Source organism: Candidatus Pelagibacter sp. PS_23 (assembly GCF_059417905.1).
The window spans coordinates 1,029,792-1,145,134 of sequence record NZ_CM182071.1 but is presented as its reverse complement, the minus strand read 5'-3'; the positions used below and the strand labels follow the sequence as shown (position 1 = coordinate 1,145,134).

Genomic DNA, 115,343 nt, shown 5'->3' with positions numbered 1-115,343 from the left:
ATTAAGGTATTCTAAAAGAGTTAAAAATTTAATATTTATAGGTGGTTCTTACAGAATGCCTGTTAATCAAGATTTAATTGATCTTGCTGAAAATGGAGATGATAAAGCAGTTCAGTTAATGATGAAATGGAGCTATGAGAATTATAAAAAATTCATTGGAGGTAATCCTGTAGAAAAAATTATTAATTCTCCAAGAAATATTAGAGAAGTTTTAGCTATCGATCTTATAGTATGTAATAATTATAAAAATGGATCTGAGGCGTTAAAGTCAATCAAGTGTCCGACACTATTTATCTTTGGTGAGCTAGATAAGATGGTTAATATTGAAAAAGGTAAGAAATTTGCAGAGCTCGTTCTTAATTCAAAAACTCATATAATTAAAAATTGTGGACATATGATTATGTTTGAAAAAGCTTTTGAAATGAGAGAAAAGATCTCTGAATTTTTAAAAAAATGAAAAATTTTTCAATAGCAAAATCAAGAAGATTAAGAAGTACTCCTTATACCTCAAGAATAGAGAAACAAGGAGTTACAGCATACACAATATATAATCATATGTTGTTACCTGCTGCATTTGGATCAATAGAGGATAGCTACAAACATTTAAAAGAACATGTTCAGATATGGGATGTCGCTGCAGAAAGACAAGTAGAAATATCAGGAAAAGAATCGGCAGAGTTAGTACAATTGATGACATGTCGGGATCTATCAAAATCTAAAATAGGCAGATGTTATTATTGTCCAATAATAGACGAAAATGGAAATTTAGTTAATGACCCAGTTGTTTTAAAACTTGATGAAAATAAATGGTGGATATCAATAGCAGATTCGGATGTAATCTTTTTTGCCAAAGGCTTAGCATCAGGACACAAATTTGATGTTAAAATTGTAGAACCAGTAGTTGATATTATGGCAATACAAGGTCCAAAATCCTTTGCGTTAATGGAAAAAGTTTTTGGAAAAAAAATTACTGAGCTAAAATTCTTTGGGTTTGATTATTTTGATTTTGAAGGCACAAAGCACCTTATAGCTAGATCAGGATGGTCTAAACAAGGAGGATATGAAGTATACGTTGAAAACACACAGTCAGGACAAAAATTGTATGACCATCTTTTTGAAGTTGGAAAAGAATTTAATGTAGGGCCAGGATGTCCGAATTTAATAGAGAGAATTGAGAGTGCACTGTTATCTTATGGTAATGATTTTGATAATAACGACAATCCATTTGAATGTGGTTTTGATCAATATGTTAGCTTAGATAGTGATATAAATTTTTTAGGAAAAGAAAAATTGAAAGAAATAAAATTAAAAGGACCCCAAAAAAAATTAAGGGGAGTTAAAATTGATATAAAAGAAATTAGTCTTACGGGATCAAAAAACATATATGATGAAAATAATAATGTGATTGGTGAATTAAGATCGGCTTGTTATTCACCTCATTTTCAAAAGGTTATAGGCATAGCAATGATCAAGAAATCCCACTGGGAAGCATCTCAAGGCTTTAAAATTCAAATAAACGATAATACCATTAATGGAAACGTTTGTGATTTACCCTTCATCTAGTATAAAAGTAAAATAATATCATGAATATAGCAATTGTAGGAGCCTCAGGTAATGTTGGAAGAAAAATGCTCGAAGTATTAGAGCAGAAAAAAATTTCAATAGACCAATTATTTTTAGTTGCCTCTTCAAGGAGTGCTGGTCAAAAAGTAAATTTTAATGGTAAGGAGCATGAGATTTTTAACTTAGAGACTTATGATTTCTCAAAAGCTGAAATTACCTTTTTTGCAGCTGGTGGAAAAATATCAGAAAAATATGCAGAAAAAGCAGCAAAACATACTACAGTAATTGATAATTCTAGCTTTTTCAGAATGGATCAAGATGTACCTTTAATTGTTTCACAAGTGAATCCAGAAGCAATTAATGTTTTAAAAAAAAATATTATTGCTAATCCAAACTGTTCTACAGCACAATTGGTAATAGCTCTAAAACCCTTACATGATGAATTTAATATAAAAAGAGTAGTTATATCAACTTATCAATCTGTATCTGGTGGTGGTAAAGCATCAATGGATGAATTGATTGAACAAACTAAATTATCATTAGATAAAAAGAAAATAAATTCTAAAAATTTTACTAAACAAATTGCATTTAATGCAATTCCTCACATAGATGTTTTTGCAGATGATGGTTACACAAAAGAAGAATTAAAGATGGTTAACGAAACAAAAAAGATTTTAGATGACAAAATTGAGCTAACTGCAACATGCGTAAGAATTCCAGTGCTAGTTTCTCATGCTGAATCTGTAAATATTGAATTTGAAAAACCATTTAGCTTACAAACAATACACTCTTTATTAGATAGTGCAGAGGGATGTGAGGTGTATGATAAAAGAGAAGATGGAGGCTACATTACTCCTTTAGAGGCAGAAGGTAAAAATGAAACTTATATTTCTAGGATTAGAGAAGATAAAACAAAAAAAAATACACTCAATATGTGGATAGTATCAGATAATTTATTAAGAGGTGCTGCACTGAATGCAGTAGAAATAGCTGAGCTTTTAATTAGGAAGAATAATGGATAATAACAACCCTTTATCACCACACATTCAAATTTATAGATGGCACATATCTTCTTTGGTTTCTATTTCTCATAGGATTACAGGAATAGTTAATATATTTGCAATAACAGTAATTTGTTTGTGGATATTTTCTTTGTTGTTAGGAGAATCTAGCTACGATCTAACAAAATTATTTTTGCAATCTATTTTTGGAAAATTTATTATTATTTGTTTAACTTGGTCTTTTAGCTTTCAGGTATTGAGTGAAATAAGACATTTAGTAATGGATCTTGGTTATGGTTTTGAACTAAAGACCACAAAGATTACAGGTTTATTTGTAATTTTTGGATCTATTTTTTTTACAATTCTATTTTATCTATTAGGAAGGAATTTTATTTAAAATGAACTCTGTAACAAAAAAATGGCTGTTCATGAAAATTAGTTCAGTAATTTTAGTACCTTTAATGATTTGGTTTATTCTAAATTTAGTTTCAATTTTTGATAAAGATTATATTGAGGTTGTTAATTTCTTTACCACTCAACCATCTAAAATTTTAGTTTCTTTAACACTAGTATTTGCTTACTTTTTTTCTGCCCTAAGTATTAGCGAAGTATTTGAAGATTATATTCAGAATGAAAAAATCAAAAATGCCGCAAACAAAGTACTTAATATTTTTGCTATAATAATGCCAATTATAACAATAACTGTAATATTGAATTTAAACTAATGAGCTCATATAAAATAATAGACCACGAATACGATGTCATCGTACTTGGTGCCGGAGGATCAGGTCTAAGAGCTGCTGTTGGTTTAAGTGAAGCTGGTTTAAAGACAGCCTGCATTTCAAAAGTATTTCCAACAAGAAGTCATACCTCAGCTGCTCAAGGAGGAATTTCTGCATCTTTAGGGAATATGGGTGAAGATGATTGGCGTTGGCATATGTATGATACTGTTAAAGGTGCTGACTGGTTAGGTGACCAAGATAGTATTGAGTATCTTTGTAAAGAAGCTCCAGCTGCTGTTATAGAGTTAGAAAAATATGGAGTTCCATTTAGCAGAACTGATGATGGCAAAATTTACCAAAGACCTTTTGGTGGAATGACAAAAAATTATGGTAATGGAATTGTTCAAAGAACATGTGCAGCTGCAGATAGAACTGGACACGCAATACTTCATACTCTTTATGGACAAGCTTTAAAACATAACACTGAATTTTTTATTGAATATTTTGCTTTAGATTTATTAATGAAGGATGGTGAATGCAAAGGTCTTATTGCTTGGAATTTAAATGATGGAACAATTCATAGATTTAGAGCGCACAGCACAATAATTGCAACAGGGGGTTACGGAAAAGCTTATTATTCTGCAACTTCAGCACACACTTGTACTGGAGATGGAAATGCAATGGTTTTAAGAGCAGGCTTACCATTACAAGATATGGAATTTGTACAATTTCACCCAACAGGAATTTATGGGCACGGAACTTTAATTTCTGAAGGTGTTAGAGGTGAAGGTGGATATTTAGTTAATTCAAAAGGTGAAAGATTTATGGAGCGTTACGCACCAAAAGCTAAAGACTTAGCATCTAGAGATGTAGTAAGTAGATCAATGTCAATTGAGATTAACGAAGGAAGAGGTGTGGGTAAAGAACAGGATCATGTTCATTTACACTTAAGTCATTTAGACAAAAATATTATTGAAAGTAGACTTCCAGGAATAACGGAAGCAGCAAGATTATTTGCAAATGTTGATGTAACTAAGGAGCCAATACCAGTAGTGCCCACCGTTCATTATAATATGGGAGGTATCCCAACAAACTATAAAGCTGAAGTATTAACAGGAAATGATTCTGAAACAGTTCCAGGATTAATGGCAATTGGTGAGGCTGCCTGTGTTTCTGTTCATGGAGCAAATAGATTAGGATCTAATTCTTTAATTGACCTAGTTGTATTTGGAAGAGCTGCAGCCAAGAGAGCTGCAGAACTTGTAAAACCAGGAACTCCACACGAGGATATAGGAGAGGCTGAAACAGAAAAATGCTTAGAAAGATTTGATAAATTAAGAAACTCTAACGGTGAAAATAGTACAGCAGAACTTAGACTTTCAATGCAGAAAACTATGCAATCAAAGTGTGCTGTTTTTAGAACAGAAAAAACGCTTAAAGAGGGTGTTGATAATATTAGAAAAGCATACGATGGAATGGAATCAATTTCTGTAAAAGATAAGTCACTTGTTTTCAATACTGATTTAGTGGAAACATTGGAATTTGATAATTTGATTAGACAAGCAATTACAACAGTGGATTCTGCTTATAATAGACAAGAGAGTAGAGGTGCGCATGCAAGAGAAGATTTCCCAAAAAGAGATGATGAAAAATTTATGCAACACACTATTGCTTGGTGCAATGGAAAAGATTCAAAAATTGGATATAGACCAGTTACTAAAACAACTTTAACAAATGAAGTTCAATACTTTCCACCTCAAGAAAGAGTTTACTAGTGGTTCAAATAAATTTACCTAAAAATTCAGAAGTTCAAAAAGGTAACTATTACCAAGATAAGACTGGGTCAAAAAATATTAGAAAAGTAAATGTTTACAGATGGGATCCCTCAAATGGAGAAAACCCAAGAGTAGATACCTATGAAGTGGATATGGATAATTGTCCTTCAAAAGTATTAGATATTTTAAATAAAATTAAAAACGAAATTGACCCATCATTAGCTTATCGTAGATCGTGTGCACATGGAGTTTGTGGATCTTGTGCAATGAATATGGATGGTAAAAATGGTTTAGCATGTACAAAGCCTCATTCAGAAATTGAAGGTGATATAAATATTTATCCATTACCTCATTTAAAAGTTAAAAAAGATTTAATTGGTGATTTAAGTGGATTATACAAACAGTATGAATCAATCGAGCCATGGCTAAAAACAAATACAAAAGTTGAAACCACTGAGATATTACAAACTAAAGAAGACAGAGTAAAATTAGACGGTGCATATGAATGTATCATGTGTGCATGCTGCTCAACATCTTGTCCAAGTTATTGGTGGAATGGTGATAAATATTTAGGTCCTGCAGTTTTACTTCAGGCTTATAGATGGATAGTTGATAGTAGAGATGATGAAAAAAAAGAGAGATTAAAAAAAGTAGCTGATGAGCTTAAACTTTATAGATGTCATACTATTATGAATTGTACTAATGCTTGTCCAAAGGGATTAAATCCAGCAAAAGCTATAGCTGAATTGAAAAAAATGCTTGCAACAAGCTAATTACCCCTTTAAATAACACCATTCATGAATTTATTAGAACATTTTGTTGGCGGAAAGCTAATTTCAGGCTCTTCTGACAGAAAAAGTAAAGTTTTTAATCCAGCAACTGGTGAACAAGAGTCTGAGGTAAGATTAGCCAGTAAAACTGATCTAGATAAAGCTGTAGAAGTAGCTCAAAAAGCTTTTGAAACTTGGTCTTTAAAACCTTCACTTCAAAGAGCAAGGGTAATGTTTAAATTTAAAGAGTTAATAGAAAAAAATGCCGATGAACTTACAAAGTTAATAGTTTCAGAGCATGGGAAAGTTTATGAAGATGCCAAAGGTTCTTTAACAAGAGGACTAGAAGTTGTTGAATTTGCGTGTGGGATTCCACATTTACTTAAAGGAGAATTTTCAGAAAATGTAGGAACAAATGTAGATAGTTGGTCTATGCGACAACCACTTGGAGTTGTTGCTGGAATTACACCTTTTAATTTTCCTGCAATGGTGCCAATGTGGATGTTTCCTATTGCTATTGCATGTGGAAACACATTTATTTTAAAACCATCAGAAAAAGATCCATCTTGCCCACTAAGATTAGCAGAATTGCTAACAGAAGCAGGACTACCAGATGGTGTTTTTAATGTTGTTAATGGAGATAAAGAAGCTGTTGATGCGATTTTAACAAACAAAGATGTCAAAGCTGTAAGCTTTGTAGGCTCAACACCAATTGCAAAATATATTTATGAAAACTCTGCAAAAAATGAAAAAAGGGTTCAAGCTTTAGGTGGTGCAAAAAATCATTTAGTTGTAATGCCTGACTGTGACCTTGATGGTGCGGTAAATGGATTAATGGGTGCTGCATATGGGTCTGCAGGAGAGAGATGTATGGCACAATCAGTAGCAGTAGCTGTAGGAGATATAGGTGATGAGCTAGTTGCTCGTTTATCAAAAAAAGCTGAAGCATTAAAAGTAGGACCTGGTATGGATAAAACATCTGAGATGGGTCCACTAGTTACCAAAGAACATTTAGAAAAAGTAAAAAGTTATGTTGATCTTGGAGTTGAAGAAGGTGCTAAATTAGTTGTTGATGGAAGAAATATAAAACTTCAAGGATATGAAAATGGTTTTTTTATAGGGGGTTGTTTATTTGATCACGTTAAAAAGGATATGAGAATTTATAAAGAAGAAATATTCGGACCTGTTTTATCAGTCATAAGAGTTAAAACTTTTGAAGAAGCAACAAAGTTAATTAACGACCATGAGTATGGTAATGGAGTAAGCATTTACACAAGAGATGGTGATGCTGGAAGAACGTTTGCTAGTAAAATTCAAGTTGGTATGGTTGGAATTAATGTTCCAATACCTGTACCAATGGCATTCCATAGTTTTGGTGGATGGAAAAGATCATTATTTGGAGATAGTGCAATGCACGGAGCTGAAGGAATTAAATTTTATACAAAGCTTAAAACAGTAACATCAAGATGGCCTTCTGGAATAAGATCTAATGCAGAATTTGTCATGCCAACAATGAAATAAGGAGAGAAATGAAAAAAATATCTTTAATAGGAGCAGGTCAAATTGGGGGCACTCTTGCTCACTTAATAGGAACTAAAGAAGTAGCTGATGAGGTGGTACTTTTTGATGTTGCAAGTGGCATAGCTAAAGGAAAAGCTTTAGATATAGCGCAATCTTCTTCTGTTGATGGTTTTAATGTAAAATTTTCAGGTACAGATAATTATGAAGATATAAAAGATTCAGATGTAATAATAATCACTGCAGGTGTACCAAGAAAACCAGGAATGAGCAGAGATGATTTATTAGGTATTAATTTAAAAATTATTAAACAAGTAGCAGAGGGTATTAAAAAAAATGCACCCAATGCATTTGTAATATGCATTACAAATCCACTAGACGTTATGGTGATGGCCTTTCAAAAATTTTCAGGCTTACCAGCAAATAAAGTAGTTGGAATGGCAGGAATTTTGGACAGCTCAAGATTTAAATTATTTTTATCTCTAGAGCTTAATGTTCCGGTAAAAGAAATTGAAGCAATGGTTATGGGAGGTCATGGAGACACAATGGTTCCCCTACCAAGATTTACAAAAGTTTCAGGTAAACCATTATTAGACTTAGTTAAAGAAGGAAAAATATCTCCAGAAAGGTTAGAAGAAATTAATCAAAGAACTAGAGATGGAGGAGCTGAGATTGTTAAATATCTAGAAAAAGGTTCTGCATTTTATGCACCAGCAGCTTCAGGTGTACAAATGGCAGAAGCATATTTAAAAGATGAAAAAAAATTACTTCCATGTGCAGTTCATTTAAATGGTGAATATGGAGTTGGTAATGTTTATGCTGGTGTACCAGTAATAATTGGTAAAGATGGTGTTGAAAAAATAGAGCAAATAGATTTAGATGAAAAAGAAAAAAAAGAATTTATGCACTCTATAGATGCTGTGAAAGCATTATGGGAAGCTGCATCTAAAATAGATCCAGATCTTTCTAAATAATGAATATTCACGAACACCAGGCCAAGCAAATTTTAAAAAAATATGGAGCGGTAGTTCCTGAAGGAGTTTTTGCTTTTACAGTTGATGAGTTGATTGAAAAAGCAAAATCATTAAAAACAGAAAAATTTGTTTTAAAAGCACAAATTCATGCTGGTGGACGAGGTAAAGCTGGAGGTGTAAAAATTTTAAACACAATTGATGAATTAAGTGTTGCTGCAAAAGAATTGCTTGGAAAAACACTCGTAACACATCAAACTGGCCCAGCAGGAAGAGAAGTAAAAAGATTATATGTAGAAGAGTCCTCTAATATTGATAAAGAATTTTATTTATCTTGTTTAGTAGATAGAGCAAGTTCAAAAATAGTATTTATATCCAGTGATCAAGGTGGAATGGACATTGAAGAAGTTGCAGAAAAAACTCCAGAAAAAATTATAACAACTAAAATAGATATTACTGATGAAATTTCTGATGCTGACTGTGAAAAAATAATTGCAATTTATGCTTTAGCAGATGATGCAAAAAAACAAGCAATAGCGCTGATAAAATCAGTATATAAAATGTTTTTAGGCACAGACGCCAACATGGTTGAAGTTAACCCACTAATATTAACTAAAGAAAAAAAAATAATTTGTTTAGATGCAAAAGTTAATTTTGACTCTAATGCTTTATTTAGACATCCTGAGATAATCGAGCTTAGGGATTTAAATGAAGAAGATCCCACAGAAATAGATGCGAGTAAACACGATCTTGCTTACATAAAGCTAGATGGAAGCATTGGCTGCATGGTCAATGGAGCAGGTCTTGCAATGGCAACAATGGATATAATTAAATTATATGGTGAAGAGCCAGCAAATTTTTTAGATGTTGGAGGAGGAGCTTCAAAAGAAAAAGTTTCAGCTGCTCTTAAGATTATTCTTTCGGACAAAAATGTTAAAGGCATATTAATAAACATTTTTGGGGGAATTATGAGATGTGATGTCCTTGCTCAAGGTGTTGTTGATGCTGCCAAAGAAATAAATATAAGTGTTCCATTAGTAGTTAGACTTGCAGGAACAAACTTTAAAGAAGGAAAAAAAATTTTAGATAATTCAGGATTAAAATTAATTTCAGCAGAAAATTTAGATGATGCTGCACAAAAAATAGTAGAGGCTATAAAATAGAATGTCAGTTTTAATTGATAAAAATACAAAAGTTATATGCCAAGGTTTTACAGGTACACATGGAACTTTTCATTCAGAACAAGCATTAAAATATGGAACTAATCTTGTGGGTGGAGTTACTCCAAAAAAGGGAGGACAAAAACATCTTGACCGTCCAGTATTTAATACTGTAGCTGAAGCAAAACAAGAAGTTGGCGCTGATGCAACTATGATTTATGTGCCAGCAAAATTTGCAGCGGCAGCTATTATAGAAGCAATTGATGCATCCATTGAGCTTATAGTTTGTATTACCGAAGGTGTACCAATTCAAGATATGCTTCGTGTAAAACAAAAACTAAATAATTCAAAAAGCAGATTGATAGGACCTAATTGTCCAGGAATAATTACTCCTGATGAATGTAAGATTGGGATTATGCCTGGAAATATTCACAAGAAAGGTTCTGTGGGAATTGTTTCAAGATCAGGAACTTTAACTTATGAGGCAGTTGCACAAACAACTGAAAATGGATTAGGACAATCTACTTGTATAGGAATTGGTGGAGATCCGATAAATGGAACAAACTTTATTGATTGTTTAGATTTATTTTTAAATGATACAGAGACGGAATCTATTCTTATGATTGGTGAAATTGGCGGTTCTGCTGAAGAAGAAGCAGCTGAATTTGTTAAAAACCATAAAATAAAAAAACCTATGGTTGGATTTGTTGCTGGAATAACAGCACCTCCAGGAAGAACAATGGGTCATGCAGGAGCTATTATTTCAGGTGGTAAGGGTGGAGCAGAAGATAAGATAAAAAAAATGGAAGAATGTGGAATTACAATTGCAAAATCACCATCAGAACTTGGCAAAACATTATTTAACAAATTATCTAATTGAAAATTATTTATCTGATATTATATCAATAGAATAGATGTCATCATCAAAAAATCTCGAATTCGAAAAAACTTCATTTCTTAGCAAGTCTAACAGTGCATTTATAGAGCAAATGTATTTAAAGTTTATAAATAAAGACAAAGATCTTCCTGAAAGCTGGAAAAATTATTTTGAGGGTATGAGTGAAGATTTAAGTATGATTGCCAAAGAAATTAATGGTCCATCATGGAGTATAAAAAAAAAAATTGATATTGATGAAGTTGAAAAAAGGACTGAAGAAGGTGAAAAAAAACTTTCTAATGAAGGCAACATTGCAAAAGTTAATTCAAAAGATTTAGTCAAAAGCAATATTAACTCAATTAGAGCTGTTGCGTTAATTAGAGCATATAGACAAAGAGGACATTTATTAGCTAAGCTTGATCCTCTAGGAATGATGGAAACAGAATATCTAGATGAACTTCATCCTGAGCATTATGGATTTAAAAAAGAAAATTATGATGAGAAAATTTATTTAGATGGCGTAATTAATAAAGAACACTCTTCTATAAAAGAAATATTAAATTTCCTAAATAAAACTTACTGTGGTCCAATTGGTTATGAATATATGCACATATCAAACCCAACAGAAAGAAAATGGCTTAGAGATAGAATTGAGCAAGATGAGAACTCTCTTCAATTTACGAAAAATGGTAAAGAAGCTATTTTAATGAAACTAATTCAAGCAGAAGGTTTTGAAAAATTTTTACATAAAAAATATGTGGGAACAAAAAGATTTGGTTTAGATGGGGGAGAAGGTTTAATACCTGCGCTAGAACAAATAATTAAAATTGGTGGGCAAGCTGAAGTTAAAGAAGTTAAAATTGGTATGTCCCATCGAGGAAGACTCAATGTATTAGCAAATGTATTACAAAAATCTTATAAAAGAATATTTAATGAATTTGCAGGAGATATTCAAACATTAGGGGAAGAAGGTGCGGGAGATGTAAAATACCATCTAGGGGCATCATCAAATAGAGAGTTTGATGGCAATTCTGTGCATGTTAGTCTTACAGATAACCCTTCACATTTAGAAGCAGTCAACCCTGTGGTACTTGGACAAACTAGAGCAAAACAATTTTTTCACAAAGATAAAGAAAGAAATAAAGTTATACCAATTCTGATACATGGAGATGCAGCCTTTGCTGGACAAGGAGTGGTGGCTGAATGTTTTGCCATGTCTGGTTTACCAGGCCATAACACAGGTGGAACAATTCATATTATTGTTAATAATCAAATAGGCTTTACTACAAGCCCAAGATTTGCAAGGTCATCACCATATCCATCTGATGTTGCAAAAATGGTAGACGCTCCAATACTTCATGTGAATGGAGATGATCCAGAAGCAGTTGTTTATGCAACAAGGATTGCAACAGAATTTAGATTAAAATTTAATAGAGACGTAGTGGTTGATTTAATCTGTTATAGAAGATTCGGACATAATGAAGGAGACGAACCTTCTTTTACACAGCCATTGATGTATAAAAAGATTAGGTCTCACCCCACACCAGTTGAGCTGTATGGGAAAAAATTAGTAAATGAAAATACACTTTCAGAAAGTGAGTTAAGTAAATTTAAAACAGATTTTAAAAATTTGCTTGATGATCAATATAAAAATGCAAAAGACTATAAACCAAAAATAGAATGGTATGAGGGAACATGGTCAAGATATAAACCAGAAAAAGGAAAAGATAAAAGAGGTGTAAGTGGCTATGATCAACAAAAACTTTTAGAAATTTCTGAAAAAATTAATGCAACTCCAGAAAAATTAAAATTACATAAAACTATTGTTAAAATTTTAGATGCTAGGAAAGCATCGGTATCTAATGGAAAAGGTATTGACTGGTCAACTGCTGAAGCACTAGCATTTGGATCATTGTTAGAAGAAGGTTATCCAGTAAGATTAGTTGGACAAGATTCTGGTAGAGGAACATTTAGTCAAAGACATTCAGTTTTGAGGAATCAAGAAGACAACTCTAGATATATACCTTTAAATAATATTTCAAAAAATCAAATGAGATATGAAATAGTTGATAGTTTTTTATCAGAATTAGCAGTTTTAGGTTTTGAGTATGGATACAGTTTAGTTGAACCTAATACTCTAACTATTTGGGAAGCACAATTTGGAGATTTCGCAAATGGAGCTCAAGTAGTTATTGATCAGTTTATTGCATCAGGAGAAAGAAAATGGACTAGAGCATCAGGGCTAGTAATGCTTTTACCTCATGGATATGAAGGTCAAGGACCAGAACACTCTTCAGCAAGACTAGAAAGATTTTTACAACTATGCGCAAATGATAACTTACAAGTATTGAATTGTACAACACCTGCAAATTATTATCATGCTTTGAGACGTCAAATGCATAGAGAGTTTAGAAAACCTCTAATAATTATGACACCAAAATCTTTGTTAAGAAATAAATACTGTGTTTCCAATATAGAAGACTTTAATAAAGATACTTTTTTTCACAGAATCTTATGGGATCATGCACTAGATGAAGAAAATGGATTTATAAAATTAAAAGAAAGCTCAAAAATAAAAAAAGTAATTTTATGTTCAGGAAAAGTTTATTTTGATCTATTAGAAGCGAGAGAAAAATTTAAGAAAGACGATGTAGTATTGTACAGAATTGAACAACTTTATCCTTTTCCAGTAAAAAGTTTAGTAAGAGAAATTAAAAAATATGCAAAAAATGCTAATTTTTATTGGTGCCAAGAAGAACCAAAAAATATGGGGGCATGGTTTTCTGTAAGAGATTATATACAATGGACATTAGAAACTATTAACGCTAATAATACTGAAATTTCTTATATAGGAAGAAGCCCAGACGCGTCTCCAGCTACAGGTTATGCAAAAAGACATCTTGCCCAACAACAAGAAATTATAAAAAAGGTTTTTGAATAAAAATGAGTGAAAAAATTTTAGTACCGGTTCTTGGAGAAAGTATTACTGAAGCGACAGTCGCTAAGTGGCTTAAGAAAGAAGGCGAAACAGTGGTAGCTGATGAGGCAATTGTAGAACTAGAAACTGATAAAGTTAATTTAGAAGTGCCATCTCCAATTGATGGGGTTTTGTCTGAAATAAATTCCAAAGATGGAGAAACAGTCGAAGTAGGTGCTCTTCTTGGTATGATAAGTCAAAATGGAGCTCAACCATCTGAAAAAAAGATAATTACAAAAATTGAACCTAAGAAAACAGAAAATAATGTAGTTAATTTAGAAATTAAAAAAGAAGCTCCTAAAGTTTTTAAAGAACCTGAAGAGGAAGAGCCATTGGTATTAACCAATGAGGTTAAAGAGGAGAAAACCAATTCTTCAAATAAAAATAATGAAATACTTTCGCCAGCAGTTAGAAAAATTGTAGTTGAAAATAAAATTGATTTAAAAAAAGTTAGTGGCTCTGGTAAAGAGGGTAGAGTTCTTAAGGGTGACCTAATTAGTATGATGGGAGAGAACCCTCAACCATCAGAAAGAAAAATTAAATACGGTCAAGAAGAGAGAATTAAAATGTCTAGGCTTAGACAAACAATTGCAAAAAGATTAAAACAAGCACAAGAAAATGCAGCATTATTAACAACTTTCAATGAAGTTGATATGACTGGCATAATGGAAATGAGAAAAGAGAACCAGGAAGATTTCCAAAGCAGATACGGAATTAAATTAGGGTTCATGTCATTTTTTGTAAAAGCATGTGTTGCTGCACTAAAAATGTATCCATCAGTTAATGCTGAAATTGATGGAGATGAAATTATTTATAAAAATTATTATAATATGAGTTTTGCAGTAGGAACTGAAAAAGGATTAGTAGTACCAGTATTAAGGGATGCAGATCAATTGTCATTTGCTGATATTGAAAAAAATATTAAAACTATTTCTGAAAAAGCGAGAGATGGAAAAATAACCATAGAAGACCTTCAGGGTGGAACTTTTACAATTAGTAATGGTGGAGTGTATGGTTCAATGTTATCTACACCAATATTAAACTTACCTCAATCTGGTGTATTAGGTATGCATAATATAGTCGAAAGACCAATGGTAGTTGATGGTGAGATTAAAATTAGACCTATTATGTATCTTGCTTTATCTTATGATCACAGAATTATAGATGGAAAAGAGTCAGTATCATTCTTAAAAATGGTTAAAGAAAATTTAGAGGATCCAAGAAGGTTATTTTTAAATATTTAAATGTCAGATAAATTTCAAGCAGTAGTAATAGGTGGTGGTCCAGGAGGCTATGTGTGTGCGATAAGATTAGCACAATTAGGACTTAAAACTGCATGTATAGAATCAAGAGGTTCATTAGGTGGAACCTGTTTAAATGTTGGGTGCATACCTTCTAAAAATTTATTAAATATTTCTGAAAATTATCATAAGGCGCAAAATTTTTCTAAACTTGGCATAGAGGTGGGTGAGGTAAAGCTTAATCTTCAAAAAATGATGCAAAACAAGGACAAAGCAGTAACAATTTTAACTAAGGGTGTAGAATTTTTATTCAAGAAAAACAAAGTCACTTACTTTAAGGGTACCGGAAGCTTTAAATCTGCAAATAAAATTTCAATATTAGATGATCAAAAAAAAGAAACTATAATTGAAACAGATAAAACAGTCATTAGCACGGGGTCAGTTCCAGTTGCATTACCAGGTATTGAATTTGATGAAAAAATAATTGTATCTTCAACAGGAGCATTAACTTTAGAAACTGTGCCAAAAAAAATGGTTGTAGTTGGTGGTGGTTATATAGGGTTAGAGATGGGATCTGTTTGGTCTAGATTAGGTGCTGAGGTTCATGTGGTTGAATTTTTAGAGCATATTACTCCTGGTATGGATAGAGAAATATCTACAGAGTTTATGAAAATATTAAAGAAACAAGGAATTAATTTTCATATGCAGACAAAAGTAGAAGGAATTAAAAAAAATGCTAATGGTGCTATAGTTTCAACAACAGATAAAGATGGAAAAAAAACAGATTTTGATTGTGATGTAGTTCTTATATCTGTTGGTAGAAAACCTAATACAACTAACTTAAATTTAGAAGCAATTGGTGTTGAATTAGATCAAAAGAAAAGAATTAAAACTGACAAAACATTTCAAACAAATATTAAGAATGTATATGCTATTGGAGATGTAATTGATGGACCGATGCTTGCTCACAAAGCTGAGGACGAAGGTATTGCAGTTGCAGAAAATATTGCAGGACAATCAGGACACGTTAATTATGATATTATTCCTGGAGTTGTTTATACAACACCAGAGGTTGCTTCAATTGGGAAAACAGAGGAACAATTAAAAGAAGCAAATACTAAATATAAAATTGGTAAATTTTCATTTATGGCAAATTCAAGAGCTAAAGCAATTGATGAAGCAGAAGGTTTTGTGAAAATCTTAGCTGATGAAAAAACAGATAGAGTTTTAGGAGCACATATTATTGGACCTCATGCAGGTGAATTAATTGGAGAAATTGGAGTAGCAATGGAGTTTGGTGCTAGCGCTGAAGATATTGCAAGAACGTGTCATGCGCATCCAACATTCTCAGAAGCTGTAAAAGAAGCAGCTTTATCAGTAGATAAAAGAGCAATACACTCTTAAAGTATTTTCATATTATAAAAATATGAAAGTACCGATTCTTATACCAAATATTTTTAATCATCCATTTACCTATAATTCAGATTTAAATTTAAAGGTTGGAGACTACGTAGTAGTGCCTTTTGGCAAGTCAGAGGTGACTGGAGTTGTATGGGATGATTTTGAAAAAAAAACAAACAAAAATTTTGCTATTAAAAAGGTTTTAAGAAAATTAGATGTTCCACCCTTAAAGAAAAATACAATTAAATTCTTAAATTGGTTTTCTGAATACAATATGACTCCTAAAGGCATGGCATTAAAATTGTTATTATTAAGTAGTGGCGCCATAGAAAAGTTACCAATTGAAGCTTATGAGCAATTCAAAATAGACATCAAAGAAAATGAAATAAAACTTTCTAAAGAGCAAAAAGATTCATTAAAAAAAATGAATGTATTAAATCAAAAATTTAGAGTTCATGTTTTACAAGGCACTACAGGCTCAGGTAAAACAATGGTCTATTTTGAGGCTTTAAAAGAGATAATTAATAAGGGTTTTCAGGGTTTAATTCTATTACCAGAAATCGGATTAACAGGACAATTTCAAAATAAATTTATAGAATTTTTTGGTTTCAAGCCTGCTGTGTGGCACTCAGGAATTACAAAAAAAAATAAAGAAATTATTTGGAGTGGAATAGCAAATGATAAAATTAAAGTTGTAATTGGTGCTCGATCTTCATTATTTTTACCTTTTAAAAAACTAGGATTAATCATTGTTGATGAAGAACATGATCAATCTTATAAGCAAGATGAGGGAGTAACTTATAATGCAAGAGATATGGCAATTTCTAGGGCATCCTTTGAAAATATTCCAATCAATTTAATAACAGCCGTACCCTCTATTGAAACATATGACAATATTAAAAAAGGCAAATATAGTTTATCAAAACTTGATCAAAGATATTTAAATGCATCTTTACCAAAATATGAAATAATTAATCTTAATAATTCAAAGTTAGAATCACAATCCTGGATATCTAGAGAAACAATTGAGAAAGTAAAATTTCATCTTGAAAAAAAAGATCAAGTATTATTTTTTTTAAATAGAAGAGGATTTTCACCTCATGTATTATGTAAAAAATGTTTTACTAGTTATTCATGTCCAAATTGTTCAATAAATTTGGTTTATCACAAAAACAAAAAAAATTTATTATGTCATTACTGTGGATACAAAACTTTACTAAATAGGGACTGCTCAAAAGAAGGAAAATGTGATTTTATTTTTAGTGGGCCTGGAGTTGAAAGGATATCAGAAGAAGTAAAAAAAATTTTTCCTACCAAGGAAACAACTATATTTTCTAGCGATACAATGAATAAAAAAAGTTCAGCAGATGTTTTAGAAAAAATTATAGATAATAAAATTCAAATTTTAATTGGAACTCAATTAATTTCTAAAGGATTTCACTTTCCAAGTTTAAATTGTATTGTTGTTATTGATATCGATTTATCATCACAAGGTCACGACCTAAGAGGTGCTGAAAAGAATTTACAATTATATCATCAACTTTCAGGTAGAGCAGGAAGAACAGGAAAGCCAGCAACCGTTTATTTTCAAACTTATAATTTAGATACCAAAATGATAACAGACATTACCAATAAAGATCCTGATATTTTTTTAGATAAAGAACTTGAAATTAGAAGGGAAAATAACCTTCCACCGTTTCAAAGATTTATTGCCTTAATAATTACTGGTAATAATGAAAGAGAACTTGAAAAAGAGGCTTATAAATTTAAAAATTTTATAGAAAGTGCTGTTGATGGTAGAGTGCTTGGTCCTGTAAATGCACCTATATTTAGATTAAAAAGAAGGTTTAGAGTGAGACTTTTGATCAGGGGTCGAAAATCTCTCAAGGTTCAAAATTCCCTTTCAAAAGTCATTGAAAAATTCAAATTTCCAGCTGGAATGAAACTAACGGTTGATGTTGACCCAATAAACTTCAATTAACAAAGAAAAAACAAGACTTTTAGACAATGTGTGACTTGAAGAGCTAGGAGTCATATGTTAATTAAAACAAAATTTTAATAAATCTTCTAATATTTATAAGGAACAATAAATTGAGCAAAAATAAAGGTTTTTCTGAAACATCAGCAGGTAGATATTCCCTGGCACTTTATGAATTAGCTGTAGAAGCTAATAATTTAAGTGAGATCGAGGTTCATTCTGCTTCAATTATTAATTTAATTACTTCAAGTGAAGATTTTAAATCTTTAATCAAGGATCCAACGAATAACAAAGAAGACCAATTAAATGCTCTAAGTAAAATTTCAGAACAATATAAATTGAATGAATTATTAACTAAATTTTTAAGTTTTCTAATATCTAAAAGAAGATTCTTTTATGTGGATAAAATTCTAAAAAGCTTTGTTGAGACATGTTCAGTCAAAAGAGGTGAATTAAAAGCAGAATTAACTTCTGCAAAAGATCTTACTGAAAATGAAATTAACAATATAAAAGAAGAATTGACTAAAAACTTTAGTTCAAAAATAAAATTAAACTACAAACACGATGCAAGTTTAATTGGGGGTTTGATTGTGCAAGTCGGAAGCACAATGGTGGACACTTCCATTAAAAATAAATTACAACAAATCGAAAATAGGATGATAGAGGCATAAATGGATATAAACCCATCAGAAGTAACAAAGATATTAAAAGAGCAAATTAAAAAATTTGGCGATAAAGCAGAAGTGACTGAGGTTGGTCAAGTTTTGTCAGTAGGAGATGGTATTGCTAGAGTGTACGGATTAGACAATGTTCAAGCTGGAGAGATGGTAGAATTTTCTGATGGATCAAAAGGAATGGCTCTAAACTTAGAAAGTGAAAATGTTGGAGTTGTAATTTTCGGAGACGATAGAAAAATTAAAGAAGGTGACGTTGTTAAAAGAACAGGAAGTATTGTTGATACACCTGTTGGAAAAGAATTATTAGGAAGAGTTGTTGATGGATTAGGAAATCCAATTGATGGCAAAGGTGCTTTAGATAAAGCAACTAAAAGAAGTAGAGTTGAAGTAAAAGCTCCTGGAATTATTCCAAGACAATCTGTTAGTGAACCAATGCAAACAGGCTTAAAATCAATTGACAGTCTAGTTCCAGTTGGAAGAGGACAGCGTGAATTAATTATTGGGGATAGACAAACTGGAAAAACTGCAGTTGCTATCGATGCGATCATTAACCAGAAAAAAATAAATGAATCTGGTGATGAGAAGCAAAAACTTTATTGTATCTATGTTGCTATAGGTCAAAAAAGATCTACCGTTAGACAAATTCAAAAAACTTTAGAAGAAGCTGGTGCAATGGAATATACAACAATTGTTGCTGCTACTGCTTCAGATGCAGCGCCGCTTCAGTTTTTGGCACCATATACAGGCTGTACTATGGGTGAATATTATAGAGATAATGGTATGCATGCATTAATCATTTATGACGATTTATCTAAACAGGCTGTAGCTTATAGACAAATGTCACTTTTATTAAGAAGACCTCCAGGAAGAGAAGCTTATCCGGGAGATGTATTTTATTTACACAGCAGATTACTTGAGAGAGCAGCCAAGCTTAGTGATGAGCATGGTGGAGGTTCGTTAACCGCTCTTCCTATAATTGAAACGCAAGGTGGAGACGTATCTGCTTTTATTCCAACTAACGTTATTTCAATTACGGATGGTCAAATATTTCTTGAAACAGAATTATTTAACCAAGGAATTAGACCAGCGATTAACGTAGGTCTATCAGTTTCTAGAGTTGGATCTGCAGCACAAACAAAAGCAATGAAAAAAGTTTCTGGTTCAATGAAGCTAGAGCTTGCTCAATATAGAGAGATGGCTGCCTTTGCACAATTTGGATCTGATTTAGATGCATCTACACAAAAACTTTTAAATAGAGGTTCAAAACTAACTGAACTTTTAAAACAAAAACAATATTCTCCTATGACAGTTGCTGAACAAGTAATTTCAGTTTTCTGTGGAGTTAAAGGTTATTTGGATGATGTGGAACTTAAAGATATTGCTGAGTTCGAATCTAAGATTATTGAAAAATGTAAATCTGAAAAACCAGAAATTTTAGAATCTGTTTTAAGTTCAGGTAAGCTTGAAGAAGATACTGAAAAATCATTAGTTGATACTATCATGGAACTTAAGAAGAACTTTAATTCTTAAAATATGGCAACACTAGACGACTTAAAAAAAAGAATAGCGAGTGTAAAGTCTACACAAAAAATTACCAAAGCCATGAAAATGGTTGCGGCGGCTAAACTTAGAAGAGCGCAGGAAAATGCTGAAAAGGGAAGACCTTATTCTGAAAAAATGAATAACATTATTCTTAATTTATCTAGTGGCATTTCTGATAAGGAAAATGCTCCTAAGCTTCTTTCAGGAACAGGAGAAGATAAGGTTCATTTATGTATTGTGTTAACATCTGATCGTGGTCTATGTGGTGGTTTTAATACAAATATTATTAAAAAAGCCAAAACATATTTTCAAAAAATATCTGATGAGGGAAAAACTTTAAAAATTATAACCGTTGGATCTAAAGGGTATGATCAATTAAAAAGAGTTTATAAAGATGATATCGTAGAGAGAATGTCTTTTAAAGATTCAAAAACTATCAACTATCTAGATGCTGAAAAAGTGGGAAAAATGATAATTGAAAACTTTGAAAAAGAAGAATTTGATGTGTGTACAATTTTTTATAATAAATTTAAAAATGTAATCACTCAGATACCTCAAGAACAACAAATAATTCCTTTAAAAACATCTGAAGCAGAAGAAAATTCTTCTGAGGATAATTATGAATTTGAACCAGACGAAGATGAAATTTTAAGCAACTTATTGCCTAAAAATATATCTACTCAGATTTTTAAAGCGATGTTAGAAAATTCAGCTAGCGAACAGGGCTCAAGAATGAGTGCAATGGACAATGCAACCCGTAACGCAGGTGAAATGGTTGACAAGCTAACTATTGAGTATAATAGAAGTCGTCAAGCAGCTATTACAAAAGAACTAATTGAAATCATATCAGGAGCGGAAAGTTTATAATTATGAGCAAAGGAAAAATCACACAAATCATTGGAGCGGTAGTAGACGTAAAATTTGATGGAGAACTACCAGAAATTTTATCAGCATTAGAATGTAAAAATGGAGACAACAGATTAGTTTTAGAAGTTGCTCAGCACCTTGGTGAGTCAAGTGTTAGAACAATTGCAATGGATGCTACTGAAGGATTAAAAAGAGGAGACGAAGTAACTGCAACAGGTGCTCCAATCCAAGTTCCAGTTGGTCCAGAAACTTTAGGAAGAATTATAAATGTAATAGGTGAACCTATCGATGAAAAAGGTGAAGTTAAAACAAAAGAGAAATGGCCAATTCATAGAGCTGCACCTGAATTTAGTGATCAGTCAACAGAGACAGAAATTCTAGTTACAGGAATTAAAGTAGTTGATCTATTAGCACCATACGCCAAAGGAGGAAAAATTGGTTTATTTGGTGGTGCGGGTGTTGGTAAGACAGTACTTATTATGGAATTAATTAACAACGTAGCAAAAGCTCATGGTGGATTTTCTGTGTTTGCTGGTGTTGGAGAAAGAACTAGAGAAGGAAATGACCTTTATCACGAAATGATAGATTCAGGTGTTATTAAGCCAGAAGGTCCAGGATCAAAAGCTGCACTAGTGTATGGTCAAATGAATGAACCCCCAGGAGCTAGAGCAAGAGTTGCCTTAACAGGTTTAACTGTGGCTGAATATTTTAGAGATCAAGAAGGACAAGACGTATTATTCTTCGTTGATAACATTTTTAGATTTACTCAAGCAGGCTCTGAAGTTTCTGCACTATTAGGAAGAATTCCTTCAGCAGTGGGATATCAGCCTACACTTGCAACTGACATGGGTAATCTTCAAGAAAGAATTACGACTACTAACAAGGGTTCTATTACATCTGTACAAGCGATTTATGTACCAGCAGATGATTTAACTGACCCGGCACCTGCTACATCTTTTGCTCACTTAGATGCAACAACTGTATTATCGAGACAGATAGCTGAAATTGGAATTTATCCGGCAGTTGATCCTCTAGATTCTACTTCTAGAATTTTAGATCCTAGAATAGTTGGTGATGAGCATTACAGAGTTGCAAGAGAAGTGCAAAAAATTCTTCAAACTTACAAATCTCTGCAAGATATTATTGCAATTTTAGGAATGGATGAATTATCTGAAGAAGATAAATTAACAGTAGCTAGAGCGCGTAAAATACAAAGATTTTTATCACAACCTTTCTTTGTTGCTGAAGTCTTTACTGGTTCTCCAGGAAAATTAGTAGATTTAGAATCTACAATTAAAGGTTTTGCTGCAATATGTAATGGTGAGTATGATCATTTACCAGAAGCTGCATTTTATATGGTGGGCACAATTGAAGAAGCTGTAGAAAAAGCAGAAAAAATGGCGAAAGATGCTGCTGCATAATGAGTGAAGAGTTCAAAATAGAAATTGTAAACCCAGAAAAATCTTTTCTTTCAAAAGAAGATGTAACAGAAGTTGTTGTACCTGCTTTTGAGGGAGAAATGGGGATTTTAAAGGACCATATCTCAATTATTTCATTTCTAAAGCCAGGGATTATTAAAATCTTTTCTAAATCAGGTGAGGATAATTACTATGTTGAGGATGGAATTGTTGAATTTAAGAATAATAATTTATCAGTTCTAACAAGTTCTATTTTTAATATTAAAGATATTGATAAAGATAAAATTAGTGAACTACTTGCTCAAGCAGAAGAAAATTCAAAAAATAGTGACATTACAGATCAAAATAAATACTTAGTTGATCAAAAAATTGATGTGCTAAAAACTCTTAATTAAGAATTTCTTTTACTTTTTCTTTAACATCTTTGTACACATGTAGCTTAAAGTCTACAACTAGGTCAGTTATATTTTCTAGATCAATCCATTTCCATTCACAAAATTCAGGGTGTTTAGTTTTAATATTAATCTCATTATCTTGTCCTAAAAATCTCATTATAAACCACTTTTGTTCCTGACCTCTATATTTACCTTTCCAAATTATACCTAGTAAGTTTTTTGGTAATTCATAAGAGATTAATCCATCACATTCTTTGATTAGTTCAACATTTTTTATACTAGTTTCTTCTTCTAGCTCTCTGTAAGCAGCAGTTAAATAGTCCTCACCCTTATCAACACCACCTTGGGGCATCTGCCAAAAATTTTTTTGATTATCAATCCTTTTTGCAACAAAAACTTTATTATCTTTGTTCAGGACAACAATTCCAACCCCACTTCTAAGAGGTAAATTCACTTTACTATCTGGCATTTATCCGTTGAATAGTTTTATTGCAAAATTCAATTGATTATCAGTTTCAGAGTTAAATTTAAAATCATCCGAACCTTCTGCAACTTCTATATCAGGTGTTACACCTACTTCAGAAATAGATTTTCCTGAAGGGAGATAATATTTTGCAATTGTTAATCTAATAGCACCTCTATTTTTCAAAGGGATTATTGATTGCACAGAACCTTTTCCATAACTATTTTCTCCAAGTATAATAGCTCTTTTGTGATCTTTTAATGCACCAGCTACTATTTCCGATGCTGAAGCTGATCCATAGTTAATAAGTATAATTAGTGTTTTACCATTTGTTAGATCACCTTTTTTAGCAAACCATTTTCTATTCTCTGAAGCTTGTCGACTTCTTGTTGATACAATCTCACCATTTTCTAAAAAAAAGTCTGAAATTTTAATTGCCTGAGAAAGCAAGCCACCTGGGTTGTTTCTTAAATCTAAGATATAACCCTTTAGATCTTTGTTTTTATTTAATTTATTAATTTTATCTTTAATTTGTTCACTGCTATTTTCGTTAAAGGAAGTTAATCTTATATAGCCTATGTTATTATCTATAAGTTCTGATTTTACAGACTGAACCTGAATAACTTCTCTCGTTATATTAAAAATTAATGCTTTTTTTACACCTCTTCTTCTAACTGTTATTTCAATACTTGATCCAACAGGTCCCCTCATTAAGTCTACTGCTTGCATTAATGTTTTGCCTTGGACCTGAGTATTATTAATTTTTACAATATAATCACCAGCTTTTAATCCTGCTTTTGATGCTGGAGTATTATCTATTGGTGATATTACTTTTACAACACCTGCTTCCATGCCAACTTCAATACCAAGCCCACCAAACTCTCCACTAGTTTCAGTTTGCATACCCTCAAAACTTTCAGGTGTCATATATGCAGAATAGGGATCAAGAGATTGCAATAAACCATTTATGGCTGAGTCCATACTTTTTGATTGATCAACTTCATCAACGTATTCTTTGCTAATTTTTTCAAGAACCTCACCAAACAAATCAATTTTTTTATATAAGTCGGTGTTTTCAGAAAAACTTTTTTGAAAAGTAAATAATAGTATTATAAAAAAAAGAAAAAATCTTTTAGTCAAAATCATATCATCACTTTTTCTTTAGGAATGATTTCTGACCATATTTTTTCTAATTCATAAAATTTTCTTTTATCAGGATGAAATATATGAACAATCAAATCTATACCATCAACTAATTTCCAATCACCACTTTCTTTTCCTTCAATCTTAGAATTTTTTATTCCATTGGTCTTTAATTTTTCTAGCACCATTTCAGATAAAGCTTGAATATGTCTAGAAGAAGTTCCGCTTGCTATAATCATATAGTCAGCCATTGAACTTTTATTTTTAAGATCTATTGAAATAATATCTAGGGCTTTATTAGAATCTAGGGTTTTTAGGATTAAATCTTTAAGGTATATGTTTTTTTCCATTAATTTATTTAACCTTATCAAATTTTTCTTAATTGAGAAGATGAAATATTAACCTTTTTAAAATTAATAAAAGATAATCTATTTTTATTTACACCGTTATAGGTCACAGACTTTAGCGATTTAGCTTTATATCCCTGTCGATCAAATACAAGTAGATTGCATTTTTTTATAATGGATTTCCATTTATACCATTTATGAAAATTGATTAGATTGTCAGCACCCATAATAAAATAGATCTCAAATTTTTTATCTTTATTTAAGTAATTGATGAGGTCAATTGTTTTATTGGAGAGAACTTTTTCCTCATAAAATTTTACTTTAATAAAATTATTTTTACCAATAATTTTTTTTGCAAATTTTATTCTATTTTTTAGATCTGTTTTACTTGTATTTTTAAATGGGTTTTGTTTAGTAATTGCCCATATAATATTTTTTAATTCTAATATTTTTTTAGCCTGTTTAGAAATTTCTAAATGACCTTTGTGAGCAGGATCAAAAGTTCCCCCCAAGATTCCAATTTTTGTCTTTTTTTGTTTTAAGTTATTTTCTGGTTTTACCATTACTAATAATTTCGTATTTGTATGAAACGAGCTGCCCTAATCCAACAGGTCCTCTTGGAGGCAAAGTATTTGTCGAAATGCCAACCTCACCACCAAAACCGAATTCACCACCATCAGCAAATTGAGTAGATGTGTTATGCATTGCTATTGAACTTTTAACATTTTTTAAGAATTTATTTGCAGTTTTTTTATTTTCAGTAATGATAGAGTCAGTATGCATAGTCCCATATTTGTTAATATGGCTAATAGCGTCGTCACAATCTTTAACTGTTTTTACAGACACTGTTGATGATAAATATTCAGTAGACCAATCCTTTTCTTTTGCTGGATAAATCTTTCCCTTGTAATATTTTTTCAAAAAACGATCTCCATAAATTTTGCAGTTATTTTCTTCTAACTTTTTTAAAATTGGGTTACAGAATTTCTTAACAATTTTTTCATGCATCAAAATTGTTTCAGTAGCGCCACAAATACTAGTATTTCTTAGCTTCGCATTATAGGTAATGTTTGTAGCCATCTTTAGATTGGCATCCTTATCAATAAAAGTATGACAAAGACCTTCCAAGTGACCGATAATAGGGACGTTAGAAAATTGTTGAACTCTTTTTACTAAATTTTTTCCACCACGAGGTATTATTACATCAATATAATCTTCCATTTTTGAAAGCATAAAGTCGACCATTTTTCTGTCTTTAGAGTCTATAAATTGAATAAAGTTTTCATTCACTCTAGTTTCCTTAAGCGACTTTCGAAATAGTTTTGCTAAAATTTTATTAGTATTTATAGCTTCAGAGCCACCCTTTAAAATTACAGCATTTCCAGATTTAAAGCATAAACTTGCAACATCAGCTGTAACGTTGGGTCTGCTTTCATAAACAACACCTATAACACCAATAGGTATAGACACTCTGCTAATTGTTAAACCATTTGGTCTGCTCCATTTTTCTAAAGTAGCATCAACAGGATCTTTCAATTTAGCAATTTTATTTATAGAATTTTTTATGCCTATTAGCTTTTTTTCATCAATAGTTAATCTTTCTATCAGATTGCTTTTTAGGCCCTTGTTTAGAGCAAATTGAATATCTTTTTGATTAGCTTTAAATATAGATTTTTTTTCTTTGCCTAATAAGAAAGCATATTTTTTTAAAACTTTATTTTTAGTTTTTGAATTAACTTTATCAAGTGATGTCTTTCTTGCATTTTGACCTATTAATCTCATATATCTGCTCATTCTATACCTCTACTATATCATCTTTATGAATTACTTCTGATTTGGAAATATATCCTAGTAATTTTTCTATTTCTTTCGAGTGGTGACCCATTATTTTTTCTATTTCATTAGATGAAAAAGAGCTAAGTCCTCTTGCACATTCGTAATTATTTTTATCTAAAACTTTAATATGATCTCCTTTACTAAATCGCCCAGATACTTTTTTTATTCCTGCTGCTAATAAACTTTTACCATTTGAAAGTGCTTGTTTCGCACCATCATCAATAATCAGCGCACCTTTAGGTGAAACAGAGCTGATAATCCATTTTTTTCTAGCATCTAATTTTGAAACCTTAGGTAAAAACCATGTACAATTATTCTCTTCAGTTATTTTTTTAATAGGTCGGTTTATTAAGCCATTTGCTATTACCATCTGGCATCCTGATAATTGACAGATTTTAGCAGCATCTATTTTAGTTTTCATGCCACCCGTTCCATGCTCACTAATACTTTTGGTCGCTATTTTTTCTATATCTTTATCTATATTTCTTATTTCTTTTATTAATTTTGCATTTTTATATATTTTTGGATTATGTGTATAAAGACCATCTACATCAGAAAGCAAAATAAGGGAGTCTGCACCTGATATTTGTGCAACACGAGATGCTAATCTGTCATTATCACCATACTTAATCTCTGAAGTAGCGATAGTATCATTTTCATTTACTATTGGTACAAAGCCCAGTTTAAATAAATTATCAAAAGTTCTTTTTGCGTTAAGGGCTCTTCTTCTTTGTTCTGTATCTTCTAGAGTGAGAAGAATTTGAGAAATATTAATTTTTAATTTAACAAATGTTTCTGAAAATAAGTTCATTAGTTCAATTTGCCCAATAGAAGCAACAGCCTGACTTTTATCAATCTTAAGGTTTTTTTTGCTAATATTTAGTTTTTTGCAACCCATTGCTATTGCTCCAGAGCTTACAATAATAACTTTTTTATTCTGTTTTATTAATTCCTGAATATCTTTAGTAAATTCAGTGAGCCATTTTCTCCTTACTTTTTTTTTGTCATCTATTAACAAGGATGAGCCAATCTTAATTACAATTATTTTAGAATCTTTAAGATACATAGGAGAGCAATTTAGCTTTAATTCTAGATATTGAGCCTTTTTCTAATGTTGAGAGTGTAACCACCTCAGAATCTTTATTTTTAGAAAAATTTTTTAAAATTTCTTTCACTTCTTCTTCTTCTAATAAGTCTGTCTTATTTAATACAATTATCTCTTTTTTTTCTAGTAAATCTTTACTGTAACTCCCCAACTCATTTCGAACTTGTTTATACGTATTTTCAAGGTCCTCATCAGTAATATCTATTAAATGCATTAAAGTTTTGCATCTTTCTATGTGTTTTAAAAATTGAATACCAAGACCTACACCCTCGTGCGCACCTTCAACCAATCCAGGAATATCAGCTAGAGTTATTTCTTTATCATCATAACTTGCAACACCAAGATTTGGATTTAATGTTGTAAATTTATAGTTAGCAATTTTAGGCATCGCATTTGTAATGGAAGCTAATAAGCTTGATTTACCTGCATTAGGTAGTCCAACAATACCAACATCAGCAATAGTTTTTAACTGAAGCCAGATTACATACTCTTCACCAGGCGCACCTTTAGTAAATTTTTTCGGAGCTCTATTAGTGGAACTTTTAAATCGAGTATTTCCTAGACCACCTTTACCACCATTAGCTACAATAAATTCTTCACCTTCTTTTTTAAAATCATAAATTAAGGTTTTATTATCTTCTTCAAAAACTTGCGTACCTATTGGAACTTTTAAAATTAAATCTTCTCCACTGTGACCTGTACGATTTTGTCCAGAGCCATTAACCCCTCTTCCTGCTTTATGGTGTTGTTGAAATCTATAATCGATAAGAGTATTTAAATTTCTTTCTGACCTAAGATATATGGTGCCACCTTTACCTCCATCGCCACCATCAGGTCCGCCGTATTCAATAAATTTTTCTCTACGGAAGCTAGGAGATCCATGTCCTCCATTGCCTGCTTTTACATAAATTTTAACTTGATCTAGAAACTTCATAATACAACTCTTAGTTTTTTAGTTGTACTACTAATTGGGCTTTACTGAAACGAATGTTCTATCTGATTTACCCTTTTTGAAAACAACTTTTCCTTCAACAACAGAAAAAATTGAATGATCTTTACCCATCCCCACGTTTTCACCAGGAAAAATTTTTGTGCCTCTTTGTCTTACAATTATGTTTCCAGGAATTACTACTTCACCACCATACTTTTTAACGCCAAGTCTACGACCGGCACTATCTCGTCCGTTTCTCGATGATCCACCTGCTTTTTTTGTTGCCATAATTTACCTAATTTATTTGCTTGCTACTTCAGTCTCAACTTTTTCAACTTTTTTAGTTGGTTTTACCATTTTCTCAGCTTCTGATAAAACTTTACCATCTTTTGAAAAAATTTTGCTAATTCTAATTAATGAATACTGTTGTCTATGACCATTTTTTCTTCTTGAATTCTGTCTTCTTCTTTTTTTAAATATTAAAATAGTTCTATTTTTACCATTTTCTACAAGGTCGGCTTCAACTTTTGCACCTTCAACTACTGGAGAACCAACTTCAATAGTTTTATCATCTCCATAAGCTAGGATTTCTTTAAATTCGATTTTAGTTTCAGGTTTAGAATCTTCTAATCTTTCAATTTTAAGGATTTCACCAGCTTTAACTTTGTACTGTTTTCCACCTGTTTGTATTATTGCGTATGACATTGTTTAATCTGTTTTTTATAATCAGCAATATAGTCTTGACCAAATTATAGTCAAGCGCGAATAAGCTAAAAATTGTCCTTTAAATCTCTCAATTTTGAAAAGCTTTCCTCTGTACCCGATCTAAGAAAAATATTGCACTCTAATTCCTCTTTAATTGTAGATGGAATAGTAGGTAGGTTTTTTTCTAATTTTTCATCTATAAGTTTAATCTTAACTTTAAGGCTTTCATTATCTTGGTCGTGAGCAATACAAAATTTAGAGTTTTGTTTGGTATATTCATGTCCGCAATAGACCTTAGTTTTTTCTGGCAGAGCTTTTATTTTCATCAATGAATTATACATCTGTGAGTATGTTCCTTCAAAAATCTTGCCACAACCAAGTGAAAAGAGGGTGTCTCCAGTAAAAACAGACTCTTCATTATAAAAATAAAAACATATATGGCCAAGGGTATGACCAGGTATATGAAATATTTTAGCCTGGAAATTTTCTTCATGCCAAATGTCCTGATCACCAACAAGTATATCTATTTCTGGAATTCTATCTTTGTCTCCTTTGTATCCAATAACACTAGCTCCATATTTTTCTTTTAATTCTTTATTTCCCCCAACATGATCATAATGATGATGTGTATTTAATATATATTTTAAATGTATATTTTTATCTTCCAAATATTTGATGACAGGTTTTGCTTCACTAGGGTCAATCACACATGCAATATTTTTAGCTTTATCAATAATTAGATAAGAATAATTATCCTGTAGACAGCGTATTATTTCAATTTCCATTTAACTTTCAATTAAAAAAATACCCAATTCTGCAGATAAATTTTTAGTATTTAGATTAAGTCTATTAATAGAAGATATCTTTTCGTTATGTAGAGCTAATGATTTATCTAATTTAATTTTTCTATTTTCACAAAAATTATAAAAATCTTTTATAGTGCACATATGAAGGTTGGGAGTATTGTACCACTCATCAGGTAGATTTTTTGTAATTGGCATTGTTCCTTTAATTAATAGGTGAAGTCTAACCTTCCAAAAACCAAAATTAGGTATTGTAACAATAGCTTTTTTGCCAACTCTTAATAGTTCTTTGATAACTATTTCAGGATTTAAAAATGCTTGTAATGTTTGACTTAAAATAACGAAATCAAAGGAACTGTCAGGAAATTGTAATAGATCTTTTTCTGCATCACCTTCGATAACAGTTAGTCCTTTTGATAAACATTTTTGAACATTATCTTTTGAGATTTCTATTCCTCTTATGTCTATTTCTTTATTATATTTAAGATATTCCATTAATATGCCATCTCCACACCCCACATCTAAAACTCTAGTATTTTTTTCAATTAAATCGGAGATTATTTTAAATTCTTGTTTCATGTTTAGTTTTTAGAATAAGCTGTTTTAATATAGTCACCTAGAGTATTTAAAAATTTAGGAACTTTTAAAAGGAATGAATCGTGCCCTTTGTCAGATTCAATTTCAACAAATCCGACCTCAGCACCTATAGCATTTAAGGCTATAACAATTTCTTTATTTTCAGAGGTTGGATAAAGCCAATCAGAAGTAAAAGATATAATAAGAAACTTAGTTTTAGTTTTTTCAAATGCTTTAGATAAATTACCATGATGTTCTTTTACTAGATCAAAATAGTCCATTGCTCTTGTTATGTATAGGTAGCTATTGGCGTCAAATCTATCAACAAATACAGATCCTTGATATCTTAAGTAGCTTTCAATTTGAAAGTCAGCATCAAAACCAAATTTCAGATCATCTCTTTCTTGTAACTTCCTTCCAAATTTTTCCTGAAGACCATTTTTAGACAAATAAGTTATATGTGCAGCCATTCTTGCAACAGATAATCCTTTATTAGGATTTTTATTTTGATTGGAATAATCACCGTTCTCCCAATTAGCATCAGCCATAATTGATTGTCTACCAAGTTCATTAAAAGCAATGTTCTGTGCCGAATGACTAGCTGTACAGGCTATTGGAATAGCAACTTTTGCTTTATCAGGGAAGTTATTAACGAATTGAAGTGTCTGCATACCACCCATTGATCCACCCATAACAGCAAATAATTTTTCAATATTAAAAAAATTTAAGAGATTAAATTGCGCGTTAACCATGTCATTAATAGTAATAACAGGAAAAGTAGTGCCATATTTTTTATTGGTATCAGGGTTAATATCACTAGGACCAAATGAACCCATACAGCCACCAATAACATTTGCACAAATTACAAAGTATTTATCAGTATCAATAGCTTTACCAGACCCAACAGCATAAGACCACCAACCTTCTTTTTTAGTAATTGGATTTATTCCAGATACAAATTGATCACCAGTCAAGGCATGAAAAATAAGAATAGCATTATCTTTATTCTCATTTAGAGAGCCATAAGTTTCGTAAGCTAGAGAATAATTATTGATAGTTTGGCCACAATCTAATTTTAATGGTTTATCAATTATAATATTTTTTATGTTCACATTTATATTCATAAGTATTAGCCAAATTTGAATTGTGAGACAAAAAAACTTATTTAGCGGTTTTTTTTAAGCGCTCGCAATTCAGTTAAATCAGCGCATATTTTTTGTACTAGATAGCATTTCTTATGTCAATTTTTTTAAAAAATGACTTATTCTATATGAAAGGATAATATTTTATTTATAAGGTAAATTAAATTAATATAATGACAGTTCCAAAATTTAAAAAATTCAAAATAGAGGCTTATAAACCAGGTAAGTCAAATATAGCAAAAATACGAAATATTATAAAATTATCAGCAAATGAGTCAGCTCTTGGTGTAAGCCCGAGAGTAAAGAAAATTTTACAGAATAAAGAATTGTTAATATCGAAGTATCCAGACGGTAAAGCAAAAAAATTAAGAAAAGAAATTTCAAAGAAATTTAAGTGTGATTTTGAGAGAATAATTTGTGGTGCAGGGTCAGATGAAATTATTCAAATGATTTGTCAGTTATACTTAAAACCTTCTGATGAAGTGATTGTTCCTCAATATAGCTTTTTAATGTACAGGATATATGCACAAATAGTGGGGGCAAAAGTTGTTTTTTCTAAGGAAAAAAATTTTAAAGTTTCGATAAATGAAATTATTAAGAAAGTAACAAGAAAAACCAAGCTAGTATTTATTGCTAATCCAAATAACCCAACAGGAACATACTTAACTAGAGCAGAATTAATAGACTTAAGAAAGAAATTAAATAAAAACATTTTACTAGTTTTAGATGATGCGTATTTTGAATATATGAAAAATAAAGATTATAAATCTGGTTTAGATTTATTTAAAAATAAAGATAATGTTGTTGTGATAAGAACTTTTTCAAAAATATATGGACTGGCCTCCTTAAGAGTTGGCTGGGGTCATGGGCCAAAAAAAATTATATCTGCAATGAACTTAATTAGACCGCCATTTAATGTAAATCAAGTTGCACAGATGGCAGCAATAGAAGCTTTAAAAGATAGAAAATTTATTAATAATTCTGTGAAACACAATATTAGAGAAGCAAATAAAGTTAGAAATGTTTTACAAAAACTAAAAATTTTCTCAAATGAAGTAACGGCTAATTTTTTACTGTTAAATTTTGATAGATGTAAATTTTCAGCTAACTATATTTTTAACAAACTTCAGTCAAAAGGAATTATATTAAGATCTACAGAGGATGGGTATAATATTAAAAACAAATTAAGATTAACAATTGGATCAACAAAAGAGAATATGAGATTCATAACAACAATTAAGGCTATCTTTAATTGATTATGAAAAATGTTTTAATTATAGGCTGTGGTTTAATTGGTTCTTCATTATTAAGAGCAATTTCTGAAAAAAAAATAGCTAAAAAAATATTTGTCTATGAAAAATCAAAATCAAATATTTTAAAAATCAAAAAATTAAAATTACCATGTGAAATTACAAATGATTTAAAGCAAATTATCCCAAACTTAGATTTGATAATATTTTGTACTCCACTAGGAGAATATGAAAAAATAATTTTAAAGATAAACAGATATTTATTACCCAAAACTATTATTACAGATGTTGGATCATCTAAAGAAAAGTCTATGGACTTAATTAAAAGAAAATTAAAAAAAGGAATTTTTTGGACATCCAGTCACCCTATTGCAGGTTCAGAAGTTAGTGGCCCAGAAAACGGAGTAAAAAATTTATTCCTTAATAAATGGTGCATATTAATAAAAGAAAAAAATACTAACAGAAAACATCTTATGATACTTACCAAGTTCTGGAAAAAAATTGGTTCAAAAGTTGCAATTATGGACTCAAAAAAACATGATACGATTTTTTCTATGACCAGTCATTTGCCTCATTTAATTGCATATAATTTGGTTAAAACAGCTACAGACTTCGAAAAACAACAAAGATATGAATTAATAAAATTTAGTGCCGGTGGTTTGAGAGATTTTTCAAGAATTGCTGCATCTAATGAAATTATGTGGAGAGATATTTTTTTTAATAATCAAAAAAATATTTCAAAAGTTATTGATCTGTTTATTAAAAATTTACGTTCATTTAAAAGAGATATTCAATTTAAAAATAATAAATCTATTATTAAAAAATTAGTTAATACTAAGAAGGTTAGGAAAAAAATAATTAAGTTAAAACAAGATATTAATAAGCCAGATTTTGGAAGAAATTAGTATTTTATAGGGGATATTTTTTTTACTGTTAATTTTGCTGTTCTTTCAATTCTATTTATTGTCTCTTTTATATTCATAATCAAAACTTTCTTTTCAGGACCATATGCATGAATTAACTTTTGAGCGTTAATACAAACAGCAACATGACCTTTCCAAAAAATAATATCACCTTTTTTAAAAACTTTACTTCTATTTTTTTTTGCTGAATATTTTATTTGGTCTTTTGTGTCTCGTGGATAAAATTTATTATTATAGTAAAAAAATAATTGTAAAATAGCAGAGCAGTCTATACCTCTATAAGTTTTACCACCCCATAGATATTTAATTTTTAAAAACATTTTTAATACTTTTAAATAATCTTTTTCAATATGATTAATTTTTTTTATATTAACTTTTTTAATCCATTTATTTTTTTCAAACTCTATGAATTTTTTATTTTCATGAATCATTGAAATTCTTGATGTAAAGGGCAAAAAATTTTTTGTTTTATTTTTTTGTTTATTATAAATATTTGCTTTTAGAGTAAATATTTTATGGGTTGGTTGGTGATCTTTTGTGTAATCTTTATTTTTTATGTATCCAGTATAATTATCGAATAAAGCCTTTATTTTTATCCAACTTTTATTCTTAGATATAATTTTAAATTTTTCTCCGTACAAAATTTGAGAGGTAACCTCAGAAAATGCATTGGGCTTTTTATGGATATTTGATAATGGTTTTTTATAAAAATAACTATCTTTCATGAAGTTTTAATTTATCTTTTATAAGCCATAAGCAAATCAAAGAAGGTATTACCATGATGGCTGTAATGATAAAAAATACTCCCCAATCTCCATTAAGCCAATCTACTAATGCTCCAGATGATGATGCAAGTGTAGTTCTACCTGCAGTTCCAATTGATGCAAGTAACGCGTATTGGGTTGCAGTATATGTTCGGTCTACTAGTAATGAAATAAATGCTACAAATGCAACTGTTGCAAATGCTGCTGCTATATCATCAAATATGACTGCTACTGCAAATAACAACTCGGATTTATCACTCCACGCTAAGACTGTGAATAATAAGTTAGTTGCAGCCATTAATATTCCTGCAACAAACATTGCTTTTAAAACACCAGATCTAATTACAAAAAGTCCACCCAGCAATGTAAACATAACTGTAGTAATCCAACCTAAAGTTTTAGAATAAATTGCAATATCACCTTTAGAGAAGCCTATTTCTTTATAAAAAACTATCGACATACGTCCAAGAAAGGCCTCACCAATCTTAAATAAAAAAATAAAACTTAAAATTCCAACAGCAATTGTAAAACCATTTTTCCTAAAAAAGCTTATTATAGGGCCACCTAATGTGCTGCTTATCCATGTTATGAAATTAGTTATAATATTTTTTGATCCAAGTTTACTTTCTATAAGTTTATCAGTTTCTTTTTGTTTTTTTTGTCTGTCAGTATAAAGAGGCTCATGGACAAACATCAAACCTATATTCATTAAAATTACTAGAATTCCTAAAATTAAAAATGTAATTTGCCAGTAATTTGTAACACCCATATTCTCTAAATATTCTGCTGTAAATAAAGCTATTACACCACCTAATTTGTATCCACTCCACCAGCCAACAACAGCCATAGCAGCGCCAGCGGCCATTGATTTACTTTCGTGTTCGCCTATTTGTTCAATTCTTAAAGCATCAACTGTAATATCTTGTGTCGCTGATGCTATAGCAATAATTAAACCAACTGTAATTAGTAGTGCAAGGTTTTCGGTAGGATTAATGAAACTCCAAGTAACAAGACAAGCTAAAATTGCAATTTGCATTGAAACTATCCAGCCTCTTCTATGACCAAGTTTTTTTGTTAGGTAGGGTATTTGAAATCTATCAATAAGGGGGGCCCATAAATAATTAAAAGCATAAACAGCAAATATTAGTCCTGCCCAACCAATTGTTGATCTGCTTAAGCCCTCTTCTTTGAGCCATAGACTTAAACTGCTCCCAATTAAAACCCAGGGAAAACCAGAAATTGCACCTAATAATAATATTCTAAGCATTCTCTTATCAAAGTAGACAGCAAAAGTTTCTGATAAGGATTGTTTTTTAATTTCAATCATAGTTAATTTCTCCAAAATGATGGAAGAAACAATACAAGTATAGCAAATAATTCCAACCTACCCAATATCATTCCGAGACTTAAAATCCATTTAGATATTTCTGGTAAGCTTGAAAAATTGCCATTAGGGCCAATTGTAGAGCCTAATCCTGGACCAACATTTGAGATAGAAGTTGCGGCACCAGAAATTGAAGTAACAAAATCTAGACCACTTAAGGACAAAAATGCAGTTATTAAAAAAAATATAACCAAATAAAGAAAGATAAAAGAAATGATGGAAGCCATAAATTTATCATCAACATTATTTTTATCATATTTTATTATGAATATGCCTTTTGGATAAATAATCTTTTTTAATTGATTAATAATAAAAAGGTATAAAATTTGAATTCTAAAAATTTTAATTCCACATGTGGTAGAACCAGCACAACCACCAATGAACATTAAAGTTAGAAAGAAAATGAGTGGAAAATTACCCCATCCATCAAATTCTCCAGTAACATATCCCGTTCCACTTAATATAGAGATAACATTAAAACAAATAGTCCTAATATTTATTTGAGAAAAATCTTTGTTGTGAAAAAGTAAATAAATAAAAAGTATAATAATTGAAAAAACAATAATTTTTAAAAACGATTTTATTTGAACATCAGAGATAAGAATTTTTCTGTCTCCATTTAAAAATTTTATATAAGCAATAAAAGGTAAACTCCCTAATATGATGAAAACCATGGATGATATTTCGATAGGTAGACTATTAAAATATCCAATAGATTCGTTATAATTTGAAAAGCCACCCGTTGCTATCGTGGTCATTGAATGAGTTAAGCTATCAAAAATATTCATACCAAAAATTTTATATGTAGAAGCACAAAGCACGGTTAGACCTAAATAAACGTAAATTAGTCTAAGTGAAATTTCTTTTGATTTTGGTAATAGTTTTTCAGAAGAATCATTACTTGAAATTTTAAACAATTGCATTCCACCAACATTCATTATTGGCATTAAGGTTATTGCCATTACAATAATACCAATTCCACCTAACCATTGAAGCATTGCTCGCCACAAAAGTATCGATCTTGGAGCACCCTCTAAGTTGGAGATAATTGTCGACCCTGTTGTGGTGATTCCAGACATACTTTCAAAGAAAGAGTCAGTAATTGAAAGTTCAAGAGTAGAAAAAATAAAAGGTAAAGAACCAAATATTGCAATACTTAACCAAGAAAGAGCAGTTAATAAGAACGCTTGTTGTAGATTTAATTTTTTATCATGATTTAAATTTGTTAAAAAAAATAAAACACCAAATATTATAGAAATTATAGAGCCTCCAATAAAAGAGGAGTCAATTTCTGAATATATAAACTGAGCTATAATTGGAATCATCATGGAAATTCCAAGAATAATTTGCAAAACACCCAAGGTAAAAAAAACAGTTTTATAATTAGACATTTTGAAAGAACATTATTTTATGGTAAATAAATTTCAACTCTATAAGAATTAATAAAAACACCAAATATAAGATATTTGTTATTAAACAAAGTGATTGAAAAAGATAATTTAGATAAAACTAACGCATGGCCCTTTGTTGAGGCTAAAAAATTACTGCGTGAAAGAAAGTCCTTTATTGATAAAAAAGGTAAAATAATTTTACAAACTGGTTATGGTCCAAGTGGGCTGCCCCATATAGGTACATTTGGTGAAGTTGCAAGAACATCGATGATGGTTAATGCTTTAAAACAACTCACAGATATACCAACGGAAATCATAACTTTCTCTGATGACATGGATGGCTTTAGAAAAGTTCCAGAAAACGTTCCAAATCAAGAGCTCTTAAATAACAATCTTCATAAGCCTTTAACTCAAGTGCCAGATCCATTTGAAAAATTTTCAAGTTTTGGCGAACACAATAATGAAATGTTAAAAGATTTTTTAAATAAATTTAATTTTGAATATAATTTTCAAAGCTCTTCAGTTCTTTATAAGAGTGGTTTTTTTAATCCCACATTACAGATAATCCTAGAAAATTATCAAGGTATTATGGATATAATTCTTCCAACACTAGGGAAAGAAAGACAAAAAACTTACAGTCCATTTTTACCAATTTGTCCAGACACCGGTAAGGTTTTAGAAATTCCAGTTTTAGAAATACTAAAAGAAAAATCCAAAATTATATTTGATAATAATGGAAAAAAACTTGAGGTAAGTATCTTCGATGGGAATTGCAAATTACAATGGAAAGTAGATTGGGCAATGAGATGGTACGCTCTTGATATAGATTTTGAAATGTATGGAAAAGATCTAATTGAAAGTGCAATATTATCATCAAAAATAATCAAGTTAATTGGAAAAACAAACCCATCTGGGTTTGCTTATGAGCTTTTTTTAGATGAAAAAGGAGAAAAAATATCAAAATCAAAAGGAAATGGAATTACAATTGATCAGTGGCTGGAGTATGCATCACCCGAAAGTCTTTCATTGTATATGTATCAAAATCCCAAAAGAGCAAAAAAACTATATAAAGAAATAGTTCCTAAAACAGTCGATGAGTACTTGGACTTTATAGAAAAAGCTAAAACACAAAATGAGTTACAGCTATTAATGAATCCTGTTTGGCATGTGCATAATGGATTAATTCCTAAAGAAGATACTATTATGAGCTTTTCAATGCTTTTAAATTTAGTAGAAACGAGCAATGCAGACTCTAAGGAGTTACTTTGGAAGTTTGTAAAAAAATATAAACAAAACCTTTTAGAAAAAGAACACCCAATTTTTGATAATCTTATAGGTTATGCGATTAAGTATTTTAATGACGTAATAAAATTACAAAAAAAATACAAAACTCCTGACGCAAATGAAAAAGTCGCATTAGAAGCACTGGTTAAGTCTCTTGATAGTTGCAATGATAAGATGTTGCCTGAGGATATTCAGACATTAATTTATTCAACGGGAAAAGAAAATGGTTATGCAGAAAACTTGCGTGATTGGTTTAAATTAATTTATGAGGTTGTTTTTGGAGATGAAAATGGACCAAGAATGGGTTTTTTTATAAGTTTTTTTGGAGTAAACGAAACTAAAGAGTTAATTAAAGAAAAAATAAAATAATGTTTTCAAAATTCAGATCACTAATTTTCAAAATTGATCCTGAAACTGCTCATAATTTAGCAATTAAGTCTTTAAAACTAAACATATTACCAAACATAGCTGATCAAAATAAAGGAGATCCAATATTTAAGACTAATTTATTTGGTAAGAATATAGATAATCCAATAGGAATGGCTGCCGGGTTTGATAAAAATGCTGAAGTTTATAACCCACTGTTTAAACTTGGGTTTGGTTTTGTTGAAGTAGGAACGGTTACCCCACTTGAGCAATATGGAAATCCAAAGCCAAGAGTTTTTAGGTTGGTTGAAGATCAGGCTCTTATAAATAGGTTAGGTTTTAATAATTTAGGAGCAGAAAATATTAGCCATAGAATTAGATCTAATTCACATAAAGGTTTATTAGGAATCAACATAGGTCCCAATAAAGATAGTGAAGATAGATTAAATGATTATTTGATTGGACTTAGAAACTTTTATGATATCGCTGACTATATTACAGTTAATATTTCTTCGCCTAACACAGAAAATCTAAGAGCTTTTCATGATGAGACTAAATTTGATGAATTGTTGAATGCAATAGAAAAAGAAAAAATTAAACTTAAATCAAAAATTCCAATTGTAGTAAAAATCTCTCCAGATATTTCAGACGAACAAATTGAACTAATAAGTAAAATTTTAATTAAACATAAGATTAGTGCAATAATTGTTTCAAATACAACAGCTAAAAATAGAGAAAAATTGAATAATATTTTAAAGCATCAAAAAGGTGGGCTATCAGGCAAGCCACTAGAGGAAGAAGCTAATAAACTAATAAGTAAGTTTTATAAACTGCTTAAGGGCAAGATTGAAATTATAGGTGTAGGGGGTGTAGACTCAGGAGAAAGTGCTTATAAAAAGTTTCAGGCAGGAGCTAGCTATGTTCAGTTATATACAGGAATGGTTTTTCAAGGACCAAACATTGTAGGAAAGATAAAAAAAGAGCTTAAAGAAATATTAATTGACGAAGGTATTAAGAATTTTAAAGAAATAATAGGAAAGAAGCTGACTAATTGATCCTAATAAACTTGACGAGATCATGAACACATCTTATATAGTCACTAAATATTATGTCTAAAAAATGTGAATTAACTGGTAAAATTCCTATGAAAGGTCACAATGTTAGTCACGCTAACAATAAGACTAAAAGAAGATTTTTACCTAATTTAAAAAAAGCTAAATTTACAAGTGAACTTTTGAAAAGAAGCCTAACTTTAACTGTTAGTAATGCCGGTGTTAGATGTGTTGATAAAAAAGGTACTTTTGATCAGTTTTTAAAGACAGTAAAAAATAAAAATATTTCGCCTAGACTAAAAAAATTAAAAAAAAGTATATTAATTAAATCACCTTTTATTAAAAAGGCACCAAAAGCATCTCCTAGTAAATCAGCTTAATGAAAAAGTTTTTTATACTACTCTCATTTATAATGGGAGTTGTTGTCTTAACTTCAAATTATTTAGTACAATTTCCAATCAATTATTATGGTTTAGAAGAAATATTAACTTATGGAGCTTTTAGCTATCCAGTTGCTTTTTTAATTACGGATCTCGCAAATAGATCTTATGGCAAGGTTGTAGCTAGAAAAATTGTTTATGTTGGTTTTATTATAGGGATTGTATTTACTCTTTTCTTTTCAACAAATTTTGCAGACTTAATTTCAGTTAGAATTGCTATAGGTTCAGGTATAGCATTTATGGTTGCACAGTTGTTAGATGTTCAAATTTTTGACTATTTAAGAAAAAAGAAATGGTTTGTTGCTCCATTAACTTCGTCGTTAATCGGGTCTACTGTTGACACATTTTTATTCTTTTCCATCTCGTTTTATGCAACGGGAATACCATGGGTCACTTTATCTCTAGGTGATTTAGCTGTTAAAATATTTGTTGCTTTAGCAATGTTAATTCCATTTAGATTATTATTAGGAACTTTTAAAGCTTCAAAAGCTTAGTATAAAAATTTGTACGACAAGATTTTATAAGCAAGTTTAGCTACAAGAAAATTGTAAGAATTAAAACCTTTAATAGGTGAAAGCTCATTTATATCTGCACCAACAATATTAGAGTTTTTAGCAGCTATCCGTATGATATTTAAAGTTTCATCCCATAATAATCCACCCGGTTCAGGTGTACCTGTTGCAGGCATTATGCTTGAATCTAAACCATCAACATCAAATGTTAAATAAACTGTTTTATTCTTTATCATTTTTTTAAATTTTTTTAGGTCCCATTTATTTTTGTCTTTTGCCCAAAAGATATCAATCCTAGATGAGTTTTTTTTTAAGAATGGTATTTCACTTTGAGATATATTTCTGATCCCAAATGAAATTATAGAAACATTTTTATGATCAAGACATCTCTTAATAGCTGAAGCATGTGAAAATTTTTCACCATTATAACTCTCTCTTAAATCTGCATGCGCATCAAAATGTAGTAAACATATATCTTTGTATTTTTTTACAAATGGAGCAATACATCCAGGTGTTATTGAGTGCTCTCCACCAAAAGTGATTGGAAATAATTTTTTATCTAATATTTCTTGATTTATATCAGACATCTTTTTAAGAGCTTTTTTAATGTCTTTATTAATTTTAAATGGTTTTAAAGTTTTGATCCCAATTTTTTTATAGGGCTCACAATGTAACTCTTCATCATATAGCTCTACTTGATGAGATGCTTTGATGATTTCTTTAGGGCCATTACGAGTGCCACCACCATAACTTACAGTTTTTTCTAAACCAAATGGAACAACTACTACTTTCTCTTTAAAATTAACATCATTGTCAATTCCTAGAAAACCATTTTTATTAGAAAGATATTTCAATTTTATTTAAATATTTTTGAGAAGTTTTTTCTCGTTCTATTTTTCCAGTCACCTTTATGATAAGCATCGCTTGCAATCAAAGGAAGGACACTAGTTGCTTCTGCAAAAACCATTTGTTCTTTAGCAATATCTACTTTACCCCATGAGCTTGCCTCTTTTAATGTAGAGCTGCTGCAAGCACCATCCCTAGAATCTGCTACTGTAATTTGAACTGCATACTTATGCATCTCAACCTCTTTTCCTAAAAGTTCAGCACAGATAACAGTATCTTGAACAAAGTTTTTAGGTACTCCTCCACCAATCATAAATAAGCCAGATCCTTTTGATTGAATCTTTATTTCAGTTAATTCACGAAGCTCTCTAATAGAATCTATCGTAATATGGTTTTTAGGATTATTTTCTTGATGAGTGACCAATCCAAAACCAGCACTTGAGTCTGTAAACGCAGGACAAAAAATGGGAACATTATTGTCATATGCAGTTTCAATTAAAGAGTCTTTTTTTTTAGAATTTTTCTTTAAATATTTTCCCATTTCATAAATAAATTCTCTTGATGTGTAACTTCTAGGATCAAGTGTATCTGCTATTTCACATATTTTTTGATCACATTCCTGTAATTCATCTTCATCAATATATGTATCGTAAATTCTATCTATATAATTTTTTCTTAATTCAGTGTCATCTTGAAATTGTGAACCTTGATAATGTTTAAAACCTAAAGCTTCAAAAAAATCCATATCAACTATTGAAGCTCCTGTAGCAATAATTGCATCAACCATATTGTATTTAACTAAATCTTTATAAATATTCATACATCCCGCAGCAGAAGTTGAGCCAGCAAGTGTTAAAAAAATTGTACAATCCTTATCTTGAATCATTTCATTAAAAATGTTGGCTGCATTTGCTGTTTCTCTTGAAACAAAAGACATTTTTTCCATTGAAGAAATTATCTTTCTTGCATCAAACGATGTAATATCTATGTGTTCAACTGGATTTTGTAAGAAGCTTTTTTTGCTATTATGAGTTAAATTTTTGTTTTCTGACATTAGGCAACTAGTATAGCCTTATTACTGTCTTTACCATACATGGTCATTATTGGCTCATCTTCTACTTCATAAATCTCATTAGAATAAAAACCATTAAATTGAGTTCTAAAAGTTAGACCGTAGGCTCCAAGCTGACCTAGTTCAATATAATCATTTTCTTTAATATTATTTGGAAGTAAAAATGGCCCTTTCATGTAATCCATGCTATCGCAGGTGGGGCCATAAAAATCAAAAGCAGTTAATTTTTTTGATATTATCTTGCTAGATTTAATTAAACGAGATGGGTAAACCATATTTGGTGTACCAGCATCAAAAAGAGTTCCGTATGTTCCTTCATTTATATAAAGTTTTTGTTTTTTTCTAAGATTTACTCTGACAATTGTAGAACCACTTTCTGCAACTATTGCCCTTCCAGGCTCACATAATAATTCTGGAAGTTTTTCTAGTTCTAAATTATTTAAACTTTTTTTTATTTCTTCAAAATAATTTTCTAAAGGTTGAGGTACTAAATCAGGATAGATTGCAGGAAATCCACCACCAATGTTAATGTAATCAGGAATAATTTTTGTTTTTTTTATTATGTTTCCAATCTCTCCAATTCCTTTTGCATAAGAAATTGGGTGCATACATTGAGAACCAACGTGAAAACTTAAGCCGATTTTTTTTGCATATTGTTTCGTTAGTCTTAATAAACCAGTAGCTTCGGAGGTTAATACACCAAATTTTTTAGATAGATCTATTTCAGCATGTTCATTTGAAACAGCAACCCTTACAAATAGTTCAAGATCTTTTGCTTGATTGGTTGCTTCAATAATTTTTATTAATTCATCTTTAGTATCTAAAGAAAAAGCCTTAATATTGTAGTTAAAGTAAGCTTCCTTAATACTTTCTCTACTCTTAACAGTATGCATATATGAGCATTTTGCATCAGGGGAGATAGTTCTTATGTCTTTAATTTCTTGAATAGAAGCTACATCAAAGTTTTCAATTCCACTTTCTACTATTGTTTTTAAAACCTCAGGATGTGAGTTAGTTTTAACAGCATATAGAACTTTACCAGGAAATTTATTCCTAAAATAAGTAGAAGTAGACTGTATAGATTTTTTTCTAATACAATAAATAGGCTTTTCAGGTTTTAGTTGATTTATAAGCTCATCAACTGTTTTAAATTTTTGCATTTCATATGTCTCCAAAAAAAATTTAATAAAAAAAAGTTCTAAAATACTTAAAAACTTTCATATAAATTATGCAATTAAGGCAATACTTAATTAATGTAAAGCAAATAATGGGTGTTGAAATTATCAGATAAGTCACCATATTAATAATATGGTTGAAGCAGCTAATTTAAAAAAATTAAGTGATTTTGATAATAAATCCTTATTAATCGTTGATGATGACAATCCCTTTAGAGATAGGCTTGCAAGAGCCATGGAAAAAAAGGGATTTGAGGTTTTTCAAGCTGAGGGTGTACAAAAAGGAATACTATCTGTTAAAGCAAAAAAACCAGCTTTTGCAGTTGTCGACCTAAGACTAGCTGATGGAAATGGACTTGAAGTAGTAAAGCAAATTCAAATTTCTAATCCAAGCAGTAGAATTATAATGTTAACAGGATATGGAAATATTCCAACGGCTGTTGCTGCGATTAAAGAAGGTGCAATTGATTACTTAGCAAAGCCAGCAGACGCAGATGATGTTGAGAAAGCTTTACTAGCGGATCCAGAGAAAAAAGCTGAACCACCAGAAAACCCTATGTCAGCTGATAGAGTTAAGTGGGAACATATTCATAGAGTTTTTGAATTATGCAATAGAAATGTATCTGAGACTGCTAGAAGACTTAAAATGCACAGAAGAACGTTACAAAGAATTTTATCTAAAAGATCTCCTAGATAAATTTTCTAAATTTGATAATTTTTTTAGCCAATATAGCCAATAAGCAAATTTTAAATAATTCAGCTAATAAAAATGGTGTCACTCCTAATTGAAGAATTGGTTTATCCCATCCAATTAAAGTTCCCAACCAAATAGCTCCAAATACATAGATTACAGAAACAGAAAATATTAATTTTCCAAAAATTATAAAAATATTTTTATTAAGATTTAAATAGCCTGCAAAAAAAGAAGCAAATAAAAATCCAATTAAATATCCCATTGTTGGACCAGTAAAATAAACTATTCCAATACCTTTTTCTGGTGAGTTAGAAAATACAGGCATACCTAGAATACCCTCCAGAAGATAAACAGCTACAGATGCCAGGCCAATTTTATACCCAAAAGCAATTCCTAAAAAAAGAACTACAAAAGTTTGCATTGTCATGGGCACAGGATAAAATGGTATTTTTAATTTAGCTGAAATAGTTAAAGCCATTGTTCCTATAAAAATTAGAATAAATGTTTTTAATACTTTTTGAATTGTATTTGTTTTTAATAGATCCATATCTACAAATTACTATTTATTAATGTGATAATCTAGTTTTTTATTAATCTTAAAAAAACATCCTCTAAATCACCGTCGTCAGTTGAAATATCTATAATTTTGATGTTATTTTTCTTAATTAAATTAATTAATTCTTCCATATTAATTTTACTTTTTTCATAAGAAACACAAACTTCATTGTCTAAGTGTGAAACTATTTTTAAAGATTCTAGATCATTATCGTTAATATTTATCTTTATATCAGTTTTAAAGGTTACTTTTTTGGTTTGAATTCTATCTAATAAATTCTTAGTGCTGTCTAGGGCAACAATATTTCCTTTATTTAATATAGCTATTCTTCCACACATTTCCTCAGCCTCCTCGAGGTAATGAGTTGTTAAAATGATTGTTACACCAAGTTCATTTAATAATTTTACATTTTTCCATAAATTTTGTCTTAACTCCACATCAACACCAGCAGTAGGTTCATCTAGAATAACTATTGGTGGCTGATGAACTAAAGCTTTAGCCATTAACAATCTTCTTTTCATCCCACCAGATAAACTTCTAGCATAGCTGCTAGCTTGTTTTTCTAAGGACACCAATTTTAGAATTGTATCTGTAATTCTGTCTTTTTCTTTAATTCCATAAAGGCCAGCCTGTAATTCTAATAATTTTCTTGGGCTAAAAAATGGATCAAGATTTACTTCTTGAGGAACTATTCCAACCGAAGCTCTAACTTGTCTTGGGTTTTTATCTAAGTCAAAACCCCAGACACTTACTTGTCCTGCTGTTTTAACCACTGTTCCAGCTAAAATATTTATAAATGTTGTTTTCCCAGCACCATTAGGACCAAGAAGGCCAAAAATTTCTCCTTCTTTCACGTCTAAGTTTAAATCGTTTAATGCAAGGTTATCCCCAGCTTGTTTGTTTGAATAAATTTTTTTTAAATTTTTAACAGAAAGTATATTTTTTTGCTCCATGCGTGGTAATACATTTATAGTATTTAAAATATTTAAGATAATATTATTTAATGGATAAAATAAAAAAAACAGATCATTTTTATTTAATAGATGGTTCGGGTTACATTTTTAGAGCTTATTATGCATTACCACCCCTAACTAGAAAAAGTGACGGTCTTCCAGTAGGTGCAGTTAGTGGATTTTGCAGTATGCTATTTAAACTATTAGAGGATTCAAAATCAAATGAAAATCTTCAAAAACCAACACACTTTGCTGTAATATTTGATGCTGCTAGAAAAACTTTTAGAAATGAAATTTATTCAGACTATAAAGCAAATAGATCAGAAGCCCCAGATGATTTAGCACCACAGTTTGAATACATAAGAAAGTCTGTAGTTGCTTTCAATTTACCATCTGTAGACCTTTCAAATTATGAAGCAGATGATTTAATAGCCACTTATGTAGAACAAATTTTAGCAAAGGGTGCAAAAGTGACAATAGTCTCTTCAGATAAAGACTTAATGCAATTGTATAGAAAAGATGTTCGTATATTTGATCCTATGAAAAATAAATTTATAACACCTGAAGATATAGTAACTAAATTTGGAGTGGGCCCAGAAAAAGTTATTGATGTTCAATCCTTAGCTGGAGACAGTAGCGATAATGTTCCGGGAGTACCTGGGATAGGTGTAAAAACTGCAGCAGAACTGATTAATAAGTATGGAACCCTAGAAAAATTATTAGATAACGCTCAAGAAATAAAACAAAATAAACGAAGAGAAACACTTATAGAGAACAAAGATAAAGCGATAATTAGCAAAAAATTAGTGACACTAATGAAGGATGCTCCAGTTGAAAGAAAGTTAGAGGAATTTCATCTAAAGAAGATTGATAAAGATAAACTATATAAATTTTTAAGAGAAATGGAGTTTAATAGACTTCTTAGTTCTGTCATTTCTGCATACGGAGAACCACTGTTAGAAGAGACAGCAAAAGAGACAAAGCCTGAAAAAAAACATCAAAGTATAAGTAAAAAAAATTATCATCTAATTACTAATGAAAAAGAAATAGATGAGTGGATTAACGAAGCAGAAGAAGCTGGAGAGCTAGCAATTGATACAGAAACTAGTTCTTTAGATGCACATCAGACTGATTTAGTGGGAATTTCATTAAGCACTAAAATTGGTAAGGCTTGTTATATTCCAATTGGTCATAAGTTTAAAGGATGTTTAAAAAAAGAAACTGTAATTAAAAAACTCAAACCACTTTTAGAAGACAAGAGTGTAAAAAAAATTGGTCAAAATATTAAGTTTGATTTTATTGTCTTGTATAAACAGGGAATAAATATGAATTCAATGGAGGATACAATGCTGATGTCTTATGTATTAGATGCTGGAAAAAATAGACATAATATGGATACCTTGTCTGAGATTCATCTACAGCATAAAACAATTTCATTTAAAGAAATTGTTGGTACAGGTAAAAAAGAAATAAACTTTAGTGATGTAGAGCTAGATAAGGCAATGGAGTATGCTGCTGAAGATGCTGATATTACTTACAGATTATACAAAATATTTAGTAAAAATTTAAAATTAGAGAAATTAACTAATATTTATGAAATCTTTGAAAAACCTTTAATTAAGATACTAGCATTTATGGAAATTGAAGGAATTAAAATTGATAATAAATTTTTAAAGGTTTTGTCTGAAAAATTTGAAAAAAAAATAAGTAAACTAGAAAAAGAAGTTTTTAAAATTTCAAAAAAAGAATTTAATATTGCATCACCAAAACAATTAGGTGAAATTATTTATAATGATTTAAAAATTGCTGTACTTAAAAAAACTAGAAAAGGTAGTTTTGCCACAAATGCAAGTGTGTTAGAAGACTTAGCATTTAAAGGACATGAATTTCCAAAATTAATTCTAGATTGGAGACAAGTGTCCAAGCTTAAAAACACTTACTCAGATGCCTTACCTGAACACATTAATCCAAATACTAAACGAGTTCACACATCATTTTTATTGGCAGCAACAACAACAGGAAGACTGGCATCCAGTGATCCAAACCTACAAAATATTCCTATTAAATCAGAAGATGGTAAAGATATAAGAAAAGCTTTTATAGCAGAAAAGGGCTTCACATTAATATCTGCAGATTATAATCAGATTGAAATGAGAATTTTAGCTGACTTGGCAGAAGTTAAGGAGCTGAAAAAAGCGTTTAATAACAATGAAGATATTCATTCTCTTACAGCAAGCCAAGTATTTAACGTTAATATTAAAAAAGTAGACCAAGACATGAGAAGGAAGGCTAAGGCTATTAATTTTGGAATAATTTATGGTATTTCACAATATGGACTTGCAAAACAAATCAACGTTTCAAATCATGAAGCAGATGAATTTTTAAATGCTTATTTTTTAAAATTTCCCGAAATAAAAATTTATATGGATAATACAATTAAATTTTGCAGAAAAAGTGGATATGTAACCAATATTTTTGGTCGAAGATCTCATTTTAATGGAATTAATGATAAAAATTTCAATGTAAGAAATTTTCAAGAAAGAGCCGCTATTAATGCTCCTATTCAAGGATCAGCATCAGAAATCATGCGACTTGCAATGATTAGACTTAATAAAAAATTTGAAAGTATTAAAAATAATAAATCAAAAATATTATTACAAATTCATGATGAGTTAATTTTTGAGGTTCCAGTAAAAGAAGTCAAAAATATAACTGAAATAATCAAGGATGAAATGACGAGTGTTACAGAAAGTGATTTACACACTTTTTCAACACCATTGACGGTAGACGTGAATACAGGGGACAATTGGGGAATACTTCATTAATTTATCTCCATTGCCTAAATTAGAACAATTTAGTATTTTTAAAGTAGAATATGCAAACTCAAACAATAGCTCTTATTGATGACGATAGAAATATACTCACAAGTATAAGTATAGCTCTTGAAAAAGAAGGCTTTAAAGTTCAAACTTATATTGATGGAGAAAGTGCTCTAATTGGGTTAACTAGAAATCCACCAGACCTTGCTGTTATAGATATAAAAATGCCAAAAATGGATGGTGAAGAGCTTTTAAAAAAGTTAAGAAAAAAAACTTCCTTGCCTGTAATTTTTTTAACTTCAAAAGATGATGAGATAGATGAATTATTAGGCTTAAAATTGGGTGCAGATGATTTTATAAAAAAGTCAGGAGGTTTTTCCATTAAAGTTTTAATAGAAAGAATAAGGGTTCAACTTAGAAAAAAAGATATTAACAATAATCTTGAAGACACAAAAAATATTATTTCGCATGGGAAGCTAAAACTTGACCCTTCACAACTTGAATGTGAATGGGATAACAAGCAACTACCAGATAAACTAACTACTACAGAATTTTTAATAGTTAAAGAATTAGCAAAGAGACCAGGAATAATAAAAGAAAGAGCTCAGCTTATGGACATTGCTTATCGAGAGGATACTGATATTGAAGATAGAACTATTGATAGTCATGTTAAAAGAATTAGAAAAAAATTTAAAAAAGTTGATCCTGATTTTACAGCTATAGAAACAAGATATGGCAGTGGATACAGATGGAACGTTAGTTAATGTTCAGTAATTTTCTAAAAAGTTTATCTATATTAAAAAAATTTTTATTCATTAATTTGGTTATTTTTTTAATTATAGGAATTTTAACAGCACTTTACATTAGCAATGCAAAACCTAATTTAATAAAAAATAAAACCTCCAAACATATTCAAATAATTAACAATACAATTGAGCATATTTTAAGGTTAAATATAAAATTTGAGGAAGAAGATATTAGAAAATTTTTATTTTCAACAAGATTTTTATTTCAAAACTTAGATAGAGTTATCTTATTAGATAATCAATTTAATTTAGTAGGTGATACTGATACGCTAGATTTAGACCCGAGATCCTTTTCTAGTAGACTAGATATAGTTGAGCTAGAAATATTAGACGAAGAAAAAAGCAAAAAAATTTTTGAAACAAAAAACATCAATAAAGAAAAAACCGTTTCATTCAAAGATGTTCTTACTAATTATTCGTGGTCAAAAGACTATGGAAAGCCCTTTACTTTTATACAGGAAGGCTATGATCAATTTTTACTAACAACAGTTAAAAACATTACACTAAATGGAGTTAATATTGGATACCTAGCAATTTCAGAAAATGCTAATGATGTAAAATCTGCCATTGATGAAAGAAAAACATTTATTCTAAGAACAGCAATATTTATAATTATAGTAATATTTGTATTCTCTTTTGTTTTAAATAGATATTTTCTAAAACCTATAAAGAACTTAGTAGCATATACAAAAATTATAAAAGAAAAGAGCAAAAAAAAAACAAATATTAATGAACTTAAAAGTAGAAATGACGAGCTAGGAACTTTGTCAAATTCTTTAGATGATATGACAAGTGAACTTCAAAAAAGAATTTCACATGCAGAAAATTTTTCAACTGATCTTGTTCATGAGATAAGAAACCCCTTAACATCATTAAAAAGTGCTTCAGAAATATTGAACGAGACTGATGATCAATCTCAAAGAAGTAAATTAATTAGTATTCTCAATCATGATGTTCAAAGAATTGAAAGATTGATCACTGATTATTCTCAAATACTAAAAGATGAGGTTGCATTAAGTAAAGAAAAAATGAAAAAAATTAATCTCAAATTAATTGCAAGATCTGTAGTAGATGATTTTAATAATATTTATGAAGCAAAAAGAGGGATTAAAATAATGTTAAATGATCAAGACGATCAAGAGGAATATTTTATTAATGGAATAGAAAATAGAATTGAGCAAATTATTGCAAATTTATTAGATAATTCAATTTCATTTAGCGATGATAACAAAAAAATCTTAGTTGAAATTTACAAAGGAGATAAGGATAAAATTATTTTTAAAGTTATTGATGAAGGTAAAGGATTTAAGGAAATAGATACAAAAAAAATATTTAATAGATTTTATAGTAATAGACCGGACACCTTTGGTGAGCATTCTGGTTTAGGCTTAAATATAGTAAAAAACCTTGTTGAACTCCATAGTGCTACCATCAATGCCTCAAACAATGTAACGCAAGAAGGTGCAAATGTTGAGATTGTCTTCCCCAAAGTTTAATCATAAGTTGATTAATTAAATTTTTATTATATAAAACTGAGCAATGGATGATTTTAAAGTTAAAGATATATCGTTAGCAGACTTTGGAAGAAAAGAAATTTCAATAGCTGAAAGTGAAATGCCTGGTCTAATGGCATTAAGAGAAGAATATTCAGGAAAAGCCCCTTTAAAAGGAGCAAGAATATTGGGATGTCTTCATATGACAATTCAAACAGCAGTTTTAATTGAAACTTTAGTAGAGCTTGGAGCAGAAGTTAGATGGTCTTCTTGTAATATCTTTTCAACACAAGATCATGCCGCTGCAGCAATAGCTAAAGCAGGAATACCAGTTTTTGCTTGGAAAGGTGAAACTGAAGAGGAAGCTGTATGGTGCATCAGACAAACAATAGAAGGTAAAAAAGACTGGAAAGCAAATATGCTATTAGATGATGGTGGTGATTTAACTGCAATGATGCACAGCGATTACAAAGATTTGTTAAAGGAAGTAAAAGGTGTTTCAGAAGAAACAACGACTGGAATTAAAGCATTAAACAAAATGGAAAAAGATAGAACATTAATGATTCCAGCAATTAATGTTAATGACTCAGTTACAAAATCCAAATTTGATAACTTATATGGTTGTAGAGAAAGTTTAGTAGATGGAATTAGAAGAGCCACAGATGTAATGATGTCTGGTAAAGTTGCAATTGTAGCAGGCTTTGGGGATGTTGGAAAGGGTAGTGCTGCATCTTTAAGACAAAGTGGTGCTCGAGTGATGGTTACAGAAGCGGATCCAATTTGTGCACTCCAAGCAGCAATGGAAGGTTATGAAGTAGTTTTAATGGATGAAGCTATAAGTAAAGCAGATATTGTTGTTACTGCTACAGGTAATATAGACATTGTTACTGCAGATCATATGAGAAATATGAAAGATAGAGCAATCCTTTGTAATATTGGACACTTCGATAATGAGATTCAAGTAGAAGCCTTAAAAAATTATAAATGGACAGAAGTAAAACCAGAAGTTGATGAAATAGAATTAGTTGATGGAAAGAGAATTATTCTTTTAGCCAAAGGTAGATTAGTAAATTTAGGTTGCGCAACTGGACATCCAAGTTTTGTAATGAGCGCATCATTTACAAACCAAGTAATGGCACAAATTGAACTTTGGCATAATCATAAAAATTATGAAAATAAAGTTTATGTATTACCGAAATCATTAGATGAGAAAGTAGCAATGCTTCACTTAAAAAAAGTAGGTGCCAAACTTACAAAACTATCAAAAGACCAAGCTGAATATATAAGTGTTGAAACAGAAGGTCCATTCAAACCAGATGCTTATCGCTACTAATAGCGAAAAAATAGATATCTCCCTAGAAGATAAAACATCTGAGCTAGCTAAAAGTTTTTCAAGAACACTACAAAAAGGAGATGTAGCTTATTTTCATGGAGAAATAGGTGTTGGCAAAACCACATTTATAAGACACCTCATTAATAATCTTCAACAATTAAATAAAATCAATTTAACCGAAGTTACTAGTCCTACCTTTAATTTGGTAAATGAATATGATGTTGGAAATTTTATAATACAGCATTACGATTTGTACAGGTTGATTGACTATAGTGAGATAAAAAACATTGGTTTATTTGAAAATAGAGAAGAAGTTGTGACATTAATTGAATGGCCTGAGAAAATAAAAGAAACTATTGATTCCAAAATTGATTTACATTTTGAATACAATGATGATTTAAATAAAAGATATTTAACAATTAAGGGAGTTAAAAATAAATAATAGATGTTACAAACTAATGATAAATTAAAAAAAATTAAAGGTGACGCATCATTTAGATCTTTTTATAGAAAGTCATCATCAAAAAAAAAATCAATTATAGTTTTTGCCTCTAAGGAAAAAGAGAAAAATTTGCTAATATATGACGCAATAAATAGTCTTCTAATTAAAAATAAAGTTTTAGCACCTAAACTTTATAGCGAAAATTATAAAAAAAATTATATAGAAATTGAAGATTTTGGAGACGACTCAGTTTTTAGTTTATTAAAAAAAAATAAAAACCAAAAAGAAACTCTCTATAAAAAATCTATTAATTTACTTGGAGTGATTCAAAAAATTAAACAAAATCGATCTAAAAACTTTAAAGGTAAAACTTATAAAATTCCTATTTATGATAATGTTAAATTATTCAATGAGGCAAATTTATTTTGTGAATGGTATGCAAAAAAATTTGTAAAAAAAAATAAACTAACCAAGTTTAAAATTGATATAAAAAAACAAATTAGGTTTTTATTAACAAACCTTCAATCAAAAGAAAAAGTCTTAGTTCATAGAGATTTTCATGTATCAAATTTAATGAATTACAAAAATAAAATAGGAGTTATCGACTCGCAGGATGCTTTAATTGGAAACAGGGCTTATGATTTAGCTTCCCTAATTGATGATGTTAGATTTGGAACAGATGAAATATTTAAAAATAAAATTTATCGTTATTATCTAAAACTAAATAAAAAAAGAGTTAACAAAGCTACGTTACTAAGTGATTTTGAAATATTATCCATTTTAAGAAATATGAAAATCATTGGAATATTCACAAGATTGGCCATGAGAGATAAAAAAAAGCAATACTTGAAATTAATTCCCTATGCCTGGAAGTTAATTGAATTAAGAATTTCCAATAATAAAAAATTTTCTGAGCTTAAAAGCTTATTAGAGCTTAATTTTTCCAAAAAAATAAGAAATCAGAAATGAAGATTAAAACTGCATTAATTTTATGTGCTGGATATGGTAAGCGCTTAAACCCAATAACACTGACAACCCCGAAGCCTCTACTAAAGATAAACGAAATAACTTTATTAGAAAATTGTATTAATTTAATACATTCTTTGGGAATTAATAAAATTTTAATCAATACATTTTACCTAAGTGAAAAAATTGAAAAATTTCTTAAAGATAAGAAATTTAATTTAGAAATTAAGATAATTGATGATGGTTCATATATTCTAGATACAGGTGGTGGAATTTTGAATATGATAAATTCATCTAATGAAACAGACTTTATTATATTTAATCCAGACACTGTATGGAATGAGAATTATAAAAAATATATTAAAGATATGGAGAAGTTTTATTTTTTAAACAAAGTTAAAAATATACTTTTATTAGCTAATGAAAACTTGAGTTTTGATAAAAATTTGGAGGGTGATTTTAATCTTAAAAAAAATATTATAAAAAAAGATGAACTTAATCACTTAATTTATACAGGGTGCCAAATCATAAATAAGAGTTTATTTGACTCATATGAAGTAGGCAATTTTTCCATTTCAAATATTTGGAATAAATTAATTGATAAAGATGATTTATATGGTTTTGAGAGTTTTGAAGACTTTAGACATTTAACAGATCTCAATATTTACAAAAAATTATTAAAAAACTAACAAGTCCTTAGCTCTATCTTGATCTAGGTAAGTGCATTCTTTAATATTTTGCTTTGAATCTAAATTTATCAAAAGTGGATTGCCTGTTGGTATTTCGAGTAATGTTATCCTTTGATTGTCTAATTTAAATAAAAATTTGCATAACGCTCTTATAGAATTTCCATGAGCTGAAATTAAAATATCTTTATCATTTTTTAGTTTCATTTGAATTTCATCAATATAAAATTTCATTACTCTTTCGTAGGTATCTTTAAGGGACTCGGTGTCAGGAATATTTTCTTTTGGAATACTTTTATAAACCTCTATATTTAACGGGTGATACGGATTGTTTCTACTTAATGGATCTGGTTTAATATCCCAAGATCTTCTAAAAGCATGTATTTTATCTTCACCAAGTTTTTCTTTCATTTCATCTTTATTTAGCCCTGTTAAAGCTCCATAATGTCTTTCATTTAATTGCCAGGCTTTAACTGGTTCTCTTTTGTCTCTTAATGTGTCCTGAATAAATTTTAGTGTATTGATAGCCCTTAACTGAAATGATGAATAAAAATAATCAATATCAATTTTAGTTTTCTTAATATACTCTCCAGCCTTGCAGGCCTCTAATTTACCTTGCCCTGTAAGGTCAACATCTACCCAGCCTGTAAATCTTTTCTCAAGATTCCATTCACTTTGACCATGTCTTACTAAAACTAAATGAGCCATTTTATGTATTTTGATAACTGATAAAAGGAGTAAAATAAATAAGATTATTATGAATAGATTGAAAAAATTTTTTAAAATAGGGTTTTATTCTTCAAATATTATATTGATAATATTTTATTTATACCCAGGCAGTATTCTTGGATGGTTTTTGTATAATGATCGTTATACACAACCTCAAATTACCAGGGATTTTATAATTTCATCAAACCATTTCTATGCTTTTTTTTTACTTACAACCTTAGGAGCACTTTCTTTTCATAATACTAAAAAGATTAATCTTTTAATTGTTTATTTATTTCTATTATCAATTTTTTTAGAACTATTTCACATTATCATTCCAAATCGTGGATTTGAGATAAATGATTTATTTGGAAATATTGTAGGTGTAATATTAGTAATACTTATCTATAAGATTGTAATTAGGTATGTCAAAACTTAAAAATCATTTTTTAATACTATTAATTATTTTTATTACTAGCTGCTCCTCAATACCTCAAAATACTTCAAATAGTTGCTCAATTTTTAATGAAAGATATCTTTGGTATAAACATGCAAAGAAAACTGAACAAAAATGGGGAACCCCAATTTATATTCAGTTAGCTATAATTAAGATGGAGTCAGACTTTGATTGGCTAGCAAAACCGCCAAGGCAAAAATTATTTAAAATTATACCATTTAAGAGGCCCTCTAGTTCATTTGGATATTCACAAGCAGTAAAAGGAACTTGGGAACAATATAAAAATGAAACTGGAAATAAATTAGCAACAAGAACAAGATTTAAAGACAGTGTAGATTTTATTGGTTGGTATACCGATAAAACAGAATCTCTTTTAAAAATTTCTAAGAAAGATGCTTTTAGACAGTATCTAGCGTATCATGAAGGGTGGGGTGGTTATAAAGATTATAAGAATAATCAGAAAGTTATAGGTTTAGCTAAAAAAGTAGAAAAACAATCTAATAAATACAAATCACAATTACAAGATTGCCAGAAAAGATTAAATAAAAATAAATATATTATATTTTAACGAAGTTGTTTTTTTAGCTCAATATCAACTGCATCAATTCGTTTCGTATTCTTTGCTAATACCAAATACATGGTTGGCGTTACATATAATGTAAAGAATGTTGATATAATCATTCCTCCCAGAATAGTTGCACCCACTGCTAATCTTGAAGCTTCACCTGCGCCTGGCCCAATATTTCCTATAACCAATGGCATCATTGCTATCATTGTGCTTATTGACGTCATCATTATGGGTCTAAATCTTAATTGACAAGCTTCCTTAACGGATGTTTCTATATTTTTTCCAGCCGTTCTTAACTGATTGGCATAATCAACAATTAGAATACTATTTTTAGTTGATATTCCAATTAGTATGACAAGTGCTATTTGTGAGAAGATATTAATAGAACTGTTCAAGAATAATATAAAGACCAAACCTCCAAACAAAGCAAGTGGAACAGTTAACATAATAATAAATGGATGAATAAATGAATTAAAGGTTGCAGCCATTACTAGGTACGCAGTTAGAAATGCTAATCCAAAAATAACAAATAGTTCATTACTAGTTTCTTTTATTTCTTCTGATTTACCTTTCCATGCAATTTGATTAGAAGAGCCAATTTCTTCCATTGTTTCTTCTAAATATGCAATTGCTTCTGTAAGTGTATAAGATTCCGATATATTTGCAGATATTGTTACAGCTCTCTGCCTATTATATCTTGCTAATTTTTTTGCAGATCCAATTTCACTGAACTCTACTAAATTTGATAAAGAGATAAGTTTACCAGAGCTTTCAGATCTAACAAATATTTTAGAAAGACCTTCTTGTGATCGTCTATCTGCCAAGTATTGTTGAAGTATAATTGGGTATTCTTTACCAAGTCTATTAAATTTTGTTACAGTTTTTCCACCATAAAGAGTTTCTAAGGTTTTGCCAATTGAGTCAGTAGACACACTTAAATCCTTAGCCTTATTTTTATTAATTACTAATTTGACTTCTGGTTTGTCTCTAGAATAGTCAGATTCTATTCTAGATAAATTTTTATTTTGTCTTAATTTATTGATAACTTTAGACTGTATTTCCTCTAACTCTTCATAAGTACTGCCCAATATAACCATTTGAACAGGTTTATTGTAACTAGAAACTCTAATAGATTGAGGTGATATTGGAAAAGCTACTGTTTCAGGAACAGTCACAATTTTTCCAATTGCTTCTCTCATTATTGTTTGTGAACTTTTATCTCGTTCAGCCCATTCATCTAATAATGCAATTATTATAAAGCTATTAAAAGAATTTTTATTGCTACCAAAGCCTGGCACTCTCATTATAAATCTTTTGTATGGACTATCTTCAGCTTGAAGAAGAGGAATTAACCTTTTTTCAACATCTTCTGCTCTTTTTTCAGTATATTCAAAAGAGCTTCCTTCATCTGTAAATCCTAGAACAAGATAAACCCCTCGATCTTCTAAGGGTAATAATTCTTTTTTTGTAAAATGAAATAAAACACCAGAGACAATAATAGTGAAGACTATAAATGAAATTATGATTTTTTTCTTATTAAGCCAATACCCCAATGTTTCTTCATAAAATTTTAAGAATGATTTAAAAAATTTATCAAATTTAGTGACTATAAAATTTTGTTTTGGCTCTTTCTTTAAAAACTTACTTGCTAACATAGGTGATAGTGTAAGAGCAACAAAAGAGGACACCACAACAGAAACAGATAATGCTATCGCTGTTTCTCTAAATAATGTTCCTGCAATTCCATCTATGAAAATTAAAGGAATAAAAACCGCAACTAGAATTAAAGTTGTTGCAATGATTGCAAAGCTGATTTGCTTTGACCCTTTGTAAGCTGCAATTAATGGACTCTCTCCATTTTCAATTCTTCTATAAATTGCATCTGTCATTATGACCGAGTCGTCAGTAATTATTCCAATTGCTAAAATAAAACTTAATAAGACAAATATGTTTATTGATAAACCAAATAAATAAAGACCCAAAAACGATGCTATTAAACTTACAGGTAGTGCAACTGCTGGTACAATTACAGCTTTTATATTACCTAAGAATAAATAAATAATAATAACCACAAGAATAAAAGCAATGATTAAAGTTTTGTATACTTCATCGATAGCTGTACCCACATATGTTGCTCTGTTAAAAGCTACTTCTATATTTAGATCATCTGGCAATGTTTTTTTAACTTCTTCAATTTTTTTACTTATTTCTTTAGAAAGCTCTACTGTTGAGGCACCACTTTTCGCATAAATACCAATTCCTACAGTGTTTAAATCTAAAGCATCTTTACTTTGGGCTTTAAAAAGATTTTTTTCTGAAACTGGACCAAACTCAACATTTGCAATATCTGAAAGTCTTACAACACTATTTTGATTTTTTTTAATAGGTAATGTTTTTAGTTTTTCTATATCGTTATATGACTTATCTAAATTTAGTATTAAATCTATGTTGGTAGCTTCTAATGTTCCTGCGGGTAGGCTGACATTTTCTTTCCTTATTGCTCCTTCAACTTCTTGAATAGTTAAATTATTTGCAGCAAGTTTAATTGGATCAATCCAGATCCTAACACTTAAATCTCTTAAGCCACCAGTTGAGATTGTTCCAACATTTTTAACACTTGAAAATCGATCTACTAAATATCTTTCAACATAATCTCCAAGCTCTAAATCACTCCAGGTTGCTGAAGATACGGCCAGCCACATAGTGGTTGAAAATCCTGCTGATTGTTTAAGTATTTGAGGTGCTGCTGCTTCACTTGGCAATCTATCTACAACTCTTGCAACTCTTTCTCTTATATCATTAGCAGCATTATCAAGATCTATATCAGGATTAAATTCAACATTAATTGAACTGCTCCCATTTTCTGATGTTGAGTTAATATTTTTTATTCCTTCTACTCCACCTATTACATCTTCTATTACTTGTGTTACTTCCTGATCAATTATAGGAGCTGATGCAGATTTGTAGTCTACTTTAACTTGAACTACAGGTGGTTGTAAGCCTTCGGGTAGCTCTCTTACTGGCAATTGTGAAAAAACAAATATTCCAAAAACAATTAATATAAGAGACATTACCCAAGCAACAACTGGTCTTCTTATACTTACGTCAGTTATAAACATTATTTTTTAATTGGTTTAATTTTGCCTCTTGGTCTAACTTTTTTTAAACCCTCAGCTACAATGTTATCTCCATTAGCTAAACCTGAAACTACTTCAATAAAACCAGAATCTCTTATTCCAATAACAATTTCAGCTTTATTAGTCACATTATCTTCTGCAACTTTATAAACATAAGTTTTGTTACCTTCCATGATTAAACTTGTATCTGGAATACTCATGGAATTTCTCTCATTATATTTAACTATAATCTCCAAAAGAGAACCTGGTAAAATTTCAAAATTATCATTTTCTAATTTTATTCTTATAGCTAAAGATCTTGTATCCACATCAATCCTGCCAGCTGTTGAGTCAACAACACCTGAATAAATTTTTTCACTATTACCTGAAAATTTAACATCAACATTTAAATTTTCTTTAATAAAACTTGCGTAAAGTTCAGGAATATCTACATCTACATAAATTATCGAAGTATCTTCTAGTTGTATTAAAAGTGAACTTTCAGAAACTTTAATATCATTTGAAAAATCTCTCTTAGTCACCACTCCATCAAAAGATGCTATTAAATTTCTAGTTTTTAATTTTGTTATTAAATCACCTTTTTTTAATTTTCTATTGAATTCTATTGGGTTAACTATTTCATATTTTTCAATTTTGTATGATTTAGTTCTAAAAGGAATTGCTGTTCCATAAGTTGAAACTTTTTGAGAGAAATTTTTTGCTACAACCTCAGTTACTATTATGCCTGGAGGAGGTCTTTTGCTAAATTTTTTTTTAAAATGATTTCCTATCATTGTTCTTCCAACAATTACTATTGTAATGATTAAAAAGAAGGCAAGGATTGCAGTTCCGATTTTTGTAGATCTTTTCATATTTTAATTTTTTCCATATTCACTCCATGATCCGTCGTAAATAGTAGGCATATATTTATTATCTATTAAAGAATAAGCAAGGGCCAAAACTGAAGCGGTAACACCAGAACCACAAGTAAACACAATGTTTTTACCTATTTCATATCCAGTTGATTTAAACTTTTCATGAATCTTTTCTTTACTAATGAATGTATGATCTTGATTTATAAGTTCAGAGAAAGGCAGACAAAAAGAGTTTTTGATTGAGCCACTTCGTAATCCTTTTCTTGGCTCTGGAACCTTACCCTCAAATCTTTCTAAACTTCTTGCATCAATAACATTAAAATTGTTTTCTAAAATATTTTTGTTAATTTGGTTCATATCTTTTACTAACTCTCTTTTTTCATTTGCAATATAGTTAGAGGGAATAATCTTAATTATATCACTAGTGGTTGCTTTATCTTCCTTAATCCATTTCTTAAATCCTCCATCTAATACATGGACTAATTCTGGATTGTGACCAAAATAGATAAAATTATACCAACATCTACATGAGCTGATTACATCTGAATTATCATAGATAACTATTTGATCATCATTTTTAATTCCCATGCTAGACACAATATTTTCCCATGACTTAGCATCTGTTAACATATGAGGTAGATCAGTATCTTTTTTAGAGTTTTTATCTAAATCAAAAAAAATTGCATTTTTAATATGTTTGTTTTTATATTCGTCAAAACCATTACGTTCTGTCTGAGGCATGTGCCATGAGCAATCAATAATTTTTACTTTATCTAAATTTTCTTCTAACCAATTTGTATCAATTAAAGACATATTATCTTTTTTCCAAATATCTCTGATGATATTCTTCTGCTGGACAATAATTTTTTAGTAAAGAAGATTTTGTTACAACATTTCCTGATAATTTTAAATTTACTTTTTTTATAACTCTCTCAGCAATTTCTTTTTGTCTGTCACTTAGGTAAAATATTTCACTTCTATATTGTGTCCCAAAATCAGGTCCTTGTGAATTTAAGGTTGTAGGGTCATGAATTTCAAAGAAGAAATCTAAAATCTTTTCATAAGAGATAATTTTAGGATCAAAATCTAACTTAACAACTTCTGCATGATTTGTATTACCAGTACATACGTCTTTGTAAGTGACTGTTTTGCTGTCACCTCCACAATAGCCAACTTCAGTTTTAATAACTCCTTCAAGTTTACTAAACTTAATTTCTGGTCCCCAAAAACATCCTAATCCTAATACTGCTATTTCCATTGATTATACTTTAATTTGATTTACAAATTATTGCTATGCTAACTAAAAATCAATTAGGTTTTTTGTACATGTTTCTATCTGTATGCACCTTTTCCGTTATGGATTTGCTGGTAAAATGGTCAAGCGACTATCCAACTGGGGAAGTTTTATTTTTTAGAGGTTTTTTTGGTCTGTTGCCCACATATTTTTTAATTCCAAAAGGTAAATTAAAAACTTTTTATACAACTGAAAGATCAAAAGAACATTTATTCAGATGTTTTATGGGTTTAATGGCCTTGATAGCAATAGTTGTTGCGTTAAGAGAACTTCCTTTGGCAGTCGTTGTTAGCCTGTCGTATGCGGCACCATTATTTATTACCGTATTATCAATTTTTCTATTAAGTGAAAAAGTGGGTATTTTTAGATGGTTAGCTGTCTTAATTGGATTTATAGGTGTTATTATAATTGCTGAGCCTGGCTTTAAGGGTATGAATTATCTTTATTTCCTTCCTCTAATATTTTGTATTGGAATGGCTTTTGTAACCATTACGATTAGAAAGCTATCAACAACAGAACCTATTTGGCTTATCTCAATTTTTTTTACAATTACTATTTCAATTGCCGGCTTGGCCACAATTCCAATGGGATGGAAAATGCCAAATTTTCAAGACTTTATTCTTTTAGCTTTAATTGGAGTAACAGGAGGTTCTGCAAATTTATTTTTAACTCAATCATATAAACTTTCTGAAGTATCTTTGGTAGCACCTTTAAAATATTTAGCTTTGGTATTTGCTATATTTTTTGGTTATTTTATTTGGAATGAGATACCAACTATAAAAACACTTATTGGTGCATCACTTGTAGTTCTTGCCTCTCTTATAATTTTTAGAAGAGAAATTTATCATAAACAAAAAATACCATCAACGACTAGACATGAATAAAAAACCAAAATATTGGAATACTGCAAAAAAATATTTATCCAATAAAGATAAAGTAATGTCATCATTGATAAATAAATATAAATCTCCTTCAGAGGCTGTGCTTACTTCTAGAAAAGATATATTTTTTTCATTATGTAAGAGTATCATTGGACAACAAATTAGTGTTGCAGCAGCTAACTCAGTTTTTTTGAAATTTAAAAAAAAATGTAAAAATAAGATTAATGCAAAAACAGTCTCTAAACTTTCTTCTGTTCAACTTAAAAGCTGTGGATTAAGTGGACAAAAGGTTAGGGGAATAAAAAGTTTAGCTAAACAAATATTAGATAAATCATTTAACCCTAGATTAATTCCTAAGATGTCAGATGAAGAGGCTATTATTTATTTATCTAAGCTAAGACAAATTGGAAGATGGTCAGCTGAAATGATTTTATTATTTACTTATAATCGTTCAAATATTTGGCCTATACAAGATATTGGTCTTTTAAGAGGAATTTCAAAAAATTATAAAAAAAAATATCTACCACCTGAATCTTATGTAAAATTATTAAACAAAAGATTTAGTCCATACTGCTCAGTTGCGACCTGGTATCTTTGGAGAAGTATAGATCCAGAACCTATTCAGTACTAAAACCTTCTACTATTTGTAGGTTTCGCTCAGTAGTATTTCTAGCTATAGCCCAACCATCTTGATACTCTTTAGAATCGTGACATTTCATAGCTTGCTCATGATTTGGAAATTCCCAAATTACAGTTCTTGGGTAAGTTTCACCCTCTAAAGTTTCAAATTTTCCACCTCTCACAAGAGGCTTTCCTCCATAACTTTTTATTATTCCAGTAACTTTTGCCCCATAATTTTTTAAATTTTCTTGGCTATCTATTCTTTTGTATAAAGCGATCCAGTAGGCTTTCATTATTTCTCCTTTTTAAATAATTTTTTATATGATAATGAATTTTATGGCAGAGAAATTAATTATCACTTTTGATCAGTATACAAAAATTGTAGAAAAACTAGCAATAGAAATTCACAATAATTATAGGCCAACAGTACTAGTAGGCATTATGAGAGGGGCAGCTCCTATACTAGATATCCTCTCTAGAATTTTAAAACTACCTATAGCTTATATTGTTATCCAAAGTTATTCAGGAAAAGGAATGGAAGATAAACAGGGTCAATTAATGTTTGCAAGAGAAATTAGTTCTTTAGCTGAGAATAAAGATTTTAATAAAGTTTTATTAGTAGATGATTTATCTGATACTGGATTAACCTTAAATAAAAGTATTGAGTGGTTAAAGAATTATGAACCAACTAAAGATTATATAAATGAAGTTAAAACAGCCTGTTTATGGAAAAAAAAATCATCTACATTTGAGCCAGATTTTTGTCCAGTTAAACTTGATTCAGATCCATGGATTGTTCAGCCAACTGAGCATTATGAAGAGATGTCTATGGAAGAAATAATTAAGAAAAATAAATAGGGCTGGAATAATTCCAGCCCTAAAAATTATATTTTAAGCAACTGCAAAACTTACAACACTCAAAATTGCAATAATCCATATCGCTGGTGAAGTTGAAGAAAACTTACCAGTAAATAATCTGATTAATGCGTATGATACAAATGCTAAAGCAATACCATTACTAATACTATATGTTAACGGCATAGCAATCATAGCAAGAATAGCAGGAGCTGCTTCACCAATATCATCCCATTCTATATCAGTTATGTTTCTAACAAAAAGAACAGAAACAAACACTAAAGCTGCACCATCAATTTGTTTAGGTAAACTTGTTGCTAAAGGAGCAAAGAATATACAAGCCAAAAATAGAAGACCAATTACTAAAGAGGTCATTCCTGTTTTTCCACCAGCTTTTACACCAGCACCAGACTCAACATAACTTGTTACAGTTGTTGTTCCCATCATTGCACCCGCTACAGTTCCAACACTGTCAGCCATCATCGCTTTTTCAATGTCTTTAACTTTACCATTTTTATCAACCTTACCAGCAACGTTTGCTACTGAAGTTAATGTTCCTGCAGTATCAAAGAAATCAACAAATAATAAAGTAAACACTACAGTTGTCATACCAGCTGTTAATGCTGCTGATAAATCAAAATCAAATAGATAAGTCATTGGAGGTGGTGAGCTCGCAATTCCATTAAATTTAGCAAGTCCAGTAGCCCATGCAATAATACTGAATAGTAAAATACCAATAATGATATTTCCCTTAACTTTCATTTTTTCAAGAACAACCATCAAAATAAATGCTGCACAACCCAATAAAACAAGTGGATCACTCAAGTCACCTAATTGAACTAATGTTACCGGGTTATCAACAACAACTTCCATGATCTGAAGTCCAATTATTGCTAAGAATAATCCTATACCAGCACCAATTCCTAATTTTAAACTTCTTGGAATTGAATTAATTAACCACGCTCTGATAGGTGTTAATGAAATGATTAAGAATAAAACCCCAGCAACCAGTACAGCTCCTAAAGCTTCTTGAGGCGTATAGCCCATTCCAGCACAAACCCCAAATGCAACGAATGCATTAATTCCCATACCTGGCGCTAAACCTATCGGCCATGTTTTTCCATAAAATGCCATTATGAAACAAGCAAGCGCTGTTGCAACAATTGTTGCCGTGTATACTGCTCCAAATTCAAAGAACCCTTTTTCTGGTCCAGCAAATTCACCTGATAGTATAAATGGATTTAAAAACATAATGTAAGCCATTGTCAAAAATGTTGTTACACCAGCTATTACTTCTGTTTTAAAATCAGTCTTGTGTTTTTTATAGTCGAAATATTTTTCTAACATTGATCCTCCTAAGATTAAGATGAACTGATATTAGATTAATTAAGAAAATACTCTTAAAAATCTAAGTTTATCAACATATTTCAACTTATAAGTTTATATTTATGCCATATTTTGAGTGTTATCATTGAACCATGCATAAATTAAAATTTATTTTAATAAGCTTATTTCTTTTAACTCTTGTTGCTGGCTGTCAAACAATCAAAAATAAAACAGACGCAATTGTTGAAAAAGAAAATGCTAAGTTAAGTGAATACATTGGAAAAACTTCAAGCAATTTGCAAATGGAATTAGGTAAGCCAGATGAAGATTTTAAAAATGATAAAGGTAACTTAGAACTTGTTTACAACACCAAAAAATATGGAATACTTTGCGAAAGAAGATTTGAAGTAGATTCTAATTCTATAGTGATTGGTTTTGTTTCAAACGGTTGTTTCTAAAAACTTAATACTTGTGGGGAATATACCCCACAAGTAAGGTTTTTACTTATTTAATTTCAATAAGTTTTTTCTTTTTATATTCAGGTACAATTCTTTCACAGGCAATTGTTAAAAGACCATCTTTTAATTCAGCACCATTAACTTTCACATCCTCAGCGATTGTAAATGATCTTGCAAATTGTCTTTGTGAAATACCTTTATGAATAATTTCACCATCATCAGATTTGTCCTCAGATTTATCAACTTGTTTTGTTCTTACAGTTAATAAATTATCTTCAAACTCCACCTCTACATCATTTTTACTAAAACCAGCTAAAGCAACTTCAATAGCGTAGTTGTCTTTTCCAGTTTTTCTAATGTTGTACGGTGGATAATTGGACTGCATGGTTAACCCTCCATTTCCCAGCATATTTTCAAATTGGTCAAACATATCGTCAAATCCAATTGAAAAAGGTCTTAGAGTGTTAAATATAGATAGATCCCTACTTGTCATAGTTTCCTCCTTTGTTAGCAAGGTTAATTTAGTAAGTCCCATTAGGCGACTTACATATAATATTTAGGAATTATGCTAAAAATTTCAAGATAGGACGACTAAATTTTTTTAGAAATTTTTAATGCAAATGCATAATCTAGTGCAATTTCTTCTATAGCCCCATCTCTACCTGATTTACCACCATGACCTGCGTTCATTTCAGTTTTTAAAAGTAATAAATTATTATCAGTTTTATATTCTCTTAGTTTGGCGGTAAATTTTGCTGGTTCATCAAACAATACTCTGTTGTCGCTTAAACTTGTTGTGATCAACATATGAGGATAATCCATCTTCTTAATATTATTATAGGGAGCATAAGAATAAATATAATCAAAGTGATCTTTTTTATCTTTTGCATTTCCAAACTCATCAAATTCTCCAACTGTTAAAGGTAAAGAGTGATCTAGATTAGTTGTTAAAGAGTCTACAAATGGTACTGCCATTATAATTCCTAGAAATAATTCGGGGGCTTGATTAACTACAGCACCCATAAGAAGACCACCTGCGGAGCCACCCATACCTATTATTTGATTTTTTGAAGTATATTTATTTTCAATTAAGTATTTTGCAGAAGCAATATAATCTTCAAAAGTATTTTTTTTATTAAGCAGCTTTCCTTCTTTCCACCACTTCATACCTCTTTCCATACCCCCTCTAATATGGGCCGTAACCCAGATGATATCTCTATTAATCAAACTTAATCTAGTAGCAGAAAAACTAGGGCTCATAGAGCTTCCGTAAGAGCCATAACCATAAAGCAACAATTGAGCACTTCCATCCATTTTAGTATTTTTGTGTCTAGTAATTGTAAGAGGGACCAGTCTTCCATCGTGTGATTTACAATCTACTCTTTCCACAATGTAGTTATCAGGATTGTGACCGGATGGGATCTCTTGTTCTTTAACTAATTTTTTTTCTTTTGTGCTTAAGTTATAAGAATAAACTCTAGATTGTGTTTTAGGTGAAGAATAACTTATATATATTTCGTCTGTATTTTTATCTCTTTGCATCAAAGAGGCACCAGGAACATATACAGTTTCATCAGAAAAAATTAACTCTTCTTCTTTTCCAGTTGTAATATTTTTTATAAATAATTTATCTAAAGCATCTGAAGTTTCAGATCTTATGATCCAATTTTTTAAAAATGTTAAGCCTCCAATTAGAACCTCATCTTTTGCAGCAATAAAGGTTTTCCAGTCTGGTTTTTCTAAACTATTACTTATGTCTATTTTAAAATCTTCAGCATTTTCATTCGTATGATTGTAAAATTTACCATCCCAAGAATTGACCGAATAAAGAATTCCTCTTTGTCTTTTTTTTATTAATTTTGGTTTGGGATTTTTTTCATTAACATCAAAGTAATATTGTTCAGATGTATTATGGTCTGAAGAGCTGATAAAGAAATATTTATCATCTGAACTTAAACCAATTCCAACTGTAAAAGCTTCACTTTTTTCTTCGAAAATTAATTGATCTTCACTAACTTTAGTACCTAATTTGTGTCTATAAATTTTTCTTGGTCTATGATTTTCATCAAGTTTTGAATAAAAAACATACTGATCATCTAAACTGAAAGTTATGCTACCTGATGTTTCCTCAATCTTTTCAGTAACTAATTTTTTTGTATCTATATCTCTAATATATATTGTGTAATATTCAGAACCCTTTGTATCTAAAGAGTATCCCAAATATTTGTCATTAAAACTTACCTCCAAATCTCCAACACCAAAGTATTCTACTTTTAGTTTTTCTTTTTCTTCATCTCCATTCCAAATTTCTTCAATATTATTAGTTCCAATTTTTTTCCTTAATTTTATGGAATAATTTCCTTTGATAGTTGTTTTTGACCAATATTCATAATCAAAATCTTTAAAAGGTAGAGACTCATCATCTAATTTTATTCTTCCTTTGATTTCATCAAATAATTTTTTTTGAATGGTATTAGTATCTGATAAGTGAAAATCAGTATAAGAGTTTTCTTCTTCAAGATATTTTCTAACTTCAGGGTTTAATTTTTTACTATCCTTTAAAACCTCCAAGATATCATCTTGATGTATCCAACTATAATTATCTTCCCAACTAATATTATGACACGTTTTTATTTCTGATTTTTTTTTAAGATGTGGTATTTTCATAGATAGAAATTAAATATATGAATATTATTATTTATACACTAGTTTTTTTGGGAATTACTTACTTTTTACTTAAATTATTAGCCAACACTTCATCCAAAAAAATATCTAAACATTTAAGAAAATTAATTTTTTTAGGCTTGATAGTCTTGGCAATATTGTTTGTGGTCGCAGGTAAGTTTTTATTAAGTATACCACTTACGTTGCTAAGTTTAGCTTTAGTTAAGTTAAAAGGGTTTTCAATATTTCAATTAATTGGGTTGTTTAGACTTATACAAACCCTTAGAAACTCTGGAAGATTTTCATTTAACCAAAATCAAAATATTAAAAATTCCTCTAAAATATCTAGAGAGGAAGCTTACAAAATTTTAAATTTAGATATAAAAAAAAATATCACTAAAGATGATGTTAAGAAAGCATATATAAAAATTCAGAAGAAAATACATCCAGACATTTCACCAGAGACTGCAAGATTATCAATGATTGTAAATGAAGCTAAAGAAATTGTATTAAGAGATATTTCTTAGTTAAGAATTTTTTTTAATTGAACAAAAATTTTATCTGGATTAATTTTATCTTTACCTAAAGTATTATGTGTTACTGTATTTTCTCCATCCGGAATAATTGGATACATTCTTGGACTATAATTCCCATATATTAATGGTGTATCTGCCATTAAAACAATTGTTTTAATACCAAGCCCTGATGACAAATGGCTAAAACTAGAGTCATTACAAATAGAAATATCACAATTTTTAATTATTGGTAGAGTTTCACTTATACTTAACTCATCTAAAGGAACACATCTGTCCTTAAATTCTGTGTTAAGTATTTCTTTTAAAATTTCTTGTTCTTCTTTATCTTTACCGGTAGCTAAGAAAAATCTACATCTATAAGTATTAGAAATTAGATGCATAAGTTTTATAAATGTTGTAGCTGGAATTCTTTTTGTTGGTCCTGATCCACCTATGCCAAGTATAATATTTTTTTGATCATTATTAATTTTAAATTTTGATTTTACATTTTGTACAGATTTATCATTGATAAAAATTTTAGGATCACTTTCTACAGTTAAATTTAAGTTTTGTTTTAAAAATTTTTTTGCAGTATTAACTATATGTTGGTTTTTTTTTATAAATAAAGGATATTGATAAATATTTTTAATACCAGCAAATTTTGCAACTAAGAAAAATCTAAGTGATGAGTTAAAAATAAATATTTTATCAAAATTATGTTCTCTAAGTTCTTTTGCTAAGTTTATAAATCCACTAAAACCTTTATGTTTTGCTTCCTTGAATTTATTACCTTGCTGAAGAATAATTATCTTTTCAATATTTTTGTTATCTTTTAAGAATTGTTCTGTTTTTGAGCTTTGTTTAACTAGAATACTTACCGGTGTATTAAATTTTCTAGAGATAGCCTCTATAAAGGGTAAGTAGATTACCATGTCACCAATTCCCATTTTATTTTGTACTACTAAAATTTTCATTTAATACTTTATCATCTTTACTAAATTTTTTTATTTTATATAATTTTTAATTATGGGTAAAATTAGAGGCATTTATGCAGCATCAATGTCATTATTTAATAGTGATTTAAGTCTAAATATTGAAAGGACAGTTAATCACGCTGAAAAAATAATAGATATGGGGTGCCATGGTGTTGCTATTTTTGGAAGCACAGGACAAGCCCAACTTATATCCATTGGTGAAAAAATTGGTTTATTAAACAAATTGTCAGAAAGCAAATATAAAGAAAAATATTTAATTGGAACTGGACTTAATTCTTTAAATGAAACTATAAATTTAATGAAGGTTGCTAACTCTTTAAATTTTAGTGATTTTTTAATTATGCCACCTGCTTATTACAAGTATGGTGATAGTGAGGTAATAGAATTTTATTCAAGAATAGTGTCTGCTGTACCAGATAGTAGGATTATTTTATATAACTTTGAAAAATTGTGTGGTTATAAGTTTAGTGTTGAATGTGTTAAGGAACTTGTCAGAAAATTTCCAAAGAATATAGTAGGAGTGAAAGATAGCTCTTATAATTTGTATGAAAATTTAAAGATTGATAATTTTTCTGTTCTACCGGGATCAGAATCAAAACTCTTAAAAGGCTTAGAATTAGGGTGTTCGGGAATTATTACAGCAACTTGCAATGTAACAGCAGGATTATCACGACAGGTTTATGATGACTTTATTGAACAAAAAGAGCAAACAAAAAATGAAATGCTATGCAATGTTAGAAATACTTTTGAAAAGTTTAATCTAATTTCAGGGTTACACTCTTTTATGTCTGATGAAAATAAAATTTATGAAAATGTTCTACCCCCGGTCAGTATTTTGAATGAAAAAGACAAACTTCTATTAATAGAAGAACTTAATAAACTTAACTTCAAATTAGAATTCCTAAAAGTGGCTTAAATGCAATTAGCAAGGTTTTTAAATAGTATATTTAAAAAAGATGGCTTCATACTAGTTGATGCTAATTCAAAAAATTATATTATAGGCTCTCCCTCAAAAAAAATACCAATTATACTTAAGATTTTAAACAAGAAACTTCATTATAAATTACTATTTCGCCCTGATCTATACTTTGGAGAAGCCTATTCTAATGGAGAAATTGTTATTGAAAATGGAACACTCACAGAATTTTTAGATTTAGCACTTATGAATATTGGAAGAGGAGAAATAAATCTTTTCAGTCAACTTATAAATAAACTGAGTGGTTCATATAGATATCTCACAAATTTTAATTTCATAAAAAAATCTAAAATGAATGTTTCTCACCATTACGATCTATCAGATGATCTATATGATTTATTTTTAGATAAAAAAAGACAATATTCCTGTGGATATTTTAAAAATCAGAATGAAAGTCTAGAAGATGCTCAAAATAATAAGATACAGCACATAATTAAAAAATTGAATATAGAATCAAATCAAAAAGTTCTTGATATAGGGTGTGGGTGGGGATCATTATCTATAGATATTGCTAAATCTATAAATTGTGAAGTAACAGGAATTACTTTGTCACAAAACCAATTAGATTATTGTTTGAAAAAAGCTAAAGAACTTAATTTAGAGGATCAAGTTACATTTAAACTTATGGATTATCGAGAATTAGATGAAAAATTTGATAGAATTGTTAGTGTTGGAATGTTTGAACATGTGGGAAGGAAATTTTACAAAAAATTTTTTAAACAAGTAGAAAAACTACTTAGTGATAATGGTGTTTCTTTAATTCACACTATTGGTTCTGTCAATCCACCACGAAACCCACATCCTTGGATAACAAAATACATTTTTCCAGGTGGGTATACCCCAAGTTTGAGTGAGGTAACCACACCAATAGAAAAAGCAGGATTAGTAGTATCTGATATAGAGGTACTCAAACTACATTATTCATATACTTTGAGACATTGGAAGGAAAATTGCATAAAGAATAAGGAAAAAATTATTAAAATGTATGATGAAAAGTTTTTTAGAATGTGGGAATTTTACCTTGTTGGATGCGAAATTGCTTTCAAATGGGGTGATCAGGTTGTGTATCAATTTCAACTAACAAAGAATTATACGTCAACACCTATTACAAGAGACTATATTTATCATTAATATATTGATAAATCATAACATCCTTAAGTATGAAAAAAATAAAAAAAAAATCAAATAAAAAAAAGCCAATTAAAGAAATACCAGCTAAAAAGAAGCCAATTAAAAAAATACCAGCTAAAAAGAAGCCAATTAAAAAAATACCAGCTAAAAAGAAGCCAATTAAAAAAATACCAGCTAAAAAGAAGCCAATTAAAAAAATACCAGCTAAAAAGAAGCCAATTAAAAAAATACCAGCTAAAAAGAAGCCAATTAAAAAAATACCAACTAAAAAAAGTCTAGGCTTGATATCATCAATAATCAAACTTCAGCATTCTTTAAAACCGGAATTTAATATTAAAGTCAATTTTAGTTTAGAAAAATATATTCAAGCTTTTTTTGATAGTATCGCTAATAGAATATCTGAATACAAGACATTAAAAGCTGAAGAAAAAAGAAAAAGACAACTTGAGGAAATTGAAAAAAAAGAACAAGAAAAATTACAAATTCAAAAACGAAAAGTAAAAGAAGAACAGGAACAGACTAAACTTAAAGAAAAAGCATTAAAAGAAGAAATTAAACTTGAAAAGGAAAGAGCAAGAGACATAAAATTATTTTTACGTAAGGAGCAAGCATTACTTAGAATTGAACATGCTGAAAGGCAAAAACAATTTTTAAAACAATTACAATTAGAAAAACAGATTGAGAAATTTAGGATAAGAGAGATTAAAGAATTAGAAAAACTTGAAAAGATTTCATTAAAAGAAAAAAGAGATGATTACGCTGGTCTTCAAGCAAGGATAGAGAAACTAAAAGATAAATATAGGATCATAAGAGACCAAAAAATTAGAGAGAGAGTAGAAGCTTTAGGAGTAAAAATCCAAGGTGATGAGGATAGAGATACTTTACTTCAAAAAGAGAAAGATCATAAAGTTGCGAGGCAGAAAATTGAACTTTCTCTTGAAAGCTTTTACAGAAGTGCCAGTAGTTTAGTTTTTCAACTAAATAAACGGCACATCACTAGACACATGTCTATTTTTAGATGCATTGATCAAAGATTTGAAACTGGTGAAATCTTTATTAAATGGGATGAAGCACCCGATGAAGAGTGGCTGTTATTAATTTATATAAAAAATAATTCTCCTGACGAAGGAATAGTCATTGAAGATAAATCAGATCCTGAAAAAAATTTATCTCATGAATTCAAATCAAATGAAATATTTAAAGCATCAGATCTAATGGTTGACTCGTTAACTCAGTTAATTTCAAGAAAAAGAGCCAAAAAAGATTAAATTAGATACTATCTTCTTTAATCAATCTTTCAATTTCAGGTATTAGTTCACGACTTTTAAATGAGGGGTGGAATTTTAATGCACTTTCAAGACTCTTAATTGCTTTTTCATATTCTTGAAGTTTTATGAAAATTCTTGCTTGTCCTGATAATGCCCCAAAGTGTCTAGGCTCTATATCTAAAACTTTATCAATATCATTTAATGAATTTTTAAACTGACTCATTAAAAAATATACAGTTGCTCTTTTATTCCAAGCTTCAGACCATTTAGGGTCATTCTCCAAGATATTACTAAAAACTTTTAATGCATAATTATAATCACCGTATTGCATCAGCTCAGTTCCAAACTCTAACTTTTCAGTTAATTTAAAATCACTAGGATGTTCATTCCAGATAGACCAAATTTTTTGCTCCAATAAAGCAGCACTTTTTGAATTATCAATAATTTGAAGTTGGTCAAAAAGATTATTTAAAATAACTTTCTGAGATGACTGAGCAGAAGAAACAAAACTAAATATAAATACGAATAGTATTAAAACTTTCATAATTAAAATATATTTTATTCAGTGTATCATCTCAACATTAAAAACTTATTTTAAAAGTTGTTTTTTATTTTTTAAAAATAAAAAGAAAGCAATAATCTCGTAAAAAAATGAAAATAAAGTAAAAATTATTGGAGTTTTAAAGAAACTATAAAGAAACTTATATTTAGGAATTTTTTTCCACACCAATAAAAAAGCTTCTGCCCCTCCAATTACTTTCTCCCCATCTTTAATATGAAGTCTACGTAAAAGGTTTTTAGCATTTCTTTGAGTTTCTATTTCTGCTGATTTATTATTTGTAATATCTACCCATTCTATGTCTTTAATATTTTGTTTTTTATACAAATTTATCTCAGCACGACAAATTTTACATGAATTGTTAAAATAAACTTTCACAATCTATTTTTTATCTTTCCAAGCTGTCATTCCACCAGTCATATTTTTCACATTTTTTATTCCCATGTCCTGCATAGTTTTTGTTGCAAGTGTACTTTGACCTCCAAGACCGCAAAAAACTATATATTCTTTATCAGGATTTTTCTTAAACATTTCATTTTCTAAAGGACTACCATCTGCTAGATAAAACTCTAATAAGCCTCTTTCTAAATTTACAGCATTACCAATAGTCTCTGACTCAAAACTATTTTTATCTCTTACGTCTATAAATTGAACATTTGGGTCATTTAGTTTTTCTTTAGCTTCATCAACCGAAATATTTTTTATCTCGTTAGAAACGTTCATTAATTCATCAAATTTTTTCATTATATTGTCCTTTTTTTTAATTTATTCCTAAAATTATATAGAATCCGATAGATTGTATATGTGCGAAATACGACAATTGAAAAAATAATTATAACTATTACTTGTTATGTATGAATGATTTTTTTACTAAAACAGATTTATCAAGAAAAGATGCTGAGAGCATTATATCAGAAACATTAAATAGTTGTGATGATGGTGAGCTTTACCTAGAAAACTCTAAAAGTGAATCTATTGTACTTGATGATGATAAAATAAAGAGTTCTAGTTATAGTTCTGATCTAGGATACGGTTTAAGAGCGGTTACTGGTGAAGTAGTAGCCTATTCTCATTCAAATGAAATTTCAAAAAAATCATTAAAACAATCTGCTAGCAATCTAAGCTCAACATTGAAATCTCAAAAAGGTATTTACAATCATGAAATTCCACAAACTAATGAAAAATTTTATAAAGATGTGAATCCGATAGAAGAAAAATCACTACAATCTAAATTGGATCTTTTAAAAGAAGTTAATAACTATACAAGAGCTAAAGGTGGAATGGTAAAACAAGTCACTGCTAGTTTTGCAGGTGAGCATAAATCTATAGAAATTATAAGATCTGGAGGTGAAGTGTTAACAGATGTTAGGCCTTTAATTCGTTTTAATGTTTCAGTCATGCTTGAGAAAGATGGAAAAAAAGAAACAGGAGTTTATGGAATTGGTGGAAGACAATCTTATGATGAATATCTTAAGGATGATAATTGGAAAAAAGTATGTGATGAAGCATTTAGAATTGCTTCAGTAAATCTTGAAAGTAAACCTGCACCAGCAGGAGAAATGAAAGTTGTTTTAGGATCGGGCTGGCCAGCAATACTTATTCATGAAGCTATAGGGCATGGTCTTGAAGGTGACTTTAACAGAAAAAAAACATCTGCTTTTCATAATTTAATGGGTCAAAGAGTTGCTAGTGAGGGTGTTACTATTGTTGATGATGGAACTCTTCATAATAGAAGAGGAAGTTTAACAATAGATGATGAAGGGACACCTACTGAAAAAACTGTTTTAATAGAAAATGGTATATTAAAAAATTTTATGCAAGATCGACTAAATGCTAGATTGATGAACACAAGATCAACAGGTAGTGGAAGACGAGAAAACTACAAGCATGTTGTTCTACCAAGAATGAGAAATACCATGATGTTAAATGGAAAATATTCTCAAGAAGAGATGATTAAATCGGTTGATAAAGGAATATTTGCAGTAAGTTTTGGTGGTGGGCAAGTAGATATTACTTCAGGAAAATTTGTATTTAACTGTACAGAAGCTTATGAAATTATTAATGGTAAAATTGGATCACCTATTAAAGGTGCAACGTTAATTGGTGATGGACCTTCAATTTTAAAAGAGGTTTCATTAGTTGGCAACAACATGATGCTTGACCCAGGTATTGGAACCTGTGGAAAAGCAGGGCAAGGTGTTCCAGTAGGTGTGGCACAACCATCGATCTTAATTGATAAAATGACTGTTGGTGGAACTCAATTATAAATCATATGGTTAAAGATCAAGATTATTTAAAAAAGACAGCTTCTTTTTGTATAGATTTAGCAAAAAAACTTGGAGCAACAGATTCGACTGCTGCTGTGATGCACTCCATCTCAGAAACAGTAAATTTTAGAAATAAAAAATTAGACGAATCTGATCGGTCAGATAGCCTAGGCGTTAGTCTTACAACTTATATCGGCAAAAAAAAATCCAGCATTTCTTCTTCAAATCTTACTGAAGAAAATATCAAGACATTGGTTGAAAGATGTATTGAGACAACAAAAATTACACCAGAGGATGAATATAATTCATTACCAGATAAAGATTTACTGGCTAATAAAATTAATGATCTAAATTTATATGATGATGACCATATAGAGAATGATGAAAAAATTGAATATTTAAAAGAAGTAGAAGAGGCTGCATTTCAAAAAAAAGAAATTATTAATACAGAAACTGGTTTCTCTGAGTCAAAATCGAATTTTATATTAGCAAGCAGTGATGGTTTTTTAAATGGTTATAAATCTTCTTCTTTTTCAGCATCATGTGTGGCTGTAGCAAAAGATTCTAATAATAAAATGGAAAGAGATTATGAATTTACCAGCACTTGTCATCTAAATGATATGTTAAGACCCAGTCAAATTGGTGAAATGGCAGCAAAAAAAACACTACAAAAATTAGATCCAAGAAAAATAGAAAGTGAAAAAATTAGTATTGTCTTTGATAGAAGAATTTCAAAAGGAATATTGAATACTTTTGCAAGCGCAATATCTGCTTCCTCAATTGCAAGAGGCACATCTTTTTTAAAAGACAAAATTAATGAGGAAATATTTACCTCTGCAATAAATATTTTTGATAAACCCAATATAGTTAAAGGATTAGGGTCAAGGTATTTTGATTCTGAAGGAGTGAAAACTGAAGAATTAAAGTTGGTAGATCAAGGTGTTTTAAAACATTATTTAGTAGATACCTATAATGGAAAAAAGTTAAACCTTAAGTCAAATGGTAGAAGTGGTGGAACAAGTAATTTATATTTTGAAAAAGGTTCCATTTCTTACAAGGACTTATTAAAATTAAATCAAAGAACTTTATATATTACAGAAACAATCGGTCATGGAAGTAATTTAGTTACAGGAGATTATTCTGTGGGTGCCACAGGGTTTATGGTTGAAAATGGAGTGTTTAAATATCCAGTAAGTGAAATAACTATTGCTGGAAATTTTAAAGATATCTTCAAAAACATTACTTTGGCTGATGATCTTGAGTTTAAATATTCTACCAATGCTCCTACGATGTTAATAGAAGGCATGGTAGTTGCGGGTAAATGAAGGATTTCTGTATTATTGGCTCAGGTATTTCTGGTGCAACAATTGCAAATTCTCTTAGTAAAAAATATTCATTAGATGTTTATGACAAAGCGAGAGGAGTTGGGGGAAGATCGTCTAATAAAAAGCTTAATAAGAATGAAAGCTTTGATCATGGTGTTCAGTATATTTCACCAAAAAGTATTCAATTTAAAAAATTTATAAAAAGTTTAATTTTAAAAAAAGTTGTTAAAAAATGGCCAGGAAAACATTTATTTTTAAATACTGATAAGAAAGAAGACAAAAAACATACTAAAATAATTGGAAAAAAAGGTAACAACGCAATCAGCAAATATCTATTAAAAGATATCAACTGCAATTTTAATAGTGAAGTAATTAAAATTTTTAATAAAAATAAAGTTTGGGAAATATATTTTTCCGATGGATCAAAAAAATTATATAAATCATTGATATTAACCTGTCCATTTCCTCAATTAAAAAAACTTTCAAAAAAATATATTAAACATTCATTTATTAATCAAAAAATAAAAATGGATGCAAATATAACAGTCATGATGGCAACAAAAAAAAGTAAACTTAATGTTAGTAGTTATTTTTTTAATGATAAAATTTTAGGTTGGGCTGGAAATGAAAATAGTAAAATGCGATTTAAAAGTAAAAATGATCTTTGGACTTTGCAGAGCACTTACTCATGGGCCAATAAAAAAATTGATAAAAATCGAGAAAATAAAAAATTGAACACAAAGATTATGATTGAGAAGTTTTTTAAGCTTACAGGTATTAAGAAAACCAAAGTTTTATTTTCATTAAATCATGGCTGGAAATATTCATCTAACTCAAAACCTTTGAGAATTAAAAGTTATTGGAATTCTTCCTTAAACCTAGGAGTTTGTGCTGATTGGTTTGTTGGACCTAGACTAGAGTCAGGATGGATAAGTGCTAAAGATCTTTTTAATAAAATAGATAAATAGTTTTATTCAAACTTTTTAACCTTATATTCCCAATTTCCTAATCTAGAATAAGTAACCTTTAAAATTAATGAATTTTTTTTATCAAACCATATATCAAAATTAAGTCTTTTATCTTTTGGTAAAGACATGTCTTTTGAGGTTAATTTAAAATGATCCACATCATAGGTTTTACCGTAGAGTTCGATTTTTTCTTTAGCAACAAAGGTTACGACTTGTTCTTTGATGCTACCTGATATTGGACTAATTTGACTATCAGTTTGTAAAATTTTATGGCTCCACCAGTTTCCAACTACGTTATTTATTGATGCTATACCACTATAGGAAGAACCCTGAATATCAAATTTATTTGTTTGTTTATTAAATTCTAAATTTACATATTTTTTTTTATCATTTTGAAGTGTTTTAGAATTAAAAGAAATTAATTGATCTTTAATATACTTTTCCTCTCCAAACCCTTCAATTTCAAAAATTGTTGCACCAAATAATTTCACTGCAAATTTAATTTGATTTGTAACGGTTGTCTTATCTCCATCCTTTTTAAAAAAATAATAATTATAACCAATAACTTCACCATCTTTTAAAATCTCCATTTCAATTTTATTAAATTTATTATAATGCGCCATATGAGCATTAGAGCTGAGTGAATATACTAAGAAAAATATTAATATAAAAAATTTTTTCATAAAGGAGTAACAATAATAGACTTTAGTTTTAAAAGAAGTAATTTATTGAAAATATGTTCTTGAAAATTAAAAATATTCCTAAAGTATATTGGAGTTCTGAAAAACCATTAAATCTTAAACCAAAAATTTCAACTTTCTTTTTTTTGTGTCTTGGATTAGTTTTATTTGGTCTAGGTGAGGGATTATTAATAGTTTCTTTTGCGGGGGCTTCCCCTTGGTCTATTCTTGCACAAGGTATTGCATTGAATGTTGATCTTTCAATTGGAATAATAACAGTATTAATTAGTATTGGAGTTTTGTTTTTTTGGTTACCACTTAAACAAAAACCTGGAATTGGAACAATTTTAAATGCAATAATTATTGGTTTAATGATCGATGTCTGCATAAAATTTATACCAACCCCTGAAAATTATTTAAATCAATTAATTTTAGCAACAATTGCTGTACTTACGGTTGGTCTTGGTGGAGGGATTTATCTTGTTGCAAACTTAGGTGCAGGACCAAGAGATGGACTAATGGTTGGTTTACAAAAAAAAACTAACTTACCCATTGCAACTGTAAGAGCTTTTCTTGAAATAACAGTGATGTCTATTGGGTGGTATTTAGGTGGAACAGTTGGAATTGGAACTTTATTATTTGCTTTTGGAATAGGACCTTCGGTTGCTTTAGGATTATATCTTGTTGGAAAAACTTTTAATTAAAGAGGTGTTCCAGATTTCTCATTCTTTTTTCTGTCATTAGGATTTAGAATGGCTTTTCTTAATCTAAGAGATTTTGGAGTAATCTCCAAGGCTTCATCAGTATTTAGCATACTTAATTGTTCAGCAATTGACATTTGTCTTACTGGTGTAAGCACAACATTTTCATCAGTTCCTTGAGTTCTCATATTCGTTAACTGCTTACCTTTCATGACATTAATAATCATATCACCTGGTTTTGGGGCTAATCCGACAATCATTCCCTCATAAACGGGATCATTATGAGTTACAAACATTTCACCTCTTGCCTGCAAGTTAAATATTGCAAATGCAACAGCTTTTCCGTTTGCCATTGAAATTAAAGCACCATTTTTTCTGCCATCCATTTCACCTTCAAATTTTCCATAACCATGGAAGATTCTATTAATTACGCCAGTCCCTTTTGTTAAAGTTAAAAATCTACTTGTGTAACCCATCAAGCCTCTTGTTGGTGCATGAAAGATTAATCTTTTTTTATCTTTTCCTGTATCTTTAAGATCAAGTAATTTACCTTTTCTTCTATTCATTGAGTCAATAATCTTTGATGAAAACTCTTCATCTACATCAACAGTAATCTCTTCAATTGGTTCTAGTCTGTTACCATTATCATCTTTTTGGTATAAAACTTTTGGAGGACTTACAGTCATTTCAAAACCTTCACGTCTCATTTGTGTTAGTAGAATTTCAAGCATTAGCTCGCCACGACCACTAATTACAAAAGCGTCTACGTTTGCATTTTGAGAAAAAGAAATTCCAACATTATTTTGTGCTTCAGTAACCAGTCTATCTCTGATTTGAGTACTTGTTAATTTTTTACCTTCTGTCCCAGCCAAAGGTGAACTATTCACACTTATAGTAATAGACATTGTTGGAGGATCTATTGGAGTTGCTGGAAGTGGATCGTTAACTTCAAGATCGCAAATTGTATCTGCTACATTAGCTTTTTCTAAACCTGCAATTACAACAATATCTCCTGCTTCACCAACTTCAATGGGTACTTTTTTTGTTCCTTCGTATCTAAAAATTTTAGTTAATCTACCTTCATCAACTTTTTCACCTTTAAGATTTATTGCTTTAATAGGCTGGTTAGCTTTTGCCGTTCCTTGAGATATTTTTCCAACTAAACTTCTACCCAAGAAACTATCTGCGTATAATAAAGTAGATAGCATTGCGAAAGGTTTAGTTTTATCAAGGTCTGCTGGCTTAACATGCTCTATGATTAAATCTAATAATGGGTGTAGATTTTCTCTTGGTCCATCTACTTCTTTATCTGCCCATCCAGATCTGCCACTTGCATACATAACTGGAAAATCTAACTGTTCTTCGTTTGCATCTAAACTTACAAATAAGTCAAATGTTTCATCTAAAACTTCATTAGCTCTTTGATCAGCTTTATCCAGTTTGTTAATTACAACAATGGGCTTTAAACCTTGCTTAAGAGCTTTTGCTAACACGAATTTTGTTTGTGGCATTACACCTTCAGCAGAGTCAATTAATAATAAAGCACCATCAGCCATACTTAAAACACGCTCTACTTCAGCTGCAAAATCTCTGTGACCTGGTGTATCGATAATATTAACTCTAGTACCTTGCCAATCAATAGAAGCAGGTTTAGCTAGAATAGTAATTCCTCTTTCTTTTTCCAACTCCCCAGAGTCCATCAATCTTTCATCTACAACTTCATTTTCTCTAAATGAACCACTTTGTTTCATTAGATTATCAATCATAGTTGTTTTACCATGGTCAACGTGAGCGATAATTGTGATGTTTCGAATATTGTTACTCATAATTTGACGCTCTTATACATTAATTGAGTCATTTGAAAACTTAAAAAAAATCAATATTTACTCACTTAAATTAATTATTCTAAAAATTCACTTCTTGTGATTGTTATAAAAACATATAGATATCCCTATATAAATTAGACGTATTAAAGGATTAAGAGCATATCTCCTTAAATTTTAAAAAATCTAAATACCTAAATGGAAAACTTTAAATTACTAAAAATAGAAGATTCGTTAAAGAATTCATTGGAAAAAATGAAGTTTACGAAACCGACTCCAATTCAGGCGATGGCAATTCCTGTTGCCTTAGAGGGAAAAGATATTTTAGGAACAGCTCAAACAGGAACTGGAAAAACACTGGCATTCAGCATTCCTCTAATAAATAAATTAATATTAGATAAAAATGCATTTGCATTAGTTATGTGTCCAACTAGAGAGCTTGCAACTCAAGTAATGGCTGCAATTAAAAGCATTATTAGTGATAAAATTAACATTAAAACTGCTTTACTTATTGGTGGAGAGGCAATGCAAAAACAACTTAGACAACTAGGTAATAGATCAAGAATAATAGTTGGAACTCCTGGAAGAATTAATGACCACTTAAAAAGAAAAAGTTTAAATCTATCAGCTACCAAATATCTAGTACTAGATGAAACTGACAGAATGTTAGATATGGGTTTTACCCCTCAAATAGAATTAATTTTAAAATTTGTTCCAAAAGATCATCAAACTTTATTATTTTCTGCAACACTACCTCAGAATATTGTTAGAATTTCTGAGAGATATCTAAATAATCCTCAAAGAATTTCAACAGGGTCAACATCAGTACCTATTGCAAAGATTAAACAAGAAACTCTTCAAGTTTTTAAAGAGAATAAATACGATCAACTAGTAGACCAATTTATAGCAAGAAAAGGATCAATATTAGTTTTTGTTAAAACTAAAAGAGGTGCTGATAAAATGGTTAAGCGTCTTAAAGAAGAGGGTCATTCAGCGGATGCTATTCATGGAGATCTTCGTCAAAGTAAAAGAGATCGTGTAATTACCTCATTTAGAAAAGGCCTTAAGAGAATATTAATTGCAACAGATGTTGCTGCAAGAGGTTTAGATATTCCTTTAATTCAACATGTAATTAATTTTGATCTTCCACAAGTACCAGAAGATTATGTTCATAGAATTGGAAGAACTGCTAGAGCAGGAACAGAAGGTTCTGCTTTAACTTTTCTTACCCCAGATGATAGATCGATGTGGAATGAAATTAGTAAATTAATTGATCCAAATTTTAAACCTGCTCCTCGTGGCGGAAGAGGAGACTCAAGAGGAGGAAAAAGAGGAAAAGCTCCTTACAATAAAAAAAGAAAATTCAGAGATGAAAAAAAATCATTCGGTAAAGGAAGACCTGATCGATCATCAAGAGATGGAGAGAAAAAAAGTTTCGGTTACAAAGGAAAATCTAGTTTTGGAGATAAATCAAAACCCTCTAGTTACGGAAGATCTAGTTCATCAAGAGACGGAGAGAAAAAAAGTTTCGGTTACAAAGGAAAATCTAGTTTTGGAGATAAATCAAAACCCTCTAGTTACGGAAGATCTAGTTCATCAAGAGACGGAGAGAAAAAAAGTTTCGGTTACAAAGGAAAATCTAGTTTTGGAGATAAATCAAAACCCTCTAGTTACGGAAGATCTAGTTCATCAAGAGACGGAGAGAAAAAAAGTTTCGGTTACAAAGGAAAATCTAGTTTTACAAAAAAAGATAACTCGAAACCAACAGGATTTACAAATAATCCAAAATACTTTGGAAAAAAAACATCTGAAAGTTCATCTACTAGTGGAGAGAAAAAAAGCTCTAGTTTTGATGGAAAGAAGAAGTTTAAAAGTAGAAGTGATAGACCTAAAAGCTTTACCTTCAAAAAACATAGTCAAAAAAGAGCTAAAGTCTAAGATTTTTTAGATTTCTCTTTTTTATTTTTTCTTTTTTCTTTCAGGCTTAATTTTGGTTTTTTAGCAGTACTTGAATCTTTAAATGATTTTCCACTGTATCTTTTTGACATATCTTAATCTTATAACAGCTTAATAAAAAAAAAGGCCATCTAAAAAGATGGCCTTTGAATTTCTTTTTGAAAAGAGTGGGATTACATGCCCATTCCACCCATACCACCCATGCCGCCCATTCCACCAGGCATTCCACCAGGCATTCCACCGGCACCAGAATCTTTGTCGTCTGGTTTGTCAGCAATCATGGCTTCAGTAGTTACAAGTAATCCAGCAATCGAAGCTGCATCTTGTAAAGCTGTTCTTACAACTTTAACAGGATCGATGATACCTTTTGCAAACATATCAACGTATTCTTCGTTCTGAGCATCGTAACCCATATTCTTTTTATTTTGTTCAAGTAGTTTTCCAACTACAACTGAACCATCAACTCCAGCATTTAAAGTTATTTGTCTAATAGGAGCCTGTAAAGCTTTAGCAACTAATGCAACACCAGCTTTTTGATCGTCTCCTTTAACTTTAAGTGTGTCAAGACTTTGTGAAGCGTATAAAAGAGCACAACCACCACCAACTACTATTCCTTCTTCAGCAGCAGCTCTAGTTGCATTAAGAGCATCTTCAACTCTATCTTTTCTTTCTTTAACTTCTACTTCAGTTGCACCACCAACTTTGATTACAGCAACTCCACCAGCAAGTTTTGCTAGTCTTTCTTGAAGTTTTTCTCTGTCATAATCAGAAGTTGTTTCACCTACTTGTTGTTTGATTTGAGCACATCTAGCTTCAATTTCAGATTTTTTACCATTGCCGCTAATGATTGTGCTGTTATCTTTATCAACTTTAACTCTCTTACAAGATCCAAGATCAGTAAGTTTAACGTTTTCAAGTTTAACACCAATATCTTCAGAGATAACCTGACCGCCTGTTAAAATTGCAATATCATCAAGCATTGATTTTCTTCTATCACCAAAACCTGGAGCTTTAACTGCAACAACTTTTAAACCACCTCTAAGTTTATTTACAACAAGAGTTGCAAGAGCTTCGCCCTCAACATCTTCAGAAATAATCATTAGTGGTCTACCAGCTTGTACAACAGCTTCTAAAAGTGGAACCATTGGTTGTAAGTTAGTTAATTTCTTTTCATGCAATAAGATGAAAGGGTTTTCTAACTCTGTAGTCATTTTATCAGCGTTAGTAATAAAGTATGGTGATAAATAACCTCTATCAAACTGCATACCTTCAACAACGTCTAACTCAGTTTCTACTCCCTTAGCTTCTTCAACAGTGATAACACCTTCATTGCCAACTTTTTGCATAGCTTTTGCAATCATGTTACCAATTTCTTTATCACCATTAGCTGAAATAGTTCCAACTTGAGCAATCTCATCAGTATCTTTAACTTTTTTTGCTGAAGCAATTAAGCTCGCTTTAACATGTTCTACTGCTGCATCTATTCCTCTTTTGACATCCATAGGGTTCATGCCAGCTGTTACATATTTTACACCTTCTTTAACAATTGCTTGTGCTAAAATAGTTGCTGTAGTTGTTCCATCACCAGCTTCCTCATTTGTTTTGCTAGCAACTTCCTTAACCATTTGAGCACCCATGTTTTCAAATTTATCTTCAAGATCAATTTCTTTTGCAACAGAAACACCATCTTTAGTAATTCTTGGTGCACCATAAGATTTGTCGATAACAACATTTCTACCTTTTGGTCCAAGAGTAACTTTTACTGTGTTAGCAAGGATATCAACACCTCTTATCATTGCTGCTCTTGCTTCAGAGTCGAATTTTACAACTTTTGCCATTTTATTTTCTCCTTTAAATTAAATTATTTGCCAGAAATACCCATAATGTCAGACTCTTTCATTATGCTGTATTCTTTGCCATCTATTTTGATTTCAGTTCCTGACCATTTGCCAAAAAGAACTTTGTCTCCAACTTTCACATCCATTGGAATTAGTTTTCCATCTTCAGTTTTTGCACCACCACCAACAGCAATAACTTTACCTTCTTGAGGCTTTTCTTGAGCTGTATCGGGGATAATTATTCCTCCAGCAGTTTTTTCACTACTGTCTAAAACTTCTATTAAAACTCTATCGTGTAACGGTTTAAATTTCATAAATTCTCCTTTTATTATGCGACTCATATAGCTATTAGGTTTACTATTTCAAGAGATGTTAAAAAAAATATGTAAGGCAAAAAACCAGAGAAATTGTGTTTTTTATAAGTTATACCTCCCATAATGACTAAGAATTTAGATAAGGATGGATTAAGGTCGATTGTAGAGAATTATGATATTTTTTATATCGATTTATGGGGTGTTGTTCATAATGGGATAACTCTTCATAAAAATGCAATCGAAGCCTTAGAAGAAATTACCAAAGCAAACAAAGACTATGTTCTTTTAACTAATGCGCCAAGACCTAATAAAATAGTAAACAATTTTTTAGAAAAAATGGGGATGAATAAAGAAATTAGAGAAAAAGTTTATTCCTCAGGAGAAGCGGCACTGAATTATTTAAAAAAAAATTCTCTAGAAGAAAAGTTTTACCATGTGGGACCACCAAGAGATTTTGATTTATTTTTAGATTTTAAAAAAAATAAGACTAATAACATTAAAGAAAGCTCATACTTACTCTGTACAGGATTATTTGAAGAGCAAGGTGAGGATTTAAAATATTATAAAGAGTTATTCAATGATCATATGGATAAGAAAATGATATGCACTAATCCAGATTTAATTGTTGATAGAGGTGAAAAAAGAGAATTATGTGCAGGGTCTGTAGCTCTTGTTTTTGAAAAAATGGGTGGAGAGGTTATTTATTTTGGAAAACCTTTTCCTGAAGTTTATAATCAAGCAATTAATAATGAAGGAAAAAGAGTTTTATCTATTGGTGATAATTTAAATACAGATATTAAGGGAGCTAATCTTTTAAATTTTAATTCATTAATTATATCAAATGGTGTTCATAAAGATGAAATTAAAAAAGAAGGAATCGATGTAATTTCAAAAAAATATGAAGTTGTTGTAAACTTTATTCAAACAGAATTAAAATGGTAAAATATGAAGCTGTATAAAGATTTTAATATTTCAAACAATCATAAAAAATCAATTATCTTGATTGGAAATTTTGATGGCGTTCATTTAGGTCATCAAAAATTATTTAAATTAGCAAATACTTATAAAAAAAAATTTAACCTAAAAATTGGTGTTTTAACATTTGAGCCAATGCCTAAAATGTTTTTTAATAAAAATTTTAAAAACTTTAGAATTTCAAATATAAATCAAAAAAAAATAATTTTAGATCATTTAGGGGTCGATTTTATAATTACTAAAAAATTTGATAAAAAATTTTCTGCAATTAAGTCTGATTTTTTTATTAAAGAAATTTTATCAAAAAAATTAGAAGCTCAATACATATTTGTTAGTAATAACTTTAGATTTGGCAACAAAAGAGAGGGAGATGTTAGGCAGTTAATAAAAAATGAAAGAAGATACCATTACAAAATAGTAAAACCACAACCATTAATTTTAAATAAAAAAGTTATCTCCTCAACATATATCCGCTCTCTTCTAGAAAAAGGGCAGTTAAAGAAAACTAATAAGTTATTAAGTCGAAATTGGTCAATTGAAGGAATTGTTCAAAAGGGAAGACAGCAAGGAAAAAAAATTGGTTTTCCAACGTGCAATATTGATATTAAAGATTATGTGATAGCAATGCCCGGAGTGTATGCCGTTAAAGTAAAACAAAAAAACTCCAATAAATCACTAAAAGCGATTGCTAATCTTGGTTATAGACCAACTTTTAATCAAAAAAAAATTTTATTAGAAGTTCATATTTTTAATTTTTCTGGAAATCTTTATAATAAGTATTTATCAGTAGAGTTCACAAAATTTATAAGAAAAGAGAAAAAATTCAAAAACGTTGATCAATTAAAAAAACAAATTCAAAGTGACTTAAAAGTCGCTAAAAAAAGTTAACATGAGCAAAGAAAATATAAATTTACCTAAAACAGCTTTCTCCATGAAAGCAAATTTACAGAACAAAGAACCTGAAATTTTAGAATATTGGAAAAAAATTGACCTTTATAAGGAGTTGAGAAAATCTAATAAGGGAAAAGAGAAGTTCATACTTCACGATGGCCCACCATATGCGAATGGTAATATTCACATGGGCACTGCTTTAAATAAGATTTTGAAAGATATCATTGTTAAATTTCATCAAATGGATGGTAAAGATTCTGTATATGTTCCAGGATGGGATTGTCATGGTTTACCGATTGAGTGGAAAATCGAAGAGCAATATAAAAAAAACAAAAAAAATAAAAATGAAGTTCCAATAACAGAATTTAGAAAAGAGTGTAGAGAGTTTGCTGAAAAATGGATTGAAGTTCACAAAACACAATTTAAACGATTAGGTGTTGTTGGAGATTGGGAAAATCATTACGCAACAATGAGCTTTGAAGCAGAAGCTCAAATCGTAAGAGAATTAGGAAAATTTTTAAAAGAAGGAAGTCTTTATAGGGGTTTTAAACCTGTACTTTGGTCAACTGTAGAAAAAACAGCTTTAGCAGATGCTGAAGTTGAGTATCAAGATCATAAATCAGATACAATTTATACAGCCTTCCCAGTTAAGAAAACAAATATAGAAGAATTAGAAAATACAGATGTTATTATATGGACTACCACTCCATGGACTATACCTGCAAACAAAGCTCTAGCTTATAATGAAGCCTTAGATTATTTAATAATTGAATTAGGTGATGAAGGAGATTTTAAGAATAAAAAAATAGTTGTTGCGGAAGCTCTACTAGAATCTGTAATCAAAGATTGTGAAATCAAAAGTTATAAAGAAATAAAAAAATTTAAGGGTAAGGATTTTAAAGATACAATTTGTAGTCACCCTTTCTTAGAGCTAGGTTATGATTATGATATACCAATGCTTGAAGCAAGATTTGTTACAACAGAACAGGGAACAGGTATTGTTCATTGTGCACCCAGTCATGGTCCTGATGATTTTAATCTTTGTTTAAAGTATGGGATAAAAGCCATAGAGACAGTAGATGGTGATGGTAAATACACTAAAAACCTTCCTTTATTTGAGGGAACTCATATTTTTAAAGCTAATCCAATTGTTATTGAAAAATTAAAAGAACAAAAAAAGTTATTATCTAATGGGGAATTAATTCATTCATATCCACATTCATGGAGATCAAAAGCACCTCTTGTTCATAGAGCAACTCCACAATGGTTTATTTCTATGGAAAGTCATGGCTTGAGAAAAAAAGCGTTAAAGGCTCTTGATGACACTAAATTTTATCCAGACAAAGGCAGAGAAAGAATAAAAGCAATGATTGAAACAAGGCCAGATTGGTGTGTTTCAAGACAAAGAGTTTGGGGAGTTCCACTTCCAATATTTGTTCATAAAACTACTAAAGAAATTTTAGTAGATGATAATGTAAATGAGAATATTGCGAGCATTTATGAAAAAGAAGGTTCTGATTGTTGGTTTTCTGATAGTTCTCAAAGATTTTTAGGGGATAAATATAAAGCAGAAGATTACGAAAAAATAAGTGATATTGTTGAAGTTTGGTTTGATAGCGGTTGCACTCATGCATTTGTTTTAGAAAAAAGAGAAGATCTTCAATGGCCAGCATCAATGTATTTAGAGGGTTCAGATCAGCATAGAGGATGGTTCCATTCGTCACTGTTAGAATCTTGTGGAACAAGAGGGAGAGCGCCTTATGAATCGATATTATCACATGGATTTGTTGTGGATGGCAAAGGTTTAAAAATGTCAAAATCTGTAGGAAACGTAATTGCACCTGAGGATATTTTAAAAAAATATGGTGCAGATATTTTAAGAATATGGGTTGCATCATCTAATTATGCTGAGGATTTAAGAATTGATTATTCTATTTTAGAACAACACGCTGATTCATATAGAAAAATTAGAAATACATTTAGATATTTGCTAGGTAACTTAAATGATGATTTCCAAAAAATTGATATGGAAAGTCTAGACATTAAACAATTGCCAGAGCTAGAGAGATATATGCTTCATAGAGTGTATGAGCTAAATAATAATTTTAAAAATTATTTTAAATCTTATGATTTTCACAATCTTTATAAAGAGCTTTTAAATTTTTGCACAGTAGACCTATCTTCATTTTATTTTGATATTAGGAAAGACGCTTTATATTGTGACTCAAAAAATTCTGATAGAAGAAAGAGTAGTATAGTAGTTTTAAATATTATTTTAGAATCTTTGGTTAAATGGTTTGCACCAATACTTTCATTTACAACCGAAGAAATTTTTACCCTGATAAACAAAGAGCAAAAAAGTATTCATCTTGAACAATTCATGAAATATCCAGAGTCTTTTCAAGATGAAGAATTACATAAGAAATGGATAGAGTTAAAAAAAATTAGAGATATCTGCAATATAAGTATTGAAGCAAAAAGAGCTAGCAAAGAAATAGGATCAAGCTTAGAAGCTAGTCTAATTATTAATCTAAATAAAACATTATTCGAAATTTCAAAAAATGTGGATTTTTCAGAAATATGCATCACATCTTCTGCTTTAGTTCATCAATCAAACACTGATGAACTAATTATTGAAACGATTAAAGCCGAAGGAAATAAATGCCCAGTTTGTTGGAAAATCAATAAAGTTAAATGTGAGAGACATTCAGATTAACTAAAAAGGTTGATGAACAAAATTAACTTAAAAAACTTTTATTTAAATTTAGTAATTATATTAGTAGTTTTTATATTTGATCGTACAACAAAGCTATATATCTTAAAACTTGCAGAAGTAGAAACTTCAGTTGATATTTATATCACGCCTTTTTTGAACTTATTTTTAATCTGGAACAAAGGAATAGCTTTTGGTTTATTTTCAATAGATGGAAGTGTTATTTATAATTTTATTACAATCTTAATTGGTCTTATTATTATTGGTATTATTTTTATGATGTTAAAAAATAATAATATTCAGCGTTACTTTTTTGCATTAATTGCGGGTGGCGCTTTTGGGAATTTTTATGACAGGATAGTTTATACCGCTGTTCCAGATTTTATTGATTTACATTTTTATGGCTTTCATTGGTTTGTTTTTAATGTAGCTGACATATTTATTACCATTGGAGTTTTTTGCCTTATTTTAGTAGAACTTTTCTTTAATAATAAAAATATAAATGAAAAAAACTAATCCATTAATAGCTTCTTTTTTAATACTTATTTTCTTAAATTCTTGCGGAACAGTTGCCGAAGGATTGGGAGGAAGTAAAAAAAAAGGAAGTGACGAATTTTTGGTTGAAAAAAAGTCCCCATTAGTATTACCACCTAGCTTTGAAGAGTTGCCAGAACCTGGAAAGGAACCTGAAGAAAACATAATATCAGATAAAAAAGATACATCAGATATTGAAGATATAATAAATCAAAGCTCTTCTATAAGCACAAGTGAAAAAAGTGATGATGCAAAAAATTCTATTGAGCAATCTATTATTAAAAAGATTAATAAAAAAAAAGTTAATTTAATAGAAACTACAGAAATAAATTTAGATGAAGTTATAGAAGATAATGAAGAACCAAAAAAAAAAGGTTTTTTTAAAAGACTAAAAGATAAATTCAATAATCTAGAGCATTAAAGAAATGATATTTAAAAATTTTTTAAATATCAAAAGTTCTAAAATAATAAAAAAAGATTTTTTAAAACTACTAAAAAATCAGCCAGCATTGGTTGAAACTTTAAAACCCACATATAAATATAGCTATTCAAAAAAAATAATTAAAAAATATAAAAAATTATCTAATTTAAGAATAATTGGTATGGGTGGATCTGTTCTTGGCTCTGAAGCTATTTATGATTTTTTAAAACCTAAAATAAAAAAAAAAATTACTTTTGTAAATAATTTAAACAGCAATGCAGATTATTTTAATAATAAAAACATAAATTTAAATTTAATTATTTCTAAATCAGGAAATACATTGGAGACAATAGCGAATGCCAATGCATTAATTACCAAAAAAGAAAAAAATATTATTATTACTGAGTCAAAAAATAGCTATCTAACTAACTTAGCAGCAAAACTAAAGGCAGAAATATTTGAGCATAAAAATTACGTAGGAGGCAGGTATTCTGTGTTGTCAGAAGTTGGAATGCTACCTGCAGAATTAATGAATTTGAATGAAAAGAAATTTAAGCAATTTAATAATCTTATTAAAAATAAAAATTTTATTAATAATTTAGTAAGCAACGTGTCAACTACCTTAAACTTAATTAAGAGTGGAAAACAAACGTCAATAATTTTAAATTATGATGAGCAATCTGAAAATTTATTTAAATGGTATCAGCAACTAATAGCTGAAAGTTTAGGAAAAAAATCACTTGGATTATTACCCGTTGTTTCTTCAATGCCAAAAGATAATCATAGTTTAATGCAACTTTATTTAGACGGCCCAAATAAATATTTTTATACATTTTTTAATGTTCTAGAAAATAGAAATGTTAAAATTAAGAATGATAGTGTGTTAAATACTCATAAGTTTTTAAAAAACCTATCAATAGAAAAAATAAAACAATCTCAAATGATTGCCACAGAGAAAGTTTTTATTTCAAAAAAAATACCTTTTAGAAGCTTTAGAATTTTAAAAAGAAATGAACAGTCTCTAGGTGAATTGTTCTGTTTCTTTATATTAGAGACCATTTTACTTGGTCGAGCTTTAAATGTTAATCCATTTGATCAACCTTCTGTTGAGTTGATAAAAATAGAAACAAAAAAAATATTAAGTTAAAATATTTCCAAATATAATTTTTGAAATACCATAATTTTTTTCTAGAATTAGGTTGAATTCCTTTGGTAGGTCGTCATCTTCTTTTTTATGCCTATGAATAATTATGATGCCATCTGTGTTAAGCAATTCTAATTTAGTTATTGCATTCAGCAGAAAAGGTAATTTTTTTTCCTTATAGGGAGGGTCCATAAAAATAATATCAAATTTGTCATTTAATAGTTTAAGTGTATTTTCAGAAAAAATATCTTTTTCAATTATTTTTGTTTGATTTTGTTGATTTAAATTATCTATATTTTTTTTTAAAATATTTAATACTTCTGTGTAACTCTCTAAGAAGGTAATGTTTTTAGCACCTCTTGATAAACATTCGAGACCAAATGATCCAACACCTGAAAATAAATCTAAAATATTAGAATTTTCTAACTCTACATTTAATAATTTAGAATGTTTTAATATATTAAAAATTGACTCTTTTGTTAAATCTTTGAGAGGTCTTGTTAGTTTATCTTTAGGTAGAAGAATTTTTTTGCCTTTAAAATTTCCTGAAATAATTCTCATTCATCAATCACCTTATGACCAATATCTTTTCTATAGAAACCATCTTTCCAATTAAGTTTTTTAATTAAACTTATAGCTTTATCTCTACTATTTTTAAAATTTGATGACAGACTAACAAAATTAATTACTCTTCCACCATTTGAATAAACCTGATCGTTTATTTTTTTTGTACCAGCATGAAAAAAATAATCATCCTCATCAAGCTTTAGATTTCCAATATTATCTATTAAAATTTGATTATTATATTTATCTGGGTAGCCCTTTGAACATAAAACAATACATAGACTTTTTTTATCATGCCACTCTATATTTATATCTTTTAGGTTTTCATTGCAGCACGCATTGATAATTCCAAATAAATCTGTTTTTAATTTTGGTAAAATAGTCTGACACTCTGGATCTCCCATTCGTACATTGTATTCAATCAAATAAGGTTCATCTTTAACTATCATTAAGCCAGCGTATAAGAATCCTTTATAATTAGATCCCATTTCTTCTAGAGCATTAATGGTAGGTTTGATTATTTTATTTAATATTTTTTCTTCCAAAGGCTGATTGAGTAGTCTTGAAGGTGAATAAGCACCCATTCCACCTGTATTCGCTCCTTTATCACCTTCTAGAACTCTTTTATGATCTTGTGCAGTTTCAAAACCCTTGATTTCTTTACCATCACTTATAATAAAATAGCTCATTTCTTCACCAACAAGAAATTCTTCAATTAATATATTTTTTGCTAATCCAAACTTTCCATCAAAAACTTCTTTTATTGCTAAATTTGCATCATCTTTATTTTCACAAATATAAACACCTTTTCCAGATGCAAGACCATCAGCTTTGACAACAAGTGGAAACTGAGTTTTATCTAAAAAAGATATTGCATCATTGGCATTTTCAAAAATACCAAATTTAGCAGTTGGTATATTGTGCTTTTCACATATTTTTTTTGTAAATATTTTTGATCCTTCTAACTGAGAAGAAATTTTATCAGGACCAAAAATATTTATTTCAGTATCTTTAAAGAAATCCACTATTCCATCAACTAATGGTTTTTCTGGTCCAACAATTAATAAACTAATTTCATTTTTGATTGAAAATTCTTTAATCTTGTTAAAGTCTGATAAATCAATTTCAATATTCTCAGCTATATCAGAAGTTCCTGCATTACCAGGAAAGCAGTATATCTTGTTAACTCTAGGCGATTTTTTGATGGACAGACATAGAGCGTGCTCTCTTCCACCACTTCCAATTATTCCAACTTTCATATAGATGTATATAAACTAAAAATGAATAAAAAATTAGCAAAATTAAAATATTTACCAAATAACTTTGAAATTATTGAAAATGGTGATCATGTCGTTTGTGCTGTATCAGGAAAATTAATTAGTTTAGAAAATCTTAATTATTGGAATGTTGAGCTTCAAGAACCATATTTTTCATATGTAGAAGCTCATAAAAAAAAAGAGACACACTAAATTCTTACTTCCATCTATCATGAGACCATATCCATTCCCCTGGATTTTTTAAAATTGTTTTCTCCAGCCAAATGTTTAGCTCTCTAGTAATTTTTTCAGTAGAGGAGTTTTTTGAAAACTCAATAGGTTTTTCAACTTTAATATTAAAATTTACACCATTATGCCTCTTAATAGAAATTGGTACTACTTTACAATTAAATTTTTTTATAAATTGTGCAGGAATTGTTGTAGTGAATGCTTCTTGATTAAAGAATTTAGATTTTATTCCTTGAGAGACTCTCTGATCAATCATTAAGGCTATAGAGTAGCCTTTTTTATATAACTTTAATAATTCTCTAACTCCACTAGTTCCTTTTTTAATTTGATTTTTGCAAATATATTTTTTTCTAATTCTTTCCATTAATATATTTAAGAAAATATTGTTTAATGGTCGATATATTGCTGATAAATTTACACCAGATTTTTCAATTTCCATCGCCATTAATTCAAAATTACTAAAATGACCAGAAACAAAAATTACTGGGGTTTTTTCAAGCTTTATTTTTTGAAGAATTTCTTTACCTGTAATATTAATATTTGATCTAAATTGATCATTTCTAAAACCTTTAAGAAACATATATTCAGACAATGTCCTTCCATAATTATTCCACATATCTTTTGTAATACTCTTAATTTTTGATGAATTAATTTTGGGAATAGCTCTTTGAATATTAGTTTTAATGAGATTTTTTGATCTGAAAATTGGACCAAATGTTTCAAATAATTTTCCACTGAAGTAAGATGAAATTTTTAATCCTAAAAATTTATAAATAATAAAAAGAGAAGATATAATTAAAAATTCAAAAAAATATTTAATTTTTTTCATTTAATTTAATTAGTTTGTTTGTTAGATTTTTCTCATCTGATATATCAAGACTTGATTTAACATAAAAAATTTCATTTCTATTTAAGTTTTCTAGCCTTAAATAATCTTTTTCAGTAGTTATAATATGTGCGTTGAATTTTTTTGCATTGATTATTATTTCATCTAAATCTTTTTTTGAATATTGGTAATGATCTGGATATTCTAAATCACTTACAATTTTTAATTTATTATTTTTTAACATCTCTACAAAAGTTTTGTGATTACCAATACCAGAAAAAACCAAGTAATTTTGATCTTTATCAAATTCACCTATGTTTAACGGCGTATATTTTCCAGAATTAATATTAATATTCGGGTTAATTCTTTTAATCTGTTCTTTGATGGCAATTAGACTTTCTTCATTTCCATTTAAAAAAACATTTTCATAAGATTTCAGATTATTAATATTTTCTCTTAAAGGTCCTGATGGTAGTGTAAGTCCATTTCCAATCCAATTTAGATTATTAAAACAAACAATTTCTAAGTCATATTTGATAGAGCTATCTTGTAGTCCATCATCAAAGATAGCAACTTCAAAACCTTCTGCGATGGCTTCATTAAGTGCATTAATTCTTTTTAAATTACTAAATAAGGTTCCATTTTTACTAAGTAGTTTTTGCTCATCAGTTTGATTAGAATAAAATTTTTTAATAAAACAAGCTTTGATATTATTTTTATCTAAAATTTCTTTTATCTTGATGGCTAGTGATGTTTTGCCTGTTCCTCCAATATAGATGTTTCCAACACAGATTGTTTTAATTTTTGAATTAGAAAATTTAGGTTTTGATTTTATTTTAGTGATTAAGCCTAAAATTATTGAAAAAGGTAATAGTAGATATGAAAAAAAGGATAGTTTTTTCTGATCCCAGAATTTAGGTTTTTTTAATTTCATTATTAAATAAACTATTTATCTCATCTTTAGTTTCATTAAGTATTTTTTTTCCTATTTTTGCAATTTTTAAATAGTTTTTTTTGTTATTGGGATTAGTAATTAATTTGTCTATTGATTGAGTTAAGCTTTTTACTCCATTAACTTTATAAGCAATCTTTAGTTTATTGAGTAATTTGTAGGTATCTTTAAAGTTATCTACGTTTGGTCCGTGCAAAACAGTAGAACCTAAGTTGGCAGGTTCAAGAGGGTTTTGACCACCATTTCCCGATATTGATTTACCCATAAAAACTATATTAGAAGATTGATAAAATTTCTTTGTCTCACCATATGTGTCCACCAAATAAATGTCTGTATTATTTAATTTTTTTGGTTTTGAACTGTGTAAAACTATATTCAAATCTAAACCTTTAATTTCATCAACTATTTTACTAACACGATGAATATGTCTTGGTATTATTATTGTTAATAAATTTTTATATTTTTTCTTTAGTTTTACGTGAGTATTTGCACAAATGATTTCTTCACCTGGGTGTGTGCTTGAAGCACACCAAACTTTTTTAAGATTTATATTTTTTAAAAAAATTTTGTCTAGTTTAGTAAATTTAGATTGTTGATTATTGAAAAACTTAAGATTTCCTATTTTTTTTACTTTTGAGATGTTTAATTTTTTAAGATAATTATATGTTTCTTCATTTTGAGGGTAGGCAATTGAAATATTCTGAAACACTGAGTTTGAAAATTTTTTTACATGTCTCCATTTATCAAAAGTTTTTTTTGTAATTCTTGCATTAAGAAGTGTTAATGGAATTTTTTTTTTATTAATAATCTTAAAGATGCTAGGCCAAATCTCAGACTCAATAAATATTGCAATAGTTGGCTTCCAGTAATTCAAAAATTTATAAGAAAAAAATATCGAGTCTATTGGAAAAAATTGATGAACAGTTTTTTTAAAATTAAATTTTTTAAATATTTGAGCAGAACTCAAAGTTGAAGTAGTTATTAAAATTTGGTTTACAGACTTATTTTTTTCAAGCTTTTGAACTAGAGGCAAAATACTTAAAAGTTCACCCACACTTGATCCATGAAACCAAATTAAATTACCACTAATACGTTTTTTTGATGGAAAACAAAATTTTTCTTTATATCTTTTTTTATCTTCTTTTTTTTTTAAAATTCTAAAAAATATAATTAATGGAGAGAATATTAGAGTAATGGTTATTATTATTTGATATAAAAAAAACATTATTCTTTACGAATTTGCTTCTCATAGAAATTTTTATAAAGTTCTGAATTATTTAACAATTCATCATGTTTACCGTTCGCAACAACATTTCCAGAATCAATAATATAAATTTGATCAGAGCTTAAAATTGTTGACAGTCTATGGGCTATTACAATGGTTGTCTTATCTTTAGTTAATATTTGTAAAGCATCTTGAATTTTACTTTCAGTTTCAGAATCTAATGATGAAGTTGCTTCATCTAAAAGAATTATTGGACTTTTCTTGATCATAGCTCGAGCTATAGACAGTCTTTGCTTCTCTCCACCTGATAATCTAATTCCATTTTCGCCTATTATTGTTTCATATTTTTTTGGTAATTTTTCTATAAACTCATGTGCATAAGAGAATTTTGCTGCTGAAATTACCTCTTCATCTGTGACATCATTTTTAGCATATTTGATATTATTTTTTATCGTATCATCAAACAAAGTCGTATCTTGACTTACAAGAGATATTTTATCTCTTAGAGATTTAATTTTCACTTTGTATATAGATTGATTATCAATCAAGATATCTCCAGATTGAACGTCATAAAATCTAGGTATTAAATTTAAAATTGTTGATTTTCCAGAACCGCTATGCCCAACTAATGAGGTCATTTTCCCCCCAGCAATATTTAGATTTATGTTTGTTAAAACATCTTTTTCATCAGCATTATATTGAAAGTTAATGTTATGAAACTTAATATTAGAATGAGTAATATTAATATCCTGAGCGTCTTCATGATCAGCAATTTTATTTTGATTGTCAATAATAGGTAGAATTCTATTGGCTGCAGATAACCCCTGTTTTAATATCATATTCATTGTAGATAGAGCTCTTACAGGTTGATATGCGAGCATCATTGCTGCAAGAAAAGAGAAAAAATTTCCTATCTCAATCTCGTCATTAAGAGCTAATTTTCCAGAATAAAATATTAAAATTGCAATCATTATTCCAGTCAAGGTTTCCATGATTGGTGACAATCTTACAAACACAGTATTGATTTTAATATTTTTTTCTTTTAGTTGATTTAAATGACCATCTGTTCTTTTACTTTCATAGTCTTCTCTTTGAAATATTTTAATTAATTTATGGTTTTTAAATAATTCGATTAAATGAGTATTTAAAAAACCAGATTTTTCTTGTGCTTCTGTCACAACTTTTCCAATTCTTTTACCGAGAGTTTTTGAAGCCATACCAGCAACAGGAATCATTATTATTGCAATTAATGATAATTTCCAATTCTGATAAAACATTACAAATAGCAACCCAAACAAAGTTAAGCTATCTTTGAATAAGCTTAAAATGGCTGTACTGAGCATATTGGTAATATGGTTTACATCAAAAGTAAGATTTGAAATAAATTTTCCAGAATGTTTTTTATCTATTAGCTGTGTATCTGCATTAATTAGAGATTTTACCATTTGAGATTGAAGAATTTTTTTAATTTCTTCAGCAACTTTAATCATGATTGCTTTTGCAAAATAAAGAGCAAACCCTTTGATAGTAAAAGCTATAATTATTAATAAAGGAATTATGAATATTAGTGACTGATCTTTCTCAACAAATATTTTTTTAATAGCGGGATCTAAAAGCCAAGCTATAGCAGAAGTGCTTGCTGCAACAAGAACTCCAAAAAAAACTGATATTAATATTTTATTAATATATTTTTTTGAGTAATCTTTATAAAGTCTTTTATAAATCTCTGAATTATTCATTAAAATTTCCCGATTAAAATATTACAAAAAATGAGAAGACCAACTAAATTATTACTTTTAAAAACTTTTAAGCACATAGATGGGCTTTTTGGGTTAAAAGATTTAATTTGGTAAAAAAATAAGTGGGCAATTGTTATTAACAAGCTTGCATAAAAAAAGTAATTATAATTCATCATATAGCCCACAATTAAAATAGAAAAAATTAGAAAAACATAACATGTGGATACAAAATTTTTTGGTTTATTTTTGAATTTTATTGAAGTTGATTTTACACCTATAATTTCGTCATCTTTAATATCTTGAAACCCATAAATTGTGTCGTATCCTAGTGTCCAAAATATGGCTCCAAAGTAAAAGATAATAGCAACAGCATTTATTTCTCCCTGAATTGCAGTCCATCCTAAAATTAGACCATAATTAAATGTTATTCCTAAAAATAATTGAGGCCAATAAGTAAATCTTTTCATTAAAGGGTAAGTGAAAGCTAGAGGCATAGACCCAAGAGCAAGTAAGATTGTTAAGTTATTAAAGTTAATTAAAACCAAAAGTGCAAGTAGACATAAAATAAAAGCATAAAATATTCCTAATTTTATAGAAACTTGATTAGATGCAATAGGTCTATTTTTTGTTCTTGAAACTTTTTTATCAAATTCTTTGTCAGAAATATCATTTACAATGCATCCTGCAGAACGCATTAGAACTGATCCTAAAAAAAATAATAATAAGTAAAAAAAATAATCATTTAAGTTTTTTGAGAAATCATAAGCAAGAGTTAGTCCCCATGCACAAGGCCAAAATAATAGCATATAGCCAATAGGTCTTTTCAATCTTGTTAGTTCAATAAAGAGATTTAATTGTTTCATAATAATTTACTTGTAAATAACAAAGGCTAGTTTCATAATCAAACTGATTCGTATGAATATAGATTACACAGTTACAGCATTGATGTTTCCGGCCATTCCTTTATTGATGAGTGTATATAGCAACAGATTTCATTCTTTGAGCAAGCTTATTAGGCAGCTTCATGATGAACATGTGTATGAAAATCATATTCCTCCTGAGTGGAAAAAACAGTTTATAAATTTAAGTGGAAGAATTGTTCTTTTAAAATGGACTATTATGTTTGCTGCATTTGGTTTCTTATTTAATATGTTGACTGTGTTTGCCCTTTATTTGAATGAAATTTTTGCTGCAAGATTAATCTTTGGATCTTGTTGTTTATCGATGATGATTTCAATCGTTGTTTTTATGAGAGAAATTCAAGTATCAACAAATGCATTAAAATTGCATATGTCTGATATGGATGTTAATTTAGATTAATTAGGAATAATAACTGCAGGACCGGTTAATAGTCTTGCTTCTAATTCTTCATGAGCTTTTTTAGCATCATCAAGTGAGTATTTTTTTGAAATTTCAACTTTAAATTTTCCAGACAAAATTGCATCAAAAACTTTTTTAGCTGATTCAACTAATTCTTCCCTTGTCATTGTATAATGTGCAATAGAAGGACGAGTAAAAAATAATCCTTTTGCATTAATATGTTTTTTAACATCTATCGTATCAACATAACCTGATGCGTTACCAAAAGCGACCATCATACCTCTAACCTTTAAGGTTTCAATTGATCCATCAAATGTTTTAATACCAACACCATCATAGACAACATCAACTCCATTTTTACCTGCAATTTTTTCCACCTCTTCAACAAAGTTTGTATCAGTATAATTTATTACATGATGACAACCATTTTTTTTAGCAATAGCCTCTTTTTGTTTAGAGCCAACTGTTCCAATGACTTCAGCTCCTAATGCATTAGCCCACTGACATAAAATTTGACCCACACCACCAGCGGCTGCGTGGTATAATACTTTATCCCCTTTTTTAATTGGATAAGCTCTGTGTAATAAATATTCAGCAGTAATCCCTTTAAGCATAATACAAGATGCTATTTCATCAGAGATACCCTCTGGAACTAAAACTAATTTTTCTTGAGGAAACAATTGTTTTTCCGAATAACTTCCAATTGGCATTGAAGAGTGAGCCACTCTATCCCCAACTTTAAATAGATCCACTTCTGAACCAACTTCTTCAATTATTCCACATGCCTCCAGGCCAATTCCACTTGGAAGAGGAATAGGGTATAATCCTGTTCGGTGATAAACGTCAATATAGTTAAGTCCAATTGATAAATTTTTTATCAAAACTTCTTTTGGACCTGGTTTACCAATTTCAATATCTTTAACTTCTAAGACTTCAGGACCACCAAATTTTTCTATTTTAATAGTTTTCATTATTTTACAAATGTATCATTATGATAATCTTGAACTGCTTGCAAGATCTCTGCTTTAGTATTCATTACAAATGGACCCCCTCTAGCAATAGGCTCACCAATTGGCTTTCCAGATATCAATAAAAACTTGGCTTTAGTTAAGCTAGAGACTTTTAATTTTTCACCTCTAGTTAGAATAATTAAAGTAGAGTTTTTAGCTTGGTCATGGTTTTGATCTCCTACCTTAATTTCACCTTCAACTAAATATATTAATGAATTGTGAGTTGAGGGAAGATCAAAATTAAATTCTTTTCCTTTTTCAAGCTCTACATCAAAATAAACAGGTTCAACATTGTGACCTTTAACAGGTCCTTCTGCATCTTGAAATTTTCCAGCAATCACTTTGACAGTTTTATCATCATCTTTATGAGTGCTCATTTTATCTGCATCAATATAAATATATTCAGGTTTAGTCATTTTCAATTTAGCAGGCATGTTTACCCATAATTGAAATCCATGAAGCTTACCCTCTTTCATAGCAGGCATTTCTGAATGAATAATACCACTCCCAGTTTTCATCCACTGAACATCTCCAGCAGTCATTATTCCTTCGCCACCTGTACTGTCTTTATGTTCAAAGTCGCCAGCAAGCATATATGTTACTGTTTCAATTCCTCTGTGAGGATGAGGAGGGAAACCACCAATGTAATCATCTTTATTTTCAGAACCAAATTCATCCAACATTAAAAAGGGATCGTGGTAATCAATAAGGTGAGTGCCAATACTTCTTTTTAATTTAACACCAGCACCATCTGACGCTGCAACTGGTTCTATAATTTTTTCTACTTCAATATTACTCATTTCTATCCTCTATTTATTGTTTTGCTTATTATTTATAATTCCACCAAATGACACACCAGATAGTTCGCTCATTTCCTTCTTCCAAGTTGTTAAATCATTTATAGAAAGTTTATTAAGATGATCATGTCCGCATGCTCTTGCTAATATCTTCATTAGATCTACAGATGCATTAAAAAATCTAGTTAATCTTGCAGAAGATTCGTCAATATTTAATTTTTTTCTAAGTTCTGGTCTTTGAGTGGCAATACCAGCGGGGCAATTATTTGTATTACACATTCTAGCACCAACGCATCCTATTGCTTGCATGGCTGAGTTAGAGATTGCAATACCATCTGCTCCAAGAGCAAGTGCTTTTACAAAATCTGCAGAAGTTCTTAATCCACCTGTTACAATTAATGATACATGGTCATAACCTTTTTTATCTAAATAATTTCTAGCTCTTGCTAAGGCTGGAATTGTGGGAACAGAAATATTATCTCTAAATATTAAAGGAGCAGCCCCAGTTCCACCACCACGCCCATCAAGAATAATATAATCAGCACTAGCACTTACGGCAAATTCAATGTCATCTTCTATATGTTGAGCAGATAATTTAAATCCTATTGGAATACCACCAGTTAACTCTCTAACTCTGTTTGAGAATTTTAAAAAATCATCAACTGTTGTCAGGTCTTTGAAAGTAGAAGGGGAGATAGCATCTTCACCTTCTGGAATTTGTCTTACCTCAGATATTTTACCTTTAACTTTGTTCCCTGGTAAATGTCCACCTGTTCCAGTTTTTGCAGCTTGACCACCTTTAAAATGAAAAGCTTGAATATTTTTTAACTTATCTTCTGAATAACCAAATTTAGCAGAAGCAAGTTCATAAAAATACTTTGAATTATTTTTTTGCTCTTCTAAAAGCATTCCACCTTCTCCGGAGCAAATTCCTGTACCAGCTCCCTCAGCACCTTTTGCTAGAGCAATTTTTGCCTCCTCTGATAGCGCACCAAAACTCATGTCAGATACAAAAATTGGAATCTTTAACGTTAGAGGTTTATTTGAGTTTTTACCTATAATTATATCTGTCTCAACTTTATCATTATCTAGAAGAGGTTTTTTTGCTAGTTGGGCTGTAAGTATTTGAATATCTTCCCACTTTGGCAAGTCTTTTGAGGGAACACCCATTGCTCCCATTTCTCCATGATGACCAAGTTTTGTTAAGCCATTTTTTGCAAGCTCATGAATGTATGCAAGATGTGGCTCTTCTTCTGTACTCTTTGTTTCATTAGTGCCTGAAACTTCTTCTGATTTATTAATTTGATCAGAGGTAAAATTTTTATGCGTACCGTCACAATAAGGTTTGGTACTACTATGTTTACACATACAAAGATAAGCATCACCAGTTTCTTCAGCTTTAAAATTTATAGGCTCAAATGAAGTACCAGCATGAGACCAATCACAAAATGGTTGGTTTTTAGATTTTCCACAAGTACAAAACATGTATTCTTCATTTTGTACTAGTTCTACTTTTTTAGGTTTGTTATCTGCTATAGTTGGCTTGTCCATTAATACCCTTACTCTAATAAATTAAATCTTAAAATAATATGTAATTTTTATAAGTGTCTTAATTTAAAGCATCAAGACACTTATATATTTAGTTAATTAACGATTATTTAATTTTTTATCTAGGCTAAAATCTTTTGTTTCATTAACAACTAAGAATAAAAAACCTCCTGCAAGAGCAATATTTTTCATAAAAGATATAAAGTGCATTTGATCAGAAAGATTATTATGAAAAATAACTGCAGTAGCAATACAAAATATACTTAATAAAGCTGCTGAGACTTTTACTTTATATCCAATCATAATTAATATTGGCGCACCTATCTCAAGTATTATTGCTGGTACTAAAAAAATACCTGGCATGCCCATGGATTCCATCCAACCAACTGTTCCTTCATAGTTTCCAATTTTATTAATTCCACTTAACAAAAAAATTAGAGAGATAAGTATTCTACCAGTCAGATCTAAGATATTGTTCATATTTTTAGTTCTTTTACTTGCTTTAATCATTACTTGCTGTGTGAACCATCGCAAAGAGGCTGGTTGTTAGTTTGTTTACAAGCACAAAAAAATACTTTTTTTGTTTCTTCTGCTTTGTAAGCTAGAGGAGTGAATTCTGAACCTTGATGAGATCCATCACAAAATGGTTGCTTTGAACTCTTTCCACATGAACACCAGTAGTAAGATTTATCTTTCTCTACATCTACTGCAATTGGTCCGTTACCTGCGTTTTGTCCTTTAGTCATATTGATCCTTTCAATTTATTTGACTTCTATTTAGTGCTTTGGTATTAATAAAGCAATAACGCAAAGTAAACATACTAGTATACAAAAACATACCATGAAAAATTTAATAGATTGTCCAGCTGAAAGAGCCGTTTACTTTCTTGGAGGTAAATGGAAAATTAGAATTTTGTTTAGTTTGCTGCAAAGTAAAAAAATTAGATTTGGTGAGCTCAAAAAAGGATTAAAAACCATTACACAACAAATGTTATCCAAGCAGCTTAAGGAACTAGAAGGAGATGGAATAATTAATAGAAAAGTAATTCGAATAATGCCCCCAAAAGTTGAGTATTCACTTACAGAATTTGGGCTTTCAGTTATGCCTATCTTAAGATCCTTTTCAGAGTGGAATAAAAGAAATACTCGAACTATTTCAGTAAAACTAAATAAGAATTTTGAAGAAAATAGAATTAGATAATATCAAGCAATTGTTTTAAATTTTTAACCTCATCTTTAGGTTTATAATCAAGATTATCAAAAATATTATTATTTCTGTTTACCCAAATAGAACTGTAACCATAATTTCCACCACCAGAAACATCCCAAGTATTAGCACTTAAAAATGCGACTTCTTCTTTTTGTATTTTGTATTTTTTAATTGGCATGTCATAAACTTTTGAGTCTGGTTTATAAATTCCAACTTCTTCAATTGAAAAAATATCATCAAATATATTATCTAAATTATTACTCTTAACTAATTCGTTAAGAAGAGAGGGTGTTCCATTTGAAAGAATACCTAATTTATAATTTTTTTCTTTTAATCTTTTTAAAATTTCAGGTACTTCAGGAAAAGGTGAGAGCACCTTATAAAGATTTAATAATTCATTTTTCATTGATAAATCTATTTCGTAAGCCTTCATAGATTTATCCAAACTATCTTCTGTCACCTGCCAAAAGTCTTTATGTCTATTCATTAGACTTCTAAGCCAAGTGTATTCTAATTGAGTAGTTCGCCAATAATTAGCAAAGCCTTCCCATTTATCACCAATTTTATCTTTACATTTTTCTGCTGCTGAATTGACATCAAATAAAGTGCCATATGCATCAAAAATTATTGCTTTAATATTTTTCATAAATTAACTTAACATTAATGAGTAATATTAGATTATTTTTTAAAGAAAGTTTATCACTTAATTTAACTGCTAAGCTTGATAAATCTCAATCTCACTATGTGAATAAAGTAATGAGAATCAAAGTGGGCAAGGTTTTTTCTTTATTTAATAACAGTGGAGAGTGGGAAGCAAAAATTTTAACTATTTCAAAAAGTATAGTTGAATTTAATATTACAAAACAATTAAGACAAAAAGAAAATGTAAAAGATTTGTGGTTAGCTTTTTCACCCATTAAATCAAATTATTTTAATTTTATGATTCAAAAAGCAACAGAGCTTGGTGTTACAAAATTTTTACCAATAATATTTGATAGAACAATTGTTAGAAAAATAAATAAAGAAAGATTAGAAAAAGTAATCATAGAAGCTGCTGAGCAATCTAATCGTATTAATGTTCCGCTTATTGAAGATCCCCAATCATTAAAAAGTTTTTTAAATCATGAAAAGATGGACTTAATATTCACAGATTTAAATTCTGAAAATAAAAAATTAGATTTTAATAAATTAGCTCATAATCCAACTTGTGTAATTATTGGTCCAGAGGGAGATTTTTCTGAAGAAGAAAGGGGGGAGATTCTTGCCTTTAAAGGGGTTCAGCCAATTAAAATAAACGAAAATATACTTAGATCAGAAACTGCTGTAATTTCAGCCTTATCAATTGTTAATTACCTAATTAATTGATATTTTGTCGCGAAAACTAAAGTGTAATTTTTTAAAAGACACTTTATATAGTGTGTAACAAATGAAAAAATTTTTAATAACAATTATAACTACAATGTTAATAACTAGCGCCTGGGCGGATCAGCCTAAAAACTGGCAGCTAGGCTTTCAAGATTCTGCCTCTCAAAGTATGACTGAGATTGTTAGTTTTCATAACAACATTCTCCTTCCTGTAATTATTGCTATTAGTGTTTTTGTTTTATTTCTTATGATTTATGTTTGTATAAGATTTAGAGCATCAAAAAATCCTAACCCATCAAAAACTACTCACAATGTTGCTGTAGAGGTTTTGTGGACACTGATTCCATGTTTAATTTTGATAGTGATGGCAGTTCCATCTTTTAAAATTTTGTATAAACAAGATACTATTCCAAAAGCTGACCTAACAATTAAAGCTGTTGGTTACCAGTGGTACTGGGGCTACGAGTATCCTGATGAAAATATTATTTTTGAATCGTATATGATTAAAGAAGCTGAATTAAAAGAAAACCAACCTAGATTATTAACTGTTGATAATGAAGTTATTGTTCCAGTTAATAAAGTGGTTAAAGTTTTAATTACAGCCAACGATGTTTTGCATGCTTGGGCATTACCATCATTTGGAGTTAAGAGAGACGCAGTTCCTGGAAGAATAAACGAAACTTGGTTTAAAGCTGAAAAAGTTGGAACGTACTATGGTCAATGTTCTGAACTTTGTGGAATTGAGCATGCTTTTATGCCTATCACAGTAAAAGTTGTGACAGATGAAGAATATGCAATATGGTTAGCAGAGGCTAAAATGAAATTTGCAAAAGAGCCAATTGCAGTAAATGAATATAAAAAACTAGCGAGTAAATAAAAATGTACACAAAAACAGCATCACACGACGATCATCACACACCAACAGGTTGGAAACGTTGGGCTTACTCAACTAACCACAAAGACATTGGTACAATGTATTTAATTTTTGCAATTGTTGCAGGAATTATTGGTACAGCTTTTTCAGTATTAATGAGAATTGAATTGATGCATCCTGGTGATGGAATTTTAGGTGGCAACTATCACTTATATAATGTGTTGGTTACAGGCCATGGATTAATAATGATTTTCTTTATGGTAATGCCTGCAATGATTGGTGGATTTGGTAATTGGTTTGTCCCAATTATGATCGGTGCACCTGATATGGCTTTTCCAAGAATGAATAATATTTCATTTTGGTTATTACCAGCTTCATTTATTTTACTATTACTTTCAATATTTGTAGATGGCCCTCCAGGTCAGCAAGGTGTTGGTGGAGGATGGACTTTATATCCACCTTTATCGTCAAAAGCTGGGCAACCAGGACCTGCTATGGATTTTGCTATTTTAAGCTTACACTTAGCTGGAGCTTCTTCAATTTTAGGAGCAGTTAACTTTATTACAACAATTTTAAATATGAGAACGCCAGGCATGACTTTGCATAAAATGCCTTTATTTGCTTGGTCTGTTTTAGTTACAGCATTTTTATTATTACTATCACTACCTGTTTTAGCTGGTGCTATCACAATGCTTTTAACAGATAGAAATTTTGGAACAGCATTTTTTGATGCTCAAACTGGAGGAGATCCAGTTTTATACCAACACTTATTTTGGTTCTTTGGTCACCCTGAAGTTTATATTTTAATTTTACCTGGCTTTGGAATGATCAGTCATATCGTTTCAACATTTTCTAAGAAACCTGTATTTGGATATTTAGGAATGGCTTATGCGATGGTTTCAATTGGGGTTGTTGGGTTTGTTGTTTGGGCTCACCACATGTATACGGTAGGTTTAAGTACAGACACTAAAGCATATTTTTTAGCTGCAACAATGATTATTGCGGTCCCAACAGGGATTAAAATATTTTCATGGATTGCAACAATGTGGGGTGGATCAATTTCATTTAAAACTCCCATGATGTGGGCATTAGGTTTTATATTTTTATTTACAGTAGGTGGTGTAACAGGTGTTGTTCTTGCAAATGCAGGTGTTGATACTGCAATGCATGATACTTATTATGTAGTTGCTCACTTTCATTATGTATTATCTTTAGGTGCAGTATTTGCAATCTTTGCAGGATTTTATTATTGGTTTGGTAAAATGTCTGGGTATGAGTATTCAGAATGGATGGGACAATTACATTTTTGGTTAACATTCATTGGAGTGAACTTAGTATTTTTCCCTCAACATTTTTTAGGTTTAGCTGGAATGCCAAGAAGATATGCTGATTACCCTGATGCATTTGCTGGATGGAATTATGTTTCGTCAATCGGCTCATACATAGCGGTTGCTGGCTTACTAGTATTTTTTGCTAACTTAATTTATTCTTTTTCTAAGAAAAAAGCTGCAGCTCAGAACCCTTGGGGAGAAGGAGCTACAACTCTAGAATGGACTGTACCATCACCACCAAATTTTCATACTTTTGAGGAATTACCAAAATTTGAAGATCCAGAGGGTGCTGAAAAAGTATCTAGTTAATAAAGTTACAGCTTTTTCTATATTAAATATTGATGATTAACTCTAAATTAAAAAATAGAAATTTAAACCAAGTGAATGTGTTTAATTTTTCTGAATTATTCAAGCTAATGAAACCAAGGGTAATGTCTTTGGTAATCTTCACGTGTGCTGTGGGTTTGTTAATGGCGCCTTCTACAGTTTCTACAAAAGATGCAATGATTGCAATTCTTTTAGTATCAATTGGTGCAGGAGCTGCTGGTGCTCTAAATATGTGGTACGAATCTGATCTTGATGCATTAATGACAAGAACTTGCTTGAGACCAATTCCAATGGGTAAGGTTAATAAAAACCAAGCCTTAATTTTTGGAACATCACTTTCATTTTTTTCAGTAATCGCATTAGATTATTTTGCTAATACAATTTCAGCAGTATTACTGCTGTTTACAATTTTATTTTATGTTTTTGTTTATACAATCTGGTTAAAGAGAAAAACTCCACAAAACATTGTCATTGGAGGTGCTGCAGGAGCATTACCGCCAGTAATTGGATGGACTATAGCAACTAACTCATTATCTCTTGAGCCAATAACCTTTTTTCTGATTATATTTTTTTGGACACCATCGCATTTTTGGGCGTTAAGTCTTTATAAATCAGATGATTATAAAAAGGCAAAAATTCCAATGCTTCCATTAACTAATGGGATAGAGAGCACTAAAATAAATATTTTAGTTTATTCATTATTAATGTTGCCAATGGTTATTTTACCCTACGCAATAGATTTTGTTGGATTAGTATTTCTAGTACCAGCCCTAATGCTTACATTGTATTATAACATTTTATGTTTTGAGCTTTATAAGTTTAAAAAAAATAAATTTAACCCCAAGAAAGCAAAAACAATATTTGGATATTCAATTTTATATTTGTTTTTGATATTCGTTATTTTTTTGATAGATAAGATATTATGATGATACCAGACAAAAAAACTAAGCGAAAAAATATTTTAACAGCAGTAGCAATAATAGGATTTATGATATTTCTGTTTTTTTTTACACTTTATAATACGGGTGTTTTTGATAGATCAATATAGTGAAAAATAAAACCTTAACTCCAATTCTTTTAGCTGGAATATTTTTTTTAATGTTAGGACTCTCATTTGCTGCAGTACCCTTGTATGATTTATTTTGTAGAGTAACTGGGTTTGGTGGAACAACACAAATATCAAGAGAAGCGCCAGATATAATTTTAAACCAAAAAGTTAGCGTTCGTTTTGATACAAATGTAAATAAACTTCCTTGGAATTTTAAAGCAAAAACAAATGTTATGGATGTTAAAATTGGTCAAGTGAACCGAATCGAATTTGAAGTTGAAAACTATGGCAATGAAACGACTTATGGAGTTGCATCTTTCAATGTTTCTCCATCATCATTTGGTAAATATTATAGCAAATTGGGATGTTTTTGTTTTGAAAAACAGGCCTTAAAAGCAGGCGAAAAGGCCACTTATATTATGACTTTTTATTTGGATCCAGAAATGGTAAATGATCCCAATACTAAAAATATTAAAGATGTAACTATGTCCTATACTTTTTTTTCATCAGATTACTATAACCAATCAAAATTATAAAAATGTCCGCAGAAAAAAAACATGACTATCATTTAGTAGACCCAAGTCCATGGCCTATCTACGTTTCGTTTTCATGCTTAATTTTAGCAATAGGTTCAGTTTATTATCTACATAGCGAAGTTTCTTGGGGAATGTATTTGGGATTAGCACTACTATTATATGGAACATACATGTGGTTTAGAGATGTTGTTATCGAAGCAGAGCACCAAGGTCATCACACACCAGTAGTACAAATTCACCACAGATATGGAATGACATTGTTCATTGCTTCAGAAGTTATGTTCTTTGTTGCATGGTTTTGGGCTTATTTTGATGCAAGTTTATTTCCATCTTTAGCAATAGGAGGAATATGGCCACCCAAAGATATTGTAACTTTTGATCCATGGGATATCCCACTAATCAATACATTAATTTTATTATTATCAGGAACGACAGTAACATGGTCACACCACGCATTGCTAGAAGGTGATAGAAAAAGCTTTATTCAAGGACTAGTTCTAACAGTGATACTTGGTTTTTCTTTTTCACTACTGCAAGTTTATGAATATCAGCATGCAACTTTTGATTTTGCAGGAAATATATATGGCTCAGTATTTTATATGGCAACAGGCTTTCATGGTTTTCACGTTATCATTGGTACTATATTTTTAGCGGTATGTTTAATGAGAGCAAGAAAAGGTCACTTTACTGAAGAGCATCACTTTGGATTTGAAGCAGCTGCTTGGTATTGGCACTTTGTAGATGTTGTGTGGCTATTTTTATTTGCTGCCATTTATATTTGGGGAAGTTAATTTTTAGCTCTTGAGATATAAATTTTTATTTTCTATTTTTGTATTTTTCTTCATTTCTGTCTTTCTAGCATTAGGGAGTTGGCAAATTATTAGACTTAATTGGAAATTAGAATTAATTAATCAAATAGAGACATCTCTGAAAGACATACCTGTCAATTTATCAAACAGTAAACATAAAAATTATCTTAGAGTTAAAACTAGAGGATCAATTGATTTTGAAAAACAAATTTATCTTTATAACTTAAATGAAAAAGGGAAACCGGGCTTTGAAGTTATTAACCCATTAAAAGTTGGCAATAATAACTATTTATTAAATAGAGGCTGGATACCATTTAATAAAAAAGAAGATGAAACTATAAACGTAATAGATGAAAACTATATTAATGGAGTTTTGAGAAAACAAATCAAACCCAATATATTTAAGCCTGAAAACGATCTATCTGAAAATTACTGGTTTACATTAGATAGAGATGATATTTTTAAATTCACAGGTAAAAATTTTTCTCCTTATGTAATTTATCTTTCTGGAAATAATGAATTTCCTAAACCAAAATCAATTACAGCAAATATTTCAAATAATCATAAAAAATATGCATTAACTTGGTTTTCGTTAGCGATTTCAATTCTTTTAATATATTTATATTTGAGAAAAAAAAATTATTAGATGAAATATATAAGCACTAGAGATAACTCAAAAGAGTACAGTTTTGAGGAGGTATTTATCAAAGGACTAGCAGATGATGGTGGTCTATTTATCCCAAAAAAAATAAAAAAATACACTACTGAAGAATTAAACTCTTTAATTAATTTAAGCTATCAAGACTTAGCAAAAAAAATAATTTTCCCATTTATTGGTGATTTCATGACAGAAGCAGAGCTGTCATTAATTGTAGATAAGTCATATTCTTCATTTCGAAAAGATAACGTCGTAGATTTGATAAAAATTGGTGATGCTAAGATTTTAGAATTATTTCATGGTCCAACACTTGCTTTTAAGGATATAGCAATGCAGTTACTTGGTAATTTTTATGAATATTATCTAAGTAAAAATAGTAAACAAATTAATATTATAGTTGCAACATCAGGAGATACTGGTGCTGCTGCTATAGATGCAATTAAGGGTAAAGAGAATATAAATATATTTGTTCTACACCCACACAATAAAGTTTCACAGGTTCAGAGAAAAATAATGTCTACAGTTAAAGAAAAAAATGTATTTAATATTGCTATAAATGGTAATTTTGATGATTGTCAAAATTTAGTTAAGGCAATGTTTGCAGATAAAGAATTCTCTAATTCAATAAACATGTCTGGTGTAAATTCAATAAATTGGGCAAGAATTATTGCACAAGCTGTTTATTATTTTTATACATATTTTCAAATACGGGATGACAGGCTTGTTAATTTTTCAGTTCCAACTGGTAATTTTGGCGATGTTTATGCTGGTTATCTTTCTAAAAAAATGGGTCTACCAATAAATAAACTTATAGTAGCAACAAATCAAAATGATATTTTGCATAGAGCAATCACAAATGGAAAATATGAAGCTGAAACAGTGATTGAAACAAATTCGCCAAGTATGGATATTCAAATTGCAAGTAATTTTGAAAGATTAATTTATGATTTAAATGATTTTGATGATGTTGAAACTGGCAATGTTATGAAAAAAATTAAAGAAGAGGGAAAATATATTATTCCAAAAGATAAATTACAAAAAATTAGTAAAGATTTTCTTTCAGAAAATATGAGTGAAACTGAAGTTTTAAATATTATTAAAGATGTTCATAATAGATATAATGTTATATTAGACCCCCACAGTGCAATAGGCTTTGGTGCATTAAAAAAAATTAACATAGAAGGTAACAATATTGTTTTAGCAACAGCACACCCCTGTAAGTTTCCAGACGCAATTGATAAATCAATTGGTATCAAGTCAAGTCTTCCAAATGAATTACAATATATAATGAATGAAAAAGAAAATTATGATATAATTTCAAATAATATAAATGAAACTCAAAAATATATTAAGGAAAAATTACAATGAAATTAAAAGAGAACGATAACATACCAAATTCAGAATTTTTTATTATGGAAGATGGTAATCCTACTAAAAAAAATACGCATGAATTTTATAAGGATAAAAAAATTGTTCTTTTTGGTTTACCAGGAGCATATACATCCGTTTGTTCAGCTAAACACTTGCCTGGATACGTAAATAACTATGAAAAATATAAAGAAAAAGGCATAGATCACATCGTCTGTATTTCTGTAAATGATCCGTTTGTAATGGACTCTTGGGGGAAAAGCCAAAATGTAGAAAATAAAATTATAATGATGGCAGATCCTTTCTTAGAATTTACAAAAGCAATAGGTGCAGATGTAGATAAAAGTGCCAGAGGATTGGGAATTAGATCTAATAGATACACAATGTTAATTGATAATCTTAAAGTTATTAAATTACAAGAAGAGGAAGACGCTGGTGCTTGTGAAATTTCAGCAGCACAAAATTTTCTATCATTAGTTTAATTCAGCAGCTTTTTTTGCGAGTAAATCTACTTCTTCATTTAGGGCATTACCTGCATGTGCTTTAACCCAAATCCATTTTATTTCAAATTGATTTGTTAGCTCGTATAGTTGTATCCAAAGTTCTTTATTCTTAACAGGTTCTTTCTTTGAAGTTTGCCAATTATTTTTTATCCATTTATGCACCCATTCAGTAATTCCTAATCTTACATATTGTGAGTCGGTATAGATTTCAATTTGATCATTTTGTTTAATTTGTTTTAGAGCCATAATAGGAGCCATCAATTCCATTTTATTATTAGTAGTGTCTTTTACGCTCCCACTAATTTCTTTGACTTCACCATTTTGGTTTATAATTGCAGCCCAACCACCATTACCGGGGTTATTTAAACATGATCCATCTGTATAAATTTTAATCATTACTTATAATAATCTTTATAGTGACCAAGATTATTGTGAATAATTAATTTTTGTAGATATTCCATAGGGTCTTTTATTTTAATCAAAGCAGTTTTTGGAGTGTTAAAATAATCATATATCCTTGTTAAAAGATATCGTAACGCAGCGCCTCTACACATTACATTTAGTGCATCTTTTTCTTTTTTAGACAAAGTTCTTATACTTTCATATCCATTAATTAAGTTTTTAATCTTACTACTATTCATTACAAACTTATTTTTTTTTTATCGAAACATAAAGCATTAATGCAGATTGCAATTTCATATATCAAATAGTCATTAGATGAAAAATAAAAATCAATAAAACCTGAAAATTTATTTTTATTAAAAAAAATATTATCTATAAAAAGATCCCCATGAATAATTCCTTGAGGTAGATTCTTGGGCCATTTATTTTTGATATCTTTTAGACACAGGTTGAGCGTGTTTTTAAGATTAGGTGTAATTTGATTAGATTTAAATTTTAT

General features: G+C 29.7%; 118 protein-coding genes and 1 pseudogene (2 of these 119 cut by a window edge). 67 read left to right on the top strand and 52 right to left on the bottom strand.

What is annotated here, in order from left to right:
* The 20 genes from AC5SLY_RS06065 to atpC all read left to right on the top strand — a co-directional run.
* Positions 1 to 457, top strand: the 3' portion of a protein-coding gene (locus AC5SLY_RS06065) for an alpha/beta fold hydrolase (protein ID WP_494598742.1). 320 nt of this gene lie to the left of the window's left edge; 457 of the gene's 777 nt are visible here — the last part of the coding sequence; its start codon lies beyond the left edge, outside the window; it ends in the stop codon at positions 455 to 457.
* Positions 454 to 1,563, top strand: a complete 1,110-nt coding sequence (locus tag AC5SLY_RS06060) for a dimethylsulfoniopropionate demethylase (RefSeq protein ID WP_494598741.1) — start codon at positions 454 to 456, stop codon at positions 1,561 to 1,563. Before AC5SLY_RS06065 ends, AC5SLY_RS06060 begins: the two co-directional genes overlap by 4 nt.
* 20 nt (positions 1,564 to 1,583) lie before the next feature.
* A complete protein-coding gene (locus AC5SLY_RS06055) occupies positions 1,584 to 2,585 on the top strand; it encodes an aspartate-semialdehyde dehydrogenase (protein ID WP_494598740.1) in 1,002 nt (333 codons plus the stop codon).
* The gene (gene sdhC / locus AC5SLY_RS06050) at positions 2,578 to 2,961 is read left to right on the top strand and encodes a succinate dehydrogenase, cytochrome b556 subunit (protein WP_011281568.1); all 384 of its coding nucleotides are present in this window, start codon (positions 2,578 to 2,580) and stop codon (positions 2,959 to 2,961) included. The genes AC5SLY_RS06055 and sdhC overlap by 8 nt, the downstream gene beginning before the upstream one ends.
* Before the next feature lies 1 nt (position 2,962).
* Positions 2,963 to 3,289: a succinate dehydrogenase, hydrophobic membrane anchor protein gene (gene sdhD, locus AC5SLY_RS06045; protein WP_018413620.1), complete on the top strand. Its 327-nt coding sequence runs from the start codon at positions 2,963 to 2,965 to the stop codon at positions 3,287 to 3,289.
* Entirely contained in the window at positions 3,289 to 5,061 is a 1,773-nt protein-coding gene (sdhA, locus tag AC5SLY_RS06040; protein WP_011281566.1) for a succinate dehydrogenase flavoprotein subunit, read from the top strand. The genes sdhD and sdhA overlap by 1 nt, the downstream gene beginning before the upstream one ends.
* On the top strand, positions 5,061 to 5,834 hold the full coding sequence (locus AC5SLY_RS06035) for a succinate dehydrogenase iron-sulfur subunit (protein WP_011281565.1): 774 nt from the start codon (positions 5,061 to 5,063) through the stop codon (positions 5,832 to 5,834). Before sdhA ends, AC5SLY_RS06035 begins: the two co-directional genes overlap by 1 nt.
* Positions 5,835 to 5,858: 24 nt before the next feature.
* Entirely contained in the window at positions 5,859 to 7,352 is a 1,494-nt protein-coding gene (locus AC5SLY_RS06030; protein WP_011281564.1) for a CoA-acylating methylmalonate-semialdehyde dehydrogenase, read from the top strand.
* Between the two features lie 8 nt (positions 7,353 to 7,360).
* The gene (mdh, locus tag AC5SLY_RS06025) at positions 7,361 to 8,323 is read left to right on the top strand and encodes a malate dehydrogenase (RefSeq protein WP_494598739.1); all 963 of its coding nucleotides are present in this window, start codon (positions 7,361 to 7,363) and stop codon (positions 8,321 to 8,323) included.
* Positions 8,323 to 9,483: an ADP-forming succinate--CoA ligase subunit beta gene (gene sucC / locus AC5SLY_RS06020; RefSeq protein ID WP_271623123.1), complete on the top strand. Its 1,161-nt coding sequence runs from the start codon at positions 8,323 to 8,325 to the stop codon at positions 9,481 to 9,483. Before mdh ends, sucC begins: the two co-directional genes overlap by 1 nt.
* A gap of 1 nt (position 9,484) precedes the next feature.
* On the top strand, positions 9,485 to 10,360 hold the full coding sequence (sucD, locus tag AC5SLY_RS06015; protein ID WP_018413618.1) for a succinate--CoA ligase subunit alpha: 876 nt from the start codon (positions 9,485 to 9,487) through the stop codon (positions 10,358 to 10,360).
* 34 nt (positions 10,361 to 10,394) lie between these two features.
* Positions 10,395 to 13,298 (top strand): 2-oxoglutarate dehydrogenase E1 component, encoded by a 2,904-nt coding sequence (locus AC5SLY_RS06010; protein WP_494598738.1) that lies wholly within the window; start codon positions 10,395 to 10,397, stop codon positions 13,296 to 13,298.
* 2 nt (positions 13,299 to 13,300) lie between these two features.
* Positions 13,301 to 14,578: a 2-oxoglutarate dehydrogenase complex dihydrolipoyllysine-residue succinyltransferase gene (odhB, locus tag AC5SLY_RS06005; protein ID WP_271564033.1), complete on the top strand. Its 1,278-nt coding sequence runs from the start codon at positions 13,301 to 13,303 to the stop codon at positions 14,576 to 14,578.
* Complete coding sequence (lpdA, locus tag AC5SLY_RS06000; RefSeq protein ID WP_494598737.1) at positions 14,579 to 15,979, top strand: dihydrolipoyl dehydrogenase; 1,401 nt, start codon at positions 14,579 to 14,581, stop codon at positions 15,977 to 15,979.
* 22 nt (positions 15,980 to 16,001) lie between these two features.
* Positions 16,002 to 17,957: a replication restart helicase PriA gene (gene priA, locus AC5SLY_RS05995; RefSeq protein ID WP_494598736.1), complete on the top strand. Its 1,956-nt coding sequence runs from the start codon at positions 16,002 to 16,004 to the stop codon at positions 17,955 to 17,957.
* A 110-nt stretch (positions 17,958 to 18,067) separates the two neighbouring features.
* A complete protein-coding gene (gene atpH / locus AC5SLY_RS05990; RefSeq protein ID WP_018413614.1) occupies positions 18,068 to 18,625 on the top strand; it encodes an ATP synthase F1 subunit delta in 558 nt (185 codons plus the stop codon).
* Positions 18,626 to 20,161 carry a F0F1 ATP synthase subunit alpha gene (gene atpA / locus AC5SLY_RS05985; protein ID WP_006997678.1) on the top strand — a complete coding sequence of 512 codons (1,536 nt, stop codon included), beginning with the start codon at positions 18,626 to 18,628 and terminating at the stop codon, positions 20,159 to 20,161.
* 3 nt (positions 20,162 to 20,164) lie between these two features.
* On the top strand, positions 20,165 to 21,040 hold the full coding sequence (locus AC5SLY_RS05980) for a F0F1 ATP synthase subunit gamma (RefSeq protein WP_494598735.1): 876 nt from the start codon (positions 20,165 to 20,167) through the stop codon (positions 21,038 to 21,040).
* A 2-nt stretch (positions 21,041 to 21,042) separates the two neighbouring features.
* The gene (atpD, locus tag AC5SLY_RS05975; protein WP_006997680.1) at positions 21,043 to 22,461 is read left to right on the top strand and encodes a F0F1 ATP synthase subunit beta; all 1,419 of its coding nucleotides are present in this window, start codon (positions 21,043 to 21,045) and stop codon (positions 22,459 to 22,461) included.
* Positions 22,461 to 22,853, top strand: a complete 393-nt coding sequence (gene atpC / locus AC5SLY_RS05970; protein ID WP_018413613.1) for an ATP synthase F1 subunit epsilon — start codon at positions 22,461 to 22,463, stop codon at positions 22,851 to 22,853. The genes atpD and atpC overlap by 1 nt, the downstream gene beginning before the upstream one ends.
* Here atpC and AC5SLY_RS05965 read toward each other — a convergent pair.
* The 12 genes from AC5SLY_RS05965 to metX form a co-directional block, all read right to left on the bottom strand.
* Positions 22,846 to 23,322, bottom strand: coding sequence for an RNA pyrophosphohydrolase (locus AC5SLY_RS05965; protein WP_494598734.1), 477 nt, complete (start codon positions 23,320 to 23,322; stop codon positions 22,846 to 22,848). The two genes, atpC and AC5SLY_RS05965, sit on opposite strands and share 8 nt — an antisense overlap.
* Complete coding sequence (locus AC5SLY_RS05960) at positions 23,323 to 24,462, bottom strand: S41 family peptidase (RefSeq protein ID WP_018413611.1); 1,140 nt, start codon at positions 24,460 to 24,462, stop codon at positions 23,323 to 23,325.
* The gene (rsfS, locus tag AC5SLY_RS05955; protein ID WP_494598733.1) at positions 24,459 to 24,809 is read right to left on the bottom strand and encodes a ribosome silencing factor; all 351 of its coding nucleotides are present in this window, start codon (positions 24,807 to 24,809) and stop codon (positions 24,459 to 24,461) included. Before rsfS ends, AC5SLY_RS05960 begins: the two co-directional genes overlap by 4 nt.
* A 17-nt stretch (positions 24,810 to 24,826) precedes the next feature.
* A complete protein-coding gene (gene nadD / locus AC5SLY_RS05950; RefSeq protein ID WP_006997685.1) occupies positions 24,827 to 25,369 on the bottom strand; it encodes a nicotinate (nicotinamide) nucleotide adenylyltransferase in 543 nt (180 codons plus the stop codon).
* Positions 25,350 to 26,600 carry a glutamate-5-semialdehyde dehydrogenase gene (locus AC5SLY_RS05945; RefSeq protein ID WP_494598732.1) on the bottom strand — a complete coding sequence of 417 codons (1,251 nt, stop codon included), beginning with the start codon at positions 26,598 to 26,600 and terminating at the stop codon, positions 25,350 to 25,352. The genes nadD and AC5SLY_RS05945 overlap by 20 nt, the downstream gene beginning before the upstream one ends.
* A 1-nt stretch (position 26,601) precedes the next feature.
* Positions 26,602 to 27,708, bottom strand: a complete 1,107-nt coding sequence (gene proB, locus AC5SLY_RS05940; RefSeq protein WP_271726291.1) for a glutamate 5-kinase — start codon at positions 27,706 to 27,708, stop codon at positions 26,602 to 26,604.
* Positions 27,698 to 28,681: an Obg family GTPase CgtA gene (gene cgtA / locus AC5SLY_RS05935; protein ID WP_006997688.1), complete on the bottom strand. Its 984-nt coding sequence runs from the start codon at positions 28,679 to 28,681 to the stop codon at positions 27,698 to 27,700. Before cgtA ends, proB begins: the two co-directional genes overlap by 11 nt.
* A gap of 30 nt (positions 28,682 to 28,711) precedes the next feature.
* Complete coding sequence (gene rpmA, locus AC5SLY_RS05930; protein WP_006997689.1) at positions 28,712 to 28,966, bottom strand: 50S ribosomal protein L27; 255 nt, start codon at positions 28,964 to 28,966, stop codon at positions 28,712 to 28,714.
* A gap of 12 nt (positions 28,967 to 28,978) precedes the next feature.
* Entirely contained in the window at positions 28,979 to 29,383 is a 405-nt protein-coding gene (gene rplU, locus AC5SLY_RS05925; protein ID WP_006997690.1) for a 50S ribosomal protein L21, read from the bottom strand.
* A gap of 65 nt (positions 29,384 to 29,448) precedes the next feature.
* Positions 29,449 to 30,168, bottom strand: a complete 720-nt coding sequence (gene gloB / locus AC5SLY_RS05920) for a hydroxyacylglutathione hydrolase (protein ID WP_494587272.1) — start codon at positions 30,166 to 30,168, stop codon at positions 29,449 to 29,451.
* Positions 30,169 to 30,765, bottom strand: coding sequence for a methionine biosynthesis protein MetW (gene metW, locus AC5SLY_RS05915; protein ID WP_018413606.1), 597 nt, complete (start codon positions 30,763 to 30,765; stop codon positions 30,169 to 30,171).
* 2 nt (positions 30,766 to 30,767) lie between these two features.
* Positions 30,768 to 31,886 (bottom strand): homoserine O-acetyltransferase MetX, encoded by a 1,119-nt coding sequence (metX, locus tag AC5SLY_RS05910; protein ID WP_020168877.1) that lies wholly within the window; start codon positions 31,884 to 31,886, stop codon positions 30,768 to 30,770.
* Between the two features lie 191 nt (positions 31,887 to 32,077).
* On the opposite strand from metX, the gene hisC reads away from it, so the two are divergent.
* Together hisC and AC5SLY_RS05900 are read left to right on the top strand one after the other, a co-directional pair.
* Positions 32,078 to 33,160, top strand: coding sequence for a histidinol-phosphate transaminase (gene hisC / locus AC5SLY_RS05905; RefSeq protein ID WP_494574955.1), 1,083 nt, complete (start codon positions 32,078 to 32,080; stop codon positions 33,158 to 33,160).
* A 2-nt stretch (positions 33,161 to 33,162) separates the two neighbouring features.
* Positions 33,163 to 34,059, top strand: a complete 897-nt coding sequence (locus AC5SLY_RS05900; protein ID WP_271623132.1) for a prephenate dehydrogenase/arogenate dehydrogenase family protein — start codon at positions 33,163 to 33,165, stop codon at positions 34,057 to 34,059.
* Here the strand turns inward: AC5SLY_RS05900 and AC5SLY_RS05895 are convergent.
* From AC5SLY_RS05895 to AC5SLY_RS05885, 3 genes are read right to left on the bottom strand one after another with little or no spacing between them, the layout of a single operon-like run.
* Positions 34,056 to 34,802 carry a C40 family peptidase gene (locus tag AC5SLY_RS05895; protein ID WP_494598731.1) on the bottom strand — a complete coding sequence of 249 codons (747 nt, stop codon included), beginning with the start codon at positions 34,800 to 34,802 and terminating at the stop codon, positions 34,056 to 34,058. The genes AC5SLY_RS05900 and AC5SLY_RS05895 overlap by 4 nt on opposite strands.
* Positions 34,792 to 36,168 (bottom strand): AmpG family muropeptide MFS transporter, encoded by a 1,377-nt coding sequence (locus tag AC5SLY_RS05890; protein ID WP_494587269.1) that lies wholly within the window; start codon positions 36,166 to 36,168, stop codon positions 34,792 to 34,794. Before AC5SLY_RS05890 ends, AC5SLY_RS05895 begins: the two co-directional genes overlap by 11 nt.
* A 2-nt stretch (positions 36,169 to 36,170) precedes the next feature.
* A complete protein-coding gene (locus AC5SLY_RS05885; protein ID WP_494587268.1) occupies positions 36,171 to 37,616 on the bottom strand; it encodes a TrkH family potassium uptake protein in 1,446 nt (481 codons plus the stop codon).
* A 90-nt stretch (positions 37,617 to 37,706) separates the two neighbouring features.
* Here AC5SLY_RS05885 and AC5SLY_RS05880 point away from each other — a divergent pair, with 90 nt between their 5' ends.
* Genes AC5SLY_RS05880 through AC5SLY_RS05865 form a run of 4 tightly spaced genes read left to right on the top strand, consistent with a single transcriptional unit; the run spans position 37,707 to position 41,252 of the window.
* Entirely contained in the window at positions 37,707 to 39,269 is a 1,563-nt protein-coding gene (locus tag AC5SLY_RS05880; protein WP_271616152.1) for a lysine--tRNA ligase, read from the top strand.
* Positions 39,269 to 40,321, top strand: coding sequence for a quinone-dependent dihydroorotate dehydrogenase (locus AC5SLY_RS05875; RefSeq protein ID WP_494593220.1), 1,053 nt, complete (start codon positions 39,269 to 39,271; stop codon positions 40,319 to 40,321). The genes AC5SLY_RS05880 and AC5SLY_RS05875 overlap by 1 nt, the downstream gene beginning before the upstream one ends.
* 53 nt (positions 40,322 to 40,374) lie before the next feature.
* On the top strand, positions 40,375 to 40,698 hold the full coding sequence (gene rpmB, locus AC5SLY_RS05870; RefSeq protein WP_018413598.1) for a 50S ribosomal protein L28: 324 nt from the start codon (positions 40,375 to 40,377) through the stop codon (positions 40,696 to 40,698).
* Positions 40,698 to 41,252 (top strand): queuosine precursor transporter, encoded by a 555-nt coding sequence (locus tag AC5SLY_RS05865; protein ID WP_018413597.1) that lies wholly within the window; start codon positions 40,698 to 40,700, stop codon positions 41,250 to 41,252. The genes rpmB and AC5SLY_RS05865 overlap by 1 nt, the downstream gene beginning before the upstream one ends.
* On the opposite strand, the gene speB is transcribed toward AC5SLY_RS05865, so the two are convergent.
* From speB to AC5SLY_RS05850, 3 genes are read right to left on the bottom strand one after another with little or no spacing between them, the layout of a single operon-like run.
* Complete coding sequence (gene speB, locus AC5SLY_RS05860) at positions 41,249 to 42,124, bottom strand: agmatinase (protein ID WP_494598730.1); 876 nt, start codon at positions 42,122 to 42,124, stop codon at positions 41,249 to 41,251. The genes AC5SLY_RS05865 and speB overlap by 4 nt on opposite strands.
* 2 nt (positions 42,125 to 42,126) lie before the next feature.
* Complete coding sequence (locus AC5SLY_RS05855; protein WP_271480731.1) at positions 42,127 to 43,170, bottom strand: 1,9-bis(guanidino)-5-aza-nonane synthase; 1,044 nt, start codon at positions 43,168 to 43,170, stop codon at positions 42,127 to 42,129.
* On the bottom strand, positions 43,170 to 44,348 hold the full coding sequence (locus tag AC5SLY_RS05850) for a type III PLP-dependent enzyme (RefSeq protein ID WP_494598729.1): 1,179 nt from the start codon (positions 44,346 to 44,348) through the stop codon (positions 43,170 to 43,172). The genes AC5SLY_RS05855 and AC5SLY_RS05850 overlap by 1 nt, the downstream gene beginning before the upstream one ends.
* Before the next feature lie 148 nt (positions 44,349 to 44,496).
* Here AC5SLY_RS05850 and AC5SLY_RS05845 point away from each other — a divergent pair, with 148 nt between their 5' ends.
* Positions 44,497 to 45,060 (top strand): ActR/PrrA/RegA family redox response regulator transcription factor, encoded by a 564-nt coding sequence (locus tag AC5SLY_RS05845; protein ID WP_494598728.1) that lies wholly within the window; start codon positions 44,497 to 44,499, stop codon positions 45,058 to 45,060.
* Here AC5SLY_RS05845 and AC5SLY_RS05840 read toward each other — a convergent pair.
* Complete coding sequence (locus AC5SLY_RS05840; protein WP_018413593.1) at positions 45,053 to 45,604, bottom strand: biotin transporter BioY; 552 nt, start codon at positions 45,602 to 45,604, stop codon at positions 45,053 to 45,055. The genes AC5SLY_RS05845 and AC5SLY_RS05840 overlap by 8 nt on opposite strands.
* Positions 45,605 to 45,636: 32 nt before the next feature.
* Positions 45,637 to 46,566, bottom strand: a complete 930-nt coding sequence (locus AC5SLY_RS05835) for an ABC transporter ATP-binding protein (RefSeq protein ID WP_494598727.1) — start codon at positions 46,564 to 46,566, stop codon at positions 45,637 to 45,639.
* A gap of 50 nt (positions 46,567 to 46,616) precedes the next feature.
* On the opposite strand from AC5SLY_RS05835, the gene polA reads away from it, so the two are divergent.
* The 7 genes from polA to AC5SLY_RS05800 are packed head-to-tail and all read left to right on the top strand — an operon-like array spanning position 46,617 to position 55,114.
* Positions 46,617 to 49,391, top strand: a complete 2,775-nt coding sequence (gene polA, locus AC5SLY_RS05830; protein ID WP_494598726.1) for a DNA polymerase I — start codon at positions 46,617 to 46,619, stop codon at positions 49,389 to 49,391.
* A 50-nt stretch (positions 49,392 to 49,441) separates the two neighbouring features.
* On the top strand, positions 49,442 to 50,149 hold the full coding sequence (locus AC5SLY_RS05825; RefSeq protein WP_006997711.1) for a response regulator transcription factor: 708 nt from the start codon (positions 49,442 to 49,444) through the stop codon (positions 50,147 to 50,149).
* Complete coding sequence (locus AC5SLY_RS05820) at positions 50,149 to 51,687, top strand: sensor histidine kinase (RefSeq protein ID WP_494598725.1); 1,539 nt, start codon at positions 50,149 to 50,151, stop codon at positions 51,685 to 51,687. Before AC5SLY_RS05825 ends, AC5SLY_RS05820 begins: the two co-directional genes overlap by 1 nt.
* A 43-nt stretch (positions 51,688 to 51,730) precedes the next feature.
* On the top strand, positions 51,731 to 53,017 hold the full coding sequence (ahcY, locus tag AC5SLY_RS05815) for an adenosylhomocysteinase (RefSeq protein WP_494598724.1): 1,287 nt from the start codon (positions 51,731 to 51,733) through the stop codon (positions 53,015 to 53,017).
* Positions 53,001 to 53,459, top strand: coding sequence for a tRNA (adenosine(37)-N6)-threonylcarbamoyltransferase complex ATPase subunit type 1 TsaE (gene tsaE, locus AC5SLY_RS05810; protein ID WP_494598723.1), 459 nt, complete (start codon positions 53,001 to 53,003; stop codon positions 53,457 to 53,459). The genes ahcY and tsaE overlap by 17 nt, the downstream gene beginning before the upstream one ends.
* A gap of 3 nt (positions 53,460 to 53,462) precedes the next feature.
* Complete coding sequence (locus AC5SLY_RS05805; protein ID WP_494598722.1) at positions 53,463 to 54,428, top strand: aminoglycoside phosphotransferase family protein; 966 nt, start codon at positions 53,463 to 53,465, stop codon at positions 54,426 to 54,428.
* Positions 54,425 to 55,114, top strand: a complete 690-nt coding sequence (locus AC5SLY_RS05800; protein WP_494598721.1) for a sugar phosphate nucleotidyltransferase — start codon at positions 54,425 to 54,427, stop codon at positions 55,112 to 55,114. The genes AC5SLY_RS05805 and AC5SLY_RS05800 overlap by 4 nt, the downstream gene beginning before the upstream one ends.
* On the opposite strand, the gene AC5SLY_RS05795 is transcribed toward AC5SLY_RS05800, so the two are convergent.
* Complete coding sequence (locus AC5SLY_RS05795) at positions 55,103 to 55,819, bottom strand: 2,3-bisphosphoglycerate-dependent phosphoglycerate mutase (RefSeq protein ID WP_494598720.1); 717 nt, start codon at positions 55,817 to 55,819, stop codon at positions 55,103 to 55,105. The two genes, AC5SLY_RS05800 and AC5SLY_RS05795, sit on opposite strands and share 12 nt — an antisense overlap.
* Before the next feature lie 49 nt (positions 55,820 to 55,868).
* On the opposite strand from AC5SLY_RS05795, the gene AC5SLY_RS05790 reads away from it, so the two are divergent.
* Together AC5SLY_RS05790 and AC5SLY_RS05785 are read left to right on the top strand one after the other, a co-directional pair.
* Positions 55,869 to 56,258 carry a VanZ family protein gene (locus AC5SLY_RS05790; RefSeq protein WP_494598719.1) on the top strand — a complete coding sequence of 130 codons (390 nt, stop codon included), beginning with the start codon at positions 55,869 to 55,871 and terminating at the stop codon, positions 56,256 to 56,258.
* Positions 56,245 to 56,844 carry a transglycosylase SLT domain-containing protein gene (locus AC5SLY_RS05785; protein WP_271564015.1) on the top strand — a complete coding sequence of 200 codons (600 nt, stop codon included), beginning with the start codon at positions 56,245 to 56,247 and terminating at the stop codon, positions 56,842 to 56,844. The genes AC5SLY_RS05790 and AC5SLY_RS05785 overlap by 14 nt, the downstream gene beginning before the upstream one ends.
* Here the strand turns inward: AC5SLY_RS05785 and AC5SLY_RS05780 are convergent.
* From AC5SLY_RS05780 to msrA, 4 genes are read right to left on the bottom strand one after another with little or no spacing between them, the layout of a single operon-like run.
* A complete protein-coding gene (locus AC5SLY_RS05780) occupies positions 56,841 to 59,963 on the bottom strand; it encodes an efflux RND transporter permease subunit (RefSeq protein ID WP_494598718.1) in 3,123 nt (1,040 codons plus the stop codon). The two genes, AC5SLY_RS05785 and AC5SLY_RS05780, sit on opposite strands and share 4 nt — an antisense overlap.
* Positions 59,963 to 60,832: an efflux RND transporter periplasmic adaptor subunit gene (locus AC5SLY_RS05775; protein ID WP_271480743.1), complete on the bottom strand. Its 870-nt coding sequence runs from the start codon at positions 60,830 to 60,832 to the stop codon at positions 59,963 to 59,965. The genes AC5SLY_RS05780 and AC5SLY_RS05775 overlap by 1 nt, the downstream gene beginning before the upstream one ends.
* Before the next feature lie 3 nt (positions 60,833 to 60,835).
* Positions 60,836 to 61,648 (bottom strand): sulfurtransferase, encoded by an 813-nt coding sequence (locus AC5SLY_RS05770; protein ID WP_494598717.1) that lies wholly within the window; start codon positions 61,646 to 61,648, stop codon positions 60,836 to 60,838.
* 1 nt (position 61,649) lies between these two features.
* Positions 61,650 to 62,093 (bottom strand): peptide-methionine (S)-S-oxide reductase MsrA, encoded by a 444-nt coding sequence (gene msrA, locus AC5SLY_RS05765; protein ID WP_494598716.1) that lies wholly within the window; start codon positions 62,091 to 62,093, stop codon positions 61,650 to 61,652.
* Positions 62,094 to 62,128: 35 nt separating this feature from the next.
* Here msrA and AC5SLY_RS05760 point away from each other — a divergent pair, with 35 nt between their 5' ends.
* Together AC5SLY_RS05760 and AC5SLY_RS05755 are read left to right on the top strand one after the other, a co-directional pair.
* Positions 62,129 to 63,013 (top strand): DMT family transporter, encoded by an 885-nt coding sequence (locus tag AC5SLY_RS05760; protein WP_271623348.1) that lies wholly within the window; start codon positions 62,129 to 62,131, stop codon positions 63,011 to 63,013.
* On the top strand, positions 63,006 to 63,641 hold the full coding sequence (locus AC5SLY_RS05755) for a DNA-3-methyladenine glycosylase family protein (protein ID WP_494598715.1): 636 nt from the start codon (positions 63,006 to 63,008) through the stop codon (positions 63,639 to 63,641). The genes AC5SLY_RS05760 and AC5SLY_RS05755 overlap by 8 nt, the downstream gene beginning before the upstream one ends.
* Here the strand turns inward: AC5SLY_RS05755 and AC5SLY_RS05750 are convergent.
* A complete protein-coding gene (locus AC5SLY_RS05750) occupies positions 63,628 to 63,924 on the bottom strand; it encodes a DUF1330 domain-containing protein (protein WP_494598714.1) in 297 nt (98 codons plus the stop codon). The two genes, AC5SLY_RS05755 and AC5SLY_RS05750, sit on opposite strands and share 14 nt — an antisense overlap.
* Before the next feature lie 28 nt (positions 63,925 to 63,952).
* Between AC5SLY_RS05750 and AC5SLY_RS05745 the strand changes: the two genes are divergently transcribed.
* Positions 63,953 to 64,489, top strand: coding sequence for a phosphoribosyltransferase (locus AC5SLY_RS05745; protein WP_494598713.1), 537 nt, complete (start codon positions 63,953 to 63,955; stop codon positions 64,487 to 64,489).
* 33 nt (positions 64,490 to 64,522) lie between these two features.
* On the opposite strand, the gene AC5SLY_RS05740 is transcribed toward AC5SLY_RS05745, so the two are convergent.
* Positions 64,523 to 65,833 (bottom strand): NCS2 family permease, encoded by a 1,311-nt coding sequence (locus AC5SLY_RS05740; protein WP_011281527.1) that lies wholly within the window; start codon positions 65,831 to 65,833, stop codon positions 64,523 to 64,525.
* A 131-nt stretch (positions 65,834 to 65,964) separates the two neighbouring features.
* Between AC5SLY_RS05740 and AC5SLY_RS05735 the strand changes: the two genes are divergently transcribed.
* The gene (locus AC5SLY_RS05735) at positions 65,965 to 66,270 is read left to right on the top strand and encodes a hypothetical protein (RefSeq protein WP_271741473.1); all 306 of its coding nucleotides are present in this window, start codon (positions 65,965 to 65,967) and stop codon (positions 66,268 to 66,270) included.
* 46 nt (positions 66,271 to 66,316) lie between these two features.
* Here AC5SLY_RS05735 and AC5SLY_RS05730 read toward each other — a convergent pair whose 3' ends face one another.
* Together AC5SLY_RS05730 and AC5SLY_RS05725 are read right to left on the bottom strand one after the other, a co-directional pair.
* Positions 66,317 to 66,763 (bottom strand): Hsp20 family protein, encoded by a 447-nt coding sequence (locus AC5SLY_RS05730; protein WP_494599126.1) that lies wholly within the window; start codon positions 66,761 to 66,763, stop codon positions 66,317 to 66,319.
* A 98-nt stretch (positions 66,764 to 66,861) separates the two neighbouring features.
* A complete protein-coding gene (locus tag AC5SLY_RS05725; RefSeq protein WP_494598712.1) occupies positions 66,862 to 68,937 on the bottom strand; it encodes a S9 family peptidase in 2,076 nt (691 codons plus the stop codon).
* Between the two features lie 17 nt (positions 68,938 to 68,954).
* On the opposite strand from AC5SLY_RS05725, the gene AC5SLY_RS05720 reads away from it, so the two are divergent.
* Positions 68,955 to 69,461, top strand: coding sequence for a J domain-containing protein (locus AC5SLY_RS05720; protein WP_494598711.1), 507 nt, complete (start codon positions 68,955 to 68,957; stop codon positions 69,459 to 69,461).
* On the opposite strand, the gene AC5SLY_RS05715 is transcribed toward AC5SLY_RS05720, so the two are convergent.
* Positions 69,458 to 70,423 carry a glycosyltransferase family 9 protein gene (locus tag AC5SLY_RS05715; RefSeq protein ID WP_494598710.1) on the bottom strand — a complete coding sequence of 322 codons (966 nt, stop codon included), beginning with the start codon at positions 70,421 to 70,423 and terminating at the stop codon, positions 69,458 to 69,460. The two genes, AC5SLY_RS05720 and AC5SLY_RS05715, sit on opposite strands and share 4 nt — an antisense overlap.
* Positions 70,424 to 70,475: 52 nt before the next feature.
* Between AC5SLY_RS05715 and AC5SLY_RS05710 the strand changes: the two genes are divergently transcribed.
* From AC5SLY_RS05710 to AC5SLY_RS05700, 3 genes are read left to right on the top strand one after another with little or no spacing between them, the layout of a single operon-like run.
* Positions 70,476 to 71,360 (top strand): dihydrodipicolinate synthase family protein, encoded by an 885-nt coding sequence (locus AC5SLY_RS05710; RefSeq protein ID WP_494598709.1) that lies wholly within the window; start codon positions 70,476 to 70,478, stop codon positions 71,358 to 71,360.
* Positions 71,361 to 72,551: a class I SAM-dependent methyltransferase gene (locus AC5SLY_RS05705; protein ID WP_494598708.1), complete on the top strand. Its 1,191-nt coding sequence runs from the start codon at positions 71,361 to 71,363 to the stop codon at positions 72,549 to 72,551. It begins immediately after the preceding gene.
* A gap of 29 nt (positions 72,552 to 72,580) precedes the next feature.
* Positions 72,581 to 73,819: a hypothetical protein gene (locus AC5SLY_RS05700; protein ID WP_494598707.1), complete on the top strand. Its 1,239-nt coding sequence runs from the start codon at positions 72,581 to 72,583 to the stop codon at positions 73,817 to 73,819.
* 1 nt (position 73,820) lies between these two features.
* On the opposite strand, the gene AC5SLY_RS05695 is transcribed toward AC5SLY_RS05700, so the two are convergent.
* Genes AC5SLY_RS05695 through AC5SLY_RS05685 form a run of 3 tightly spaced genes read right to left on the bottom strand, consistent with a single transcriptional unit; the run spans position 73,821 to position 75,122 of the window.
* The gene (locus AC5SLY_RS05695; RefSeq protein WP_494598706.1) at positions 73,821 to 74,363 is read right to left on the bottom strand and encodes a tetratricopeptide repeat protein; all 543 of its coding nucleotides are present in this window, start codon (positions 74,361 to 74,363) and stop codon (positions 73,821 to 73,823) included.
* Positions 74,364 to 74,408: 45 nt separating this feature from the next.
* Positions 74,409 to 74,756, bottom strand: coding sequence for a thiol-disulfide oxidoreductase DCC family protein (locus AC5SLY_RS05690; protein ID WP_006997738.1), 348 nt, complete (start codon positions 74,754 to 74,756; stop codon positions 74,409 to 74,411).
* 3 nt (positions 74,757 to 74,759) lie between these two features.
* Complete coding sequence (locus AC5SLY_RS05685) at positions 74,760 to 75,122, bottom strand: rhodanese-like domain-containing protein (RefSeq protein ID WP_018413578.1); 363 nt, start codon at positions 75,120 to 75,122, stop codon at positions 74,760 to 74,762.
* A gap of 110 nt (positions 75,123 to 75,232) precedes the next feature.
* Between AC5SLY_RS05685 and tldD the strand changes: the two genes are divergently transcribed.
* Genes tldD through AC5SLY_RS05670 form a run of 3 tightly spaced genes read left to right on the top strand, consistent with a single transcriptional unit; the run spans position 75,233 to position 78,938 of the window.
* The gene (tldD, locus tag AC5SLY_RS05680; RefSeq protein ID WP_271564000.1) at positions 75,233 to 76,645 is read left to right on the top strand and encodes a metalloprotease TldD; all 1,413 of its coding nucleotides are present in this window, start codon (positions 75,233 to 75,235) and stop codon (positions 76,643 to 76,645) included.
* Positions 76,646 to 76,650: 5 nt separating this feature from the next.
* Entirely contained in the window at positions 76,651 to 77,970 is a 1,320-nt protein-coding gene (locus AC5SLY_RS05675; RefSeq protein WP_494598705.1) for a TldD/PmbA family protein, read from the top strand.
* Positions 77,967 to 78,938 carry an NAD(P)/FAD-dependent oxidoreductase gene (locus AC5SLY_RS05670; RefSeq protein WP_494598704.1) on the top strand — a complete coding sequence of 324 codons (972 nt, stop codon included), beginning with the start codon at positions 77,967 to 77,969 and terminating at the stop codon, positions 78,936 to 78,938. The genes AC5SLY_RS05675 and AC5SLY_RS05670 overlap by 4 nt, the downstream gene beginning before the upstream one ends.
* 2 nt (positions 78,939 to 78,940) lie before the next feature.
* Here the strand turns inward: AC5SLY_RS05670 and AC5SLY_RS05665 are convergent, their stop codons facing one another.
* Positions 78,941 to 79,621: a DUF6134 family protein gene (locus tag AC5SLY_RS05665; protein ID WP_494574902.1), complete on the bottom strand. Its 681-nt coding sequence runs from the start codon at positions 79,619 to 79,621 to the stop codon at positions 78,941 to 78,943.
* Between the two features lie 53 nt (positions 79,622 to 79,674).
* Between AC5SLY_RS05665 and yczE the strand changes: the two genes are divergently transcribed.
* Positions 79,675 to 80,322: a membrane protein YczE gene (gene yczE, locus AC5SLY_RS05660; protein ID WP_494598703.1), complete on the top strand. Its 648-nt coding sequence runs from the start codon at positions 79,675 to 79,677 to the stop codon at positions 80,320 to 80,322.
* Here the strand turns inward: yczE and typA are convergent.
* Positions 80,319 to 82,145 (bottom strand): translational GTPase TypA, encoded by a 1,827-nt coding sequence (gene typA, locus AC5SLY_RS05655; protein ID WP_006997745.1) that lies wholly within the window; start codon positions 82,143 to 82,145, stop codon positions 80,319 to 80,321. The genes yczE and typA overlap by 4 nt on opposite strands.
* 195 nt (positions 82,146 to 82,340) lie before the next feature.
* On the opposite strand from typA, the gene AC5SLY_RS05650 reads away from it, so the two are divergent.
* Positions 82,341 to 84,080 carry a DEAD/DEAH box helicase gene (locus AC5SLY_RS05650; protein ID WP_494598702.1) on the top strand — a complete coding sequence of 580 codons (1,740 nt, stop codon included), beginning with the start codon at positions 82,341 to 82,343 and terminating at the stop codon, positions 84,078 to 84,080.
* A gap of 191 nt (positions 84,081 to 84,271) precedes the next feature.
* Here AC5SLY_RS05650 and groL read toward each other — a convergent pair whose 3' ends face one another.
* Complete coding sequence (groL, locus tag AC5SLY_RS05645; protein WP_271579926.1) at positions 84,272 to 85,936, bottom strand: chaperonin GroEL; 1,665 nt, start codon at positions 85,934 to 85,936, stop codon at positions 84,272 to 84,274.
* A gap of 23 nt (positions 85,937 to 85,959) precedes the next feature.
* On the bottom strand, positions 85,960 to 86,250 hold the full coding sequence (gene groES, locus AC5SLY_RS05640) for a co-chaperone GroES (protein WP_006997749.1): 291 nt from the start codon (positions 86,248 to 86,250) through the stop codon (positions 85,960 to 85,962).
* A gap of 123 nt (positions 86,251 to 86,373) precedes the next feature.
* On the opposite strand from groES, the gene AC5SLY_RS05635 reads away from it, so the two are divergent.
* From AC5SLY_RS05635 to AC5SLY_RS05610, 6 genes are read left to right on the top strand one after another with little or no spacing between them, the layout of a single operon-like run.
* Positions 86,374 to 87,192: a TIGR01459 family HAD-type hydrolase gene (locus tag AC5SLY_RS05635; RefSeq protein WP_011281509.1), complete on the top strand. Its 819-nt coding sequence runs from the start codon at positions 86,374 to 86,376 to the stop codon at positions 87,190 to 87,192.
* Between the two features lie 3 nt (positions 87,193 to 87,195).
* On the top strand, positions 87,196 to 88,113 hold the full coding sequence (gene ribF / locus AC5SLY_RS05630) for a riboflavin biosynthesis protein RibF (protein ID WP_020169742.1): 918 nt from the start codon (positions 87,196 to 87,198) through the stop codon (positions 88,111 to 88,113).
* Position 88,114: 1 nt separating this feature from the next.
* Entirely contained in the window at positions 88,115 to 90,832 is a 2,718-nt protein-coding gene (ileS, locus tag AC5SLY_RS05625; protein WP_494598701.1) for an isoleucine--tRNA ligase, read from the top strand.
* 12 nt (positions 90,833 to 90,844) lie between these two features.
* Positions 90,845 to 91,345, top strand: coding sequence for a signal peptidase II (gene lspA, locus AC5SLY_RS05620; protein WP_494598700.1), 501 nt, complete (start codon positions 90,845 to 90,847; stop codon positions 91,343 to 91,345).
* Positions 91,332 to 91,784, top strand: a complete 453-nt coding sequence (locus AC5SLY_RS05615) for a DUF3035 domain-containing protein (RefSeq protein WP_494598699.1) — start codon at positions 91,332 to 91,334, stop codon at positions 91,782 to 91,784. The genes lspA and AC5SLY_RS05615 overlap by 14 nt, the downstream gene beginning before the upstream one ends.
* Positions 91,785 to 91,788: 4 nt before the next feature.
* On the top strand, positions 91,789 to 92,931 hold the full coding sequence (locus tag AC5SLY_RS05610) for a phosphoglucose isomerase-related protein (protein WP_494598698.1): 1,143 nt from the start codon (positions 91,789 to 91,791) through the stop codon (positions 92,929 to 92,931).
* On the opposite strand, the gene rsmD is transcribed toward AC5SLY_RS05610, so the two are convergent.
* Both rsmD and purD read right to left on the bottom strand, forming a co-directional pair.
* Entirely contained in the window at positions 92,923 to 93,489 is a 567-nt protein-coding gene (rsmD, locus tag AC5SLY_RS05605; RefSeq protein ID WP_018413567.1) for a 16S rRNA (guanine(966)-N(2))-methyltransferase RsmD, read from the bottom strand. The genes AC5SLY_RS05610 and rsmD overlap by 9 nt on opposite strands.
* The gene (gene purD / locus AC5SLY_RS05600; protein WP_494598697.1) at positions 93,486 to 94,751 is read right to left on the bottom strand and encodes a phosphoribosylamine--glycine ligase; all 1,266 of its coding nucleotides are present in this window, start codon (positions 94,749 to 94,751) and stop codon (positions 93,486 to 93,488) included. Before purD ends, rsmD begins: the two co-directional genes overlap by 4 nt.
* A 21-nt stretch (positions 94,752 to 94,772) precedes the next feature.
* On the opposite strand from purD, the gene AC5SLY_RS05595 reads away from it, so the two are divergent.
* Positions 94,773 to 94,961, top strand: coding sequence for a DUF2093 domain-containing protein (locus AC5SLY_RS05595; protein ID WP_018413565.1), 189 nt, complete (start codon positions 94,773 to 94,775; stop codon positions 94,959 to 94,961).
* A 4-nt stretch (positions 94,962 to 94,965) separates the two neighbouring features.
* Here AC5SLY_RS05595 and AC5SLY_RS05590 read toward each other — a convergent pair whose 3' ends face one another.
* Genes AC5SLY_RS05590 through ubiA form a run of 5 tightly spaced genes read right to left on the bottom strand, consistent with a single transcriptional unit; the run spans position 94,966 to position 100,602 of the window.
* Entirely contained in the window at positions 94,966 to 95,826 is an 861-nt protein-coding gene (locus AC5SLY_RS05590; protein WP_494598696.1) for a lysophospholipid acyltransferase family protein, read from the bottom strand.
* A complete protein-coding gene (gene lpxK, locus AC5SLY_RS05585; RefSeq protein ID WP_494598695.1) occupies positions 95,813 to 96,757 on the bottom strand; it encodes a tetraacyldisaccharide 4'-kinase in 945 nt (314 codons plus the stop codon). Before lpxK ends, AC5SLY_RS05590 begins: the two co-directional genes overlap by 14 nt.
* A complete protein-coding gene (locus AC5SLY_RS05580; protein ID WP_494598694.1) occupies positions 96,738 to 98,000 on the bottom strand; it encodes a 3-deoxy-D-manno-octulosonic acid transferase in 1,263 nt (420 codons plus the stop codon). Before AC5SLY_RS05580 ends, lpxK begins: the two co-directional genes overlap by 20 nt.
* Positions 98,000 to 99,739, bottom strand: coding sequence for an ABC transporter ATP-binding protein (locus AC5SLY_RS05575; protein WP_494598693.1), 1,740 nt, complete (start codon positions 99,737 to 99,739; stop codon positions 98,000 to 98,002). The genes AC5SLY_RS05580 and AC5SLY_RS05575 overlap by 1 nt, the downstream gene beginning before the upstream one ends.
* Positions 99,739 to 100,602, bottom strand: coding sequence for a 4-hydroxybenzoate octaprenyltransferase (gene ubiA, locus AC5SLY_RS05570; protein ID WP_494598692.1), 864 nt, complete (start codon positions 100,600 to 100,602; stop codon positions 99,739 to 99,741). Before ubiA ends, AC5SLY_RS05575 begins: the two co-directional genes overlap by 1 nt.
* Before the next feature lie 52 nt (positions 100,603 to 100,654).
* On the opposite strand from ubiA, the gene AC5SLY_RS05565 reads away from it, so the two are divergent.
* Complete coding sequence (locus AC5SLY_RS05565) at positions 100,655 to 101,059, top strand: DUF2721 domain-containing protein (protein WP_011281502.1); 405 nt, start codon at positions 100,655 to 100,657, stop codon at positions 101,057 to 101,059.
* Here the strand turns inward: AC5SLY_RS05565 and AC5SLY_RS05560 are convergent.
* The 5 genes from AC5SLY_RS05560 to AC5SLY_RS05540 form a co-directional block, all read right to left on the bottom strand.
* On the bottom strand, positions 101,056 to 102,030 hold the full coding sequence (locus tag AC5SLY_RS05560; RefSeq protein ID WP_494598691.1) for a quinone oxidoreductase family protein: 975 nt from the start codon (positions 102,028 to 102,030) through the stop codon (positions 101,056 to 101,058). The genes AC5SLY_RS05565 and AC5SLY_RS05560 overlap by 4 nt on opposite strands.
* Complete coding sequence (locus AC5SLY_RS05555; RefSeq protein WP_494574872.1) at positions 102,030 to 102,869, bottom strand: pirin family protein; 840 nt, start codon at positions 102,867 to 102,869, stop codon at positions 102,030 to 102,032. Before AC5SLY_RS05555 ends, AC5SLY_RS05560 begins: the two co-directional genes overlap by 1 nt.
* Positions 102,870 to 102,878: 9 nt before the next feature.
* Positions 102,879 to 104,417, bottom strand: a complete 1,539-nt coding sequence (locus AC5SLY_RS05550) for a glutamate synthase-related protein (protein WP_011281501.1) — start codon at positions 104,415 to 104,417, stop codon at positions 102,879 to 102,881.
* A gap of 96 nt (positions 104,418 to 104,513) precedes the next feature.
* A complete protein-coding gene (locus tag AC5SLY_RS05545; RefSeq protein ID WP_006997768.1) occupies positions 104,514 to 104,924 on the bottom strand; it encodes a DoxX family protein in 411 nt (136 codons plus the stop codon).
* Positions 104,924 to 105,160, bottom strand: a complete 237-nt coding sequence (locus AC5SLY_RS05540; protein WP_006997769.1) for a CDGSH iron-sulfur domain-containing protein — start codon at positions 105,158 to 105,160, stop codon at positions 104,924 to 104,926. Before AC5SLY_RS05540 ends, AC5SLY_RS05545 begins: the two co-directional genes overlap by 1 nt.
* 94 nt (positions 105,161 to 105,254) lie before the next feature.
* On the opposite strand from AC5SLY_RS05540, the gene AC5SLY_RS05535 reads away from it, so the two are divergent.
* Positions 105,255 to 105,614 carry a winged helix-turn-helix transcriptional regulator gene (locus tag AC5SLY_RS05535; protein WP_006997770.1) on the top strand — a complete coding sequence of 120 codons (360 nt, stop codon included), beginning with the start codon at positions 105,255 to 105,257 and terminating at the stop codon, positions 105,612 to 105,614.
* On the opposite strand, the gene AC5SLY_RS05530 is transcribed toward AC5SLY_RS05535, so the two are convergent.
* Positions 105,607 to 106,269 carry a haloacid dehalogenase type II gene (locus AC5SLY_RS05530; RefSeq protein WP_006997771.1) on the bottom strand — a complete coding sequence of 221 codons (663 nt, stop codon included), beginning with the start codon at positions 106,267 to 106,269 and terminating at the stop codon, positions 105,607 to 105,609. The two genes, AC5SLY_RS05535 and AC5SLY_RS05530, sit on opposite strands and share 8 nt — an antisense overlap.
* Before the next feature lie 17 nt (positions 106,270 to 106,286).
* Between AC5SLY_RS05530 and AC5SLY_RS05525 the strand changes: the two genes are divergently transcribed.
* The 9 genes from AC5SLY_RS05525 to AC5SLY_RS05485 all read left to right on the top strand — a co-directional run bounded on the left by AC5SLY_RS05525 (position 106,287) and on the right by AC5SLY_RS05485 (position 114,421).
* Positions 106,287 to 106,988: an RsmE family RNA methyltransferase gene (locus AC5SLY_RS05525; protein WP_494598690.1), complete on the top strand. Its 702-nt coding sequence runs from the start codon at positions 106,287 to 106,289 to the stop codon at positions 106,986 to 106,988.
* Positions 106,989 to 107,049: 61 nt separating this feature from the next.
* On the top strand, positions 107,050 to 107,865 hold the full coding sequence (coxB, locus tag AC5SLY_RS05520) for a cytochrome c oxidase subunit II (protein ID WP_271623272.1): 816 nt from the start codon (positions 107,050 to 107,052) through the stop codon (positions 107,863 to 107,865).
* A gap of 2 nt (positions 107,866 to 107,867) precedes the next feature.
* On the top strand, positions 107,868 to 109,502 hold the full coding sequence (ctaD, locus tag AC5SLY_RS05515) for a cytochrome c oxidase subunit I (RefSeq protein ID WP_494598689.1): 1,635 nt from the start codon (positions 107,868 to 107,870) through the stop codon (positions 109,500 to 109,502).
* A 32-nt stretch (positions 109,503 to 109,534) separates the two neighbouring features.
* Entirely contained in the window at positions 109,535 to 110,446 is a 912-nt protein-coding gene (cyoE, locus tag AC5SLY_RS05510; RefSeq protein ID WP_006997775.1) for a heme o synthase, read from the top strand.
* Between the two features lie 121 nt (positions 110,447 to 110,567).
* Positions 110,568 to 111,104: a cytochrome c oxidase assembly protein gene (locus AC5SLY_RS05505; RefSeq protein WP_011281494.1), complete on the top strand. Its 537-nt coding sequence runs from the start codon at positions 110,568 to 110,570 to the stop codon at positions 111,102 to 111,104.
* A 2-nt stretch (positions 111,105 to 111,106) separates the two neighbouring features.
* Positions 111,107 to 111,895 (top strand): cytochrome c oxidase subunit 3, encoded by a 789-nt coding sequence (locus tag AC5SLY_RS05500; RefSeq protein ID WP_006997778.1) that lies wholly within the window; start codon positions 111,107 to 111,109, stop codon positions 111,893 to 111,895.
* A gap of 10 nt (positions 111,896 to 111,905) precedes the next feature.
* On the top strand, positions 111,906 to 112,559 hold the full coding sequence (locus AC5SLY_RS05495; RefSeq protein WP_011281492.1) for an SURF1 family protein: 654 nt from the start codon (positions 111,906 to 111,908) through the stop codon (positions 112,557 to 112,559).
* On the top strand, positions 112,560 to 113,939 hold the full coding sequence (gene thrC / locus AC5SLY_RS05490) for a threonine synthase (protein ID WP_494598688.1): 1,380 nt from the start codon (positions 112,560 to 112,562) through the stop codon (positions 113,937 to 113,939).
* On the top strand, positions 113,936 to 114,421 hold the full coding sequence (locus AC5SLY_RS05485; RefSeq protein WP_006997781.1) for a peroxiredoxin: 486 nt from the start codon (positions 113,936 to 113,938) through the stop codon (positions 114,419 to 114,421). The genes thrC and AC5SLY_RS05485 overlap by 4 nt, the downstream gene beginning before the upstream one ends.
* On the opposite strand, the gene rnhA is transcribed toward AC5SLY_RS05485, so the two are convergent.
* Both rnhA and AC5SLY_RS05475 read right to left on the bottom strand, forming a co-directional pair.
* Positions 114,413 to 114,838, bottom strand: coding sequence for a ribonuclease HI (gene rnhA, locus AC5SLY_RS05480; protein WP_011281491.1), 426 nt, complete (start codon positions 114,836 to 114,838; stop codon positions 114,413 to 114,415). The two genes, AC5SLY_RS05485 and rnhA, sit on opposite strands and share 9 nt — an antisense overlap.
* Positions 114,838 to 115,343 (bottom strand): annotated as a pseudogene (locus tag AC5SLY_RS05475) (homoserine kinase) (it continues 462 nt past the right edge of the window). Before AC5SLY_RS05475 ends, rnhA begins: the two are co-directional and overlap by 1 nt.

Coding starts and splice junctions, on each gene's coding strand:
- AC5SLY_RS06060 (WP_494598741.1), top strand. CDS start 454: ATGAAAAATTTTTCAATAGCAAAATCAAGAAGATTAAGAAGTACTCCT.
- AC5SLY_RS05885 (WP_494587268.1), bottom strand. CDS start 37,616: ATGTCTAATTATAAAACTGTTTTTTTTACCTTGGGTGTTTTGCAAATT.
- lpxK (WP_494598695.1), bottom strand. CDS start 96,757: ATGAAATTAAAAAAACCTAAATTCTGGGATCAGAAAAAACTATCCTTT.
- tsaE (WP_494598723.1), top strand. CDS start 53,001: ATGCTTATCGCTACTAATAGCGAAAAAATAGATATCTCCCTAGAAGAT.
- AC5SLY_RS05650 (WP_494598702.1), top strand. CDS start 82,341: ATGGAAAACTTTAAATTACTAAAAATAGAAGATTCGTTAAAGAATTCA.
- AC5SLY_RS05890 (WP_494587269.1), bottom strand. CDS start 36,168: ATGATTGAAATTAAAAAACAATCCTTATCAGAAACTTTTGCTGTCTAC.
- proB (WP_271726291.1), bottom strand. CDS start 27,708: ATGTATCTTAAAGATTCTAAAATAATTGTAATTAAGATTGGCTCATCC.
- atpD (WP_006997680.1), top strand. CDS start 21,043: ATGAGCAAAGGAAAAATCACACAAATCATTGGAGCGGTAGTAGACGTA.
- AC5SLY_RS05710 (WP_494598709.1), top strand. CDS start 70,476: ATGGGTAAAATTAGAGGCATTTATGCAGCATCAATGTCATTATTTAAT.
- AC5SLY_RS05500 (WP_006997778.1), top strand. CDS start 111,107: ATGTCCGCAGAAAAAAAACATGACTATCATTTAGTAGACCCAAGTCCA.
- AC5SLY_RS05580 (WP_494598694.1), bottom strand. CDS start 98,000: ATGTTTTTTTTATATCAAATAATAATAACCATTACTCTAATATTCTCT.
- atpC (WP_018413613.1), top strand. CDS start 22,461: ATGAGTGAAGAGTTCAAAATAGAAATTGTAAACCCAGAAAAATCTTTT.
- AC5SLY_RS05855 (WP_271480731.1), bottom strand. CDS start 43,170: ATGTCAGAAAACAAAAATTTAACTCATAATAGCAAAAAAAGCTTCTTA.
- mdh (WP_494598739.1), top strand. CDS start 7,361: ATGAAAAAAATATCTTTAATAGGAGCAGGTCAAATTGGGGGCACTCTT.
- coxB (WP_271623272.1), top strand. CDS start 107,050: ATGAAAAAATTTTTAATAACAATTATAACTACAATGTTAATAACTAGC.
- AC5SLY_RS05770 (WP_494598717.1), bottom strand. CDS start 61,648: ATGTCTTTAATTGATACAAATTGGTTAGAAGAAAATTTAGATAAAGTA.
- AC5SLY_RS05535 (WP_006997770.1), top strand. CDS start 105,255: ATGAAAAATTTAATAGATTGTCCAGCTGAAAGAGCCGTTTACTTTCTT.
- AC5SLY_RS05670 (WP_494598704.1), top strand. CDS start 77,967: ATGAAGGATTTCTGTATTATTGGCTCAGGTATTTCTGGTGCAACAATT.
- AC5SLY_RS05545 (WP_006997768.1), bottom strand. CDS start 104,924: ATGATTAAAGCAAGTAAAAGAACTAAAAATATGAACAATATCTTAGAT.
- ctaD (WP_494598689.1), top strand. CDS start 107,868: ATGTACACAAAAACAGCATCACACGACGATCATCACACACCAACAGGT.
- metX (WP_020168877.1), bottom strand. CDS start 31,886: ATGAATATAAATGTGAACATAAAAAATATTATAATTGATAAACCATTA.
- AC5SLY_RS05745 (WP_494598713.1), top strand. CDS start 63,953: ATGATAATGAATTTTATGGCAGAGAAATTAATTATCACTTTTGATCAG.
- AC5SLY_RS05965 (WP_494598734.1), bottom strand. CDS start 23,322: ATGCCAGATAGTAAAGTGAATTTACCTCTTAGAAGTGGGGTTGGAATT.
- groES (WP_006997749.1), bottom strand. CDS start 86,250: ATGAAATTTAAACCGTTACACGATAGAGTTTTAATAGAAGTTTTAGAC.
- AC5SLY_RS05875 (WP_494593220.1), top strand. CDS start 39,269: ATGTTTTCAAAATTCAGATCACTAATTTTCAAAATTGATCCTGAAACT.
- AC5SLY_RS05820 (WP_494598725.1), top strand. CDS start 50,149: ATGTTCAGTAATTTTCTAAAAAGTTTATCTATATTAAAAAAATTTTTA.
- AC5SLY_RS05790 (WP_494598719.1), top strand. CDS start 55,869: ATGAATAGATTGAAAAAATTTTTTAAAATAGGGTTTTATTCTTCAAAT.
- AC5SLY_RS05780 (WP_494598718.1), bottom strand. CDS start 59,963: ATGTTTATAACTGACGTAAGTATAAGAAGACCAGTTGTTGCTTGGGTA.
- ubiA (WP_494598692.1), bottom strand. CDS start 100,602: ATGAAACAATTAAATCTCTTTATTGAACTAACAAGATTGAAAAGACCT.
- rnhA (WP_011281491.1), bottom strand. CDS start 114,838: ATGATTAAAATTTATACAGATGGATCATGTTTAAATAACCCCGGTAAT.
- AC5SLY_RS05945 (WP_494598732.1), bottom strand. CDS start 26,600: ATGAGCAGATATATGAGATTAATAGGTCAAAATGCAAGAAAGACATCA.
- sucD (WP_018413618.1), top strand. CDS start 9,485: ATGTCAGTTTTAATTGATAAAAATACAAAAGTTATATGCCAAGGTTTT.
- AC5SLY_RS05980 (WP_494598735.1), top strand. CDS start 20,165: ATGGCAACACTAGACGACTTAAAAAAAAGAATAGCGAGTGTAAAGTCT.
- AC5SLY_RS05550 (WP_011281501.1), bottom strand. CDS start 104,417: ATGGACAAGCCAACTATAGCAGATAACAAACCTAAAAAAGTAGAACTA.
- AC5SLY_RS05715 (WP_494598710.1), bottom strand. CDS start 70,423: ATGAAAATTTTAGTAGTACAAAATAAAATGGGAATTGGTGACATGGTA.
- AC5SLY_RS05795 (WP_494598720.1), bottom strand. CDS start 55,819: ATGGCTCATTTAGTTTTAGTAAGACATGGTCAAAGTGAATGGAATCTT.
- AC5SLY_RS05610 (WP_494598698.1), top strand. CDS start 91,789: ATGATATTTAAAAATTTTTTAAATATCAAAAGTTCTAAAATAATAAAA.
- AC5SLY_RS05595 (WP_018413565.1), top strand. CDS start 94,773: ATGAATAAAAAATTAGCAAAATTAAAATATTTACCAAATAACTTTGAA.
- ileS (WP_494598701.1), top strand. CDS start 88,115: ATGAGCAAAGAAAATATAAATTTACCTAAAACAGCTTTCTCCATGAAA.
- AC5SLY_RS06030 (WP_011281564.1), top strand. CDS start 5,859: ATGAATTTATTAGAACATTTTGTTGGCGGAAAGCTAATTTCAGGCTCT.
- AC5SLY_RS05735 (WP_271741473.1), top strand. CDS start 65,965: ATGCATAAATTAAAATTTATTTTAATAAGCTTATTTCTTTTAACTCTT.
- AC5SLY_RS05785 (WP_271564015.1), top strand. CDS start 56,245: ATGTCAAAACTTAAAAATCATTTTTTAATACTATTAATTATTTTTATT.
- AC5SLY_RS05485 (WP_006997781.1), top strand. CDS start 113,936: ATGAAATTAAAAGAGAACGATAACATACCAAATTCAGAATTTTTTATT.
- cyoE (WP_006997775.1), top strand. CDS start 109,535: ATGATTAACTCTAAATTAAAAAATAGAAATTTAAACCAAGTGAATGTG.
- AC5SLY_RS05730 (WP_494599126.1), bottom strand. CDS start 66,763: ATGACAAGTAGGGATCTATCTATATTTAACACTCTAAGACCTTTTTCA.
- AC5SLY_RS05760 (WP_271623348.1), top strand. CDS start 62,129: ATGCTAACTAAAAATCAATTAGGTTTTTTGTACATGTTTCTATCTGTA.
- sdhC (WP_011281568.1), top strand. CDS start 2,578: ATGGATAATAACAACCCTTTATCACCACACATTCAAATTTATAGATGG.
- AC5SLY_RS05665 (WP_494574902.1), bottom strand. CDS start 79,621: ATGAAAAAATTTTTTATATTAATATTTTTCTTAGTATATTCACTCAGC.
- AC5SLY_RS05835 (WP_494598727.1), bottom strand. CDS start 46,566: ATGGAGCAAAAAAATATACTTTCTGTTAAAAATTTAAAAAAAATTTAT.
- rsfS (WP_494598733.1), bottom strand. CDS start 24,809: ATGGAAAAAAACATATACCTTAAAGATTTAATCCTAAAAACCCTAGAT.
- AC5SLY_RS05800 (WP_494598721.1), top strand. CDS start 54,425: ATGAAGATTAAAACTGCATTAATTTTATGTGCTGGATATGGTAAGCGC.
- AC5SLY_RS05755 (WP_494598715.1), top strand. CDS start 63,006: ATGAATAAAAAACCAAAATATTGGAATACTGCAAAAAAATATTTATCC.
- metW (WP_018413606.1), bottom strand. CDS start 30,765: ATGAAACAAGAATTTAAAATAATCTCCGATTTAATTGAAAAAAATACT.
- ribF (WP_020169742.1), top strand. CDS start 87,196: ATGAAGCTGTATAAAGATTTTAATATTTCAAACAATCATAAAAAATCA.
- AC5SLY_RS05850 (WP_494598729.1), bottom strand. CDS start 44,348: ATGCAAAAATTTAAAACAGTTGATGAGCTTATAAATCAACTAAAACCT.
- AC5SLY_RS05700 (WP_494598707.1), top strand. CDS start 72,581: ATGAAAAAAATAAAAAAAAAATCAAATAAAAAAAAGCCAATTAAAGAA.
- AC5SLY_RS05555 (WP_494574872.1), bottom strand. CDS start 102,869: ATGAGTAATATTGAAGTAGAAAAAATTATAGAACCAGTTGCAGCGTCA.
- AC5SLY_RS05845 (WP_494598728.1), top strand. CDS start 44,497: ATGGTTGAAGCAGCTAATTTAAAAAAATTAAGTGATTTTGATAATAAA.
- AC5SLY_RS05840 (WP_018413593.1), bottom strand. CDS start 45,604: ATGGATCTATTAAAAACAAATACAATTCAAAAAGTATTAAAAACATTT.
- AC5SLY_RS05865 (WP_018413597.1), top strand. CDS start 40,698: ATGAAAAAGTTTTTTATACTACTCTCATTTATAATGGGAGTTGTTGTC.
- cgtA (WP_006997688.1), bottom strand. CDS start 28,681: ATGAAGTTTCTAGATCAAGTTAAAATTTATGTAAAAGCAGGCAATGGA.
- AC5SLY_RS05825 (WP_006997711.1), top strand. CDS start 49,442: ATGCAAACTCAAACAATAGCTCTTATTGATGACGATAGAAATATACTC.
- yczE (WP_494598703.1), top strand. CDS start 79,675: ATGTTCTTGAAAATTAAAAATATTCCTAAAGTATATTGGAGTTCTGAA.
- AC5SLY_RS05525 (WP_494598690.1), top strand. CDS start 106,287: ATGAGTAATATTAGATTATTTTTTAAAGAAAGTTTATCACTTAATTTA.
- thrC (WP_494598688.1), top strand. CDS start 112,560: ATGAAATATATAAGCACTAGAGATAACTCAAAAGAGTACAGTTTTGAG.
- rplU (WP_006997690.1), bottom strand. CDS start 29,383: ATGTCATACGCAATAATACAAACAGGTGGAAAACAGTACAAAGTTAAA.
- rpmA (WP_006997689.1), bottom strand. CDS start 28,966: ATGGCAACAAAAAAAGCAGGTGGATCATCGAGAAACGGACGAGATAGT.
- AC5SLY_RS05675 (WP_494598705.1), top strand. CDS start 76,651: ATGGTTAAAGATCAAGATTATTTAAAAAAGACAGCTTCTTTTTGTATA.
- sdhA (WP_011281566.1), top strand. CDS start 3,289: ATGAGCTCATATAAAATAATAGACCACGAATACGATGTCATCGTACTT.
- odhB (WP_271564033.1), top strand. CDS start 13,301: ATGAGTGAAAAAATTTTAGTACCGGTTCTTGGAGAAAGTATTACTGAA.
- polA (WP_494598726.1), top strand. CDS start 46,617: ATGGATAAAATAAAAAAAACAGATCATTTTTATTTAATAGATGGTTCG.
- nadD (WP_006997685.1), bottom strand. CDS start 25,369: ATGGTAAAACCAGAAAATAACTTAAAACAAAAAAAGACAAAAATTGGA.
- rpmB (WP_018413598.1), top strand. CDS start 40,375: ATGTCTAAAAAATGTGAATTAACTGGTAAAATTCCTATGAAAGGTCAC.
- AC5SLY_RS05740 (WP_011281527.1), bottom strand. CDS start 65,833: ATGTTAGAAAAATATTTCGACTATAAAAAACACAAGACTGATTTTAAA.
- AC5SLY_RS05750 (WP_494598714.1), bottom strand. CDS start 63,924: ATGAAAGCCTACTGGATCGCTTTATACAAAAGAATAGATAGCCAAGAA.
- lpdA (WP_494598737.1), top strand. CDS start 14,579: ATGTCAGATAAATTTCAAGCAGTAGTAATAGGTGGTGGTCCAGGAGGC.
- rsmD (WP_018413567.1), bottom strand. CDS start 93,489: ATGAGAATTATTTCAGGAAATTTTAAAGGCAAAAAAATTCTTCTACCT.
- AC5SLY_RS05540 (WP_006997769.1), bottom strand. CDS start 105,160: ATGACTAAAGGACAAAACGCAGGTAACGGACCAATTGCAGTAGATGTA.
- AC5SLY_RS06055 (WP_494598740.1), top strand. CDS start 1,584: ATGAATATAGCAATTGTAGGAGCCTCAGGTAATGTTGGAAGAAAAATG.
- AC5SLY_RS05560 (WP_494598691.1), bottom strand. CDS start 102,030: ATGAAAACTATTAAAATAGAAAAATTTGGTGGTCCTGAAGTCTTAGAA.
- AC5SLY_RS05725 (WP_494598712.1), bottom strand. CDS start 68,937: ATGAAAATACCACATCTTAAAAAAAAATCAGAAATAAAAACGTGTCAT.
- hisC (WP_494574955.1), top strand. CDS start 32,078: ATGACAGTTCCAAAATTTAAAAAATTCAAAATAGAGGCTTATAAACCA.
- AC5SLY_RS05575 (WP_494598693.1), bottom strand. CDS start 99,739: ATGAATAATTCAGAGATTTATAAAAGACTTTATAAAGATTACTCAAAA.
- AC5SLY_RS05775 (WP_271480743.1), bottom strand. CDS start 60,832: ATGAAAAGATCTACAAAAATCGGAACTGCAATCCTTGCCTTCTTTTTA.
- AC5SLY_RS05530 (WP_006997771.1), bottom strand. CDS start 106,269: ATGAAAAATATTAAAGCAATAATTTTTGATGCATATGGCACTTTATTT.
- typA (WP_006997745.1), bottom strand. CDS start 82,145: ATGAGTAACAATATTCGAAACATCACAATTATCGCTCACGTTGACCAT.
- lspA (WP_494598700.1), top strand. CDS start 90,845: ATGAACAAAATTAACTTAAAAAACTTTTATTTAAATTTAGTAATTATA.
- AC5SLY_RS05590 (WP_494598696.1), bottom strand. CDS start 95,826: ATGAAAAAAATTAAATATTTTTTTGAATTTTTAATTATATCTTCTCTT.
- msrA (WP_494598716.1), bottom strand. CDS start 62,093: ATGGAAATAGCAGTATTAGGATTAGGATGTTTTTGGGGACCAGAAATT.
- tldD (WP_271564000.1), top strand. CDS start 75,233: ATGAATGATTTTTTTACTAAAACAGATTTATCAAGAAAAGATGCTGAG.
- AC5SLY_RS05635 (WP_011281509.1), top strand. CDS start 86,374: ATGACTAAGAATTTAGATAAGGATGGATTAAGGTCGATTGTAGAGAAT.
- AC5SLY_RS05805 (WP_494598722.1), top strand. CDS start 53,463: ATGTTACAAACTAATGATAAATTAAAAAAAATTAAAGGTGACGCATCA.
- AC5SLY_RS05705 (WP_494598708.1), top strand. CDS start 71,361: ATGCAATTAGCAAGGTTTTTAAATAGTATATTTAAAAAAGATGGCTTC.
- purD (WP_494598697.1), bottom strand. CDS start 94,751: ATGAAAGTTGGAATAATTGGAAGTGGTGGAAGAGAGCACGCTCTATGT.
- AC5SLY_RS05895 (WP_494598731.1), bottom strand. CDS start 34,802: ATGAAAGATAGTTATTTTTATAAAAAACCATTATCAAATATCCATAAA.
- AC5SLY_RS05615 (WP_494598699.1), top strand. CDS start 91,332: ATGAAAAAAACTAATCCATTAATAGCTTCTTTTTTAATACTTATTTTC.
- AC5SLY_RS05695 (WP_494598706.1), bottom strand. CDS start 74,363: ATGAAAGTTTTAATACTATTCGTATTTATATTTAGTTTTGTTTCTTCT.
- AC5SLY_RS05960 (WP_018413611.1), bottom strand. CDS start 24,462: ATGATTTTGACTAAAAGATTTTTTCTTTTTTTTATAATACTATTATTT.
- groL (WP_271579926.1), bottom strand. CDS start 85,936: ATGGCAAAAGTTGTAAAATTCGACTCTGAAGCAAGAGCAGCAATGATA.
- AC5SLY_RS06010 (WP_494598738.1), top strand. CDS start 10,395: ATGTCATCATCAAAAAATCTCGAATTCGAAAAAACTTCATTTCTTAGC.
- ahcY (WP_494598724.1), top strand. CDS start 51,731: ATGGATGATTTTAAAGTTAAAGATATATCGTTAGCAGACTTTGGAAGA.
- AC5SLY_RS05685 (WP_018413578.1), bottom strand. CDS start 75,122: ATGAAAAAATTTGATGAATTAATGAACGTTTCTAACGAGATAAAAAAT.
- sdhD (WP_018413620.1), top strand. CDS start 2,963: ATGAACTCTGTAACAAAAAAATGGCTGTTCATGAAAATTAGTTCAGTA.
- priA (WP_494598736.1), top strand. CDS start 16,002: ATGAAAGTACCGATTCTTATACCAAATATTTTTAATCATCCATTTACC.
- sucC (WP_271623123.1), top strand. CDS start 8,323: ATGAATATTCACGAACACCAGGCCAAGCAAATTTTAAAAAAATATGGA.
- AC5SLY_RS05900 (WP_271623132.1), top strand. CDS start 33,163: ATGAAAAATGTTTTAATTATAGGCTGTGGTTTAATTGGTTCTTCATTA.
- gloB (WP_494587272.1), bottom strand. CDS start 30,168: ATGGAAATTGAAATAATACGCTGTCTACAGGATAATTATTCTTATCTA.
- AC5SLY_RS05565 (WP_011281502.1), top strand. CDS start 100,655: ATGAATATAGATTACACAGTTACAGCATTGATGTTTCCGGCCATTCCT.
- AC5SLY_RS05720 (WP_494598711.1), top strand. CDS start 68,955: ATGAATATTATTATTTATACACTAGTTTTTTTGGGAATTACTTACTTT.
- atpA (WP_006997678.1), top strand. CDS start 18,626: ATGGATATAAACCCATCAGAAGTAACAAAGATATTAAAAGAGCAAATT.